General features: G+C 58.1%; 107 protein-coding genes, 1 tRNA gene, 2 pseudogenes and 2 riboswitches (2 of these 112 running past the window's edge). Of the genes and pseudogenes, 51 read left to right on the forward strand and 59 right to left on the reverse strand.

Going from position 1 to position 114016, the window contains the following annotated elements; all coding sequences use genetic code 11:
• Positions 1 to 424 carry the 3' end of a formyltetrahydrofolate deformylase gene (gene purU / locus BBI10_RS23680; protein ID WP_065992267.1) on the forward strand. The gene continues 428 nt to the left of window position 1, outside the view, so 424 of the gene's 852 nt are visible here — the last part of the coding sequence; the start codon falls outside the window, past its left edge; its stop codon occupies positions 422 to 424.
• Positions 425 to 527: 103 nt separating this feature from the next.
• Positions 528 to 716, forward strand: coding sequence for a hypothetical protein (locus BBI10_RS23685; RefSeq protein WP_065992269.1), 189 nt, complete (start codon positions 528 to 530; stop codon positions 714 to 716).
• Here BBI10_RS23685 and BBI10_RS23690 read toward each other — a convergent pair.
• From BBI10_RS23690 to BBI10_RS23700, 3 genes are read right to left on the reverse strand one after another with little or no spacing between them, the layout of a single operon-like run.
• Positions 693 to 1688, reverse strand: coding sequence for a lysylphosphatidylglycerol synthase transmembrane domain-containing protein (locus BBI10_RS23690; protein ID WP_083233245.1), 996 nt, complete (start codon positions 1686 to 1688; stop codon positions 693 to 695). The two genes, BBI10_RS23685 and BBI10_RS23690, sit on opposite strands and share 24 nt — an antisense overlap.
• Positions 1685 to 2464, reverse strand: coding sequence for a DUF2334 domain-containing protein (locus BBI10_RS23695; RefSeq protein ID WP_065992270.1), 780 nt, complete (start codon positions 2462 to 2464; stop codon positions 1685 to 1687). The genes BBI10_RS23690 and BBI10_RS23695 overlap by 4 nt, the downstream gene beginning before the upstream one ends.
• On the reverse strand, positions 2457 to 3569 hold the full coding sequence (locus BBI10_RS23700) for a glycosyltransferase family 4 protein (protein ID WP_244160420.1): 1113 nt from the start codon (positions 3567 to 3569) through the stop codon (positions 2457 to 2459). Before BBI10_RS23700 ends, BBI10_RS23695 begins: the two co-directional genes overlap by 8 nt.
• A gap of 225 nt (positions 3570 to 3794) precedes the next feature.
• Between BBI10_RS23700 and BBI10_RS23705 the strand changes: the two genes are divergently transcribed.
• Positions 3795 to 5285 (forward strand): helicase HerA-like domain-containing protein, encoded by a 1491-nt coding sequence (locus tag BBI10_RS23705; RefSeq protein ID WP_065993179.1) that lies wholly within the window; start codon positions 3795 to 3797, stop codon positions 5283 to 5285.
• A 104-nt stretch (positions 5286 to 5389) separates the two neighbouring features.
• Here BBI10_RS23705 and BBI10_RS23710 read toward each other — a convergent pair whose 3' ends face one another.
• Together BBI10_RS23710 and BBI10_RS23715 are read right to left on the reverse strand one after the other, a co-directional pair.
• A complete protein-coding gene (locus BBI10_RS23710) occupies positions 5390 to 6862 on the reverse strand; it encodes an inorganic phosphate transporter (protein WP_065992277.1) in 1473 nt (490 codons plus the stop codon).
• A 244-nt stretch (positions 6863 to 7106) separates the two neighbouring features.
• Positions 7107 to 7304, reverse strand: coding sequence for a hypothetical protein (locus BBI10_RS23715; protein WP_037014498.1), 198 nt, complete (start codon positions 7302 to 7304; stop codon positions 7107 to 7109).
• 819 nt (positions 7305 to 8123) lie between these two features.
• Here BBI10_RS23715 and pcaR point away from each other — a divergent pair.
• The 6 genes from pcaR (at position 8124) to pcaD (ending at position 14306) form a co-directional block, all read left to right on the forward strand.
• Positions 8124 to 8966 carry a pca regulon transcriptional regulator PcaR gene (gene pcaR, locus BBI10_RS23720; protein WP_065993181.1) on the forward strand — a complete coding sequence of 281 codons (843 nt, stop codon included), beginning with the start codon at positions 8124 to 8126 and terminating at the stop codon, positions 8964 to 8966.
• 168 nt (positions 8967 to 9134) lie between these two features.
• Positions 9135 to 9995: a CoA transferase subunit A gene (locus BBI10_RS23725; protein WP_065992278.1), complete on the forward strand. Its 861-nt coding sequence runs from the start codon at positions 9135 to 9137 to the stop codon at positions 9993 to 9995.
• Between the two features lie 17 nt (positions 9996 to 10012).
• A complete protein-coding gene (locus BBI10_RS23730; RefSeq protein ID WP_208600776.1) occupies positions 10013 to 10771 on the forward strand; it encodes a CoA-transferase subunit beta in 759 nt (252 codons plus the stop codon).
• Positions 10768 to 11970 (forward strand): 3-oxoadipyl-CoA thiolase, encoded by a 1203-nt coding sequence (gene pcaF, locus BBI10_RS23735; RefSeq protein WP_167355828.1) that lies wholly within the window; start codon positions 10768 to 10770, stop codon positions 11968 to 11970. The genes BBI10_RS23730 and pcaF overlap by 4 nt, the downstream gene beginning before the upstream one ends.
• Before the next feature lie 169 nt (positions 11971 to 12139).
• Entirely contained in the window at positions 12140 to 13429 is a 1290-nt protein-coding gene (locus BBI10_RS23740) for an MFS family transporter (protein ID WP_065992283.1), read from the forward strand.
• A gap of 88 nt (positions 13430 to 13517) precedes the next feature.
• The gene (gene pcaD / locus BBI10_RS23745) at positions 13518 to 14306 is read left to right on the forward strand and encodes a 3-oxoadipate enol-lactonase (protein ID WP_065992284.1); all 789 of its coding nucleotides are present in this window, start codon (positions 13518 to 13520) and stop codon (positions 14304 to 14306) included.
• 91 nt (positions 14307 to 14397) lie between these two features.
• On the opposite strand, the gene BBI10_RS23750 is transcribed toward pcaD, so the two are convergent.
• Genes BBI10_RS23750 through BBI10_RS23760 form a run of 3 tightly spaced genes read right to left on the reverse strand, consistent with a single transcriptional unit; the run spans position 14398 to position 20159 of the window.
• On the reverse strand, positions 14398 to 15864 hold the full coding sequence (locus BBI10_RS23750) for an AdeC/AdeK/OprM family multidrug efflux complex outer membrane factor (RefSeq protein ID WP_065992285.1): 1467 nt from the start codon (positions 15862 to 15864) through the stop codon (positions 14398 to 14400).
• Positions 15861 to 18995, reverse strand: a complete 3135-nt coding sequence (locus BBI10_RS23755; RefSeq protein ID WP_065992286.1) for an efflux RND transporter permease subunit — start codon at positions 18993 to 18995, stop codon at positions 15861 to 15863. Before BBI10_RS23755 ends, BBI10_RS23750 begins: the two co-directional genes overlap by 4 nt.
• A gap of 3 nt (positions 18996 to 18998) precedes the next feature.
• On the reverse strand, positions 18999 to 20159 hold the full coding sequence (locus BBI10_RS23760) for an efflux RND transporter periplasmic adaptor subunit (protein WP_065992288.1): 1161 nt from the start codon (positions 20157 to 20159) through the stop codon (positions 18999 to 19001).
• Positions 20160 to 20413: 254 nt separating this feature from the next.
• Between BBI10_RS23760 and BBI10_RS23765 the strand changes: the two genes are divergently transcribed.
• Entirely contained in the window at positions 20414 to 21073 is a 660-nt protein-coding gene (locus BBI10_RS23765; protein WP_065992289.1) for a TetR family transcriptional regulator, read from the forward strand.
• A gap of 228 nt (positions 21074 to 21301) precedes the next feature.
• Positions 21302 to 22162, forward strand: a complete 861-nt coding sequence (locus BBI10_RS23770) for a cache domain-containing protein (RefSeq protein ID WP_065992294.1) — start codon at positions 21302 to 21304, stop codon at positions 22160 to 22162.
• A gap of 18 nt (positions 22163 to 22180) precedes the next feature.
• Here BBI10_RS23770 and BBI10_RS23775 read toward each other — a convergent pair whose 3' ends face one another.
• Together BBI10_RS23775 and BBI10_RS23780 are read right to left on the reverse strand one after the other, a co-directional pair.
• Complete coding sequence (locus BBI10_RS23775; protein ID WP_065992295.1) at positions 22181 to 23686, reverse strand: MDR family MFS transporter; 1506 nt, start codon at positions 23684 to 23686, stop codon at positions 22181 to 22183.
• A gap of 460 nt (positions 23687 to 24146) precedes the next feature.
• Positions 24147 to 25034 (reverse strand): LysR substrate-binding domain-containing protein, encoded by an 888-nt coding sequence (locus BBI10_RS23780; RefSeq protein ID WP_065992296.1) that lies wholly within the window; start codon positions 25032 to 25034, stop codon positions 24147 to 24149.
• 145 nt (positions 25035 to 25179) lie between these two features.
• Here BBI10_RS23780 and BBI10_RS23785 point away from each other — a divergent pair, with 145 nt between their 5' ends.
• Entirely contained in the window at positions 25180 to 26811 is a 1632-nt protein-coding gene (locus BBI10_RS23785; protein WP_065992297.1) for a 5-guanidino-2-oxopentanoate decarboxylase, read from the forward strand.
• A 26-nt stretch (positions 26812 to 26837) separates the two neighbouring features.
• Here BBI10_RS23785 and BBI10_RS23790 read toward each other — a convergent pair whose 3' ends face one another.
• A complete protein-coding gene (locus BBI10_RS23790) occupies positions 26838 to 27791 on the reverse strand; it encodes an AraC family transcriptional regulator (RefSeq protein ID WP_083233247.1) in 954 nt (317 codons plus the stop codon).
• A 369-nt stretch (positions 27792 to 28160) separates the two neighbouring features.
• On the opposite strand from BBI10_RS23790, the gene BBI10_RS23795 reads away from it, so the two are divergent.
• Together BBI10_RS23795 and BBI10_RS23800 are read left to right on the forward strand one after the other, a co-directional pair.
• Positions 28161 to 28514, forward strand: a complete 354-nt coding sequence (locus tag BBI10_RS23795) for an antibiotic biosynthesis monooxygenase family protein (RefSeq protein WP_065992298.1) — start codon at positions 28161 to 28163, stop codon at positions 28512 to 28514.
• 118 nt (positions 28515 to 28632) lie between these two features.
• Positions 28633 to 28872 carry a hypothetical protein gene (locus BBI10_RS23800; RefSeq protein ID WP_065992300.1) on the forward strand — a complete coding sequence of 80 codons (240 nt, stop codon included), beginning with the start codon at positions 28633 to 28635 and terminating at the stop codon, positions 28870 to 28872.
• Here BBI10_RS23800 and BBI10_RS23805 read toward each other — a convergent pair whose 3' ends face one another.
• The 7 genes from BBI10_RS23805 to bglX form a co-directional block, all read right to left on the reverse strand.
• Complete coding sequence (locus BBI10_RS23805; protein WP_065992302.1) at positions 28873 to 29496, reverse strand: flavin reductase family protein; 624 nt, start codon at positions 29494 to 29496, stop codon at positions 28873 to 28875.
• A 202-nt stretch (positions 29497 to 29698) separates the two neighbouring features.
• Positions 29699 to 30022 (reverse strand): hypothetical protein, encoded by a 324-nt coding sequence (locus BBI10_RS23810; protein WP_065992303.1) that lies wholly within the window; start codon positions 30020 to 30022, stop codon positions 29699 to 29701.
• A 406-nt stretch (positions 30023 to 30428) separates the two neighbouring features.
• Entirely contained in the window at positions 30429 to 30854 is a 426-nt protein-coding gene (locus tag BBI10_RS26870; RefSeq protein ID WP_083233248.1) for a hypothetical protein, read from the reverse strand.
• A gap of 248 nt (positions 30855 to 31102) precedes the next feature.
• On the reverse strand, positions 31103 to 32425 hold the full coding sequence (locus BBI10_RS23820) for an MFS transporter (RefSeq protein WP_065992311.1): 1323 nt from the start codon (positions 32423 to 32425) through the stop codon (positions 31103 to 31105).
• 345 nt (positions 32426 to 32770) lie between these two features.
• Complete coding sequence (locus tag BBI10_RS23825; protein WP_065992313.1) at positions 32771 to 34117, reverse strand: sigma-54-dependent transcriptional regulator; 1347 nt, start codon at positions 34115 to 34117, stop codon at positions 32771 to 32773.
• The gene (locus BBI10_RS23830; RefSeq protein WP_065992315.1) at positions 34111 to 35874 is read right to left on the reverse strand and encodes a sensor histidine kinase; all 1764 of its coding nucleotides are present in this window, start codon (positions 35872 to 35874) and stop codon (positions 34111 to 34113) included. Before BBI10_RS23830 ends, BBI10_RS23825 begins: the two co-directional genes overlap by 7 nt.
• 43 nt (positions 35875 to 35917) lie before the next feature.
• Positions 35918 to 38215 carry a beta-glucosidase BglX gene (gene bglX, locus BBI10_RS23835; RefSeq protein ID WP_065992316.1) on the reverse strand — a complete coding sequence of 766 codons (2298 nt, stop codon included), beginning with the start codon at positions 38213 to 38215 and terminating at the stop codon, positions 35918 to 35920.
• Positions 38216 to 38556: 341 nt separating this feature from the next.
• On the opposite strand from bglX, the gene BBI10_RS23840 reads away from it, so the two are divergent.
• The 4 genes from BBI10_RS23840 to BBI10_RS23855 all read left to right on the forward strand — a co-directional run bounded on the left by BBI10_RS23840 (position 38557) and on the right by BBI10_RS23855 (position 41900).
• A complete protein-coding gene (locus BBI10_RS23840; protein ID WP_420793016.1) occupies positions 38557 to 39120 on the forward strand; it encodes a LemA family protein in 564 nt (187 codons plus the stop codon).
• Entirely contained in the window at positions 39120 to 39896 is a 777-nt protein-coding gene (locus BBI10_RS23845) for a TPM domain-containing protein (protein WP_065992319.1), read from the forward strand. Before BBI10_RS23840 ends, BBI10_RS23845 begins: the two co-directional genes overlap by 1 nt.
• 27 nt (positions 39897 to 39923) lie before the next feature.
• Positions 39924 to 40541 carry a TPM domain-containing protein gene (locus BBI10_RS23850; RefSeq protein ID WP_065992321.1) on the forward strand — a complete coding sequence of 206 codons (618 nt, stop codon included), beginning with the start codon at positions 39924 to 39926 and terminating at the stop codon, positions 40539 to 40541.
• Between the two features lie 141 nt (positions 40542 to 40682).
• Entirely contained in the window at positions 40683 to 41900 is a 1218-nt protein-coding gene (locus tag BBI10_RS23855) for a class I SAM-dependent methyltransferase (protein ID WP_065992322.1), read from the forward strand.
• Here BBI10_RS23855 and BBI10_RS23860 read toward each other — a convergent pair.
• The gene (locus tag BBI10_RS23860; protein WP_065992323.1) at positions 41897 to 42796 is read right to left on the reverse strand and encodes a DMT family transporter; all 900 of its coding nucleotides are present in this window, start codon (positions 42794 to 42796) and stop codon (positions 41897 to 41899) included. The genes BBI10_RS23855 and BBI10_RS23860 overlap by 4 nt on opposite strands.
• A gap of 400 nt (positions 42797 to 43196) precedes the next feature.
• Here BBI10_RS23860 and BBI10_RS23865 point away from each other — a divergent pair, with 400 nt between their 5' ends.
• Both BBI10_RS23865 and BBI10_RS23870 read left to right on the forward strand, forming a co-directional pair.
• On the forward strand, positions 43197 to 43427 hold the full coding sequence (locus tag BBI10_RS23865) for a hypothetical protein (RefSeq protein WP_065992324.1): 231 nt from the start codon (positions 43197 to 43199) through the stop codon (positions 43425 to 43427).
• Positions 43428 to 43783: 356 nt separating this feature from the next.
• Positions 43784 to 44227 carry a DUF2442 domain-containing protein gene (locus BBI10_RS23870; RefSeq protein WP_065992326.1) on the forward strand — a complete coding sequence of 148 codons (444 nt, stop codon included), beginning with the start codon at positions 43784 to 43786 and terminating at the stop codon, positions 44225 to 44227.
• A 3-nt stretch (positions 44228 to 44230) separates the two neighbouring features.
• Here BBI10_RS23870 and BBI10_RS23875 read toward each other — a convergent pair whose 3' ends face one another.
• Positions 44231 to 45265, reverse strand: a complete 1035-nt coding sequence (locus tag BBI10_RS23875; protein ID WP_065992328.1) for a DUF4917 family protein — start codon at positions 45263 to 45265, stop codon at positions 44231 to 44233.
• A 210-nt stretch (positions 45266 to 45475) separates the two neighbouring features.
• Here BBI10_RS23875 and BBI10_RS23880 point away from each other — a divergent pair, with 210 nt between their 5' ends.
• Positions 45476 to 45673, forward strand: coding sequence for an SPOR domain-containing protein (locus BBI10_RS23880; protein ID WP_065992330.1), 198 nt, complete (start codon positions 45476 to 45478; stop codon positions 45671 to 45673).
• Between the two features lie 92 nt (positions 45674 to 45765).
• Here BBI10_RS23880 and BBI10_RS28270 read toward each other — a convergent pair whose 3' ends face one another.
• Positions 45766 to 45891, reverse strand: a complete 126-nt coding sequence (locus BBI10_RS28270) for a hypothetical protein (protein ID WP_279615269.1) — start codon at positions 45889 to 45891, stop codon at positions 45766 to 45768.
• Between the two features lie 39 nt (positions 45892 to 45930).
• On the opposite strand from BBI10_RS28270, the gene BBI10_RS23885 reads away from it, so the two are divergent.
• Positions 45931 to 46407 carry a hemerythrin domain-containing protein gene (locus BBI10_RS23885; RefSeq protein WP_065992331.1) on the forward strand — a complete coding sequence of 159 codons (477 nt, stop codon included), beginning with the start codon at positions 45931 to 45933 and terminating at the stop codon, positions 46405 to 46407.
• Between the two features lie 104 nt (positions 46408 to 46511).
• Here the strand turns inward: BBI10_RS23885 and BBI10_RS23890 are convergent, their stop codons facing one another.
• On the reverse strand, positions 46512 to 46919 hold the full coding sequence (locus BBI10_RS23890) for a type II toxin-antitoxin system HicB family antitoxin (protein ID WP_065992332.1): 408 nt from the start codon (positions 46917 to 46919) through the stop codon (positions 46512 to 46514).
• Positions 46920 to 46956: 37 nt separating this feature from the next.
• Positions 46957 to 47136, reverse strand: coding sequence for a type II toxin-antitoxin system HicA family toxin (locus tag BBI10_RS26875; RefSeq protein WP_083233249.1), 180 nt, complete (start codon positions 47134 to 47136; stop codon positions 46957 to 46959).
• Positions 47137 to 47667: 531 nt separating this feature from the next.
• Here BBI10_RS26875 and BBI10_RS23900 point away from each other — a divergent pair.
• Complete coding sequence (locus BBI10_RS23900; RefSeq protein ID WP_065992336.1) at positions 47668 to 48438, forward strand: alpha/beta hydrolase; 771 nt, start codon at positions 47668 to 47670, stop codon at positions 48436 to 48438.
• 57 nt (positions 48439 to 48495) lie between these two features.
• Here the strand turns inward: BBI10_RS23900 and BBI10_RS23905 are convergent, their stop codons facing one another.
• Entirely contained in the window at positions 48496 to 49305 is an 810-nt protein-coding gene (locus BBI10_RS23905; protein ID WP_083233250.1) for an EAL domain-containing protein, read from the reverse strand.
• On the opposite strand from BBI10_RS23905, the gene BBI10_RS27645 reads away from it, so the two are divergent.
• Complete coding sequence (locus tag BBI10_RS27645) at positions 49300 to 49440, forward strand: hypothetical protein (RefSeq protein WP_167355829.1); 141 nt, start codon at positions 49300 to 49302, stop codon at positions 49438 to 49440. The genes BBI10_RS23905 and BBI10_RS27645 overlap by 6 nt on opposite strands.
• Positions 49441 to 49992: 552 nt before the next feature.
• On the opposite strand, the gene BBI10_RS28125 is transcribed toward BBI10_RS27645, so the two are convergent.
• From BBI10_RS28125 to BBI10_RS23925, 4 genes are all read right to left on the reverse strand, one after another.
• Positions 49993 to 51765, reverse strand: coding sequence for a hypothetical protein (locus BBI10_RS28125; RefSeq protein ID WP_226506881.1), 1773 nt, complete (start codon positions 51763 to 51765; stop codon positions 49993 to 49995).
• Entirely contained in the window at positions 51755 to 52240 is a 486-nt protein-coding gene (locus tag BBI10_RS23915; RefSeq protein ID WP_065992339.1) for a hypothetical protein, read from the reverse strand. The genes BBI10_RS28125 and BBI10_RS23915 overlap by 11 nt, the downstream gene beginning before the upstream one ends.
• A complete protein-coding gene (locus BBI10_RS23920; RefSeq protein ID WP_065992341.1) occupies positions 52237 to 53397 on the reverse strand; it encodes a dsDNA nuclease domain-containing protein in 1161 nt (386 codons plus the stop codon). The genes BBI10_RS23915 and BBI10_RS23920 overlap by 4 nt, the downstream gene beginning before the upstream one ends.
• 530 nt (positions 53398 to 53927) lie before the next feature.
• Positions 53928 to 54386 (reverse strand): helix-turn-helix domain-containing protein, encoded by a 459-nt coding sequence (locus BBI10_RS23925; RefSeq protein ID WP_065992342.1) that lies wholly within the window; start codon positions 54384 to 54386, stop codon positions 53928 to 53930.
• A 189-nt stretch (positions 54387 to 54575) separates the two neighbouring features.
• Here BBI10_RS23925 and BBI10_RS23930 point away from each other — a divergent pair, with 189 nt between their 5' ends.
• The 8 genes and pseudogenes from BBI10_RS23930 to BBI10_RS23970 all read left to right on the forward strand — a co-directional run bounded on the left by BBI10_RS23930 (position 54576) and on the right by BBI10_RS23970 (position 63192).
• Positions 54576 to 55310: a metallophosphoesterase gene (locus tag BBI10_RS23930; protein ID WP_065992343.1), complete on the forward strand. Its 735-nt coding sequence runs from the start codon at positions 54576 to 54578 to the stop codon at positions 55308 to 55310.
• Positions 55311 to 56116: 806 nt separating this feature from the next.
• Positions 56117 to 56506 (forward strand): DUF6957 family protein, encoded by a 390-nt coding sequence (locus BBI10_RS23940; protein ID WP_065992345.1) that lies wholly within the window; start codon positions 56117 to 56119, stop codon positions 56504 to 56506.
• Positions 56507 to 56566: 60 nt separating this feature from the next.
• Complete coding sequence (locus BBI10_RS23945; protein WP_065992346.1) at positions 56567 to 57220, forward strand: HAD family hydrolase; 654 nt, start codon at positions 56567 to 56569, stop codon at positions 57218 to 57220.
• Between the two features lie 499 nt (positions 57221 to 57719).
• Entirely contained in the window at positions 57720 to 58691 is a 972-nt protein-coding gene (locus BBI10_RS23950) for a TIR domain-containing protein (RefSeq protein WP_065992348.1), read from the forward strand.
• Positions 58692 to 59272: 581 nt separating this feature from the next.
• Complete coding sequence (gene tnpA, locus BBI10_RS23955) at positions 59273 to 59590, forward strand: IS66-like element accessory protein TnpA (protein WP_065992351.1); 318 nt, start codon at positions 59273 to 59275, stop codon at positions 59588 to 59590.
• The gene (tnpB, locus tag BBI10_RS28135) at positions 59587 to 59922 is read left to right on the forward strand and encodes an IS66 family insertion sequence element accessory protein TnpB (protein ID WP_065992353.1); all 336 of its coding nucleotides are present in this window, start codon (positions 59587 to 59589) and stop codon (positions 59920 to 59922) included. Before tnpA ends, tnpB begins: the two co-directional genes overlap by 4 nt.
• Before the next feature lie 50 nt (positions 59923 to 59972).
• A pseudogene (gene tnpC, locus BBI10_RS23965) lies at positions 59973 to 61497 on the forward strand (IS66 family transposase).
• Between the two features lie 214 nt (positions 61498 to 61711).
• A riboswitch (Fluoride riboswitch) is annotated at positions 61712 to 61784 on the forward strand.
• Positions 61785 to 61863: 79 nt separating this feature from the next.
• Positions 61864 to 63192: a voltage-gated chloride channel family protein gene (locus BBI10_RS23970; protein WP_065992356.1), complete on the forward strand. Its 1329-nt coding sequence runs from the start codon at positions 61864 to 61866 to the stop codon at positions 63190 to 63192.
• A gap of 155 nt (positions 63193 to 63347) precedes the next feature.
• Here BBI10_RS23970 and BBI10_RS23975 read toward each other — a convergent pair whose 3' ends face one another.
• The gene (locus BBI10_RS23975) at positions 63348 to 64493 is read right to left on the reverse strand and encodes a TDT family transporter (protein ID WP_372489465.1); all 1146 of its coding nucleotides are present in this window, start codon (positions 64491 to 64493) and stop codon (positions 63348 to 63350) included.
• A gap of 137 nt (positions 64494 to 64630) precedes the next feature.
• Between BBI10_RS23975 and BBI10_RS23980 the strand changes: the two genes are divergently transcribed.
• The 6 genes from BBI10_RS23980 (at position 64631) to copD (ending at position 70385) form a co-directional block, all read left to right on the forward strand.
• Positions 64631 to 65551, forward strand: a complete 921-nt coding sequence (locus BBI10_RS23980; protein ID WP_065992360.1) for a LysR family transcriptional regulator — start codon at positions 64631 to 64633, stop codon at positions 65549 to 65551.
• A 287-nt stretch (positions 65552 to 65838) separates the two neighbouring features.
• Complete coding sequence (locus BBI10_RS23985) at positions 65839 to 66042, forward strand: co-regulatory protein PtrA N-terminal domain-containing protein (RefSeq protein ID WP_032656495.1); 204 nt, start codon at positions 65839 to 65841, stop codon at positions 66040 to 66042.
• A gap of 143 nt (positions 66043 to 66185) precedes the next feature.
• Positions 66186 to 68042, forward strand: coding sequence for a copper resistance system multicopper oxidase (locus tag BBI10_RS23990; RefSeq protein WP_065992362.1), 1857 nt, complete (start codon positions 66186 to 66188; stop codon positions 68040 to 68042).
• A 10-nt stretch (positions 68043 to 68052) separates the two neighbouring features.
• The gene (locus BBI10_RS23995) at positions 68053 to 68994 is read left to right on the forward strand and encodes a copper resistance protein B (protein WP_083233251.1); all 942 of its coding nucleotides are present in this window, start codon (positions 68053 to 68055) and stop codon (positions 68992 to 68994) included.
• Positions 68995 to 69063: 69 nt separating this feature from the next.
• The gene (copC, locus tag BBI10_RS24000; RefSeq protein ID WP_065992364.1) at positions 69064 to 69447 is read left to right on the forward strand and encodes a copper homeostasis periplasmic binding protein CopC; all 384 of its coding nucleotides are present in this window, start codon (positions 69064 to 69066) and stop codon (positions 69445 to 69447) included.
• A gap of 2 nt (positions 69448 to 69449) precedes the next feature.
• Complete coding sequence (gene copD / locus BBI10_RS24005) at positions 69450 to 70385, forward strand: copper homeostasis membrane protein CopD (protein WP_065992366.1); 936 nt, start codon at positions 69450 to 69452, stop codon at positions 70383 to 70385.
• A 51-nt stretch (positions 70386 to 70436) separates the two neighbouring features.
• Here copD and BBI10_RS24010 read toward each other — a convergent pair whose 3' ends face one another.
• Entirely contained in the window at positions 70437 to 70883 is a 447-nt protein-coding gene (locus tag BBI10_RS24010) for a DUF411 domain-containing protein (protein WP_065992367.1), read from the reverse strand.
• A 190-nt stretch (positions 70884 to 71073) separates the two neighbouring features.
• Between BBI10_RS24010 and BBI10_RS24015 the strand changes: the two genes are divergently transcribed.
• The 7 genes from BBI10_RS24015 to BBI10_RS24045 all read left to right on the forward strand — a co-directional run bounded on the left by BBI10_RS24015 (position 71074) and on the right by BBI10_RS24045 (position 76740).
• Positions 71074 to 71757, forward strand: coding sequence for a heavy metal response regulator transcription factor (locus BBI10_RS24015; RefSeq protein WP_032656501.1), 684 nt, complete (start codon positions 71074 to 71076; stop codon positions 71755 to 71757).
• A complete protein-coding gene (locus BBI10_RS24020; protein ID WP_065992369.1) occupies positions 71754 to 73148 on the forward strand; it encodes a heavy metal sensor histidine kinase in 1395 nt (464 codons plus the stop codon). Before BBI10_RS24015 ends, BBI10_RS24020 begins: the two co-directional genes overlap by 4 nt.
• Positions 73149 to 73295: 147 nt before the next feature.
• Complete coding sequence (locus BBI10_RS24025; RefSeq protein WP_065992371.1) at positions 73296 to 73646, forward strand: metalloregulator ArsR/SmtB family transcription factor; 351 nt, start codon at positions 73296 to 73298, stop codon at positions 73644 to 73646.
• A 22-nt stretch (positions 73647 to 73668) separates the two neighbouring features.
• Positions 73669 to 74958, forward strand: a complete 1290-nt coding sequence (locus tag BBI10_RS24030; RefSeq protein WP_065992375.1) for an arsenic transporter — start codon at positions 73669 to 73671, stop codon at positions 74956 to 74958.
• Positions 74959 to 74967: 9 nt separating this feature from the next.
• Positions 74968 to 75438, forward strand: a complete 471-nt coding sequence (locus BBI10_RS24035; protein WP_065992376.1) for an arsenate reductase ArsC — start codon at positions 74968 to 74970, stop codon at positions 75436 to 75438.
• Positions 75438 to 76172, forward strand: coding sequence for an arsenical resistance protein ArsH (arsH, locus tag BBI10_RS24040; RefSeq protein ID WP_065993189.1), 735 nt, complete (start codon positions 75438 to 75440; stop codon positions 76170 to 76172). Before BBI10_RS24035 ends, arsH begins: the two co-directional genes overlap by 1 nt.
• Before the next feature lie 19 nt (positions 76173 to 76191).
• Positions 76192 to 76740, forward strand: a complete 549-nt coding sequence (locus BBI10_RS24045) for an arsinothricin resistance N-acetyltransferase ArsN1 family B (RefSeq protein ID WP_032656505.1) — start codon at positions 76192 to 76194, stop codon at positions 76738 to 76740.
• 37 nt (positions 76741 to 76777) lie between these two features.
• Here BBI10_RS24045 and BBI10_RS28140 read toward each other — a convergent pair.
• From BBI10_RS28140 to BBI10_RS24090, 10 genes and pseudogenes are all read right to left on the reverse strand, one after another.
• Positions 76778 to 76897, reverse strand: a pseudogene (locus BBI10_RS28140) (antitoxin Xre/MbcA/ParS toxin-binding domain-containing protein); the annotation flags it as partial.
• Positions 76898 to 77808: 911 nt separating this feature from the next.
• Positions 77809 to 78600 (reverse strand): hypothetical protein, encoded by a 792-nt coding sequence (locus BBI10_RS24055; RefSeq protein ID WP_065992377.1) that lies wholly within the window; start codon positions 78598 to 78600, stop codon positions 77809 to 77811.
• A gap of 116 nt (positions 78601 to 78716) precedes the next feature.
• The gene (locus BBI10_RS24060; protein ID WP_065992378.1) at positions 78717 to 79139 is read right to left on the reverse strand and encodes a hypothetical protein; all 423 of its coding nucleotides are present in this window, start codon (positions 79137 to 79139) and stop codon (positions 78717 to 78719) included.
• Between the two features lie 615 nt (positions 79140 to 79754).
• On the reverse strand, positions 79755 to 80174 hold the full coding sequence (locus BBI10_RS24065; protein ID WP_226504910.1) for an HAD family hydrolase: 420 nt from the start codon (positions 80172 to 80174) through the stop codon (positions 79755 to 79757).
• Between the two features lie 113 nt (positions 80175 to 80287).
• Positions 80288 to 81304, reverse strand: a complete 1017-nt coding sequence (locus BBI10_RS24070) for a glycosaminoglycan attachment site (RefSeq protein WP_065992379.1) — start codon at positions 81302 to 81304, stop codon at positions 80288 to 80290.
• Positions 81305 to 81477: 173 nt separating this feature from the next.
• Complete coding sequence (locus BBI10_RS24075; protein WP_065992381.1) at positions 81478 to 83379, reverse strand: hypothetical protein; 1902 nt, start codon at positions 83377 to 83379, stop codon at positions 81478 to 81480.
• Positions 83376 to 83717 carry a hypothetical protein gene (locus BBI10_RS24080; RefSeq protein WP_226504912.1) on the reverse strand — a complete coding sequence of 114 codons (342 nt, stop codon included), beginning with the start codon at positions 83715 to 83717 and terminating at the stop codon, positions 83376 to 83378. Before BBI10_RS24080 ends, BBI10_RS24075 begins: the two co-directional genes overlap by 4 nt.
• Positions 83701 to 84387, reverse strand: coding sequence for a hypothetical protein (locus BBI10_RS26895; RefSeq protein ID WP_227447887.1), 687 nt, complete (start codon positions 84385 to 84387; stop codon positions 83701 to 83703). The genes BBI10_RS24080 and BBI10_RS26895 overlap by 17 nt, the downstream gene beginning before the upstream one ends.
• Positions 84371 to 87799: a hypothetical protein gene (locus tag BBI10_RS24085; protein WP_065992384.1), complete on the reverse strand. Its 3429-nt coding sequence runs from the start codon at positions 87797 to 87799 to the stop codon at positions 84371 to 84373. Before BBI10_RS24085 ends, BBI10_RS26895 begins: the two co-directional genes overlap by 17 nt.
• Positions 87796 to 89256 carry a tyrosine-type recombinase/integrase gene (locus BBI10_RS24090; RefSeq protein WP_083233253.1) on the reverse strand — a complete coding sequence of 487 codons (1461 nt, stop codon included), beginning with the start codon at positions 89254 to 89256 and terminating at the stop codon, positions 87796 to 87798. Before BBI10_RS24090 ends, BBI10_RS24085 begins: the two co-directional genes overlap by 4 nt.
• A 256-nt stretch (positions 89257 to 89512) precedes the next feature.
• Between BBI10_RS24090 and BBI10_RS24095 the strand changes: the two genes are divergently transcribed.
• Both BBI10_RS24095 and BBI10_RS27415 read left to right on the forward strand, forming a co-directional pair.
• Positions 89513 to 89770 carry a hypothetical protein gene (locus BBI10_RS24095; RefSeq protein WP_065992385.1) on the forward strand — a complete coding sequence of 86 codons (258 nt, stop codon included), beginning with the start codon at positions 89513 to 89515 and terminating at the stop codon, positions 89768 to 89770.
• The gene (locus BBI10_RS27415; RefSeq protein ID WP_141695259.1) at positions 89767 to 90150 is read left to right on the forward strand and encodes a hypothetical protein; all 384 of its coding nucleotides are present in this window, start codon (positions 89767 to 89769) and stop codon (positions 90148 to 90150) included. Before BBI10_RS24095 ends, BBI10_RS27415 begins: the two co-directional genes overlap by 4 nt.
• Here the strand turns inward: BBI10_RS27415 and BBI10_RS27420 are convergent.
• Positions 90128 to 90364: a hypothetical protein gene (locus tag BBI10_RS27420; protein WP_141695260.1), complete on the reverse strand. Its 237-nt coding sequence runs from the start codon at positions 90362 to 90364 to the stop codon at positions 90128 to 90130. The two genes, BBI10_RS27415 and BBI10_RS27420, sit on opposite strands and share 23 nt — an antisense overlap.
• Positions 90365 to 90497: 133 nt before the next feature.
• Here BBI10_RS27420 and BBI10_RS24105 point away from each other — a divergent pair, with 133 nt between their 5' ends.
• The gene (locus BBI10_RS24105) at positions 90498 to 91418 is read left to right on the forward strand and encodes a hypothetical protein (protein ID WP_065992387.1); all 921 of its coding nucleotides are present in this window, start codon (positions 90498 to 90500) and stop codon (positions 91416 to 91418) included.
• A gap of 15 nt (positions 91419 to 91433) precedes the next feature.
• Here the strand turns inward: BBI10_RS24105 and BBI10_RS27650 are convergent, their stop codons facing one another.
• The 13 genes from BBI10_RS27650 to BBI10_RS24160 all read right to left on the reverse strand — a co-directional run bounded on the left by BBI10_RS27650 (position 91434) and on the right by BBI10_RS24160 (position 105946).
• The gene (locus BBI10_RS27650) at positions 91434 to 91589 is read right to left on the reverse strand and encodes a hypothetical protein (RefSeq protein WP_167355830.1); all 156 of its coding nucleotides are present in this window, start codon (positions 91587 to 91589) and stop codon (positions 91434 to 91436) included.
• A 588-nt stretch (positions 91590 to 92177) separates the two neighbouring features.
• Positions 92178 to 92251, reverse strand: a tRNA-Gly gene (locus BBI10_RS24110).
• Positions 92252 to 92534: 283 nt separating this feature from the next.
• Complete coding sequence (locus tag BBI10_RS24115; protein WP_065992390.1) at positions 92535 to 93419, reverse strand: alpha/beta fold hydrolase; 885 nt, start codon at positions 93417 to 93419, stop codon at positions 92535 to 92537.
• Between the two features lie 83 nt (positions 93420 to 93502).
• Entirely contained in the window at positions 93503 to 94195 is a 693-nt protein-coding gene (locus tag BBI10_RS24120) for a pseudouridine synthase (RefSeq protein ID WP_065992392.1), read from the reverse strand.
• The gene (locus BBI10_RS24125) at positions 94185 to 94403 is read right to left on the reverse strand and encodes a cysteine-rich CWC family protein (RefSeq protein ID WP_065992394.1); all 219 of its coding nucleotides are present in this window, start codon (positions 94401 to 94403) and stop codon (positions 94185 to 94187) included. Before BBI10_RS24125 ends, BBI10_RS24120 begins: the two co-directional genes overlap by 11 nt.
• Before the next feature lie 82 nt (positions 94404 to 94485).
• Positions 94486 to 95415, reverse strand: a complete 930-nt coding sequence (locus tag BBI10_RS28395; RefSeq protein WP_347876476.1) for a putative adhesin — start codon at positions 95413 to 95415, stop codon at positions 94486 to 94488.
• An 80-nt stretch (positions 95416 to 95495) separates the two neighbouring features.
• On the reverse strand, positions 95496 to 97907 hold the full coding sequence (locus BBI10_RS24130) for a dermonecrotic toxin domain-containing protein (RefSeq protein ID WP_065992396.1): 2412 nt from the start codon (positions 97905 to 97907) through the stop codon (positions 95496 to 95498).
• A 149-nt stretch (positions 97908 to 98056) separates the two neighbouring features.
• Positions 98057 to 101746 carry an urea carboxylase gene (uca, locus tag BBI10_RS24135; protein WP_065992398.1) on the reverse strand — a complete coding sequence of 1230 codons (3690 nt, stop codon included), beginning with the start codon at positions 101744 to 101746 and terminating at the stop codon, positions 98057 to 98059.
• A 152-nt stretch (positions 101747 to 101898) separates the two neighbouring features.
• On the reverse strand, positions 101899 to 102534 hold the full coding sequence (locus BBI10_RS24140; protein ID WP_065992399.1) for an urea amidolyase associated protein UAAP2: 636 nt from the start codon (positions 102532 to 102534) through the stop codon (positions 101899 to 101901).
• A gap of 11 nt (positions 102535 to 102545) precedes the next feature.
• Complete coding sequence (locus tag BBI10_RS24145) at positions 102546 to 103271, reverse strand: urea amidolyase associated protein UAAP1 (protein ID WP_065992402.1); 726 nt, start codon at positions 103269 to 103271, stop codon at positions 102546 to 102548.
• A 12-nt stretch (positions 103272 to 103283) separates the two neighbouring features.
• Positions 103284 to 104048: an ABC transporter ATP-binding protein gene (locus tag BBI10_RS24150; RefSeq protein WP_065992406.1), complete on the reverse strand. Its 765-nt coding sequence runs from the start codon at positions 104046 to 104048 to the stop codon at positions 103284 to 103286.
• Positions 104045 to 104860, reverse strand: a complete 816-nt coding sequence (locus BBI10_RS24155) for an ABC transporter permease (RefSeq protein ID WP_065992408.1) — start codon at positions 104858 to 104860, stop codon at positions 104045 to 104047. The genes BBI10_RS24150 and BBI10_RS24155 overlap by 4 nt, the downstream gene beginning before the upstream one ends.
• Positions 104861 to 104878: 18 nt before the next feature.
• On the reverse strand, positions 104879 to 105946 hold the full coding sequence (locus BBI10_RS24160; RefSeq protein ID WP_065992410.1) for a putative urea ABC transporter substrate-binding protein: 1068 nt from the start codon (positions 105944 to 105946) through the stop codon (positions 104879 to 104881).
• Positions 105947 to 106004: 58 nt separating this feature from the next.
• A riboswitch (guanidine-I (ykkC/yxkD leader) is annotated at positions 106005 to 106107 on the reverse strand.
• 277 nt (positions 106108 to 106384) lie between these two features.
• Here BBI10_RS24160 and BBI10_RS26905 point away from each other — a divergent pair.
• Positions 106385 to 106957, forward strand: a complete 573-nt coding sequence (locus BBI10_RS26905) for a hypothetical protein (RefSeq protein WP_083233254.1) — start codon at positions 106385 to 106387, stop codon at positions 106955 to 106957.
• 288 nt (positions 106958 to 107245) lie between these two features.
• On the opposite strand, the gene BBI10_RS24170 is transcribed toward BBI10_RS26905, so the two are convergent.
• Positions 107246 to 108358 carry an enoyl-CoA hydratase/isomerase family protein gene (locus BBI10_RS24170; protein WP_065992414.1) on the reverse strand — a complete coding sequence of 371 codons (1113 nt, stop codon included), beginning with the start codon at positions 108356 to 108358 and terminating at the stop codon, positions 107246 to 107248.
• A gap of 172 nt (positions 108359 to 108530) precedes the next feature.
• On the opposite strand from BBI10_RS24170, the gene ung reads away from it, so the two are divergent.
• Positions 108531 to 109226, forward strand: coding sequence for a uracil-DNA glycosylase (gene ung, locus BBI10_RS24175; RefSeq protein WP_065993194.1), 696 nt, complete (start codon positions 108531 to 108533; stop codon positions 109224 to 109226).
• 199 nt (positions 109227 to 109425) lie between these two features.
• Here the strand turns inward: ung and BBI10_RS24180 are convergent, their stop codons facing one another.
• From BBI10_RS24180 to BBI10_RS24195, 4 genes are all read right to left on the reverse strand, one after another.
• A complete protein-coding gene (locus BBI10_RS24180; protein ID WP_065992416.1) occupies positions 109426 to 110472 on the reverse strand; it encodes an AbrB family transcriptional regulator in 1047 nt (348 codons plus the stop codon).
• Positions 110465 to 111979 (reverse strand): tripartite tricarboxylate transporter permease, encoded by a 1515-nt coding sequence (locus tag BBI10_RS24185; protein WP_065992418.1) that lies wholly within the window; start codon positions 111977 to 111979, stop codon positions 110465 to 110467. Before BBI10_RS24185 ends, BBI10_RS24180 begins: the two co-directional genes overlap by 8 nt.
• A gap of 1 nt (position 111980) precedes the next feature.
• Complete coding sequence (locus BBI10_RS24190; RefSeq protein WP_065992420.1) at positions 111981 to 112439, reverse strand: tripartite tricarboxylate transporter TctB family protein; 459 nt, start codon at positions 112437 to 112439, stop codon at positions 111981 to 111983.
• 74 nt (positions 112440 to 112513) lie between these two features.
• A complete protein-coding gene (locus tag BBI10_RS24195) occupies positions 112514 to 113494 on the reverse strand; it encodes a Bug family tripartite tricarboxylate transporter substrate binding protein (protein WP_065992422.1) in 981 nt (326 codons plus the stop codon).
• Positions 113495 to 113968: 474 nt separating this feature from the next.
• Here BBI10_RS24195 and BBI10_RS24205 point away from each other — a divergent pair, with 474 nt between their 5' ends.
• Positions 113969 to 114016 carry the start of a response regulator gene (locus BBI10_RS24205; RefSeq protein WP_065992426.1) on the forward strand. 624 nt of this gene lie beyond the right edge of the window, so the window shows 48 of its 672 coding nt (coding positions 1-48); the start codon lies at positions 113969 to 113971; the stop codon falls past the right edge of the window.

Here is a 114016-nt window from a genome sequence, read left to right on the forward strand (position 1 = left end):
TCCGAAAGACAAAGAGCCGGCGTTCGCCGAAGTCTCGCGTCTGGTCAAACACCACGAAGCCGACGTTGTTGTGCTGGCGCGTTACATGCAGATTCTGCCGCCGCAACTGTGCCGGGAATACGCGCATCAGGTCATCAACATTCACCACAGCTTCCTGCCTTCGTTTGTCGGCGCCAAGCCGTATCACCAAGCGTCGCTGCGCGGCGTGAAACTGATCGGTGCTACTTGCCACTATGTGACTGAAGAACTGGACGCCGGTCCGATTATCGAGCAGGACGTGGTGCGCGTAAGCCATCGCGACAGCATCGAGAACATGGTGCGTTTCGGTCGCGACGTGGAGAAAATGGTGCTCGCTCGCGGGCTGCGCGCGCACTTGGAAGACCGCGTGCTGGTGCATGACAACAAGACAGTGGTCTTTGATTAAGCAGTGTTGAGCGGTTTGGGGAGCCCGCTGAAGTTTCAGCGGCTCACTTCACCATGATGGTGTGCGAACACTCAGGCTTCTGCGGCGAGACAGGCGGAACCACATGAGCGACCCCCTCGACAAAGCCACATCCAAAGCCCCGCCGACCCTTGGCGAGGGGTGCCTGAGCCGTTACGACGTCGACGCAATGTCGCCGGAAGACGGCACGGACTTCGAGGGGGCGCAAGCGTTATGGAAAGAAATGACGTCTGCCAAACAGGAAGACGAATCAGACAGTCTTGATCCGCAGTAGCTTGTTTAAAAGTGGGCGCCCGACCATCAACAGAAACACCGGACCGCCTGCGACCAGATAGAAGTAATAGGTGACGATCCGCCAGATAAGGATCGCCGCAGCTGCCGTCGACTTGCCCATCATCGGCGCCAACAAGGCCGCCGACGTCAACTCCGCAGCTCCCGCACCGCCCGGCGAGAGGCTGAACTGCCCGGCGCTCAGCGAGAGCATCTGCACCAGAAACGTCCACGCCCAGTCGATATTCACGCCCAACCCTTGCAACGCCAGGTACAGCACGCTGTAACGCAGACTCCAGTGCACGCAGGTCAGCGCAAACACTTGTAGCAGTATGCGATGGGGCATCTTCCAGGTTTCCGCCAGCGCGTCGCGAAAATGCAACAGCTTGCGCGCCCAGCGAATACGCGTGGTGTTCTTGCGTTTCAGACGTTTGAGCACCCGACCGTTGAACAGAATGATGCGTCGGTGATACCGCGCGAAACCGGCGCAGGCGCAAAGCCCGGCGCCGATCAGCAGGGCGCTGGCAATGAGCATCCATTCAAGATTTTCGCTGAGCTGGTGGAACACCGCGTAAATCAGGATGCCGATCAGTGCGAGCAGGAAAAACACCAGATCCATCAACTGGTCAGTGGCGAAAGCCGCTGTGCTCTTCGCCGGGCCGATGCCGCTGCGCGAGAGCAGTGCCACCAGCGTCAGAGGCGCTCCGCTGCCACCGGGTGTCGCGCAGTAGGCAAACTCGGTCGCCATGACCACGGCAAGGCTCTTGCGCATGCCGAGCCCAGTGGCGGCGTCGCCGAGTAACAGGCGCAGGCGCATGGTGTTCATGCACCAGCCCACCAATACCATGCCGAACATGCCGATCAGGAGCATTACCGGGAAATTGCGCAGGCGATGAAACATGTCCGCCCCGCCCATGAAAAACGGAATCAGCAGGGCGAGTATCAGTGCTGCTGCAAGCCAGCCAAGTCGCCTCACGCCGCAGACCTGGCGGCATTAAGGCCCTGTAACCAGGCAAATTTGCTCGTCGGCGTGCGGCCGTCGTTCAGCAGGCGCTCAAGGGCTTGCAGCCAATAAAGACGGGAGAAGTCGTGGCGCATGTCCACAGGGTGCAGACCCAGACGAATAGTTGCGGCGTTGTGCAATTGAGCCTCACGGTGGTTGCTGACGATTTTTGATACGCCCCGGCGCCAGGCGCTGCGAGCGCTCCAGACGATGCCGGGTGCATCGATCTCGGAAAAGTCCGGCAGACGATACAAGTGTTGGGCATCACTTGTGTAGTCCAACGGCAATTTTCGCAGGGCATCGCGCGTGCCTTCGCTCATCAGCCAGGCCGGTGCAACGAACCCGTGAAGCGGCCAGTCTTTGCGCCGGAACACTTCCATGCCGGCTTCGAGTCGCTCCATCGCCTGCTGCTCGTTGAGGGTGTAGAACTCGCCTTCCCAGGTGTAAATGCGGCGCATGAAAAAGTCCTGCGGCGTGCGCGGGGCAGGGCTGTCGTCGCAATGGTAATACCCGTGCAGCGCCAGTTCATCGCCCCGTGCAAGACGGTCGTGCATCAACCGCTGGAAATCCGGGTTGGCATCGATCGGGTCGTGCTTGTGGAAGTCCGGCACCACCAGCCAGGTAATGGGCACGTTTCCCAGCGCATCGACAGCTTCCACAAACGGGCGATAATCCGGCCAGGTCTGGGGTGCCACGTCGTGAAGGACCAGCATGACGCTGCGTGGCGTGTTCGCCATGTGATCAGCCATGGGCATACCCCGGCTGGTGGGCGCCGAGCACTGCGTGGTAATGGCCGAGCAAGCCGGCGACGACAGTGTCCCACGCGTAGTGCCCCTCGACATGACGCCGCGCATTCGCGCCTCGGCGTGCTGCATTCTCGGCAAACAACTGACGCACGGCGGCCGCCATGGCCAGCGGGTGATTGGGTTCGCACAGCAGGCCGCAGTGCTCTGGGATGATTTCGCCGAACGCACCGGCATCCACCGCGACCACCGGGATCCCGCTGGCCATGGCTTCGATCACCACCAGGCCGAAGGTCTCCTGATCCCCGGCATGCACCAGCGCATCAGCGCTTGCCAGCAGACGCGAGACCTCGGCGGCAGGGCGGAATTTATCCACAACCGTCACGTTTGTCGGCACGCTGGTTGGCATATGGGAGCCCACCAGCAACAGGTGATATCCGGCGCCCAGAGCCTTCATGCAATCGAGGAGAACGGTCAGGTTTTTCTCTTTCGACCCACGGCCGGCGAAGATAAGCAGGTGTGTTTCTTCTGTCAGGCCCAGTTCGGCCTTGAGGCCCGAATCTCGGCGAGAGGGATGAAACGTCTGCAGATCCACCCCCAACGGCTGCACATGAACGTTCTTCACACCCAGGCGGGTCAGCTTCTCCGCCATCGCGGCGCTCGGCGCCAGCACCCGGTCAAAGTTGCCGTAGAGCTTGCTCACGTAATTCTCGACGTTGGCGCCCAGCCAGGTGCCGATGCGGTTGCTCACCAGCAGCGGCAAATCGGAGTGGTAGAAGCCAATCACCGGCACGTCCAGTTGGCGCCGGGCATCCAGTGCCGCCCAGGCCGTCAGGTAAGGATCGCCGACTTCAATGAGGTCCGGCCGCAGGCTTCGCAGGGCAGCTCGCCAGGGACCGACGCGCAGCGGGAACCGATAGCCGTTGCCAAAAGGCACGGGCGGCGCCGGCACCCGGTACACGCCGTCCTCATGACTGCTTTGCGGCCCGGGAATCAGCAGGCTGTGGCGCACGCCCGGGTAAAGGGCAAGGCGACGGTGTTTGGCGTCCAGATACGTGCGCACGCCACCGCTGGCAGGGGCGTAGAACATGGTCATGTCAGCGATATGCACAGGATGCCTCCGTCCATTGATCGGTCCTTCTGGTTGACCGTCCACACATACAGATGTTCGGTTGCAGAACGTCGCACCCATGCCTGAGCCTAGGCCAATGGACGAGCGTTACGCCGCTTGCGCTAGAGTAGGGAGGTGGCCTGAGGGCTGATCAGGGGCGCCGGTCCAGTCGGGCTGTCGCCGCAGTCCCCTCGGGAATATCAAATGCGACGCTTGGGTGAACGAATGCCTGACTCACAACAGATTTTTATTGGCGCTGACCTGACGGGCCAGCCGGTCGGGCAGGCGATGCGTCTGGCCAATCGTCACGGATTGGTGGCCGGCGCGACCGGTACCGGGAAAACCGTCACCTTGCAGCGTCTGGCGGAGGTGTTCAGCGATGCTGGCGTGGCGGTGTTCGCGGCGGACATCAAGGGTGATCTCTGCGGGCTCGGTGCTGCGGGTGAGCCCCAAGGCAAGATCGCCGAGCGCATCGCCGGCATGCCCTGGTTGCACCATAAACCTCAGGGTTATCCGGTGACGCTGTGGGATGTGCACGGTGAAACGGGCCATCCGTTGCGCACGACCCTGTCGGAAATGGGGCCGCTGCTGCTGGGAAGTTTGCTGGAATTGACGGACAGCCAGCAGTCGGCGCTCTACGCCGCATTCAAGGTGGCGGATCGGGAAGGTCTGTTGTTGCTGGACATCAAGGACCTCAAAGCGCTGCTCAACCATCTGCGTGACAACCCCGACGTGCTCGGGGATGACAGCGCCTTGATGACCACAGGCTCGAGCCAGGCGCTGTTACGTCGGCTGGCGGTCCTTGAGCAGCAGGGCGCGGAGGCGCTGTTCGGCGAGCCGGCGCTGCAGCTGGAAGACCTTCTGCAGCCCGCAAGCGACGGTCGCGGGCAAATTCATCTGCTTGATGCCAGCCGGCTGGTGCACGAGTCGCCGAAGGTCTATGCCACCTTCCTGCTGTGGCTTCTGGCGGAGCTGTTCGAGCAGTTGCCCGAGCGCGGCGATGCCGACAAACCCTTGCTGGCGCTGTTCTTCGACGAGGCGCATTTGCTGTTTGCGGATACGCCGAAAGCGCTGCAGGAGCGGCTGGAACAAGTGGTGCGGCTGATTCGCTCGAAAGGCGTTGGCGTGTATTTCGTCACTCAGTCGCCGGGGGATCTGCCGGACTCCATTCTGGCGCAGCTCGGTTTGCGCATTCAGCACGGCCTGCGCGCGTTCACCAGCAAGGAGCAACGATCGCTGAAAGCCCTTGCGGACGGTTTTCGCCCCAATCCCGAGTTTGATGCGCTGTCGGTGCTGACGGAGTTGGGCATCGGCGAGGCGCTGGTGGGCACGCTGCAGGAAAAGGGCACGCCCGAGATCGTCCAGCGTGTGCTGGTCGCGCCGCCGCAATCTCGTATTGGGCCGTTGACCCAGGCCGAACGCGCCGCGCTGATCGCCCGGTCGCCACTGGCCGGTCGCTACGACAAACCCGTGGATCGCGAATCGGCGTATGAAATGCTGCTAGCGCGCAAAGGCACCTCCACGGACCCCGCGCAGAAACCTGCCGCTGAAGAAAAGTCAGAAGGCGGCTTTGCCGACATGGCCGGTGGATTTCTGGGCGGGCTGGCGGGGCAGGCGGTCAAAAGTGCGATGCGCCAGGCCGCCACCCAGATCGGTCGCGAACTGGTGCGGGGATTGATGGGGTCTTTGCTCGGGGGTAGTAAAAAACGCCGCTAGGCCTTCGCGCGCCGGCTCATTCCGATGAATGCGCCTTTGATCCAGCGCCCACAAAAAAGCCCATTCAATGAATGGGCTTTTTCAGAACGGCCGGTGCAGTCAGGTCAGGCCAGCGCTTTGGACGCCAGCCAGAACAAGCCTGCCGACAGCGCGACAGTGGCGGGCAGGGTCAACACCCATGCCAGCAGAATGTTGCGAACTGTCCCGCCCTGCAGGCCGCTCTTGTTCGCCACCATGGTCCCGGCAACGCCGGACGACAGGATGTGAGTCGTTGAAACCGGCAGGCTGAACACGTTGGCCAGCGCGATGGCGCTCGCGGTGGTGATCTGTGCAGACATGCCCTGAGCGTAGGTCATGCCTTGCTTGCCGATCTTCTCGCCGATGGTCAGCACGACGCGTTTCCAGCCGACCATGGTGCCGATGCCCAGCGCCAATGCAACGGCGAAGATGACCCAGAACGGCGCGTATTCAGTGGTCGCGGTCAGGTCCTTGCGCAGTTTCTCCAGATCCGATTTTTCACGGGCATCCAGGGCCGGCAGCTTGCCGACTTTGCGTGCCGTGTCGTCCAGGCACAGTAAGTAGCGACGCACTTCGATGCGACGCTCCGGTGCGAGGCTGTGGTAGTCGTTGACGCCCTTGAGGTTGCTCAACAGCGCATCAATGGTCGGCTCGGTTTGCTCAGGGTTGCAGCTGAAACGCTCGGGCAGGTCGCCGGCCGCCGATTTGCCCAATGCCAGGTACTCGCCCAGCGTCGCGTTATTGCGCTGGTAAAACTGGCTCAGGTGCTGGGTCGCGTCGCGGGTGCGTTCGATCTGGTAGGTCGTGGTGCTCAGGTCGAGCACGAACTGCGCCGGGACGATACCGATCAGCACCAGCATGATCAGGCCGATGCCTTTCTGACCATCGTTGGAGCCGTGAACAAAGCTCACCGCCATCGCCGAAATCACCAGAACCAGGCGATTCCAGAAAGGAGGATGCTTTTTGTCGTCGAGCTTGCGGCGCTGTTCCGGGGTCTTGTGCATTTTGGACAGGGGACGCCAGGCCTTGAGCCCCAGCAGTACCAGACCTGCCACGATGAAGCCGGCCAATGGCGAGAACACCAGCGAAGCGCCGATATCGATCGCTTTTTGCCAGTTAACGCCTTCGCCCAGCGGAATGTTATTGATCAGCGCATTGGCCAGGCCTACACCCAGAATCGACCCGATCAGCGTGTGGGAGCTGGATGCCGGGATACCAAAATACCAGGTGCCGAGGTTCCAGGTAATGGCCGCCGCCAGCAGCGAAAACACCATGGCCAGACCGTGACCGGTGTTGACGTTGATCAACAACTCGACCGGCAGCAGATGGACGATGGCATACGCCACGCCGACGCCACCCAGGAGCACCCCGAGAAAATTGAACACACCCGAGAAAAATACCGCCAGATGAGGCGGCATGGCCTTGGTGTAAATGACTGTCGCCACCGCGTTGGCGGTGTCATGAAAGCCGTTGATGAACTCGAAGGTGAGGACAAACGCCAGGGCGAGCAACAAGCTCACAATCACCCAAGCATCCAGTCCGCTGAATAAATCGATCATGGAAGGTTTTCTGACCCGGTCTTAAGGGGGCGGGATTATGACAGAAAAAAAACTGCGCGATAGGCGCGCTGCTCATTGGTAGCAGCCTGCGACGAAATTTCTGTCCTGCCAGCCCGTTGACTTCCTGTCGTGAAGGAGCGTGCGAAGCATCCCTGAACCATAGACGAGTCTGTAAAACCTGGCGTTAAGGCACTTGAAACGCTTGCCGTCGGCTGTTTGAGTCAGCGACCGGCAAGCGGGCGACTCAAGGCTCTTCCTTGAGTTCTTCTTCCATCTTCTGCAGCTCTTGCTTGAACGCCTGGTCAAGCAGGCTGGCCCGTTTGCGCCAGGGCTTGCGCTCTGGCTCGGGCTGGGCGGCGTATGTTGTCACTTCGCCGCCGTACACTTCTTTGTAACGTTGTTCCTGGCGCTCTAGTTCTGCGCGCAGTTCATCTTTGGTCACGTTAATACCTGATCGAGTCGAATGTAATCCCGGTGATGACGCCGAGTCTGGAAGTGTCGCACCTGACGATCGCAATGTATCGGATCAGGAGTACTCATCGGGCAGGGGCGCTGCGCAGGATGATTAACACTTCAAGCAAGGGCGGCTACGTGCACCAGAATGAAAAAACTGTCGTAGCAACATTCTTTATTGATTGCCTGCAGGATGGCAAATGACCAAGGTATTGGCCTGCCGTCGCTGAACATTGCGATCGAGTCGAGCAATGCCTGCGTGAGTTTGGATCCATGCCGGATAAGGCGGTGGGTTAAACAGCGCGGTAGCGGTATTGGGCCTCAATGACGGCCACTATCGCGAAGATGCGCAGGCGAGTCAACTGTCGAGACTGTCGCAGTCGGACAACTGAGGATTTATACCTTTTTGATGTACGAAGGTTCCTAAGTTGCCCAGTCCGATTTATGACGTAACTTGGTGAGTCAAATGTTTAACGCTACAGGCAGTTTTCTGGCGACGTAAATTCACGGGTTATGAAACCGCGAATAGCAGATGTGTATTTATGCGCTTACAGATAAATGCGAAAGGCAGAGACAAAAACGGCCTTGGGTTAGCAAGGCCGTGCCTGGGACTTCTCAGTGGGTACCTGACCAGTAATCCAAAGAAGCCTCATATGGCAGGTGAAAGGTATAAGCAACCGTACGGCCGGTCAATTGCGATTATCGCCCACTCGTTCGATAATCGCACAAAGCTGGCTTGCCGTGGGTTCCAAAACAGGCGAGAGTGGCGTTCTACAAGGCTTTCGCGGCCACGACGAACGGTGCCAGCATGAACGATCAATTGCGTAATTCTTTCACGTCACTTGCGCCGCCGATTGTTGCGTCCCCCGCTAAAAGGATTCAGGCGCTCACCGGTGATCCTGACTTCATGACCTCTCTGGCGCGAGGGTTGGCCGTCATCCATGCATTTCAAGAGCGCAAGCGGCACCTGACCATCGCGCAGATCAGCCACCGCACGGAAATCCCCAGAGCAGCAGTTCGTCGCTGCCTGCACACACTGATCAAGCTGGGTTACGCCACCACTGACGGCCGCACGTACTCGCTGCTGCCGAAAGTGCTGACCCTCGGCCATGCCTATTTGTCCTCGACACCCTTGGCGGTCTCGTCGCAGCCGTATCTGGATCGCATGAGTGATCAGCTGCACGAGGCCTGCAACATGGCCACACTGGAAGGCGACGACATTCTTTATATAGCCCGCTCCGCCACGACTCAGCGATTGATCTCCGTGGACCTGGCAGTGGGTGGGCGTTTGCCGGCGTACTGCACGTCCATGGGCAGAATCCTGCTGGCGGCGCTGGACGATGTGTCGTTGCAGGAATACCTCGACCATGTCGACCTGCAACCCAAAACCAGCCGCACCTTGCGCACTCCCGAAGCCTTGCTCGAATGCCTGCAGCAAGTGCGACAACAGGGCTGGTGTATTGTCGACCAGGAACTCGAGCAGGGTTTGCGTTCCATCGCGGTGCCGGTCTACGACGCATCGGGTCAGGTGCTCGCGGCGCTCAATGTCAGCACCAGCGCCGGTCGGGTAACGCGTAACGAGCTGGAGCAGAAGTTCTTGCCCATCATGCTGGATGCCAGCCGTGACCTCAGCACGCAGCTCTTTACCTGATGCTTAAAGGGCCGGACACACGCAGCCGGCTCGCAATCACCACTCTCCGTTCGGTGATCGAACACTTAGTCGATTATCGGATTGTTCCGCTTCGGCCCCAGGCATAACCTCATTTGCAACGCCGCCTCTGTCGAGACACGGTAACCAAGTGTGAACCTGGAGCACCCCATGGCTGCAATTCTTTCCCTTCACGAAGCGGTGACGCAATTCGTCAACGATGGCGACACCGTTGCGCTGGAAGGCTTCACCCACCTGATTCCTACCGCGGCGGGCCACGAGCTCATCCGTCAGAAGAAGAAAGACCTGACGCTGGTGCGCATGACCCCCGACTTGATCTATGACCAATTGATCGGCGCAGGCTGTGCGAAACGGCTGATTTTCTCATGGGGCGGCAATCCGGGCGTCGGCTCGCTGCATCGGCTTCGCGATGCGGTCGAGCGGCAATGGCCGCAACCCCTGGAGATTGAAGAACACAGCCATGCCGACCTTGCCAACGCCTACGTGGCGGGGGCGTCGGGCCTGCCTTTCGCGGTGCTGCGTGCTTACGCCGGCTCCGATCTGCCGAAGGTCAACCCGCTGATCAAATCCGTGACGTGCCCATTCACCGGCGAAGTGCTGGCGGCGGTGCCGGCGGTACGTCCTGACGTCACCGTTATCCATGCTCAAAAAGCCGATCGCAAAGGTAACGTGCTGCTGTGGGGCATCCTTGGCGTGCAGAAAGAGGCAGCGTTGGCGGCCAAGCGCTGCATCGTCACGGTCGAGGAAATCGTCGATGACCTCAAGGCACCGATGAACGCTTGCGTGCTGCCAACCTGGGCGCTCAGTGCTGTCTGCCTTGTGCCCGGCGGCGCTCATCCTTCCTACGCCCACGGCTACTACGAACGCGACAACCGTTTCTATCAGGCGTGGGACGCCATCGCCCGCGACCGTGAGGGGTTTACCGCCTGGATTGACGAATACATCCATGGCACCCGGGATTTCGGTGAGTTCAAGAGCAAGCTGGCCCATGTGGCGGAGACCAACAAGTGAACTACTCCACAAGCGAAATGATGACCGTTGCCGCCGCACGTCGGTTGAAAAATGGCGCCGTGTGCTTTGTCGGCATTGGTCTGCCCTCCAAAGCGGCCAATCTGGCGCGCCTGACGTCATCGCCTGACGTGGTGCTGATTTATGAATCAGGGCCCATCGGTGCCAAGCCTGATGTGCTGCCGCTGTCCATCGGTGACGGCGAACTGGCGGAAACCGCTGACACCGTGGTGTCCACCAGCGAAATCTTCCGTTACTGGCTGCAGGGCGGTCGGGTCGATGTCGGGTTTCTCGGCGCGGCTCAGGTCGACCGGTTCGGCAATATCAACACAACGGTGGTCGGCGACTACCACCACCCGAAAGTGCGCCTGCCGGGGGCGGGGGGCGCGCCGGAGATCGCCGGGTCGGCCAAAGAAGTGCTGATCATCCTCAAGCAGTCGCCGCGGACGTTCGTTAACAAGCTGGACTTCCTGACCTCAGTCGGCCACGGCGAAGGCGGCGACGCCCGCAAGCGCCTCGGCCTGCCGGGGGCCGGGCCGGTTGGCATTATCACTGACCTGTGCATCATGGAGCCGGAGGCGGGCACCCACGAATTCGTCGTGACCACGCTGCACCCGGGCGTGACCCGCGAGCAGGTGATCGCCGCCACCGGTTGGGACGTGCGTTTTGCCGACACCGTCGCGAATTCCGATGCGCCAAGTGAGTACGAACTGAACGCGCTGCGTGATCTGGAAGCGCGGACCGCTGCCGCCCATGGTCAAACGCCGGGAGAAGCATGATGCGTGACGTCTTTATCTGTGACGCGATTCGTACCCCCATTGGCCGTTTTGGTGGCGCCCTGGCGAGCGTTCGGGCGGATGATCTGGCAGCGTTGCCGATCAAGGCCCTGATGGCGCGCAACCCATCGGTCAACTGGGATGAGCTGGACGAAGTGTTCCTTGGCTGCGCCAATCAGGCCGGTGAGGACAACCGTAACGTCGCCCGTATGGCGGCGCTGTTGGCGGGGTTGCCGGCCAGCGTGCCGGGCGTGACCCTCAATCGCCTGTGCGCTTCGGGCCTGGACGCGGTGGGTTCTGCGTTCCGCGCCATCGCCTGCGGTGAAATGGAGCTGGTCATCGCCGGCGGCGTCGAATCCATGTCCCGCGCGCCGTTCGTGATGGGCAAGGCCGACACGGCATTCGGCCGCACCCAAAAGCTGGAAGACACCACCCTGGGCTGGCGTTTCGTCAATCCGCAGATGAAGGACCGGTACGGCGTTGAGAGCATGCCGCAGACCGGCGACAACGTCGCTGAGGATTTCGGCATCTCCCGGGAGGATCAGGATGCGTTCGCCCTGCGCAGCCAGCAACGCACGGCGGCGGCTCAGGCTGCGGGCTTCTTCGCCGAAGAAATCGTGCCCGTGTGGGTCGCCCACAAGAAAGGCGAGACCGTCGTCGACACCGACGAGCACCCCCGTGCCGACACCAGCCTTGAGGCACTCGGCAAGCTCAAGCCGGTCAACGGCCCCGGCAAAACGGTCACGGCCGGCAACGCAGCGGGGCTGAACGACGGCGCGGCGGCGATGATTCTGGCGTCCGCCGAAGCCGTGAAGAAACACGGCCTGACGCCCCGCGCCCGCGTGTTGGGCATGGCCAGTGCCGGCGTGGAGCCACGCGTCATGGGCATCGGCCCGGTGCCGGCGGTGCGCAAACTGCTTGGACGGCTGGGGATGGCGGTCAGTGATTTCGACGTCATCGAACTCAACGAGGCCTTCGCCAGCCAAGGCTTGGCGGTCATGCGTGAGCTGGGCATCGCCGACGACTCGCCGAAGGTCAATCCCAACGGTGGCTCGATCTCGCTGGGGCATCCGCTGGGGATGAGTGGCGCGCGTCTGGTGCTGACGGCCTTGCATCAATTGGAGAAAACCGGCGGCGGCAAAGCGCTGGCAACAATGTGCGTCGGTGTGGGGCAGGGGCTGGCCCTCGCGATAGCGCGCTAAGCGGCAGTCCTGCAACTCAGCCACCCGAGTCATCGGTTGCTTCCACGAAAGGAGCAACTTGCTGACTCGGGTGGTTGTCCTTGTGATGTCGAAACGTTACTGCTTAAGTCTAAATGTTGCAGGTTATGTCTTAGACTGGCTGACCTTACTAACACCTGGGGAGATAATAATGACAACGACTCACTACACCGGCGAAGAACGGCGCAAGCGGATCTTCGCCATCGTCGGGGCTTCATCGGGCAACCTCGTCGAATGGTTCGACTTCTACGTCTACGCCTTCTGCGCCATCTATTTCGCGCCTGCGTTCTTTCCTTCCGATGACCCGACCGTTCAATTGCTCAATACAGCGGGTGTTTTTGCTGCTGGCTTCCTGATGCGGCCTATCGGCGGCTGGCTGTTCGGTCGCGTGGCCGACAAGCACGGACGCAAGAACTCGATGATGATTTCCGTGCTGATGATGTGTGCGGGCTCGCTGGTCATTGCCTGTCTTCCCACCTATGCATCGATCGGTGCCTGGGCGCCGTTTCTGCTGTTGATGGCGCGCCTGTTTCAAGGCCTGTCGGTGGGTGGTGAGTACGGCACCACCGCCACGTACATGAGCGAAGTCGCGTTGCGGGGGCAGCGCGGGTTTTTCGCTTCGTTTCAGTACGTGACGCTGATTGGCGGCCAGCTGTTGGCCGTGCTGACCGTGGTCATTCTGCAGCAGTTTCTCAGTGCCGATGAGCTGAAAGCCTACGGCTGGCGGATTCCGTTCGTGGTCGGTGCGGTGGCGGCGGTAATTTCGCTGGTGCTGCGTCGGTCGCTGAAAGAGACCACCACCGCCGAAGTCCGTCAGAACAAAGACGCGGGCAGCGTGTCTGCGTTGTTTCGCGATCACAAAGCGGCGTTCATCACCGTGCTCGGCTACACCGCCGGCGGCTCGCTGATTTTCTACACCTTCACCACGTATATGCAGAAATACCTGGTCAACACCGTGCACATGGACGCCAAGGTCGCGAGCTACATCATGACCGGCGCACTGTTCCTGTACATGTGCATGCAGCCGGTGTTCGGCATGCTCGCTGACAAGATCGGCCGTCGCGCTTCGATGCTGTGGTTCGGCGGGCTGGGCACGCTGTGCACGGTGCCGCTGCTGCTGACCCTGAAAACCACCACCAGCCCGATCATCGCGTTCGTGCTGATCACCCTGGCGCTGGCCATCGTCAGTTTCTACACCTCCATCAGCGGCCTGGTGAAAGCCGAGATGTTCCCCGTTCAGGTTCGTGCGCTGGGCGTTGGTCTGGCCTACGCCGTGGCTAACGCGATCTTCGGTGGCTCGGCTGAATACGTGGCCCTGGGCCTGAAGAACATGGGCATGGAAAACACCTTCTACTGGTACGTCACCGCGATGATGGCGATTGCTTTTCTGTTCAGCCTGCGACTGCCGAAGAAGCCGGCTTACCTGCACGAAGATCACTGATCCCCGGATCTTGAGGCGCGCGTCCTTGCCGGGCGCGTGCTGTCCCTATTGATCACACTCATTCCACGTGTTTCACGGAGCGACTGCCATGGCGTTCGTACAACTCGAAGACGGTGAGCTGCATTATGAAATTGACGGCCCGGTGGATGCGCCGGTGCTGGTGCTGTCCAACTCACTGGGCACCGACCTGCATATGTGGGACGCGCAGATCCCGGCGCTGAGCAAGTCATTCCGCGTCGTGCGTTACGACACGCGCGGCCACGGGAAGTCCCTCGTCTCTCAAGGGCCTTACACCCTTTCGCAACTGGGACGCGACGTGCTGGCGCTGCTCGATGCATTGAAAATCGACCGCGCGCATTTTTGCGGATTGTCCATGGGCGGCCTGATCGGTCAGTGGCTGGGCATCCATGCCAACGACCGGCTGCACAAGCTGATTCTGTGCAACACCGCCGCGAAGATCGGCGACACGGAAACCTGGGCACCGCGCATCGCGCAGGTGGAGAAGGGAGGTGAGCGGGCAATGACGGAAATGGGCGCTGGCGCCATTGGGCGTTGGTTTACCCCCGGCTTTGCCAGTCAGCACCCCGACAAAGTCACGCCCATCACCGACGTACTGACGGCAACTTCCCCGTTGGGTTACGCCGCCTGCTGCGCGGCCGTCCGGGATACCGATCTGCGCAAGGAAGTGGGTTCGATCACCGTACCCACGCTGATCATCTGCGGCAGCCATGACGCCGTCACGACGGTGGCGGACGGGCATTTTCTGCAGAACCACATCCACGGCAGCGAGCTCTCCGACTATTACGCCGCGCACCTCTCCAGCGTCGAGTTGGGTGAAGTCTTCGCCCTGCGCGTGACGGAATTTTTGCTGGCGTGACGTCTGCGGGCTGCTCGCCTACGGCTTGAAAAAGCCGTGGTGACAGCCAAAAAAAACCCACCAATCGGTGGGTTTTTTTATACGCGCTGGATCAGAACAAGCGGGTGGACGGCACATCGCCCGCGGTCGGCTGACGCTCGCCGGTCGGGGTCTGTTCGTACCAGCCGCCGCCCAGGGCGCGGTACAAATTGACCTCGCTGCTGAGCTGGGACAGGCGATCGGTGATCAACGACTGTTGCGCGTTGAACAACTGACGCTGAGCGTCGAGGAAGGTCAGGTTGCTGTCGATCCCGATGCGGTAGCGACGCTCGGCCAGACGGTAGTAGTCCTGGTTGGCGTTGACGAAGTCCGTCTGCGCCTTGAGCTGATCGGTGTAGGTCTTGCGCGCGGCCAGACCGTCGGAGACTTCCTGGAACGCCGTCTGAATCGCCTTCTCGTAGTTGGCGACGCCGATGTCTTTCTGGATCTTCGAGTAGTCGAGGCTTGCGCGCAGACTGCCTGCGTTGAAGATCGGCAGATTGATCGTCGGCTCGAACAACCACGTCCCCGAACCGCCCTTGAACAGGCCGCTCAGATCGCCGCTCGCCGTACCGGCACTGGCCGTGAGGCTGATGCTCGGGAAGAACGCGGCACGTGCGGCGCCGATGTTGGCGTTGGCGGCTTTCAGGCTGTATTCGGCCTGCAGAATGTCCGGACGACGCTGCAGCAATTCCGACGGCAGACCCGCTGGCATCTCGTTGAGCATGTCAGCGCTCAATGGTTTCGAGGCGGGCAGGTTGGCTGGCAGGCTGGTGCCCAACAACAGCACCAGGTTGTTTTCATCCTGGGCGACCAGTCGCTGGTACTGGGCCAGCTTGACGCGGGCGCTTTCGACGGAGGTGCGCGACTGCGCCAGGTCCAGCGCCGAGGCCACACCCACTTCGCTGCTGCGGGAAGTGAGACGCAGGCTTTCTTCGAAGGCGCCCAAGGTGTCCTGGGTCAGCTTCAACAGCTCTTTGTCCGCTTCCCACGTCAGGTAGGCATTGGCAACGTTGGCGACCAGGCTGATCTGCGTGCTGCGACGGCCTTCTTCGCCGGCGAAGTAGGTCTGCAGCGCCTGCTCACTCAGGCTGCGCACCCGGCCGAACAGATCCAGCTCATAGGAACTGATACCCAGACCCACCGAATACTGACTGGTGATATTGGATTCGCCCGTTTGCGACAGGTCACCCGGAACGCGCTGACGCGTGCCGCTGCCCGAGGCTGCGACGGCCGGGAACAGGTCCGCACGTTGAATGCGGTACTGCGCGCGGTAGGCGTCGATGTTCAGCGCGGCGACGCGCAGGTCGCGGTTGTTTTGCAGCGACGTCTGAATCAGCTGCTGCAGCGCCGGGTCATGGAAAAACTGACGCCAGCCCTGTTCGGCTGCGGCTTGATTCGCCGCCTGGGCCGGCGAATACGCCGGACCTTGCGGGAACTGAGCCGGCACCGGTGCGGCGGGCTGCTTGTAATCGGGGATCAACGAGCAGCCGCCGAGAATGAACGCGGTGACCGCCAGCGAGATCAGGGACTTGCTCATTGGCCAGCCTCATCGTGTGGAGTGTGTTTCTGTTTGCCTTTGAACAGCGAGGATATCGAAACGAAGAACAACGGTACCCAGAAGATCGCCAGAATAACCGCGGTGATCATACCGCCGATTACGCCCGTACCGATCGAATGCTGGCTACCGGCACCGGCACCCGAGGAAATCGCCAGCGGGACTACACCGAGGATGAACGCCATGGACGTCATCACGATCGGCCGCAGACGCATCCGGCAGGCTTCGATGGTTGCGTCCACGATGCCCTTGCCCTGCTCATGCAGTTCCTTGGCGAACTCGACGATCAGAATGGCGTTTTTCGCTGCCAGACCTACCGTTACCAAGAGCCCTACCTGGAAGAACACGTCGTTGGACAGGCCGCGCAGGCTCGTTGCAACCAGCGCACCGATCACCCCAAGCGGGATCACCAGCAGCACGGCGATCGGAATCGACCAGCTTTCATACAGCGCCGCCAGACACAGGAACACGATCAGAATGGACAGTGCGTACAGCGCCGGAGCCTGGGAACCGGACAGACGCTCTTCATAGGACAGACCCGTCCACGAGAGACCCACGCCGGCCGGCAATTTCTTCGCCAGTTGCTCGATCTCGGCCATCGCTTCACCGGTGCTGTAACCCGGCGCCGGAGTACCCAGCACTTCCTCGGCCGGCACACCGTTGTAACGGGACAGCTTCGGCGAACCGAATACCCACTCTCCGCTGGCGAACGAGGCAAAAGGCACCATCTCGCCGGCGGTATTGCGCACGTACCACTTCTTCAAGTCTTCCGGCTTCATCCGCGCACTGGCATCGCCCTGCACGTACACCTTCTTGACCCGACCGCGGTCGATGAAGTCGTTGATGTAGCTGCCACCCATCGCGATGGACAGCGTGGTGTTGATGTCCGACAGGCTCAGACCCAGTGCCTGCGCGCGCTCGTCATCGATGACCAGTTGATACTGCGGCTCATCGTTCAGACCGTTCGGACGCACGCCCGCCAGAATCTTGCTCTGTGCCGCCATGCCCAGCAGTTGGTTACGCGCTTCCATCAGCTTGGCGTGACCCACGCCGCCCTGATCCTGCAAATACACGTCGAAACCGGTGGCGTTACCCAGTTCCAGTACCGCAGGCGGTACGACCGCGAAGGTCATTGCATCGCGGAAACCGAAGAAGTGCTGCTGCGCCCGTTTGGCCAACTCGAACACGCTGTTGGAGGCATCACGATCGCCCCACGGTTTCAGCATGATGAACGCCAGACCGGAGCTCTGACCGCGACCGGCAAAGTTGAAGCCGTTAACGGTGAACACCGAATTGACCGCGCCCGATTCTTCTTCCAGCAGGTACTTACGCATGTTGTCGATGACGGTCTGCGTACGTTCAGCCGAGGAGCCCGGTGGCGTCTGCACCTGGGCGAAAATGACGCCCTGGTCTTCTTCCGGCAGGAACGCGCTCGGAATGCGGGTGAACATCCAGATGGTGCCGCAGACGATCAGCGCATACACGATAAAGGCCGGAACCTTGTGCTTGAGCATGTTGCCGACGCCACGCTCGTAGCTCACTACGCTGCGGTCGAAGGTACGGTTGAACCAGCCAAAGAATCCACGTTTCGGCTGCCCGTGTTTCTCGTGGTCGATCGGCTTGAGCAGGGTGGAGCACAACGCCGGGGTGAAAATCAGCGCGACCAGTACCGAAAGCGCCATCGCCGAAACGATGGTGATCGAGAACTGCCGGTAGATCACACCCGTGGAGCCGCCGAAGAACGCCATGGGCAACAGAACCGCACACAACACCAATGCGATACCGACCAGTGCGCCCTGGATCTGCTCCATGGATTTGATCGTGGCGTCCCGCGGCGAAAGTTTGTCCTCCGCCATCACCCGCTCGACGTTTTCCACCACAACGATGGCATCGTCCACCAGCAAGCCGATGGCGAGAATCACCCCGAACATGGTCAGCGTGTTGATGGTGAACCCAGCCGCCGCGAGGATCCCGAACGTACCCAGCAATACCACCGGCACGGTCATCGTGGTGATGATGGTGGCGCGGAAGTTCTGCAGGAACAGGTACATCACCAGGAACACCAGGATGATCGCTTCACCCAGGGTGTGAACCACACCGGTGATGGATTCCTGAACCACTGGCGTGGTGTCGTACGGGTAAACCACTTTCATGCCAGGCGGAAAGAACGGCTCCAGCTGGGCAATCGTGGCGCGGATCGCCTTGGCGGTGTCCAGCGCGTTGGCACCGGTCGCCAGCTTGATCGCCAGACCGGAGGCCGCCTTGCCGTTGAACTGTGCGTCAATGCTGTAGTTTTCACCGCCCAGACCGACTTTGGCGACGTCTTTGAGACGAACCTGCGAACCGTCCTGATTGACCTTCAACAGAATGTTGCCGAACTGCTCGGCCGTTTGCAGACGGGTTTTACCGATGATCGTGGCGTTCAGCTGCTGGCCCTTGAGCGCAGGCAAACCGCCGATCTGGCCGGAAGACACCTGAACGTTTTGGGCAGTGATGGCCGTCTTGACGTCGACCGGCGTCAGCTGAAAGTTGTTCAGCTTGGCCGGATCGAGCCAGATACGCATGGCGTACTGGGCACCGAAAACCTGGAAGTCACCCACACCGGAGGTACGGGAAATCGGGTCCTGCATGTTCGACACGATGTAGTTGGACAAGTCTTCCTTGCCCATGCTGCCGTCTTCGGACACCAGACCGACGACCATCAGGAAGTTCTTCACCGCCTTGGTCACGCGGATACCCTGTTGCTGCACCTCTTGGGGCAGTAGCGGGGTGGCCAGGTTGAGCTTGTTCTGCACCTGAACCTGAGCGATGTCGGGGTTGGTCCCCTGGTTGAACGTCGCGGTGATGGTCATGCTGCCGTCGGAGTTACTTTCCGAGGACACATAACGCAGGTTGTCGATACCGTTGAGCTGCTGCTCGATCACCTGAACCACGGTGTCCTGCACGGTTTGCGCGTTCGCGCCCGGGTAGGTCACCTGGATTGCGATGGCCGGTGGGGCAATGGCCGGGTATTGGTTGATCGGTAGCTTGAGGATCGAAAGCGTCCCCACCAGCATGATCACGAGGGCAATTACCCACGCGAAAATTGGCCGGTCGATAAAAAATTTCGACATGAATTACTCCCCTTTGCTGCCTGCGGCTTTATCAGTTGCCGGGGCAGTTGCCGGGTTAGCTGCATTGACGTTGGTGGCTTCGGCCACTTTCACTTCAGCGCCTGGCTTGACGTATTGCAGCCCTTCGGTAATCACGCGATCACCTGCGCTCAAGCCTTTTTCTACCAGCCAGTCGCTGCCGATAGTGCGGTTGGCGACCAGGGTCCGGGACTCGACCTTGTTATCGGCATTCACCACCAGTGCGGTCGGGGTGCCTTTCAGGTCGCGGGTGACGCCTTGCTGTGGAACCAGAATCGCATTTTCAGCCACGCCCGATTGCAGTCGTGCGTGCACGAACATGCCTGGCAGCAGCGTGTGGTCCGGGTTCGGGAACACGGCGCGCAGCGTCACGGAACCGGTGGTCTGGTCGACCGACACTTCGGAGAACTCGAGCTTGCCTTCAGTTGAGTAGAGGCTGCCGTCTTCCAGCACCAGCTTGACCTTGGCGGCGTTGTCGCCGGCTTTCTGCAGCTTGCCGCTTTCCAGCTCGCGACGCAGCTTGAGCATTTCGGCCGAAGACTGAATCACGTCGACGTAGATCGGGTCGAGCTGCTGAATGGTGGCCATCGCATCCGCCTGACCATTGCTGACCAGCGCACCTTCCGTCACCAGCGAACGACCAATGCGGCCGGAAATCGGCGCGTAGACCTTGGTGTAACGCAGGTTGATCTCGGCTGTCTGCACCGCCGCCTTCGCTTCGCGGGCCGAACCGACCGCCGTGTCGTATTCCTGACGGCTGACCGCTTGCTCGTTGATCAGCTGCTTGTAGCGGCCAGCGAGGGAGTTGGAGGATTCGTAGGTGGCTTTGGCGCTGTCCAGGGTGGCCTGGTAAATCGCCGGATCGATCTGGTAGAGCTGCTGACCGGCTTTGACGTCTCCACCTTCGGTGAACAGACGCTTGAGGATGATGCCGTTCACTTGCGGACGTACTTCGGCGATCCGGAACGCGGTGGTCCGGCCCGGCAGTTCAGACGTCAGGGTGTAGGCCTGGGTTTTCAGAGTAACGACGCCGACCTGAGGGGGCGGTGGTGCTGCGGCCGCTTCTTCCTTCTTGCTGCATCCGGAGAGCAGCGATGCCAGGGCGACGGCAGTGACCAGAACGGTAACAGCTGGCTTGAATTGCATGAAGATCCTCGGGTCAGGAGCCTGAACTCATGAAAAGTGGAAAGGGGCGGGAAAGGGTTCCTGCTGGATAAGTAGGATGCTAATGAATATACTTACATTCACGGTTGTTTGTAAACACCCAAGAGTGTGACACTCCAGCGCACCGAGGGCATCGATTGTAGATCCGGGACAAGGCATTACAAAGGCCGCCCGACATGCTGTTCAGGCCACTCGACCAGAGCGCCTGACGCATTTTCATAGAGGTTTTTACTGCCATGGTCCGACGCACGAAAGAAGAGGCTCAGGAAACCCGCAGGCAGATTCTGGAAGCTGCCGAGCAGGCTTTCTATGATCGAGGGGTTTCCCGCACGACGCTCGCCGACATTGCGGCCCTGGCTGGCGTGACCCGTGGCGCGATCTATTGGCATTTCAGCAACAAGGCCGATCTGGTCCAGGCGATGCTCGACAGCCTGCACGAGCCCCTCGAGGAAATGGCAAGAGCGAGTGAGAGCGAAGATGAGGTTGATCCACTGGGATGGACGCGCAAGCTTCTCATTCATTTGTTTCAACAAGTTGCCAGCGATCCTAAAACCCGCCGCATCAATGAAATCCTGTTTCATAAATTCGAATTTACCGACGAAATGTGTGACATGCGGCAACAACGGCAGTTTGTCTGGCTTGACGCCAACGAGCGGATCGCACTGGCACTCAGTAACGCCTCCCGGCAAGGCCAGCTCCCCGCTGACATCAATCCGCAACGCGCGGCGATCTGCCTGCACGCCTATATACACGGCATTCTCGGCCAGTGGCTGCTGGTGCCGGAAAGCTTCTCGCTGCAGGACGAGGCGGAGCGATTGGTCGATGGCATTCTCGACATGCTCCGCTTCAGCCCGGCGTTGCGCGACCCGGTGTCTCCCGCATTCTCAGTCAGCTGACCTGCCAGCACCGGGCCGGTCCCTGGGAAAACGGCGCTGTGTGGCGGTTGGCCTGTATCTATACCGCGCCTGACCTTCGCTGAACAGGCGGTTTACCCTCGCTTTACCCAGCGATTACGGTGATTCAGCCCTCATTCAGGCAGGGTGCCCATTGAAGTGCCGAATGCTGCCCTATTGCAATCTGGCGTCTACGCTCCTCCCATAACCAATAAGAGTGGGGGCGAGGCGATGGCAGTCGTATCAAAAAACGCATGCAGAACACTTCTGGTTGGTGCGCTTGCCGCCCTGAGCATCGGACACGGGTGGGCAGCGGGCGACGAAGTCCAGGAAGCGGAAGCCGCCAAGGGGCTGCTGGAAAAAGCCGTGGCCCGTTACCGCGTCCAGGGTGACAAGGCGCTCGCCGAATTCAGCCGTCAGGGCGAGTTCGTCGATGGCGAGCGTTATGTCTTCGTCACCGATACCAAGGGGATCATGCTGGCAAGTGGTGGGCCATCGGTGGCGCTGATCGGCCGTGACGTATCGTCGGTGCTCGATCCTGAGCTGCAGAAAAACTTCAAGCAGGTGCTGCAAACCCCGGAAAGCGCCGGCATTCAGCAGGCCGAGTATCGCTGGCAGAACTGGCGCGACGGTAAGGTCGAGCGCAAGCGCGTGTATTTTCAGCGCATCGGCGATCGGGTTCTGGCCGTCGGTTACTACCTGCCGCGCGCTTCGCCGGAGCAGGCGAGGGCGTTGCTCGACAAGGCGTCCAAGGCGCTGGAACAGGATAAGGACGGCACCCTTCGCGCCATCAACGACCTCAAGGGCGGATTTCTGCAAGATGATCTGTACGTCTTCGTGGTGAACGTCGACACCAAACGCTATGTCGCCCATGGCACCAACCTGCGGCTGGTGAATACCGACTTCAGCAAGGTCAAGGACCCTGAAGGCAAGCCGGTCGGCATTCCGATGCTCGAGCTCGTCAAGAAACAGTCTGAAGGCGAATACGAATACCGCTGGCGCAACCCGGTCACCAGCAAAATCGAACACAAGCACGCCTACGTGCGCAAGGTCGGTGCATTCCTGGTGGCGGTGGGTTATTACAGCGGCTGATCGCCCTGACAGGTTCGTTTAGCGGTCCTTGTCGTCCCGCCCGCGCAGCAGGTTGTTGGGCATCGCCAGTGCAGCAGACAAACCCAGCAGCGACACGGCTGCGCTGGTGATCAACAGGTGCTGAAAGGTCATCGACAGCTGCCCGCGCAGCAATTCAAGCGCGGGACCGCTAGCGGCGTGCAGACTGTCCATCAGCACATTGCCCGAGCCTTCGCCCGGGATCGAACTGCCGCCGACCTGGGCAATCCCTGAACCGGCGAGCATCGCCAGCAGCAGTGCTGACATCGTTGCGACACCGACTGCACCGCCCAATGACCGAAACAGGTTGGTCGTACTGGTCGCCACGCCCATGTCTTTAACCTCCACCGAGTTCTGCGTGCCCACCAGCGAGGTCGGAAACTGCATGCCGCTGGCGATGCCGGTGAGGACCATGAACAGGCTCGTCAGAAGGGCCGACTGCGGCGGCGTGAAGGCGATACCGAGGATTGCCAGCGGCATCAACGCCGCGCCGGTGAGGATGATCGGTCTGTAGCGGCCCGTCAGCGAAGTGCGGCGGCCACCAAAGTACGCGCCGATAGGCATGCCGATCGCCAGTGGCATCAGGTGCAACGCCGCGCTGTCGGCCCCCGCACCGGTGACGGTCTGAAAGCGCAACGGCAGCAGCACGATGAGCGAAATGGCCTGAAAGCTGGTGAAGAAAATCGTGCACCAGCAGAGCACCGCGCTGCGATTGGCGAACAGGTGCATGGGCAGCAGAGGCTCGCGAGTGCGCCGCTCATACAGCACAAAAATCAGCAGTGCGAGCAGCGCCACCGACAGTTGCAGGACCACCGACTCGTCGCGCCAGCTGCGACCCTGGCCGATTTCGGTAATGCCCAGCAGCAACGACGTCAGGCCGATGATCATGAGCACCGTGCCCAGGTAGTCGATCACCGGTTTGCGTTGGGGGATCGGCAGGCCCACCAGCGTTTTGCGCGCCACCCACCAGGCCGCCAGCCCCAGCGGGAGATTGATAATGAACACCCAGCGCCACGACAGGTACTCGGTCATGAAGCCGCCGAGCACCGGCCCGGCGACGCTCGCCGCGGCGTACATGCCGCTGAAGTAACCCTGATAGCGACCGCGCTCCCGGGGCGGAACGATGTCGCCGATGATCGCCTGGCTCACGGACACCATGCCGCCGGCGCCGATGCCTTGCAGCACCCGCGCCAGCACCAGTTGCTCCATGCTCTGGGCCATGGCGCAGAACAGCGAGGCGAGGGTAAAGGTCGCCAGCCCGAACAGCATCAAGCGGCGCCGGCCATATAAATCCCCCAGCTTGCCGTAAATCGGCACGGCCACGGTGAGCGCGACCATGTAGGCCGAGATCACCCAGGCGAGCAGGTCGAAATCCTGGAATTGGGCGGAGATGGCCGGCATTGAGACCGCGACGATGGTCTGATCCAGCGCGCTGAGAAACACGGCCATCATCAGCGCAAACAGAATGCTGCGGATGTCCGGACGGGGTTGATTAAGGCTCGTCACAGATGAGACTCGACTGGCAGATTGACCCGCTGAACATCCGCAGGAATTTGCGCCAAGTCTAGTCCGTTAGCTTGCTAATCGATAGCAGGCTGTGGGGATTTTCGCAGTACGTTGACCCGCGTAACGTCGACCGGCAGTTGCCGTCAACGAAGGGCGCTGAACGTCGCATCAGTGGGCATGCAATGCCCCATCGTGCAGACCACCGCCACGCGGGGCGTCTGCCGCATTTGTTCGATTCGGTAAGCACCTGCGGCGTACAGGCTCAACACGGCAGTAACGGCGACGACATAAACGCACTGTCTTTTTATTGTGGTTCTCATGACATTTGCCTCGATCCGGTAGGATAACTGTTTCAGAGCGGACACTGTCAGTGTAGGTCGCTATCGGCGAGTGGACCGGGCGATGGGGATTGAATGTTTGTATCAGCCGGGCCGTTGATGAAGAGCCAGCATTGCGCCGCTCAGCCGATGCGCCGCTCAGCCGCCTGCAGCGACAGCCAGTCCAGCAGATCCTGCAGTGGGGAAGGAACGCTGGCGCCTTTGGGGTGCACGAAGTAATACGCCGCGCCGGTCCGGACTTTTAGTTCGAACGGCATGACCAGGCGCCCCGCGCTCAGGTCTTCGCCGATCAGCGACCAGTCGCCAATGGCAACCCCCGTCCCTTGTGAGGCGACCGTCATCGCCAGGTCCATCGTGTCGAAGTGCTGACCGTGCTCGACATGGCTCAGCTCCGCTCCGGCGGCCTTCAGCCACAGCGTCCAGTCACGCTCGTCGAGGGTGGGGTGCAGGAGCATGTGCCGTTCCAGATCGGCGGCGCGGGCGAGGGGATTGCTGGACGCCAGGGACGGCGAGCACACCGGCGTCAGTTGTTCGTCTAACAGGTGCTGCACGTGACTGGAATCAACCGGTTTCGCGCCGAACACCACGGCGGCATCGAAATCCTCACGCCTAAAATCCACCGTGTGCGCGCTCGTCGTGGTCAGTTGCACCGGCACATCAGGCCGTTCTTTCTGCCACTGCATCAGGCGCGGTAACAACCAGCGGCTGATGCAGGTCGGTGCCTTGATTTGCAGCGCCCTCGGTCTGGCATCGACTTGATCCACCGCCGCCTCGATCAGGCTGAACACTTGCTCAATGCGCGGCAGCAGCTCGCGGCCCTGGGCGGTCAGGCTCAAGCCACGGGCCTGACGATTGAACAGGCGATAGCCCAAGTGAGCTTCCAGCCCGGCGATCTGCCGGCTGACGGCGCCCTGAGTGAGGTGCAGCGCCTCCGCAGCCCGGGTGAAATTGCAGCACTTCGCCGTGATCAGGAACGTATGCAGCGCGGGCAGGGGAGGAAGGCGTTTCATCGGCGGGTTAGCCATGAGCTGAGGACATGGCTAAGCATGACATTTTATGCGTTGTGGTCGATACGGCCCGCAGCTTCAATAGTCGCCTATCGAGCCTGGCACATTGCGGGCGGCGTTGCGACAGGCATACGAAAGGGGCAGACACATGGCGACGTGCGGGGAAGTGCTGGTCAGGTTGCTGGAAGGCTACGGGGTCGAGCGGGTGTTCGGGATTCCAGGGGTGCACACGGTTGAGCTGTACCGAGGGCTGGCCGGTTCGTCGATCACCCACATCACCCCGCGCCATGAACAGGGCGCAGGCTTCATGGCCGATGGATATGCGCGCACGCGAGGCAAGCCGGGCGTGTGCTTCATCATTACCGGCCCCGGCATGACCAATATCAGCACCGCGATGGGCCAGGCCTATGGGGACTCGATCCCGATGCTGGTGATTTCCAGCGTGCAGTCGCGCAGTCAGTTGGGCGGCGGTCGCGGCAAGCTGCATGAACTGCCGTCCCAGAGTGCGCTGGTCGCGGGCGTCGCGGCGTTTTCTCATACGCTGATGTCAGCGGCCGAGTTGCCGTCGGTGCTGGCCCGGGCGTTTGCGGTGTTTCAAGCAGCGCGGCCGCGTCCGGTGCATATCGAGATTCCGCTGGATGTGCTGGTGGAAAATGCCGACGCCCTGCTGCACAGCCAGCCGGTCTCGGTAAGCCGCGCCGGACCGGCACCCGCTGCGATCCGGCACATGGCGAATCTGCTCGCCACGGCGCAACGGCCTCTGATTCTTGCGGGAGGCGGCGCCATTGACGCCGCCCCGGCATTGACGCGTCTGGCCGAACGGCTCGGCGCGCCGGTCGCGCTGACCATCAACGCCAAAGGCATGCTGCCGGGCGCTCACCCGCTGCTGATAGGTTCGACGCAGTCCCTCGATGCCACCCGTGAGGTCATTGAAAACGCCGACGTGGTGCTGGCCATCGGTACTGAACTGGCCGAGACCGATTACGACATTACCTTTCAGGGCCACTTCAAAATTCCGGGCGCGTTGCTGCGCATCGACATCGACCCCGATCAGACTGTGCGCAACTTTCCGCCAACGGTTGCGCTGGTCTCCGACGCTCAACACGCCGCTGAAGCCTTGGTGGACGCGCTGGCCGGCGAATTGCTGGCGCCACGCAGCCAAGACTGGGGCGCTGCGCGGGTTGCCGCGCTGAAAACGAGTCTTGAGGCGAACTGGGACGATGCCACCCGTGGGCAGACGCTGTTCTTGCAAACGGTGCTTGAAGTATTGCCGGAAGCCGTGATCGTGGGCGACTCCACCCAGCCCGTCTACACCGGCAACCTGACCCTGGACCTCGACAAGCCTCGCCGCTGGTTCAATTCCTCCACCGGTTACGGAACCCTGGGCTACGCCTTGCCCGCCGCCGTGGGGGCGTGGCTGGGCAGTCGCGACGCCGGAGAGTCCAATCCTGTCGTGTGCCTGATTGGCGACGGCGGCCTGCAGTTCACCTTGTCCGAACTGGCGAGTGCGGTGGAAGCGCGAACGCCCATCGTGGTGCTGCTGTGGAATAACCAGGGTTACGATGAGATCAAGAAGTACATGGTCAACCGCGCCATCGAGCCCATCGGTGTCGACATCTACACGCCCGATTTCATCGGCGTCGCCACAGCACTGGGATGCGCCGCGGAGGCGGTTGGCAGCGTTGAGCAACTGACCACGGCCCTCAACTCAGCCAGCCAGCGTGACGGCCCGACGTTGATCGAGATCGACCAGAAGCGCTGGATGAGCAGCATCGGCTGACGTCTTACTTCGACTGAGCGGCGCGTTCAAACCGTGCTGCGCAGGCGCGCCAGGTCCCGCAGTGGTGGCGCGCCGAACAGGCGGCTGTATTCGCGGCTGAACTGCGAGGCGCTTTCATAGCCGACCCGGTAACCGGCGGCGGACGCTTCCAGGCCGTCCGCCAGCATCAACCGTCGGGCCTCCTGCAGACGCAGTTGCTTCTGGTATTGCAGCGGGCTCATGGCGGTGACGGACTTGAAACGGTGGTGCAGCGTCGAGACGCTCAGGTTCACCTCTCTCGCCAGATCTTCAATGCGCAGCGGCTCCTGGAAATGGTCGTTGAGCCACTTGATCGCCTGGGTGACGCGATGGGTCTGGCAGTTGGAGATGGCGATTTCATACAGCCGATGCCCTTCGCTCCCACGCAGGAGTCGATAAAGGATCTCCCGATTGATCAGCGGGGCGAGCATGGGAATGTCTTTTGGCGTGTCCAGCAGACGGATCAGGCGGATGACAGCGTCGAGCAGCTGAGCGTCGATCCGCTCGACGTACATGCCGCGCCCGCTGTGACGCGTCGGTACGCTCATCGGCCCTGCTTCGGCGATCAGCGCGTTGATTTCCACCGGATCGATTTCCAGGCGCAAGGCCAGATGCGGCTCTTCCGGGGTCGCGTAAATCACCTTGCCGCTGATGGGCAGCGCCACTGACAGCACCAGGTAGTTGAGCGGGTCGTAGGTGTACAGCTCGCCGCCCAGCGTCACGTCCTTGCGGCCCTGAGCCATGATGCACAGCGCCGGCTGCACCAGCCCCGGCACCGATTGCGACGGGCGATCGTGCCGCACCATGAACAACGGTTTGATCACCGTCTGGAAACTGCCGTCGACGGGGGCATGCCGGCGGATCAGATCTGCCAGCTCGGCGCGCTGTTGCGTCATCTGCGCGCTCAGCTCGGCAACAGGTCGAGCATCCGGAGCGGACGGCGCAAAAGCGGATAACGACATGGGGAGTTCCTCTGGACAGGGCGTTGATGCAGCACAGCTTATTTTTGGGCAAGCGCAAGCGTTAGGCGAATCCTGCCGAATGCTTGCCTGATTCTGTTGCCGATGTGTTGCGTTGCCATGAACGGGCCCTGTTCGCCCGGGATCGTTGCTCGAAAGTCCACAGGCATCACGCGACCCAGCGACGAGAGCGGCCGTCACTATGAACCTGCCAGCGCAGAATCAGGCAATAACCGCGCAGTAATTGGCTACCGCAGGGTGCGCGTCTGCCCCTAACCTTCACTTCCCGCCGCCGCCTGTTCCACGGATGCCAGATCCCGAATCGCGGCACGCCTGCTTAAGCCAAGCACGTAAAGAGAAGGAGCGCAGAGCATGCTAAATACGTCAGTCGTGAGCCATTGGGTCTCCGTCCGCGCCCGGCCCGGACACAGTGCGCAGCTGGGCGCCCGCTTGAGCAGCCTGATCAACCCGTCCGCTGCCGCGTCGGGTTGCCTGCACTTCGCGCTGCAGAAATCCATGACCGACGACGACCTCTGGGTCATTACCGGCTCCTGGGCCGACCCCTCCGCAATGAACGACTGGTTCGCCGCGCCTGAGCTCAACCTGTTTTCCGAACTGGTGACCGAGTTGCTGGTGGCGAGCCTCGACTTTCAAACCTTCGCCACGGTATCGACGGCTCAGGCACAGACGGTTGATGTCCCTATAGGTGCTCGCTTGGCGGGCTAACAGGTTTCGGTGCTATTGCTCGGTTGCAGCCGATAAGGCCTGCGAAGAAAACCTTTCAGGTGTTCGAGCGCCTGCGTTTAAAATCCTGCCTTCATTTTTCCAGGCAGGACGTCGGACCATGGCACGCAAAGAATTCCAGCATCACGAGGCCGTTTCGGCAGCGGTCCCCGGTGACGACGGCTACAGTGCCGCGATCGCCGTCAAGGCTCGGGTCATGGGCGGGGCGCCAACCTTTCATCGCGTCCTCGCCGAACAGAAATTCCCAACCGCGCTCGCCGCTGACGACGCCGCCGTAAAAGAGCTGGAGCGGCTCGCCGACGTCACCCAAGAGGGCGAGCTGGTGTTCGCCCAGGATTGATCAGACGTTCGGCCGGTACATCTTGAACAGCGACTCTGCGCTCAGCTGGAAATAGTCAGCCGGGCCGCCGCCGCGCAGGATGGGCTCGCCGGCTGCGGTGTCATACACACCTTCCTTCAGCAGCCGCTTGGCGATATGCACCGCCACCACTTCCCCCAGAATCAGCCAGCTCGGCACCACTTCCTTGTCGGCGCGTTGCAGCTGGATGATCTGCGTGACTTTGCATTCGAACGAAACCGGCGTCTCCTTGACCCTCGGCACGGCAACGATGCGCGACGGTTCTGCGGTAAGGCCCGCCAGCTCGAACTCACTCACGTCTGCCGGCACTGCCGCGCAACTCATGTTCATCTGCTCGGCCAGGCTGCGCGTGGCGAGGTTCCAGACGAACTCGCCGGTCTGTTCGATGTTGTTCAGGCTGTCTTTGCGACCGATGCTGCAGAACCCGATGATGGGCGGTACATAGTTGAAGGCGTTGAAGAAGCTGTAGGGCGCCAGGTTCAGCTTTCCCTCTGCGTCCTGGGACGAGATCCAGCCGATCGGACGTGGGCCCACGATAGCGTTGAACGGGTCGTGGGGCAGTCCATGACCTTTGGACGGTTCGTAGAAATGAATATCGTCTGACATGGTGTGTTCCTGAATGTGGGGGTGCGGGCGTGCCGGCCACGGTGAGTGCGTTCACGGAATGCAGGCCGACATAGTGCAAGGCATTGGATGAGGATTCCAGCGACCTCCGAACCCCGCGCAAAAAAAAAGCCCGACAAGTGTCGGGCTACAAAGGGAGTTCAGGAGGTGGAACATGAAGCGGTGGGCATGGTGCGGATAACGCTTAGCTGGCGCGATTGGCACCGACGCGATCGGCGCCGTCAGCGGCCAGACGGTTTGCACCGATATGGTCAGCGCCATCGGCAGCCTGGCGGTTGTTACCTACGCGGTCAGCGCCGTCGGCGGCGAGGCGATTGGCACCAACGTGATCGGAACCATCGGAAGCCTGACGATACGAACCGGTGTGCGACGCATTGGTGTGGGAAGAACCGCCTTCTGCGACAACAGTGCCGTTAAATGCAGAGTGCTGTTCGGAAACAGGCAGAGCGAATGCGCTCGATGCCAGAATGGACAAACTAATACCAAAAATAATATTCGACGTTTTCATGAGTGTTGCTCCAGTAAGTTCAATAATGTTTTCAACTTGGGAATGGAGCCAATGTTACGCGCGTGCCGATTAAGTTGAAGTTAACGCTGTTGCTATCGACCATCGCTAAAAATGATAGTGGGCTGGAGCGCCCGGTTTTAAAGCGTCGGCGAGACATTTGCGCTGGAATGGAGCAATTTTCACCGGCGAAGGCGAATTTGCCTGTTGACTCGGGTGGCTGTTATTTGGTAGGTCGGTGCGCAGCGGGAGGGGATCGGGCATGCCAGCTAAAGAAAACGAGATGGATACGCGATTCGCTGCTGACCCACATCTGTCAGGAGACCAGTCAAACCGAGGGTTTCAGGTTTCCACGTGCGGAAAAAATTAAGCCCGGCATAAAGCCGGGCTGGGAGAACGACAGGGCGAATCAGCTCAGGCGATTTGCACCAACATGGTCCGAGCCGTCAGCTGCCTGGCGATTGGCACCGACACGATCAGCGCCGTCAGCAGCGAGGCGGTTGGCACCAACGTGATCCGAACCATCAGCGGCCTGGCGGTTGTTACCCACACGGTCAGCGCCGTCAGCAGCGAGGCGGTTGGCACCAACGTGATCCGAACCATCAGCGGCCTGGCGGTTGTTACCTACACGGTCAGCGCCGTCAGAAGCGAGGCGGTTGGCACCTACATGGTCCGAACCGTCAGCAGCGACACGACCAATATTAGTGTGGGACGAGCCGTTTTCTGCAACGACCGCAGTATTAACTGCGTGCTGGGCATCAACAACGGGAAGTGCAAATGCGCTGCTGGCAAGAAGGGAGAAAGCGAGGCCGAAGATCAGTTTGTTAGTTTTCATGGTAGTTGCTCCAGATCGATTTAATGAGTGGGTAACTCGGTATGGAGTGAACTTTACTCGCCTCAACATTATTAAGAAGTCAATCGCATTAGTAGCGATCATCGCTGAAATTGATACTGCGAAAAGCGATCGTTATTCATGCACTTAGCGGCTTCTGCGAATGCAAAAGGGCAGCTCATGTGCGTGAGCTGCCCTCGTTTTGCTGCCTTCAAGCGCTGGTCGAAGCGGCTAGCCAGCGCCGTTTCAGGTCAGTCAGTCTCGATCCGCGAATGCTTGCGGGTGTCTTTCATGAACACATACACCAGCAGCGACACTGCGATGCAGGCGGTGACGTACCAGTAGTAGCCGGTTTCCATGCCAATGCTCTTGAACCACAGCGCGATGTATTCGGCTGTGCCGCCGAAGATCGACACCGTCAGTGCGTACGGCAGGCCGACGCCCAGGGCGCGGATTTCGGTCGGGAACAGTTCGGCTTTCACCACGGCGTTGATCGACGTATAGCCGCTGACGATGATCAGCGCGGCCATGATCAGGAAGAACGCGCCCCACCAGCTCTGGATGGTGTGCAGGGTGGTGAGGATCGGCACGGTACACAAGGTGCCCAGCACGCCAAAGGCAATCAGGATCGGGCGACGGCCAATCTTGTCAGACAGCGCGCCGATCACCGGTTGCAACAGCATGAACAGGAACAGCGTAGCGGCGGAAATCGTCGTCGAATCGGTGATGCTCATGCCCACCGTGTTCACCAGGTACTTCTGCATGTAGGTGGTGTAGGTGTAGAACGCCAGCGTGCCGCCCATGGTCAGGCCGACGACGGTCATCAGCTCCTTGGGATGGCGCATCAGGGTGCGCATGAGGCTTTCTTTGGGTTTGTCCTTCTTGCGGTTGAACGACTCGGTTTCTTCCATCCCGCGACGCAGGAACAGCGCCACCACCGCGCACAATGCACCAATGGCGAACGGGATGCGCCAGCCCCATGCGTGCAGCTGTTCAGTGGTCAGCGTCTGTTGCAGCACAATCAGCACCGCCAGCGCGATGAGCTGGCCGGAGATCAGCGTCACGTACTGGAAGCTGGAGAAAAAGCCCCGGCGTTCTTTGGTCGCCATCTCGCTGAGATACGTCGCCGAGGTGCCGTACTCGCCACCTACCGACAGGCCCTGTAGCAGGCGGGCGAACACCAGCATGATCGGGGCGCCAACGCCGATGGTTTCATAGCCAGGGGTGAGGGCGATGATCAGCGAACCGAAACACATCAGCAGCACCGACGCCATCAGCGCGGCCTTGCGGCCTTTGCGGTCTGCGTAGAGGCCCATGAGCCAGCCGCCGATGGGGCGCATCAGGAAGCCCACGGCAAAGATCGCGGCGGTATTGAGCAATTGGGCGGTGGTGTCGCCCTTGGGGAAGAAGACTTTGGCGAAGTAGAGGGAGAAGGCGGCGTAGACGTACCAGTCGTACCACTCGACCATGTTGCCGACCGAACCGCTGAAAATGGATTTCAGGCGACTTCCGGTGGTTTTTTCGGCGGCTGGCGTGGCAGCCGTTCCGTGGGAGGCAGAATTGGGGATGGCCATGGGATTTCCTGCAAGTCATTGTTGTTAGAAGGAACGCATCGAGGCGGTCTGACGACAGTGATAGCAGGAGCTGTGCCAACGGCTGAAAGGCCCGGAGTAGAGGGGTTGTCGCGGTCAGGGTAAGCGGAAATCCGCTTGATGTCTGAAACCCATGAGCGAAAATCCGCTCATTCCCCGATCTGACAGGATCGAAGTCTCTTCCCGGCTGAAGCCGGTACCACGGAATCGCCGCGTGCGCTTGGTGGGACTGGCTTTAGCCGGGAAAGCGTCGGAAGTCACACCGCAGAAGTGATGGTGTACTCAAGAGCCTCTTCCTGGCTGAAGCCGGTCCTACTGACACTGCGATCATCCTGTAGGACTGTCTCCCGCTAGAAAGTCCTCGCGCACCAACCCGTGTCGCTGCATTTTTTCATTCAGCGTACGGCGGGGCAGTTGCAGTTCGTGCATGACCGCTTTGATGTCGCCCCTATGCCGTCGCAACGCCGAGCGAATGCAGTGCGCTTCGAACGCTTCCTGCTGCACCACCAGCGATTGCCCCATCGGGTTCTCTTGCGCAGCGGGACCGTCCAGCCCCAGCACCTGGCGCTCGGCCGCGTTCGCCAGCTCGCGCACGTTTCCTGGCCAGTCGTGGCTGAGCAGATGGCTCAGTTGTTCCGCGCTCAATACCGGCGCGTCGCGGCCGAGGCGCTCCGCCGCATTCCGCGAGAAATGGCTGAACAGCATCGGGATGTCTTCTCGCCGCTCGCGCAAGGGCGGCAGGCGCAATTCCGCGATGTTCAGCCGATAGGCCAGGTCTTCGCGGAAACGCCCGGCCCTGGCTTCGTCCAGCAGATCGGGCTTGGTCGCGGCAATGATGCGCACATCAATGTCGATGCTCTGGTTCGAACCCAGTCGCTCGATCCGCCGCTCCTGGATCACCCGCAGCAGCTTGACCTGCTGCGCCAGCGGCATGCTTTCGATTTCGTCGAGGAAGACCGTGCCGCCGTGGGCGTACTCCAGTTTGCCGATCCGCTTGCCCTGGGCGCCGGTGAACGCGCCGCTTTCGTGGCCGAACAGCTCGGCTTCGAACAACTGCTCCGGGATCGCCGCGCAGTTGACCGCAACGAACGGCTTGTCTGCCCGCGGACCGAAGTCATGGAGGCAACGCGCGACCATTTCCTTGCCACTGCCGGTCTCGCCGCGAATCAGCACATTAACCGGCAGTTGCGAGAGGTCCAGGACCTGCCGCCGCACTGTCTGCATCGTCGGCGACATCCCCAGCAGCGTGGCATCGAGCCGCGAGCGGTTATCCGCCCGTTCATGCAGCGCGCGGTTTTCCAGCACCAGCGCGCGTTTCTCCAGTGCCCGCCGCAGGCTTCCGAGCAGGGTTTCAGGGGTGAACGGCTTTTCGAGAAAGTCATAGGCGCCGTCGCGCATGGCGTCCACGGCCATGGGCACGTCACCGTGGCCAGTCAGCAAGATCACCGGCAAATCGCGGTCCCGCCGTTGCAACTCGGCCAGCAACTGCAAACCATCCATGCCGGGCATGCGCACATCGCTGAGGATCACGCCGGGAAAGTGCTCGGGCACTTGCGCCAGGCATTCCTCGGCACGGCTGAACAGGCGCACCTCGAAACCGGACAGCGAGAGCCATTGCTCCACCGCTTCCCGGATGGGCGCTTCGTCGTCCACCACGATTACCGAGTTCAGCATGGGGCGTCGGCCTCCGGGGCCTGGGTCAAACAGAAGAAAAACCGCGCGCCGTTATTAATGTTTTCGGCGCTGAGCCGGCCGCCCAGTTCATGCACGATGGCGAACGAAACCGCGAGCCCCAGCCCCAGGCCATCGCCCACCGGTTTGGTGGTGAAAAACGGATCGAATACGTTAGCCACGTGTTCTTCGGCAATCCCGCCGCCACTGTCGATGACGGAAACGCACCAGTGCTCGCCCTGTGCATCGATGCGGATTTCCAGACGCCTGAGCGGTTTATCGCCCATCGCGTCCAAGGCGTTGCGCATCAGATTGATCAGCACCTGTTCCAGCCGAATCGCGTCACCGCGCACCCAGGCCGGACGCGTGAGGTCGAGCACGCAGCTGACGCGCTCTTCGCGAATCCGCGCATCCAGCAACAGCAGCGCCTGATCGACCACGGTGGCCAGATCAAGGCGCTCGCGCAGGCCGCTGGGGCTTTTACGGGCGAAGGTTTTCAGGTGGCCGGTGAGCGCGGCCATGCGCGTCAGCTGCTGATCCAGCAGGCTCAACGCCTTGTACGCATCGTCGACACGGCCATGCTCCAGCAACAAACGCAGGGTCGCGAGCTGCATGCGCTGCGCCGTCAGCGGCTGGTTGATTTCGTGGGCGAGGGCGGCGGACATCTGGCCGAGCGCCGCCAGCTTGGTCGACTGCACCAGACCGTCCTGCGCGGTGTGCAGGTCGCGCGTGCGCTCTTCCACCAGACGCTCAAGCTCTTCGCGACTGCGCTGGCGCACCCGGGCAAGGCGCCAGCGTTGATACAAAAACAGCCCGAGGAACACCAGGGTCAGCCAGATGCCTGCCGCCGCCAGACCTGCATTGCGCGCGTCTTCGCTGGCGGGCTGCGGTTTACGCAGCAGGTGCAGCGTCCAGCCCTCGGTCGGCAGCGGCATCGACTGCCACAAGAAATCCGCCTGCTCGTTGGGGGCGTCAACGCGGCTGAGGTGGCTGTTCTCGCCGAACGCAAGCAGCGGCTCCTGATGCAAGGGCGTCAACGGTTGCTTGTCGTACTGACGCGTGCTCGCCAGTTCGGCGCGCTCTTGCTCGTTCAGCGGTCGCAGAGCCCGATAGCGCCAGCCCGGCTGATTGGCAATGAAGACGATGCCCTTGGCGTCACTGACCAGCAGCAGGTCATCGTTTTGCGCCCAGGTGTGTTCCAGGTCCGGAAACTCCAGCTTGACCACCATGGCCCCGATGAACTGCCCGGCCTCGTCACGCACCGCGTTCGACAGGAAGTAACCCGGGATGCCGCTGGTCACGCCGACGGCATAAAAGCGCCCGACGCCGTTGGCGCGGGTTTGCGTGAAGTAGGGGCGGAAGCCGTAGTTGTGACCCACATAGCTGCTCGGCAGACGCCAGTTGCTGGCGCCGACGGCAAGGCCGTTGCGGTCGAGCAGTTCGAGGGTGGAGGACTGGGCAGCGCCGTTGATCTGCTCCAGTTTGAGATTGAGCGCCTGGGTGGTGTCGGCGCTGACCGGTCCGCTCAGCGCCGCCCGCAGTTGCGGATCAAGGGCCAGAACGGCCGGCAGTGCCCGGTAGCGCTCGATCAGGGTTTGCAGCGTATTGGCGTAGAGCGCCAGACGATCCCTGGATTGTTCAGCGTCACCTTCCAGCGCATGCCGCTGAGCCTGATGCATCGCCAGCGTCGCCGCGATGGCGGCACCGGCGAGGATCAGCAAGACGTAGAGCACAAGGCGGACGGAACGGGGCATGGGCATGACCTCCTTTCAGTGGCTGGCGCATTCGCCCCGGATTCCTGCCTTACAGCAAGTTAAACGTCGTCTCTTTCACGTTCTCCGAATCCAGGCCGATCATCAGCTTGAACTCGCCCGCCTCGGCCGCGTACTTCAGCGACGGGTTGAAGAACTTCAAGTCTTCTTCGGTCAGGGTGAAGCTCACGGATTTCTCTTCGCCGGGGTTCAGCATGACCTTCTGAAAGTTCTTCAGCTCTTTCACCGGGCGGCTGATCGACGCGGCGACGTCGCGCAGGTACAGCTGGACCACGGTCTCACCGGCGACCTTGCCGGTGTTCTTGACCATGACGCTGGCGGTCAACTTGTCCTTGCGGGTCATCTTGTTGATCGACAGGGTGATGTCCGAGACGCTGAACTGGGTGTAGCTCAGGCCGTAACCGAACGGGAACAGCGGGCTGGTCGGCTCTTCGAAATAGTTCGAGGTGTAGTTCGAATCATTCGGGCGGTAGGGACGACCGGTGTTCAGGTGATTGTAGTAGGCCGGCACCTGACCCACGGAGCGGGGGAAGGTCATCGGCAGTTTGCCGGACGGGTTGTAGTCGCCGAACAACACGTCAGCCAGAGCATTGCCGCCCTCGGTGCCGAGGAACCAGCTCTCCACCATGGCGTCGGCCAGCTCGTTTTCTTCGCCCAGCGCCAGCGGCCGGCCGTTCATCAACACCAGCACCAGCGGCTTGCCCGTGGCTTTGAGCGCGCGTATCAGCTCCCGTTGACGGCCGGGGATCACCAGGTCGACACGGCTCGCGGCTTCGTGGGACATGTTGCGTGACTCACCGACCACTGCCACCACGACGTCAGCCTGCTGCGCGGCCTTGACGGCTTCGTCGATCATTTCCTGTTCCGGACGCGGATCGATGGCGATCTGGTCGTCCATTTTGTTCAGGTAGGTAATGGCGTGCTGATTGTCGGTGACGTTGGAGCCCAGTGCATAAATCAGCTTGGCCTTGTCGCCGACCGCCGCCGCAATGCCGTCGTAGGCATTGACGGTCTGACGCGCCAGACCGGCCGCCGACCAGCTGCCCAGCATGTCCATCGAGCTCTTGGCCAGCGGGCCGATCACGGCGATGGTGCCTTGCTTCTTCAGCGGCAGGGTGTCGTTCTGGTTCTTCAGCAGCACGATGCTCTTGCGCGCGACGTCGCGGGCTTCGGCACGGTGCAAACGGTTTTCGGCATTACGGTCTGCGGGGTCATCCACTGCCGCACCGATGCGCAGGTACGGGTTGGCGAACAGGCCCATTTCCCACTTGGCGCCGAGCACTTCTCGCACGGCATTGTCGACTTCTTTCTCCGACACTTCGCCGCTCTTCACCAGCCCCGGCAGCTCTTCGCCATAGGCTTTGTCGTTCATGCTCAGGTCGACGCCGGCCTTGATCGCCAGCTTGGCGGCTTCGCGGAAGTCCTTGGCTACGCCGTGGTCGATCAATTCCTTGATCGCGCCGTGGTCGCTGACGGTCACGCCTTTGAAGCCCCAGTCCCTGCGCAGCACGTCCTGCAGCAGCCAGGCGTTGGAGGTGGAAGGCACGCCGTTGATGGAATTGAGCGCGATCATCACGCCCCCTGCGCCAGCATCAATCGACGCGCGATAGGGCGGCAGGTAGTCCTGCTGCATGCGCACCGGGCTCATGTCGACGGTGTTGTAATCGCGACCGCCCTCGACCGCGCCATACAGGGCGAAGTGTTTGACCACCGCCATGATGCTGTTGGGCGCCTGCATGCTGGTGCCCTGAAACGCACGGGTCATGGTGGCGGAGATGCGCGACACCAGATAGGTGTCCTCGCCGAAGCCTTCGGAGCTGCGGCCCCAGCGTGCGTCGCGGGTAATGTCGACCATGGGCGCGAAGGTCATGTCCACGCCGTCGGCCGCCGCTTCGATCGCCGACACGCGACCGGTGCGGGTGATGGCGTTCATGTCCCAGGTCGACGCGAGGCCCAGGCTGATCGGGAACACCGTGCGCTGGCCGTGGACGACGTCGTAGGCGAAAAACATCGGAATCTTGTTGCGGCTGTGCCCGGCGGCGTCCTGCATGGCGCGGTTGTCCGGCAGCACGACGGAGTTGAACGTGCCGCCGATGCGGCCGGCGGTGATTTCCTTGAGAATTTCCGGCTTGGGCATTTCCGGACCGATGCTGATCAGGCGCAGTTGACCGATCTTCTCGTCTAGGGTCATTTGCTTCATCAGGTTGGCGATGAATGCATTCTTGGCTTGCAGCGTGGAAGCGGTGCCGACGCCGGTGGTGGCGTTTTCGGCCCAGGCGGACTGACTGACCAGGCCGATGACGAGACTCAGGAAACACAGCTTATTCATGAATGGTTTTCTCAAGGCGTCGCCGGCAACTCGCGCGTAATACCGGTCAGCCATTGTTATAGGTGTCTAACCTTTGGTTTTTATTGTCGTCAGGACGGCAACGTCGCTGAACTCCTGCCTCATATGAGCATCAGTAGCGCAACGAGTTTTATCTGATTGTGGCCCGGCAATCCAGAGCCCTGACAACGCGATGGGGCGGGATTATGCCGGGGATCGTCCGGTTTGGCTAAAGTCATGACTGACAGGACTAATTATTGATGAGTACAGGGAGCACGCACGCCATGCAAACAGAGCGTTATGACCACAGCCGGGGCAGTCGTTACAAATTGTCACTGGCCTTGATGATGCTGCTGACGACCCTGTTGTCCGGCTGCGGGATCAACAACATTCCGACCTACGACGAGCAGGTCAAGGCCGCCTGGGCACAGGTGCAGAACCAGTATCAACGCCGCGCCGACCTGATCCCCAACCTGGTGGAAACGGTGAAGGGCTACGCCAAACAAGAGCAGGACACCCTGACCGCAGTCATCGAAGCGCGGGCCAAGGCGACGTCGATTCAGGTAGACGCCAGCACCCTGAACGATCCGGCCAAACTCAAGCAGTTCCAGGACGCGCAAGGTCAGCTGACCGGCGCATTGAGCCGCTTGATGGTGGTTTCGGAGCGCTATCCGGACCTCAAATCCAACCAGAACTTCCTGGCGCTGCAATCTCAGCTTGAAGGCACGGAAAACCGCATTGCGGTGGCCCGTCGCGATTTCATCACGGCGGTCGAGCGTTACAACACCGAGATCCGCACCTTCCCGGGCCGTCTGTGGCATACGGTGATGTACAGCGATCTGCCGGTGCGTCCGAACTTCGAAGCCACCGCCGCTGACGCTGACAAAGCGCCGCAAGTGAAGTTCTGATGGGACGCGCGCGCCGGGGAGTGCTGGTCGCGTTACTGGCGATGTCGGTGGGTATGTTTGCCCAATGGGCTCAAGCCGACCTCACGTTTCCGCCGCTGACCGGGCGCGTTGTCGACGCCGCCGGGATGATCGACGGCCCGAGCAAAGAGCATCTCGAACAGATGCTGCGCGCGCACGAAGAACTGACCACCGAGCAAGTGGTGGTGGTCACGTTGCCTGACTTACAGGGCTCAAGCATTGAGGACTACGGCTATCAGCTGGGTCGTCACTGGGGCATCGGGCAGAAGGGCAAAGACAACGGCGCCTTGTTGGTGGTCGCCCGCGACGAGCGCAAGGTGCGCATCGAAGTGGGTTACGGCCTGGAAGATCGTCTGACGGATGCGCAGTCCTCGGTGATCATCAATCAGATCATCACGCCGGCGTTCCGGCAGGGCGATTTCGTTGGTGGCATCAGCAAAGGTGCCGAGGCGATGGTTCAGGTGCTCGGCGGCGATCCCCTCGCCGAGCCGGCTGTCGGCGCCACTGGCAGTGCTGCGGCGAGTGAGGACCAAGGCGTCGACTGGAAAGTGACCCTGCTGTTTCTGGTGCTGTTCGTGGTCATCAGTTACATCAGCGCACGGTCCGGGCGGGGCAGGTCCATCGGCTCCGGGGGCGGTGGCTTTGGCGGCTTCGGTTCTGGCGGCTCAGGCGGCTTTGGTTCCGGAGGGTCGGGCTCCGGCGGTATGCGCGGTGGCGGTGGTGGATTTGGCGGGGGCGGTGCCTCCGGTGGCTGGTAGTCGTTCGCTCAGGAAGGGTTTGCTTGCATGACATTGCTCAATAAAGACGAACAGCAGCGGGTTGCCCACGCCATCGAAACCGTCGAGCGTCAGACCGACGCAGAACTGGTGACGGTGCTGGCGACCAGCGCTGATGACTACACCTACGTGCCGCTCATCTGGGCCGGGGTCGTCGCGCTGCTGGTGCCGGGGTTGATCAACCTGCTGACCGGCTGGCTCAGTGCCAATCACCTGCTGCTGGTCCAGGTTGTCACCTTCATCGTGGTAGCGCTGGTGTGCCGCTTGCCGGGCATCACCACGCGGCTGGTGCCTATTCGCGTGCGGCATTGGCGGGCGGGTAATCTCGCCCGTCGGCAGTTTCTCGAACAGAATCTTCATGCCACCGCCAATGGCACCGGCGTGCTGATTTTCGTCAGCGAGGCCGAGCGTTATGTCGAGATCATCGTCGACGACGGTATCGCGCGACGTGTGGACAACGAAGTCTGGCGCGCGATGGTCGAGACCTTTACCCGGCAGGTGAAGGACGGCCGGATTCTGGAAGGTTTCGTAGGGTGCATTCGTTCGTGCGGCGACGTGCTGAGCGAGCAGGTGCCCGTGACCCAGGCGCGCAACGAGCAGCCAAACCGGTTGGTGGTGTTGGAGTAGGGCCTCACGGCTGCCGACACGATCGTTCCCGCGCCCCGCGTGGGAATGCGTCTTCCGATGCTCCGCGTCATTTAATTGCACCTACTGCTTACGACCCGCCTAAAATAGCGCCTCGCATTTCTGCTCCCGAGGCGCTTTCCGATGTCCGTTACCGCACCCGCCACCGTTCCTGCGCAGGACCACCGCGCTCAGTTCCTGAGTCTGCTGGACACCTGCCTGACGCAAAATTCGCTGATCAAACTGGTGCTGGCCAAGTACGTCGGAAGTGAAGCGGAGTTGCAGCGGGTCATCATCAAGCCCGTCACGGTCAAGGATCAGCCTTGCCTGTCCTTCGTCTATCGCTACAAGACCCGCGACATCACCAAAAATCACCCCCTCGCCGAAGCGCAGACGCTGATCGCCAGCCTGCTGCCCGAGTCCTTCAAGAACGCTCATCTGCTGTCGCTCACCGATGAAGTGCAGCTGGAGTTCAGCAAGAAGGGCAAGAGCACGCTGTTCCGCAACAAGGCCCAGCAGGAACGCGAAGCCCCGACGGCCGAGCATGACCGCGAGAAGAAACGCTACCTGGAACTCAGCCGGCCGTTCCTGACCGACCTGGGCGTGACCAACAAGCAGCACGAGCTGATCCCGGCCATGTCGCGCAAGTGGAAGCAGATCAACAAGTTCATCGAGGTGTTCTCCCACGCCCTGGCGACGTCGCCGATCAAGCTGGACAAGCCGGTGACGGTCGCGGATTTCGGCTCGGGGAAGGGTTATCTGACCTTCGCCATCCACGATTACCTGCGCAACACCTTGCAGGCCGAAGGCAACGTCACCGGCGTCGAGTTGCGCGAGGACATGGTCACGCTGTGCAACAACGCTGCCGCGCACCTGGAGCATCCGGGTCTGGTGTTCAAGTGCGGTGACGTGCGTTCGGTGGCGCCCAGCGAACTGGACGTGATGATTGCCTTGCACGCCTGCGACATCGCCACGGACTACGCGATTCACACCGGCATCCGCTCGGGCGCCTCGATCATCATGTGCTCGCCGTGCTGCCACAAACAGATCCGCCTGCAGATCCAGAGCCCGACCCTGCTCAAGCCAATGCTGCAATACGGTTTGCACATGGGCCAGCAGGCCGAGATGGTCACCGATGCTTTGCGCGCGTTGCTGCTGGAGGCCTGCGGTTATGAAACCAAGGTCTTCGAGTTCATCTCGCTGGAGCACACCAACAAGAACAAGATGATCCTGGCGGTCAAGCGCGCCACCCCGGCGGACCCTGCTGAATTGCTGGCAAAGATCCAGGAGCTGAAAGTGTTCTACGGTATTCAGGAACAGTGCCTGGAGCGCTTGCTCCAGGCCGACGGTCTGCTCGGCTAAACGCGAGCGACGGCCACGGGTTTGGATGCAATCACCGCCGTTTTGCGCCCGATGGCCAGCGTGACCACGACACCGGCGGCGAAGATCCAGGTCGTCGGATCAATGTGCTCACCGAAAAACAGCGCCGAAAAGGCCATGGTGAAGAACAGCTGCACCAGCTGAATCTGGCTGACCCGCGCGATGCCGCCCATGGCCAGCCCGGCGTACCAGGCGAAGAATCCGATGAATTGCGAGAACAGCGACACGTACCCGAAGGCCCACCAGGTGCCGGGAGAAATCGGGCCCTGGTGCTGCCACGCCAGATAGCTGACGGGCACGATCAATACCGGGATCGAAATGACCAGCGCCCAGCAGATGACCTGCCAGCCCCCCATCTCCTTGGCCAGACGGCCACCTTCGGCATAACCCAGCCCGCCGATCGCCACTGCGGCGACCATCAGCACATCACCGGCCTGAAGATTGCCGGCGCCGCTGATCAGCGCGTAACCCAGCACCAGAACGCTGCCCATGGCCGCGCAGGCCCAGAAGGCTTTCGACGGTCGTTCATGGGAAAGCCATGCGGCGTAGATGGCGACCAGCAGCGGTTGCAGGCCATTGACCAGTGCGCCGTGGGAGGCCGGCAGGGTTTTCATGGCCCAGGCCGAGAGCACCGGGAACCCGACGATCACTCCCAACGCCACGACCATGAGCGCCTTGAACTGCGCGCGGGTCGGCCATTTTTCTCTGCGCCAGAGCAGCAACGCCGCCGCCGGCACCGCCGCAAACAAGGCGCGGCCCAGCCCGTTGAGCAAGGGATGGATTTCCTGCACCACGATGCGGGTCATGGGCAGCGTCAGACTGAAGATCACCACGCCGATCAGTCCGAGGACCATGCCGGTGTTTTCACGAGAGGACATAGAAGGTCTTGCCTTGTTCTTGTGGGTGCGAAACGCACGGGTATTCAGCCACAGAACCTGAGTGGTGGCCCTTTACAGCTGCGTGCGGAATCGTCCGTACACTTCACCCGTTAATCCTCCGGCGCTCAAATCGGCCTCTTCCCGGCTGAAGCCGGTCCTACATTTGAATCGCGGTGCAGTCCGACCGGCTGAAGCCGGTCCTACATTTGAATTGCGGTGCAGTCGGACCAGCTTTAGCCGGGAATCATGGACGGGGACGTGAGGGGGGAAATGCCGTTTTCGAGGATTTTGCGGCTGCGGACTGAATCGCTCTAAATGTTGGTGCAGAAGTTGAATGCAATGTTGCTGCAACAGTTAGAAGGTCAAATTGATGCCGTCGAATTCAGCCAGGAGAACCATCGTGTCGGTTATCGGAAAATGGGCGTTGCAGGGTGTCGTGGTATTCCTTTTCGCATGGCTGGCGACGGTGGCCGCTCAATGGTCGGGCAGCGTCGTGCACACGACGAGCAGCGACCGACTCGCCGCTCTCAGCAGCATGCGCCTGACCACCGAATCGGTCGCCACCAGCATCAATAAACAGACCCAGGGTGGGGCAGTGGTGGTGGGGTCGTTGTCGGAAGGTAACGAATAAAGGGCAGCGGCTGGGAAGATTGGAAGCGGTAAGCGGCTGGAGGACCGGACCTGAAAGGTCCGGTTCTTGTTTTTCCGTGCAGAGTTTGTCCTGGGGAAAAAATTTCTCTAGTATCCCGCCATGGCTACCGTACATAACAATCGCAACTGGAAGATCAAAATCTATCCGGACGACCACGCCCCACCCCATTTCCACGTCCAGACCCTGGCGGGGAGTCGCTCGTGCAAATTGATGGCTTAAGGGTCTTAGGCAAGGGCGCTGAGGGGAAGGCGCTGAAAGAAGCGCTGCAGTGGGCCAGGAGTCATACCCGCGACTTATGGCGGATCTGGTATGAGCAGAATCGGAGGACTTGAGACATGACCAGCAAATTACGCATCGCCGCTGCGCAACCTGTCGCGAACAGCCGCTCATTGATACTCGACTGGAACAACGGCAAGCGTCATACCGTAGATTTATCCGCCTACATCGACCAATTTGAAGCGCTGACGCCGCTGAAGGATGAAACGCTATTCGGCCAAGTGACTTTGGGTGATTGGGGGTTCGACGTGTCGTGGGGCAATGACATCGAGCTGTCTGCGTCGACGCTTCACCGGCTCGCGCTGGAGCTGGCCGGTGAAGTCATGCCGACGCGGGACTTCAAACAGTGGATGGCAAAGAACAACCTTTCGCTCTCGGCAGCGGCCATCGAGCTGGGCTTTACGCGTCGAACCATTACTGCTTATAGCAGCGGTGCTGCACTTATCCCCAAGCACGTAGCTTTGGCCTGTCGGGGTTGGGAATATGAGCATTCACCGCGCTAACCCTCAGCTCTTCTTCAACTCCAGCGCTTCCTTCAATCGCGCCACCGGCACGGCCAGTGTCGGATCGCCCAGCGGGTGGGTGGTGGCGTTGAAAAATGTCAGCTCGATGTTCTGCCCTTCAAACAGTTCGCTGTAGCGGCGTTTCTGGTGCTGGATGAAGGCGTCACTGCGCGGCAGCACCGAGATGGCGATGGATTTGGGGCGGGCCTGGAGAATGGCGTTCAGGATGTGTCGATCCTGCTTGCCCAGCGAGTGGCCGAAGACGCACAGCGCGCCCTGATGCTGCGCCAGTTGGGCGTGGCAAAACGACAGATAGTCCGAGCCGCGAATGATCTTCATCTTTTCGTCGCTGCGGCCCTCGCAGACAAACAGCGGCACATCCTCCAGCGCGTTGATCGCGAAACTGCCCAGCAGCGTGCTTTCCGAGGACATCAGCTTGCGCGCCGTACCGTCGAAATTCTTCACCAGGTGCATGCCGCCGTGCAGATACAAGACGCGGGTGGCGTGGCTGTCGGTGCGGTGCAGGTTGAACATCGCATCGTCGTCGAACAGATCATCGAATGGCTGCGCGCCATGCATCGCCGCCCAGTACGCCAGCAGGTCGTAGTTGGTGGAATACACCGTCTGGTAGCGGCTCAGGGCGTCGCTGATCCTGGCGATGGTGGCCGCTTCCATCAGCCGCCACGGGATATGCGCCGAGCGGATGCCGTGAATCAGGGCTTCCTTGATCGCAAAATAGCGGTTGCGTGGCGATGACGAACCAATCGTCAGCGCCGCATTGACCCGCATGGCGACTTTCAAGCCGCTGAGCACCGGCTCGAAATTTTCCGTTTCCATGGATTTGAACAGCGCCAGCTCGGTGGCGCTCAGGGGTTTGTTGCGCGTGGTCTGCGCCAGCTCGAACAGCGAGTCATAGGCGAAGTTCTTCCATACGGCAAGACTGGCGCCGTTGCCCAGCAGCAGTCCCGAGCAGGGAGTGGCGGCTTGCAGGGTGTTCCAGTCGGCCAGTTCGGCATCAAAATCCGTGAATTCCATCATCTCGCTTCGCTTTCAGGTGAGCAGGTACTGACCGGACGCCAGAACGGAGGGGACTTATAGAAACCCAGGTCGGCGTTGTCAACGCAGCATCCCGGCTTCGAGCATTCTTGGCAGGGCACCGCTGGTCTCGGTAACGTCTATAGAGTGAATGGCGGGTGTAAGGTTTTATCCGACAACCCACAACACTCTCTTGAATGAGGGGAGATCGCCATGCATACCGCAATGCTCAGCAAGACGCATTTCAACGGCTACGATGTGATCAACGTGAACAACGGTCCTTGGCGGGTCTGCACCCATCACGACCGACTAGGCTCGTTCTCCACTCGCGAAGAAGCCATGGCGTTCGCGGCCTCCTTGCCGGCTTATCAAGAGCGAACGGCGTTGGCACCTGCGACTAAAGCGCACTAATAACGCTGTTTATCGCTAGTTGAGCTCTGGCTTTGCCGGAGCTCAATCAGGCGGATGGCAACTCGTGAACTGCACTATCCGTTCGCGAAGTTTCATGCAGGCTGCACGATTCCGTATTTCACGTCTTTTGCTAACTGTTTGATTCTTTGCGCTTTTTGATACTCCGCTTTTTCGGCACGCTCGATGCAACACTCATCACGAACCAGCAGGGTCGGCACTTAGATCGACCCGCCTACCGTGATCTAGAGGAAATCTGTATGAACGCCATCGAACTGTTGAAAGCCGACCATGAACGCGTAAAGGCCATCTTGACCCAACTGAGTGAGTCCACTGAGCGCGGTGTTAAAAAGCGCACGGACTTGCTGGCCAAGCTGGAAATGGAAATCACCATCCACACCAAGATCGAAGAAGAAATTCTTTATCCGGCTTTCAAAGAGGCGGGCGGTAAAGAGCAGGACATCATGTACTACGAAGCCAAGGAAGAGCACCGCACTGTCGATGCCCTTGTGCTGCCGGACCTCAAGCAAACTGACCCTGCCACCCCGGAGTTCTCCGGTCGTGTGAAAGTGGTCAAAGAGCTGCTGGAGCACCACATCGAGGAAGAAGAGGAAGAGATGTTCCCGCAAGCTGAAAAGTTGCTGGGCGAGAAACAGCTGGAAGAGCTGGGCGCGCAGATGGAAGCGATGCGGGCCGAGTACAAGAAGTCCATGGCGTCGCCGAGCATTGCGGCGTAGGCGGTAATGGAATGAACAAGCCCGGATTTTTCCGGGCTTTTTTGTGGGTGATGGTTTTAATGTCGGTCAGCTGGGTGGAGCTTTTTCCAGCCGCCTGGCTTCGATCAAGCCTGCTGCAGCACTTTCAGTGCGGCTGATGCCAGAAATCCTGATCGGCTTTTCACTTCCGGATGATGTTTAACGTGCTCGTCGATCCGGGTGATCAGGTGGGCCGGTAAGGTAATGTTGAGTTTTTCAGCTTTTCCCAGGTATTTGGTGATGTCTATGTCCACCAGCGCCCAGATGCAGCCCTCAAAGTCAGCCTTGGTCTGATGCACGGTCACCTTCTGAGCTGAGGGAATGGCTGCGCCGTCTTCAGCCAGGATCTCAAGATGGCTTTCAATGGCTTCACGAGCCATGGCCATGGCGTCATCCAGATCGTCACCGGCTGAGAAGCAGCCAGGGATATCTGGAACCTCGACACCCCATGCGTGCTGAGCATCGCCAGGAAGAATCGCGATTGGATAGAGCACTTGGTGTTCTCCTCGGACTTGAGTGATAGCCCGTTCGTTAGAGTTGAGCTTGTCTCATGACGCTGCTTACAAGCTTGCTCAGCAGATCTTTCTTCGGATGAGGGATCGTCACCAGCCCCGTTTTTGTGGGGTGTTTGAAATGGTGATGACTGCCCTTGATCCGTACCAGATACCAACCATCAGCTTCAATGTAAGCAATCAGCTGTCGGCTATTCACATGACCTCCATGTTCGGATCTGCGGTGGTTATCATAACCACCAGTTGATTGTTGTCAAAGCGGTTAGCTACCGAGCCGCCGGGTGGTGGATTGGCATTTCAGACGCGGAGGGAGTCTGACGCACTGCACTGGGAGATTGGCGGAGCATGAGAAAGCGGATGTTTCAATCAGGTACGGCCTTTTCCCGGCTGAAGCCTGTCCTACATTGGGATTGCATGCATTCAGCGGAGTGGCGGTGGACCTCATTGTAGGACCGGCTTTAGCGGGGAAAGCGTCAGCCGGCACGCTGCAGAACTGACGACGAACCCACTTGCCTCTTCCCGGCTAAAGCCAGTCCCACAAAAAAAGCGCCAGCTTTGTATACCCGTGTATCCAGACCCCTTGCCGATACGTGCTGACTGAAAGCTCCCCCCTCAGCGACACACTGCAGATACGTGCAGCGCATTCAATGATTCACAACGAAGGGCGGGGCCAGGCTTTGGCTATCCCGGGCAGATCGCCGACCATGAATGCACACTGAGGAAACACCCCATGAACAGAATCAACGCGTCATTGCTGCTAAGCGTTTTTACGGCGGGCGCCCTGGCGCTGGGCGTTGCCAGTGCGGCGCAGGCTGCCCCGGTGAAGAACATCGTGTTGGTCCACGGCGCCTTTGTGAACGGCTCGGGATGGAAGCCGGTCTACGAGATCCTGCGCAAGGACGGGTACAACGTCTCGATCGCTGAACACCCACTGACGTCGTTCGCCGATGACGTGACGGCGGTCAAGCGCATCGTTGACCAGCAGGATGGCCCGACGATTCTGGTCGGTCACAGTTATGGCGGCGCGATCATCACGGACGTCGGCAATGACGCGCACGTCGTGGGCTTGGTGTACATCGCCGCTCACGCGCTGGATCAGGGTGAAACCGAAGCGCAGAACGGCAAATTATTTCCTAACGCCACCAAGGCGGTGAAGCAAACCGCTGACGGTTTCCTGTCCCTTGACCCGGCGTTCTACCCGGCGGATTTCGCGGCTGACCTGCACAAGGCTCAGGCTGAGTTCGAAGCCATTTCCCAGGAGCCGACCGCTGCGTCGGTATTCACCACGCCCGCTGGGGTGCCTGCCTGGAAAACCAAACCTAGCTGGTACGCAGTGGCCGGGGCGGACCGGATCATCAACCCGGACCTTGAACGCATGTACGCCAAGCGGGCCAACAGCCACACCATCGAGATCAAAGGCGCCAGTCACTCGGTGTACCAGTCCCGTCCGCAGGAAGTGGCCGCGTTGATCGAACAGGCAGCCACTCACGCGGCGGAGTGATGTGTCGCCTTCATAACTGACCCCTAACCCCAGGATCGTCAACGATTGCTCTGGGAATCAAGCGACTTCGACAACGTCCGAGCCGCTTATCAGATGCGACGGCATCGGCTGCAATTGCCCCACCATGGGCTTGGCAAACAGGTAGCCCTGCATCAGTTCGACGCCCAGGCCCAGCAAGGCGTCGCGCTCTTCGCAGGTCTCGATGCCTTCGGCGACCACGGTGATACCCAGACGCTTCGAAACCAGCACAATCCCTTCAACAATCGCTTGACGTACACCGTCCCGGTCGATATCACGGGTGAGCGCCATGTCGATTTTCAGCACCTGTGGCTGAAACATCGCCAGCATGTTGAGGCCGGAATAACCTGATCCGAAGTCATCTATAGCGGTGGTGAAACCTTGCCGCGCGTACTCTTCAAAAATCGACTTGAGATGATTCGGGTCTTCGACGCGCTCGCCTTCGGTGACCTCGAACATCAGCCGATCCACCGGGAAGTCGAACGTCCGAGACGCTTCAAGGGTTGCGCGAATGCAGGTTTCCGCCCGATACACCGCTTTGGGCAGGAAGTTGATACTCAGCTTGCAGTCTGGAATCGCGGGAAGGCCCAACTGGGTAGCGAGCTCGATGGCCCGCACCCGGCATGCCTGATCGAACCGGTACCGGTTACCGTCGTTGACCTGACCCAGAATGAACGCAGCGGACTCGCCGTTGACACCTCGTACCAGCGCCTCGTAAGCGAAGGGCGCGCCCGTGGTGACGTTGAAAATAGGCTGAAAAGCCATGGTGAAGTCGAATCCCAGCGCTTCAAGGTTTCGGCATTCAGCGCAGCCAATGGATTCGAAGGTTGCCAGGGGAATGTGTTGCATGATCGTCACTGCCTTGAGATTTGGTCGGTCGATCTGTGGATTTCGAGCGACTGGTTTCTCTGTATCGGCAGCGTCGGTGAAAACTTTGCTGCGGATTTTCAGCAGGGGATCAGCGGTAGCGAAGTCGATGCGTGAGAGGGGGGGCGGCCTGTCTCGGACTTTTAGAAGGCGAGGGCAATAGGCGAGGTTGATTCTGAGAGAGGGAGGGGCTGAAAGGCCCGGAAACACTGGGGGAGATGGAGCGGGTAGAGGGAATCGAACCCTTATAGGACAAGACTTTAGGAAACTGTGTATGTGTGTAGCCATACCTACATCTTGGAATGGAACATTAGCGTGTATATGTGTATATGAGGTAGGCTATTTCCAGGGCCTCCTTCAAATTGACTATCGCTACAGCCTGGCTCCGGTGTCGGCTCACATGTGAGTAAGGGACTCGGATAAAGGCCAATTCGCCTGCACCCTGAATGCACCGCCTCTTCAGGCGCCACCTACCTACCATTCTGTTTCGATGGTGGCGACTGCGGCCCAAAAAAGGGGGCGATAGGTCACCGACGGCGCGGGATGTGGGGATGGCTTTGCGGAGAGGGTGAGAGCTGGTCGAGTGTTCCATTAACCGAGCTTGATCGCGCACCGATTGGTGCGCGGGATTCGATTTCTTAGGATCGATCAGACTGACTCCGGAGGCACCTATTCTAGTGCTTCTGGTGACCCCAAATACATCGGTTCACCAGAAGTGACGAAGCCCGGCAACCATTCTTCATCTGTTTCCTCATTGGGCGTATATCGATAACTGGAGGTCGAAAATATCACCTGGCCATTGTGTCTCGCTGCGACAGTCCGCAATTCCTGGACGTACGAGTCAAGGTGCTCATTTGGAATATCCTGCTGTTTAGGCGTGTCTAGAATGAGTACTCTGAACGGTGACAGTGGGTCGATGAGGCAAATTTCAAACAGCGCAGCATGGTAGGCCAGGACAGTCCTGGTTTTTGAACTGCCCTTGAAGATGTCCAGCTTTTCCTCTCCCATGGTTGGCTTCAGATAGGAATCAACGGTCACCAACTGAGGTATGGTTCTCGCATGCAGAATGCCGAGCCATTTCGTCATGCCTTCGGAAAGGCGCAGCCGCAGTCGTACAATCTCAGATGACTGCTCTTGCGTTCGTTGCAAGGATTCATAGAGGGTAAGGGCTCGATCACGACGTTCGATGAGTTTTGCATGCTGGGCATTCTGGTCATCGACTTTTTTGTACTTTTCTTTTTCCTGTTGCAGTTCGAAAAGATCAGTCGTGGTACGACTGATTGCTTCGATGAAGGCCTCTACCCCCGATTCTCGCTCAGCAAGCGTTCTCTGGTGAGTCAAGTCTTCAATCTGCTTTTCCACAGTAGTCCTGGCGGTATGGACGGCTTCAGCTAGCTGCATATTCGCTGCCGTAGATATTTCTAAATCTTTAATCTGGTCTTTGAGATAGAGAAGGCTTTTGCCATAGGACTCAGCACTGGCCATGAACATGCCGCAGTTTGGGGTGCTGCATAACTCGGAGAAGAGGACAAATGTCCGTCTTGCATCTTCGTTTAAACTGAGTGTCTCGATCTCACTTTCAATTTCTTGCTTAATGGTGTTGAATCCAGAAATCTTGGATTCCAAAAGATTTTGCTGCTGTAGAAGCTGTCTGAGTTGATTTTGACGTTCGAGAAAAATTTCATCTAAGCTGGAGATGGCCTCACTTTTTATATTTTTGGAGTGTTTTAGACTCTGCATGCGCTCTTTGGCGGCGGTTATAAGCTTCTCAACACTTTCTATGTTTCTTTTGGGAAGTGGTAGGTCTTGCTGGAGTCTCTCAAGCAGTTTACGACTCGCGACAACGCTGGTGTGCAGGTGGTCAATTTCTTTGCGGACGTCAATTGATTTTCGTTTTTTGTCGTAAATATTCAAAGCTGGCAGTTTGTTGATCAAACGTACCATTTCTGTATATTGGTCTTTGATAAAATTTTGTCGTGGCGAATAAAAGTCAGAGTACCCCTTGTCTTGGTCTAAATAGAATAGGGGTATCAGTCCAGTGAAATAGGGGGGTGTGGGAGTTCCGCTAGATGTAATCAAGCGGTCTGTTTTTATACCTAGCTCTTTAAAAATAAAACTAGAAAGATCTTCATCATTGTAAAAGCGGTCAACCGTTTTCTCATTTTCTCTGATGGTGACATCGAATTTTTCGGCGATGACGCGCTCAAATGAAAACAGCCTTGTGCCTATATTAATGGTTAGTCTAGCGAGTCGGCAGTTTTGGGTAATGTCCGCCCTAAACTTTATGTCGAGGCCTAAGCAAAAGAGGATCGACATTATAAGCGGAGTTTTACCGCTTTCGTTGATTGCATAAAGTTGAGTGATAACTTCGCCAAACCTTAGCTCACCCGAACCCCAACCTGATGGGCCATTAGGTATAATTTCAAGAGTTTCAAATCTCATGAAGCTTCGCCTCTTCTGCGTTTTCCTTACAAATGTTCCGATAGGCCCGCTGAGCGGTCAGCAGAAATAAACATAGTTTCGTGTTCTCTTCTGTAAGCTTGTCTAGGATTTTACGTCCAGAGGTGGTGGTCTCAACTCTGTAGGTGTTTTTGTTAACCTTTACAAACTCGGCGGTCTCCAGAAAGGTGAGCGCGCGCACCGTCCGGATTCTTAGGTTTGCTGACCACCCCAACTCTTGACTAGAACCCTTGAAAGTCGACAGGCTCTGCTCGAAACACATGCCAACAAACATGCCTATCTCATCGGCCCTAGGCTTCGAACTGCCTTTGCCGAGTAGCATGATCGTCAGCGCAATCAAAGGCATGTGAAACAAGCTTTCATTTTGTAAAGCGTCTTTCCGAGAACGTGGCGCACTGTGTGTAATGAATCCATCTGCCTCTTCGCTGGCGATATTAATAGCTTCTAATATGCTCATGAGACCTCTCCTCTAACCAACTCGGATAACACTGCCCCAAGGGTTAGTTCGAGAGTGATGTCCTCACGGCAAAGCTGTACTTTGAGTGCGGCATTGAGGGTTCTTACTTCAAGTGTAAGGTCTGGCATTTTTATTGTGCCCCATGCCAGTTTTCGAGCAGATTCAATTATCATTTCAGTGGCTACTGTCATGAGAAAGTCAGGAAGCTCGTGGCGATGTATACGATGCCAGCTTTCCCATTGGCATTTGTATCCAGCAAATGTGTCGACGGTGTTTGCTGAAAACCCTGACCTCAAAAGCATTTTTTGAAGAATAGATGCGGATTTTAGTGCTTTCTCATCCCCACCAGCTCGCAGCATCTCGTAGGTAGACTTTGTGATAGAAAGCGTATTAAGCACGTCATCTATGCAAATGCTCGCAAAGCTGTCCAAATCCTTTTCTTGAATGTTGAAGTTGAGTACGCCAGATGATTTTTCTTCAATGCAGGACAAAAGTTGAATGATGATCTTTTTTACTTCGTCAGGCGTGAGGTTTATTTCGCTGTATCGGAATATCTTACTAGAAGCTAGTGACACAAAGAGCTCGTCATCTTCGTCAAGGATGCTGTGTCTAGGCTCTATCTTCAAATGTGATAAAAACTCAATAACGTCTTGCTGATCCTTGCCGTCTAAACTTAATATTAGCTTCTTAGTCTCTGCGATGAGAGCAGATGTGTGGTCTCCGATGGTGCCTTTTTGTTCGATTTCGGCGATGATGGCTTCTACTTCATCATCGAAGTTTATATTTGTCTTGATCTCGATAGAGTGACAGCTATCCCCAAAGTTTTCGATATGCAGCAGAAGTTTTCCTGCAAAGCTGTCGGGCAATGCATGCTCCGGGTTTTTCTTTGGTCGTTTTTTTAAGCCAAATACTTCGAGTATGGTGTAGCGATAATTAAGTTGGGATTTTGTTTTGACTTGGACGAATCGGTACTGTGCCTTTGAGTCTGTGACGTATTTTACGACATAGTCTTCATGGTAGTCGCAGTAAATTCTCTCAATGTCTTTGTTCTCTAGTAAGGCCAGGCTTTCAATTGTAGCAGCCCTGAACTGAGCGCGAAAACGATTAATCGTGTCTCTACCTGATTGCTCTCGGGTGGCTACTTCATGTAATTTCATTTAAAACACCGATGAATATCGTTGGGGGCGGTGCCATCCGATATAGGCTTGATCTGGCGTTGGTAACAAGAATTGACTATTTCATAAAAAACTTGAAAACAATCGCGCGTAGTCGCTGAGCGTACGGCCAGCGGAGCGCTGGTGATGGCCACGATCTTCAAATCGCACTGAACGAGTGCTGAGGCCTTCACGGCGCGTGAGGCTGATTCAGAATACAGATAACGAGGGGAGGCTTCGAAATGTGTCGGCCTCAGTTCTATTACGGTTCGCGATGTCACAGCTGCCGTCCTGGCTAGGTAATAGTGGCCAAAAGATGGCGCCTAGATTAACCGGTTCTCGATAGGTGGGGAAGATGGTCATGACTTTGGTCGAATTACCCAGGAGAGCATTCAGCCTTCGCCCATGAGCCTTCAACGGCAAACAGATCGTCCTACGTTCTAATGGGATCAAGCGCAAAAGATGAATGCACTCATCCATCATGGTATGGCCTGTCCGCCCATCAGCCGATCAAGCGAGCTAGCCTGACTAATTTATAAATTCCAAAGATCTGCGACGGTCGATTTTGCGAGCTTCAGCCTCTGAGCCGCTTCACGCTGGGTCATGCCTGCAGCTTTGCACTCCTGGACGGCCTCAAGCCGCTTCTGGCGCTCGTGAACTCGGCTGACCATCGCTCCGTTTTTGACCTGGCGATCCAATGCATCAAAACCACCCGCCACTTCAAAAGCGTCCAGCTCAGATTGCACAACCTGCAAGATATTGGAGGCGGCTTGATCAGAACTCGAAACAGCTCCGAGCACCATGAGAGTGATGGGGTGTATTCCGACGGCTTGAGCGATCTCATCAAGCTTGCCGAGCGTAACGTCCGACTTGCCTTGCTCGATGCGATAGACAAACTTCCGATCAGCAGCTTCCCCAAGATCGCTCTGCGCGAGTCCTCGTATGGCCCTGACTGCTCTGAGAGCGGCAGCCAAGCCTGCGCGATTCGACATTGGGTTTCCTCAAAAGTGAGGATGTAGCCATGTTGCACTGCCCGGAACTACGGTCTATATTGCCCATTCCGGGCACGGCTATTGCCTTGTCGATGGTTTCTGCCGTCCGGTCGCTGAAAGCGCTGAGCCTTCGCGGGTGCATGGTTTCGCTATGAAATATCAATAATCACCTAAATCGAGTTTAGCCGCATGCGACTGTATGTCGTCTCAGACCTTCACAACGAATTTCATCTCTTCCATCCGCCAGCCCTTGATCCCGCTGTCGACTTGGTCATCCTTGGCGGTGATATCGATAAAAAGGCAAGGGGTGTGAAATGGGCCAATGAGACATTCAGTTGCCAAGTCGCGTATGTCTGCGGTAACCATGAGTTCTATGACGGGCATATCGACCGCACGCTGCAGAAGATGAGAGACGCTGCCGAGCCTCACGTCCATGTGCTCGAAAATGACCTCGTCATCCTCAATGACATTCGGATCTTGGGCACGACCGGATGGACTGATTTCAGCTCTACTGGCAGTCAAGTTGCAGCGACAGCGATGGCTTGGGAGCGTATGAACGACTTCAACTATATCCGCATCGATGCAGGGTATCGACGTTTGAGGCCGGCTGATCTAATCGTCCGAAATCACATGGCCAGAGCCTGGTTGGCGCAGGAGCTCGCGAAGCCGTTTCAGGGGAAGACTATCGTGGTCACTCACCATTCCCCGTCCTCGGCAGTAGTCGGAGGCAAGCACGAGGGGAATCTCAATGCCGCCTATACAAACGACTGGCCCGAGTTAATTCAGGAGGCTGATCTCTGGATCTTTGGGCACACCCACGAATTTGTCGACGTGGAGTTGGCGGGTTGCCGAGTTGTTTCAAATCCTCGTGGCTACCCCAATGAATCAACGGGCTTTGATCCCTTTTTTGAGATTGAAATCTGAGGAGCGCATGTGCTTTGAAATCAAACGTTATTCGTCTCACAGGCTGCGAGTCCCATCGTAGCGGAGCGCAGGGGCATTCGCCGCCGAGCGAGGTTGCTCAGGCGAAGTCTCAGGAATGGGGCGTCTTTGTAGATGCGTATCTCGTGGATGCTGCACGCGTCGGCAATCGTTACGCAGCTACCGTCTATTGTGATCAGTCGGGCTCGCCCGATGGGGCGACTGTGGCGACTCCCCCGGTACGGGAAATTTCGAAGAAAGGGGGCTTCGCGCTGCTTCAAACCATCGATGCTCAAGATCATTACGTCATAGCCTCGGAGCACGTTACCCCGGGGTGTGACTAATGGCGACCGTCGTAGATTGGCCGCCACAGGTTCTGGCTGCAGCTGCCTTGAAATTCACCACGCCAGTAGGTGCATTCTTGTGGATGCCGGAGGTTGAATTCCCGTGTCTGGTCGGTCGGGTGTTTATGGATCTGAGCAGTAGATTTCAGGACGGACGTATGATCCGTACGTCACAGATCATACGACTGCAGGAAGAGCGGGGCTGGACGATAGCCATCACGTTTTCGGGCAGTTACTACTTACTGGTTCATGAAGGGGAAAATCCCTTTCTGGGACAGACCAGGCTTTTTCGGTCGAACCCTGGTGACGCTGTTAGCAATTTGCATTGAGTCAGCTGTGCGTCCGTGGTCGGTCGGTACGTGATCGACTCTAAGGCCCCAGACATGAGCAATCTTTGTCGTGGGACGGCTTCCGACAGGTCAGGTAAACCACGCTTCGGACGGATTTAATGAAGAAGGAGCAACCATGCAGGACTTTGATATCCGGCAAATGATCGGCCCGAGCTCAGTCATGACAGCAAGTCAAATCGAGCTTGATGAGGCAATTCGAGTTACTCACCAGAAATTCCCAGGCCGTAGCTTTTGTATACCGGGCGAATGGGTATGGCTCGACCTAGAAGCCCCCGATCTCGTTGTTGAAGAGCTAAACGTCGAAGGAAAAAAACCGATGATGTTGCTGGTCTTCGACACGCTGTACGACAGCTCGACGTCGGCTAAGTCGCAATGGTTTCGTACGACGCCTTTGGTTGATTTTACTGACGGAATGTTTTTCCTGACTGAGAACAAAATCTACGTGTTGCTTGGGCGTGGACGTCGAACATCCATGACCCTTTCCGCTGCAGTGCGGTTGTTTTGAAAGGTATGGGAGGTCATGGGTAATGACTCTGTCCACGGTTACCGACATGAGGCTAGCTGAATGATTAATGCCGTGGTGCTCGATGCATTCGGAACAATTCTTCGAATCGATCACCCAACAAACCCCTATAGGGAGCTCATCAGGGAGGGGCGTCGGCAGGGCATCGCTTCAGGTTCAGAAAGCCTTGGCCTTGTCATGACGAAAAACCTGGCGATCGACGAGATGGCTTCATTTCTAGGCATAGCGCTAACGCCATTGCAAAGGGAGAAAATGAGCCAAGCATTAGAGCTGGAGCTCTCGTCTATCAGACCTTTTTCTGACGCCTTGGAGGCCATCCCCCGCCTGCTGGATGCAGGGCTGAAAGTGGGCGTCTGTTCAAATCTAGCCAGCCCTTACGGGCCGGTCGTCAGGCGGTTATTCCCAAAACTGCATGGCTATGCATACAGCTATGAGCTAGGTCTGATGAAACCTAATCCCGCTATCTACCAAGCGGTTTGCGCTCACATGGGGATAGAGCCGGGTCATTATCTGGACGAGAGAAAAGGTGGGGTTGTCATGACTGGAGACTCTAAACGATGTGATCAAGATGGCCCGAGGTCGGTCGGGATAATGGGCCTTCACTTAGATCGTACGGGTCGAGGGTCGATCAATGACCTCCTGCAGTTCGCCGAACTGGTAATAGACCATAACCTCAAATTTAGCTCGGTCAGTTGATGGAGAGCAGCATTGCAGGTTTCTGGCAACTGAGATCGAGGGCGCCAGCAGCGTTGTTCGTTACGTATGCCTGGCTACGATTAGGTTGTACGCGCCGAGTCTGGGCGCTGGGCGACGTGCATAGAGTTTGCCGGTGAATACCGTCTATATGATCGGTGCTGCTTTGGGGTCATTGCCAGCCTGGCTCAGCACTAACTTCATGATGGCCGCCCGATCCCTGAAGTGACTGCGCAAGGTGACAGGTATCTAGCTTCCAACTGATCTGTATCTGACTTTCAGCTTGGCAAAGGGAGGCTGCCTCGCATGCTCAGGCGCCGTGCATCGGGGGCGCTGGAGCTTTCGATCAGGACACCTACGCAAGAAGCCTTCTCCACATCGGGGAAATCATCGACGATCAGACAGCTTTTTTGGTTCCACGCCAGCATCGAGGTGATCGGTTTGAATTGGATTGCATTTAGGTCGTAAGATCGAGTCGCCCAACCTGCATGGAGTCATTACCTTGCCGAACGTATTTTTCTCCTACTGCCATGCAGACGAGGGGTTGCGAGACCAGCTCGAAAAACAGCTGTCCATGCTGAAGCGTCAGGGTGTTATCGAGACCTGGCATGATCGGCGAATCAATGCTGGCCAAGAGATTGATGCTGCCATTGATGAGCACATCAATACCGACGAGATTATTCTGCTGTTGGTTAGCCCCGATTTCATTGCATCCGACTACTGCTACAACGTCGAAATGACTCGTGCCATGGAACGGCATGACGCGAAGCAGGCGATTGTCATTCCCGTAATCCTGCGGGCCTGCGATTGGCACTATGCTCCATTCGGTAAGCTGCTCGGCACCCCCTCGGACGGAAAGCCAGTAACCCTCTGGGCTGATCGGGATGAGGCATTCCTGCAGGTAGCGAAGGAAGTTCGCAAGGCAGCTGAACAATGGCGAACCGATAAACCTGTGGCGCCTCTGAGAAGCGTACGCCCCGATTATGCGATGCCAGTTGCAGCAGCCCTTAGTCCCAGCCCGGGGCCGCGTTCCAGCAACCTTAGGTTAGCCAAGTCCTTTACCCAACTCGATAAGGATCAGTTCCAACTTGAATCTTTCGAGTATATAGCTCGCTACTTTGAGAATTCGCTGGCGGAGCTGCAGGCTCGAAACGAGGGATACCAAGGCGTCTTCCGCCGGATTGATGGAAACCGTTTCTCTGCGACCATTTACAAAGATGGACGAGACATAGCCAAGGCTTCTGTCTTCGTCGGCGGCCAGCTGGGAGCTGGCATCTATTACAGTCAAGGCGATTCGTTCAGCGGTGGCTCCTTCAATGAGGCCCTTCACGTCGAATCAGACGACCAAATCCTTTACTGGCGGACTATGGGGATGGCGTCGTTTCGCAGCCCGAAAGACCAGAAGCTGTCTCAAGAAGGCGCCGCCGAGGCGCTTTGGGACATTGTCATCTCGCCTCTTCAGCGAAGTCGTTGAAGCCCAAGTGGAGCGTCTATGTGTTCTCCGCATTGGCCTAGCCAAGCCGGGGTAAACGACATAGTCGATATCCGTGCACCTCGGCTGGGCCCTATGCGAGCAGGCCTAGCCGTGACCAAAAAACTCAATGACCTCTTGTTTGTTTACCTTCTGCGGACACTCGTAGGATAACTCTCATTTGGAACCACATAGTGGCCAGTCGTAAATGGGAGAGGATGTCCCGCCTGCGTTGCGACTTGGTCAAGTAACGATGGCGCAGAGCCTTTGATCCCCAGCTTGAGGATAGCCGCGTTTCTCAGATTCCGGGGGCTGCGCTGAGGGGGAATAAGTTGAGCATCCTTTTCCCACGATCGAAAAATCTGCAATAGCTCATCCTAGTTCTTAAGGATGATCCTCGGAGGTCAGGTGACGCGCGACAATAAGCCAAGACAGCTTACGGCCCAAGAGTTCGAGCTAATGATGGGCGAGCTAGATACAGCTCAGTAACCGTCCGGTGATGTCACCTACCGAAATCCAGCATTAAGGGCGATGGTGTCCGCGTATTTTAAGCGGACGCGATCACCCTTATCGCCAGGATTTCCATGCGCCAACGAAGCTCTTACCCCAAACCATTCAAAGCCCAGGTCGTCCAGGAATGCTTGCAACCCGGAGCGACAATTTCCAGCGTAGCCATCCATCACGGCATCAATGCTAACGTGATCCGCAAGTGGCTACCGGCTTACCGGGATCAATCGCCTGTAACCTTGCCGGCTTTCGTTCCGGTAAAAACGGTACCAAGGCGAGCAACAGAAGAGATGGTGATCATCTCGCTGCCTCTGGGTGATAAATCCATCACCGTAAAATGGCCAGCCTCGGATCCGGACGGCTGCGCCTGTTTGATTCGTGGCCTGGCCCAATGATTCGCGTCGATGCCATCTGGCTCGCCACCGAGCCTATGGACATGCGCGCCGGCACTGAGACTGCGCTGGCCCGAGTGGTCGCGGTATTCGGTGCGGCGAAGCCGCACTGCGCTTACCTTTTTGCAAACCGCCGGGCCAACCGCATGAAAGTCCTGGTGCACGACGGCGTCGGTATCTGGCTGGCGGCACGGCGTTTGAATCAAGGAAAATTTCATTGGCCGGTCATCCGTCGCGGGGCGGAAGTCGAACTCGACCCCGAACAACTCCAGGCGCTGGTACTGGGATTACCCTGGCAAAGAGTCGGTGCGGGCGGCGCAATTACATTGCTTTAAATGCTGCCTTTTAGCTGAAGCAGTCGGGCTGCTTTGGTAAAATCCAGCCCATGACTTCCTTGCCCGATCTCGACCAAATGACCCCCGAACAACTGCGCGCACTGGCTGCGCAATTGATGTCCAAGGTCGATACTATGGGCCGAAAGATCCATCGCGATGAAACGATCATTGAGCAGCTCACTCACGAGATCGCCATCCTTAAACGGCACAAGTTCGCCAAGCGCAGCGAGCAGATCAGCCCGGCGCAGGGCAGCCTGCTCGATGACCTGCTCAATACCGACCTAGAAGCCATCGAGGCGGAGTTAAAAGCCCTTCATCCCGCACCTGCGCAGGAAGAGCCACGCCAGCAACCCAAGCGTGCGCCGTTGCCACCGCAGTTCCCCCGCACTGTAGTCCATCACGAGCCGGACAACACCCAGTGCGCATGCGGCTGCCAGCTTCAGCGCATCGGTGAAGACGTCAGCGAAAAGCTGGACTACACACCGGGCGTGTTCACCGTCGAACAGCATGTGCGTGGGAAATGGGCCTGCCGGCAGTGCGAAACACTGATCCAGGCCCCGGTACCCCCACAGGTGATCGACAAGGGTATTCCCACTGCCGGCCTGCTGGCGCACGTGATGGTAGCCAAGTTCGCCGACCACCTGCCGCTGTATCGACAGGAAAAGATCTTCGGCCGTGCCGGCCTGGCTATACCACGTTCGACCCTGGCGCAGTGGGTGGGCCAAACCGGCGTACAGCTTCAGCCGCTGGTCGATGCATTGCGCGAAGTGGTGCTGGCCCAGCGCGTGGTTCACGCCGATGAAAAGCCGGTACAAATGCTGGCGCCCGGCGAGAAGAAAACCCACCGCGCTTATGTCTGGGCCTACAGCACTACGCCATTCTCGGCCCTCAAGGCCGTGGTCTACGACTTCAGCCCCAGCCGTGCCGGTGAACACGCACGCAACTTCCTGGGCACCTGGAACGGCAAGCTGGTCTGTGACGACTTCGCAGGCTACAAGGCTAGCTTCGAGCTGGGCATCACCGAAATCGGCTGCATGGCCCATGCACGCCGTAAGTTCTTTGACTTGCATGTAGCCAACAAAAGCCAATTGGCAGAGCAGGCGCTTCACTCGATTGGCGGGCTTTACGAAGTCGAGCGACACGCCAAGGAAATGAGCGACGAAGACCGTTGGCGATTACGCCAGGAAACAGCGGTGCCCATCGCTGGAAAACTGCATGAGTGGATGCTGGCCCAACGTGAACTTGTGCCCGACGGCTCAGCCACGGCCAAGGCCCTGGATTACAGCCTCAAACGCTGGGTAGCGCTCGCGCTACCTGGCAGATGGTGCTGTGCCCATCGACAACAACCAGATCGAGAACTTGATCCGGCCTTGGGCGCTTGGGCGCTCGAACTGGTTATTTGCAGGGTCGCTGCGCAGCGGCAAGCGGGCGGCGGCGATCATGAGCCTGATCCAGTCGGCGCGCATCAATGGGCATGATCCGTATGCTTATCTCAAGGATGTGCTGACGCGGTTGCCGACGCAGCGGGCCAGCGAGATCGAGCAGCTGCTGCCGCATCAGTGGATGCCTGCCTGATCTGTGCAAGGTTTGTTTGCTGGCCGCTTACATTGCATGGACTTAACCAGGGCAAGGGACTCGCCTTGACCAGTAGAAATCGGCTGAAGCAGACACTTGAATTTACGAGTGAGATGCGACTCGATGCTCCTGTTACTCATGACAAGCTTTTAGGAAAGCTATTCGTCCTTCTATCTGATGATCAAGTTTACATCTCCGGGAGAGATCGCTATATTCGGGCCCTGGAGATGGCATTCCTCCACTTACCAACCGCTGCGCCCGTAGCAGCTGATGATGCCTACAGACACCTGATCAACACAGGGCTGTAGGCGTTCGCGCGAAATATCCCTTTTTGGTCAGGCTCACTTTCCTTGTGTGGCCGACCCCATGTCAAAACTCCGAAAACCTGAACAACTCGTCCTGCTTCCCTACATCGGGAAATGGCTGGTACTTGCCAGCGCCGTGGCACTTTTGGCGGGATCGGCATCCGCGCTATTTCTGTTCTCCCTCGATCACGCCACTCAATGGCGCGAGACCCACCGCTGGGCGATCTGGCTGCTGCCGCTGGCAGGCTTTGCTGTAGGGCTGGTTTACCACCTGGTTGGCAAGCCGGTAGACGCGGGCAACAACCTGCTGATCGACGAGATTCACGACCCGAAGCAAACCGTGCCGCTGCGCATGGTGCCTCTGGTGCTTGCGGGTACGCTAATTTCGCATCTATTTGGCGCATCGGTCGGACGCGAAGGCACCGCCGTGCAAATGGGCGGTGCTCTGGCCGATCAGATAACCCACCTGTTCCGACTGCGCCCCGAAGATCGCCGAATCATGCTCATGGCAGGCATCAGCGCAGGCTTCGCTTCGGTCTTCGGCACCCCGCTGGCGGGAGCATTGTTCGGCCTTGAAGTGCTCGCCATTGGCCGCATGCGCTACGACGCGTTGTTCCCATGCATGGTCGCCGCTATCGTCGCCGATCAAGTCGGGCTGCTCTGGGGCGTCGTGCACACCCACTACGTCATCGGCGAGATCGCGCCCGTGCAGTTCTGGACAGTGGTGGCAATGGTTGTCGCAGGCATCGTGTTCGGACTCGCGGGGCTGCTGTTCGCCACAGCCACCCATACCCTCGGGGCGTGGATAAAAAAGCTGATTCCCTATTCGCCTTTGCGCCCTGTTCTCGGCGGGATAGTGGTGGCCACGGCGGTGTGGGCATTGGATGCCTATCAGTACGTCGGCCTAGGCATTCCGAGCATCGTCCAGTCCTTTGCAGCCCCCGTTGCGCCATGGGACTGGTTCGGCAAACTCGCGTTTACCGTCGCATCACTCGGCACAGGCTTCAAAGGTGGCGAGGTCACGCCGCTGTTCTACATCGGCGCGACGCTGGGCAACGCGCTTGCGCCGCTGCTACACCTCCCATTCTCGATGCTCGCCGGTATCGGCTTCGTCGCAGTCTTCGCCGGCGCCGCCAACACACCACTGGCGACCATCGTCATGGCCATGGAGCTCTTCGGCCCAGAGATTGCCCCACTTGCCGCGATTGCCTGCATCGCCAGTTATCTGGTGTCCGGCCATACCGGGATCTATCACGCCCAACGCGTGGGCCACAGCAAACACCGCCATGCCCTACCGACTGATATCCGTCTTTCGGACATCAATAAATTTCACTCTCAGCGCAACGCCGTGAGCGCCCCGAAAAAAGTCGAGGAGGACGAACCAAAATGAGCAAGTCAGAACCCGATTCATGAGGTAACAGGCGGTCACCTGGGCCTGTTCGAAATGCCACACCCGAGCCCGCTTTCAGTGTCTACAAATCCCAACGCAGCCAAGGCTATCGTTGCGACGCTGTCGCGGGCATCGAGGCGGCTACATGATTTGAATTAACGCTGGGCCTGCTTTGCCTTGAGAGAAGCAATGCAGGGGGATACGAACAGATTCCCTCGGTAAGCACCTATGGTGGTCTTCGCCGCCACCACCAACCACATTACCGTCAACATCAGCACCAAAATCACACCCAGAACGTTAAAAAATGCCAAGTCCAAGATCACGCCCAACTTCAGGGTGGTCACGGCGTAGACGCCTAAAGGAAATGTGAAGCCCCACCAGCCCAGGTTGAATGGAATACCACCTTTCGCATATCGAGCAGTGATAAGCAGTGCCAAAAGCATCCACCACAAGCCAAGGCCCCAGAACAAAATGCCAGCGATCAGGCCAATCCCTGCTGCCACGGCTCCAGCATTAGCCATGCCGTGAGCGGCAAAGATGGCAGGGGCGTCGCCGCCGATGACCAGCATGCCTAGCGCTCCTGTTCCAATAGGCCCCAGCGATAACCACGATGATGCAGCCATGTTCTCGTGAGGCAATTTATGAAGCGCCAGGCGTAGCACCAGGATCACCAGAATGCTCAAGGCTACAGGGACGGAATAGGCCCACAGCACGTAGCTGGTAATCAGCATATTGAACTGCGCGCTCGCGTCGGCTAAATGTGGAGCGATCACCCCACCACTGGCGGCAGCGACTTCCGCAGCGACAACGGGAAGTAACCACACAGCAGTCATCTGGTCGATGCTGTGCTCTTGCCGCGTGAACATCATGAATGGAATGAGAACACCGCATGCCAGTGCCATGGCGACATCTAGCCACCACAGGCCATGGGCTAATGGTATTAGGGCATCACCCCAGGTCGGTACGCCATACTGCATCAAGCCGTTGATGATGGTTGCCAGCCCCATCGGGATCGTGCCGAAAAACATAGAGACGGTTGAATGACCGAAGATTTGCTTGGCTTCGTTGAAAAAGAAAACCCAACGTGCCGCGTACATAAGCGTAAAAGCACTGAAAAGCACAATGTTGAACAGCCAAAGTGCTTTTCCCGCGTATGACAGCAGCGCGATATTTCCTGGAAGCTGTCCTAACGCCAGGGCCAGGATGCCCGTACCCATCGTGGCGGCGAACCAGTTCGGGGTGAACTGCCGGATCGCTTCCCTTGGATTTGAGAGCGCCGACAGCGGCTGCCCTCCTTGCATTACTTTTGACAAGCTGATGTCTCGCATGGTGCCTCCACGGCGTGCTTCATCGGAGCAGTGCCTACAGAATAGCGGGGTGAATTTATCTAGAAAAACGGGTAATTTCTCTATGCCATACCCACTTAATAGGTAAGCTCGTGAAGCTGACTCTCCGCCAGCTCGACATTTTTCGAAGCATCGCTCAACTCGGCTCGACGACCCGGGCGAGTCTTGCACTGGCTTTGTCCCAGTCAGCTACGAGCGCAGCCCTCCAGGAATTGGAAGGCGCACTGGGCATCCAGTTATTTGATCGGGTCGGCAGACGCCTCGTGCTGAATGACAATGGGCAAACGCTTCTACCTCAGGCCATCCGGCTGCTTGAAGCGGCGGCTCAAATTGAAGAAGGTTTTCAAACGGACACGACGGCTCGGATGAGGATCGGTTGCAGCACTACAATTGGCAATTACATCATGCCCCTGCTGATCGAACGTTTGGCTGCGCGAGCGCCGGGCATTCAAGTCGATGTCATCATGGGCAACAGTGCAGATATCGCCAAGCAAGCCGCACAGCTTTCGATTGATATCGGCCTGATTGAGGGGCCGTGCCGCCAACCCGAGCTGACGATTCGTCCATGGTTTGAGGACGAACTGGTGATCATCGCAGCCTCAAATCATCCCCTTGCCGCTCAGGAAAAGCTGACTTCAGACGACCTCAATGCCGCTACCTGGCTGATTCGCGAGGACGGCTCAGGAACTGCTGATGAGGTGCTTCAATGGCTACTTCCCTACCTTGGCGACTGGAGCGACGCTCGCCGGATCGGTAGCTCCGAAGCCATTAAGCGAATGGTCGTTTCTGGAATCGGAATAAGCTGTTTGTCTTACTGGGTAGTGAGCGATGCAATCGCGGAAGGTAAGCTGAGGTTGTTGAATCATGACCTGCCGCCTCATAAGCGACAGCTCCACATCGTGCATCACCGCGAAAAATTTATTTCTCGCTCTCTCGAAGTTTTCTTACGGGCTGTGGAAGATTTTGAAGTGAATGGAGCTGAAAGGCTCGAAATCACATCCAATTCAATGTGAGTTTGCTGAACGCTTACGCTACGCTTAGCGTACTGACGGAAAAGCCTCACTCGGGGGCATCATTCCCATGGCAAAACATCCACTCACATAGCGGCTGGTGAGAGTTGTTCCCCCGATGTTACTTGCTGGCAGCGCTAAAAAAATATCCCCGCCTCTTATGGGGTTCCTGTCAAAAGTGTAATCGCTGCCTAAGCATACTGACAGGTGCCTCCCCTCATCATCCTCATCGAGCCGACGCTCAAACGCTCCAGATTCATCGAGAGTCAGTTCCTTTGAGGAGATGTATCATGAAAGCTATCAACGTTGTGGTTATTGCAATCAGTTTGGCTATGTCGTCACTGGCCTTTGCCGAAGGCGGCGGTGATCGCACCTATGAGCGCATGGAAAAAGCTCGTGTGGCTGCACTGGAGAACCGCAAACCAGTCTCTGAAGCGCAAGAAGATGTTGCGCAAGAAAAGCCTGCGGCTGAAAAGCAGAAGCATCACTGCTAAGTCGACCAGCTTACGGAAATGTAATCACGCCATTTTTTGGCTTATGGCATCTTCGATGTATCAAACGCACTCGCTATCCAAAAGGGCGAACCCTCGGGAATACAGTGCTGTGCGTGCACCTGACTGACAGGACATGAATCGGTATGCAATCCAAAACTTCTCGGCGCACCTTCGTAAAAGGGCTGACCGCTGGCGCGATTCTCGGTGGCTTAGGGCTCTGGCGTACGCCTCTTTGGGCGGCCACCAGCTTTGGCGAGACAAATGTCCTGTCGGGCACAGAGTTCGACCTTTTCATTGGAGAAACGCCGGTAAATATCACCGGAAGCCCCCGGACTGCCTTGACCATAAATGGTGGTATCCCAGGGCCTCTGCTGCGCTGGCGTGAAGGGGACACCGTCACCTTACGGGTCAAGAACCGCCTCACAGACATGACCTCCATCCATTGGCACGGGATTATTCTTCCCGCGAATATGGACGGTGTGCCGGGCCTTAGCTTCGGTGGGATCGCGCCTGATGGAACGTACGTTTACCAATTCAAGGTCAAGCAGAACGGAACGTACTGGTATCACAGTCACTCCGGCTTCCAAGAGCAGGTAGGTGTATACGGCCCGCTGGTAATTGAAGCAAAAGAGCCAGAGCCTTTTGAGTATGACCGTGACCACGTGGTGATGCTCACTGACTGGACGGATGAAGATCCGACTGCGCTAATGAAGACGCTCAAGAAGCAGGCGGACTACTACAACAACCACAAGCGAACAGTCGGTGACTTCATTAAGGACGTAGCGGATAGCGGTTGGTCAGCGACTGTCGCTGATCGCAAGATGTGGGCCGAGATGAAGATGAATCCTACTGACATTGCAGACGTCAGTGGCGCGACATACACCTATTTAATGAACGGCCACGCCCCGGACTCGAACTGGACAGGCACTTTCAAACCTGGCGAAAAGCTTAGGTTGAGGTTCATCAATGGTTCGGCCATGTCCTACTTTGATGTCCGTATTCCGGGCTTGAAGATGACCGTTGTAGCCGCCGATGGCCTGTATGTGAAGCCTGTGACCGTGGATGAATTCAGGATCGCCACAGCTGAGACCTTCGACGTGATCGTCGAACCAACTCAGGACGCCTACACACTGTTTGCGCAGTCGATGGATCGAACGGGGTACGCCAGAGGCACCTTGGCCGTCCGGCCTGGTCTCGCTGCCCCAGTACCTGAGCTTGACCCTCGTCCTCTCGTCACCATGGCCGACATGGGTATGGCCGGGATGGATCATGGCTCAATGTCTGGTATGGGCGATATGGCTGGAATGGATCACAGCAAGATGGCCGGTGCGCAAGACAACTCAATGCAGGGTATGTCGGGAATGGACGGCGGCGACATGAAGGGTATGAATCATGGCGCTACGCGAGACATTTCTGGCATGGACAGCATGGCTGCAATGGATCACAGCAAGATGTCTATGGGTGGCATGGAAGAAATGCAGCAGCACCCGGCCTCAGAGTCCAACAACCCTCTCGTCGATATGCAGGCCATGTCGACGTCGCCAAAGCTTGATGATCCCGGTATGGGCCTTCGCGAGAATGGCCGAAAGGTACTGACGTACTCTGATCTAAAAAGCACGTTTGAAGATCCAGATGGCCGTGAGCCAAGTCGCACCATCGAATTGCACTTGACCGGTCATATGGAGAAGTTTTCCTGGTCTTTCAACGGCGTGAAGTTTTCGGACGCCGAGCCTTTAAAACTGAAATATGGCGAGCGAGTCCGCATCGTTCTCGTGAACGACACGATGATGACGCATCCCATCCACTTGCATGGCATGTGGAGTGACCTTGAAGATGAAAACGGGCAATTCCTCGTCCGCAAACACACCATCGATATGCCGCCAGGATCAAAGCGCAGCTACCGAGTGACCGCCGATGCGCTAGGACGCTGGGCCTACCACTGCCATCTCCTGTACCACATGGAAATGGGCATGTTCCGTGAAGTGCGTGTAGAGGAATAAGGAGCCGACTATGAGCAATTTCTTTTGCGAGACTCGCATGCACTCAGCTGTATTCACGGTTGCTTTAACCGCTGCTTTTATCTTGCCTGTAGCCGCTGAACCGGGCCAGGGCACGAAAGACGGGCAGATGCAGGGTATGGATCACAGCCAGATGCAGGGCATGGATCACAGCAAAATGCAGGGTATGGATCATAGCCAGATGCAGGGTATGCAGCCTCCCAAGCAGCAGACCCAGACCCAAAGCCGGACACCGATAGCGGCTCTAACCGATGCGGATAGAGCCGCAGTCTATAACGCTCCTGGTGGTCACGAAGTCCACGACACTGCCCTCAACTCTTTTTTTATATTTGAGAAGCTGGAATGGCAGGATGCTGACGATGGGAGCGCGCTTAACTGGGAAGCCCAAGGTTGGATAGGTGGAGATGTTGATCGTCTATGGCTGCGCTCCGAAGGCGAGCGCACCAACGGAAAGACCGAAGAAGCTGAGGTTCAAGCTCTTTGGGGCCATTCCATCAGCCCTTGGTGGGATCTGGTCGGCGGGGTTCGTCAAGACTTCAAACCAGGCGACCCTCAAACGTGGGCGGCTTTCGGTATCCAGGGCTTGGCTCTCTACAATTTCGAAGCTCAGGCCACTGCTTATCTGGCTGAAGGTGGCCAGACCGCAGCTCGGCTGGAAGGTGATTACGACATCCTCCTGACCAACAAGCTCATTTTGCAACCGACGGCGGAATTCAATTTCTACGGTAAAAACGATCCCCAGCGGGGCATTGGTTCAGGGCTGTCAGAGAGTGAGGTCGGTTTGCGTCTTCGGTACGAAATCAGGCCAGAATTCGCACCTTACGTAGGTGTGACCTGGAATCGGGCTTATGGAAAGACCGCTGATTACGCCCGCGACGAAGGCGAAGACAGTAACGAAGCACGCCTCGTGCTTGGCGTCCGAGTGTGGTTCTAAATCAAAGTTAGAAGCACCAAATAATTATCTAACCTCATAACAACAGCTTTGCGCTGTGAGGAGCCTTGCATGTCTGTATTTAAATCCTGTGTTGTGGCCGTTGCTCTTTCTTCCAGCCTTCTGCTCAGCGCAGTTGCCCAGGCTCACCCGAAGCTGCTGTCTTCGACTCCGGCTGAAGGGGAGAGCGGCCCAGCTCCTGCGAAGATAGAACTGCATTTTTCCGAAAACCTGGTTACCCAGTTTTCCGGGGCCAAGTTGGTCATGACGGAAATGCCTGGCATGGCACATTCCCCTATGCCCATGAAGGCCAGCGTGGCTGGAAGTAGCGATCCTAAAACCATGATCTTGACTCCGGCAGCACCTCTCACTGCTGGCACCTACAAAGTGGAGTGGCGGGCGGTCTCCTCTGATACCCACCCGATTATCGGCAACGTTACGTTCAAAGTGAAGTAAGCATGAGCGACCCCCTGAATGTGGTGCTGCGCATAGCGCTTTATCTGGATTTGATGCTCTTGTTCGGCCTAGCGGTGTTTGGGCTGTACAGCTTTCGAGGTAAAGAGCGCGTATCCGGAGCGGTACTTCATTTTGGATGGATACTGCCCGGCACCGCTGCTATAGGCATGCTGTTGTCCATAGCAGCTTTCGTGGTTATGACAAGCAATATGAGCGGCGCCTCCGATTGGGTCGAGCTGCGGCCTCACATAGAAATGATGCTGTACGAGACTGAGATCGGCTATAGCTGGGTGACGCGCATGATCTCGCTAGCGGTGGTCATTGTTGTCGCAAGCCAAAGCAAGCGATGGCCAACAGAGAGTCTATGGGTTGCTACCTTGGCGGGCAGCATCGCCCTAGCGACGCTCGCGTGGACAGGTCATGGAGCCATGGATGAAGGTGCTAAGCGGTTCTGGCACTTTGCCGCTGATATCCTGCATTTACTTGCCGCTGGCGGGTGGATCGGTGCCCTCGCGGCGTTTGGTTTGATGTTGAGGATAAAAGGGTCTGATCCTGAGCTACTTGTCCGAGTACTTTCACGAGCACTCAGCGGATTCGAAACAGCCGGTGCTCTGATCGTTGGTACGGTCATAGTGACCGGTGTCGCCAATTACCTCTTCATCGTTGGGCCGACAGTGGCCAATGTCATATCAGGCGCCTATGGCGTTCTTCTACTCGTGAAAATCGTGCTGTTCGCCGGCATGATCGGACTTGCTACCCTGAATCGTTTCTACCTGAGTCCTGCCCTTGAGCGGTCTGCGCAGGCCGGTGATTACTCTCTGGCAGTGACTGCTTTGAGAAAAAGCGTGGTGCTCGAATCCACCTGTGCCGTGGTCATCGTCGTCCTGGTGGCTTGGCTGGGGACTTTAAGCCCATCAATCGACATGGCTCAAGGGTAAGCTCGATGCCAGATCTGGGCGGCTCCAAGAGGGGCCCAGATCCAGCCAACACTATTGGCTGAGTGGGTAGGTAGCCACCACTTCTTGCGCACCTGCCTTGGTGACTCCCATGACTTTATACGGCTGATAATTTTGACCGTATTCCATGCCTGGAGAACCTGCTGGCATGCCTGGCACTGCAATCCCTACGAGATCGGAGCGGCCGCTCAGCTTCTTGATTTCGTCGGCTGGTACATGACCTTCTACGAATTTGCCGCCAATCACAGCGGTATGGCATGAGGCGAGTTCCTGTGGAACACCCAGTTTCTGCTTGATAGCGCTCATATTGCTTTCTACATGGTCGACCACTTTGAATCCACTCGACTCAAGGTGTTTGACCCACTCCTTGCAGCAGCCGCAGTTCGCGTCGCGGTGTACATCTATTGTGAGCGGCGCTGCCGCCTGGGCGGCACCACAAATCATCAACGCCACAGCCAGCGATAGCTTTCGTTTGAACATTCCATGCACCTCATCAAGGTTAGTCTGCGGTTGCTTAGGCGCCCTTGGCCTAGGCCGCGAGTGGCGCTTACTTACCGGTTACAACGTAGGTTAAGCGCAAAGAATCAGATTGCCGATTACATTTGCGTCAGCTTGCGCATAGCGGCCAATTTGGTAGCACAATTGAACGCCGCACAACCGGAGCCCAAGCATGAAACTCTTGGTAGCAGAAGACGAACCCAAAACAGGCATGTATCTACAGCAAGGTCTAGTAGAGGCCGGGTTCAGTGTTGATCGGGTTGTGACCGGTACGGAAGCACTGCATCAAGCACTGAGTGAGACCTACGATCTCCTAATTCTGGACGTGATGATGCCGGGCATCGACGGCTGGGATGTCGTCCGAAGCGTTCGCGCAGCTGGGCGCGCAGTTCCTGTGCTGTTTCTGACGGCCAGAGACGGAGTTGATGATCGGGTCAAGGGGTTAGAGCTAGGAGCTGACGATTATCTGGTTAAGCCATTCGCCTTTTCCGAGTTGCTTGCTCGCGTAAGAAGCTTGCTTCGCCGTGGTTCCGCCGCGCCCAACCAGACATCAATCAAGATCGGGGATCTGGAAGTCGATCTTCTGAAGCGCCGCGCCATGCGCTCTGGTCGCCGGATAGACCTCACGGCTAAGGAGTTTTCGCTACTTGAATTGCTGATGCGCCGTCGGGGGGAAGTCTTGCCAAAATCCCTGATCGCATCGCAGGTCTGGGATATGAATTTCGACAGCGATACCAACGTAATCGAAGTCGCTATTCGCCGCCTCCGAGCCAAAGTCGATGATGATTTTGACACCAAGCTGATCCAGACCATGAGGGGAATGGGCTACATGCTAGACGCTCCCGAAACAGAATGAAGCGCGCTTCCCTTACCCTCCGTTTGAGCATGATGTTTGTCTGTGCCGTGGTCGCCGTGCTGGTAGTGGCGGGCTTTACTTTCGATGCGTTTAGCCAACATCACTTCAAGGTTCTTGACCGTCAAGCCATGACGGAAAAGCTCGAATCCATCCGCCAAATCATGGAAGGCGAAGCTGGCTCCGCAGACTCATCAGAAGTCGTGCTGCAACTACAGGCTTTGCTTGGTGCACATCAGGAACTCTCCGCCTCGATTACCACCAAGGAAGGGAGGACGATCTTCGCCACACAGAATGCAGTTGAGCATCCTCCTTCCCACTCGGGCGATCCTGGAGAAGACATGTGGGAGTGGACTGTTGGCGGCCATATGTACCGTGGCATGCAGGCCCAGGTTCGATTAGTAAACGAAGCCGGGCCGCTGAACGCGTGGTTGAGTCTAGATATCACTAGCCATCTGCATTTCGTTGAAACCTTGCGGTGGTGGCTGGTGATCGGACTGACGATTAGTGTCTTGGTCAGCGCAGCTTTAGGGTGGTTGGTGGCGCGTAGTGGGTTGAAGCCGGTCGCACAGGTGACGCGGGTCGCAGCCTCGATGTCAGCGGGATCGCTCAAAGAGCGTATCCCGATGGACTCGGTGCCTCGTGAGCTTGAAAGCCTAGTCTCCTCGTTCAACGCCATGCTTGCTCGCCTTGATGAGTCTTTTGTTCGGCTGTCCAACTTTTCGGCTGATATCGCGCACGAGCTGCGCACTCCTATCAGCAATCTGCGGACACATACAGAAGTCATCCTCGCAAAGAAACGTGCGCCCGAAATCTATGAAGAGAATCTCTATTCCAACCTTGAGGATCTGAACCGCCTCTCAAGCATTATTGATGGCATGCTTTTTTTGGCCAAATCGGATAACGGTCTGATTCTACCAACCAAAGAAAAAATCGAGTTGCGTTCGGTCGTCGAAAAGCTCTTCGAGTATTACCAGTTGCTGGCAGACGACACTGGGGTGACGCTACAGCTTTCCGGGCATGGCGCAGTGTACGGCGACGACACTATGTTGGATCGGATGATCTCTAATCTGCTGTCCAATGCGCTCCGGTACACACCACCAGGCTCCGTGATCTCCATCAGAATCGAACCTGATGGCGACATGATCAGCTTGTCAGTGCAAAACCCTGGAGAGGAGATAGCAGCACAACATTTACCCCGGCTGTTTGATCGTTTTTACAGAGTCGATCCTGCTCGCAGAGAGGGCAGCACCACAAACGCGGGGTTAGGTTTGGCAATCGTCAAATCACTGGTTGACGTTCATGGCGGCACCGTTAAATGTGTCTCCGGGGGAGGTTATACGGCCTTTAAGATCAGCCTGCCAGCGTGGGACAGCGATGCTCATAGTGTGTGAGCTATACGAACGCAGCGGCCCCCTCCCAAGGAGAGTGCGCTGGAGGTAGCGGAGGTCGTTAAATACATTCGCTTGGTGTTTGTGCATGCGGTTTGAATGTGGTTACATCTGTATATTCGGTTATCCACATGTATTGGGCGGTCGCTTATGAGCCTGGCACCACACACCTTCTTCAAGTGCCTGGGGGACGAAACTCGCGCTCGGATCATGCTCATGCTTTCGGCTGAGGGTGAGTTGTGCGTGTGCGAGTTGATCTGGGCACTGGACGATAGCCAGTCGAAGGTCTCCAGGCATCTTGCCCAACTGCGGGCTTGCGGGTTACTCGCAGATCGGAGGCAGGGTCAGTGGGTTTACTACCGGCTGCATCCCGAGCTTGAACAGTGGGCACTGGATGTTCTGAACGTCACTACGCAGGCGCACCAGTCCTGGGTTAACGACAGTCAAGGAAGGCTGGCTTCGATGGAAGACAGACCCGTGCGCCAAGCCTCCTGCTGCTGACCTTCTGATTCGGAACATACCCATGCTCATCGCTGCGTCAATTTTCGTAGTTACGCTTGTCTTTGTTATCTGGCAACCCAGGGGGTTAGGTGTCGGCTGGAGCGCGGCAGTGGGTGCCGTCCTGGCATTGCTGACTGGCGTCGTGAGTCTGGGGGATGTGCCGGTTGTGTGGCACATCGTCTGGAACGCTACCGCGACCTTCATTGCAGTGATCATTATCAGTTTGCTGCTTGATGAAGCGGGATTCTTTAAATGGGCGGCGCTGCATGTGGCTCGCTGGGGTCAGGGCAAAGGTGGACGCCTGTTTGCGCTGATGATCCTGCTCGGTGCAGCCGTCTCGGCACTGTTCGCCAATGATGGAGCCGCACTGATTCTGACCCCAATCGTCATCGCGATGCTGACGGCGCTTCGTTTCAGTCCGGCATCCACTCTGGCATTCGTGATGGCCGCAGGCTTCATCGCGGATACCGCCAGTCTGCCCATGGTCGTGTCGAATCTGGTCAACATCGTTTCGGCTGACTTTTTCAGCGTGGGTTTTGGTGAGTACGCCTCGGTGATGTGGCCAGTGAACCTGGTGGCGGTGGCCGCGACGCTGTTCATGCTCTGGATGTTCTATCGCAAGGACATTCCAACCCAGTACGACGCTAATCAGCTTGAAGCCCCAGATGCAGTAATTCGTGACCGGGCGACATTCATTGCTGGCTGGTGGGTACTTGGCCTGCTGCTGCTTGGCCTGTTCGCACTGGAGCCGCTGGGCATCCCCATCAGCGCCGTTGCTGCTGCGTGTGCGGTGATCCTGCTGATCATTGCTGGAAAAGGCCACATCATCTCCACGCGAAAGGTCATCAAGCACGCGCCTTGGCAAATTGTCGTGTTTTCGCTGGGCATGTATCTGGTGGTCTATGGCCTGCGTAATGCCGGGCTAACCGACTCGCTCTCGGCGCTGTTGAACATATTTGCTGAGCATGGCCTATGGGCCGCTACCTTGGGCACCGGTATCACCGCTGCGCTGTTGTCCTCGATGATGAACAACATGCCGAGTGTGCTTATCGGCGCTCTGTCCATTCAGGGCAGCGACGCTACGGGACTGGTGCGTGAGGCCATGATCTACGCCAATGTCATCGGTTGCGATCTCGGCCCAAAGATCACGCCCATCGGAAGCCTGGCCACGTTGCTGTGGCTGCATGTTCTGGCACAGAAAAACATCCGCATCACCTGGGGCTACTACTTCAAAGTCGGCAGCATCCTCACTCTTCCTATCTTGCTGGTAACGCTAGTGGCACTGGCGTTGCGGCTGAGCATCCCTGTCTAGGAGAAACCCATGAAAGTGTTATTTATGTGTACGGCAAACAGCTGCCGGAGCGTTCTCTCGGAGGGGTTGTTCAACCATCTGGCCCCGAGCGGCTTTACTGCCGTCAGTTCTGGCAGCTTCCCTAGCGGGAAACTGAATTTACGCGCCGTGAGTACGCTGCAAGCGCTGGGTATCGATACCTCGGGGCTTTACAGCAAAGGCTCAGAGGTCTTTTCGGACTCACCACCGAATGTTGTGATAACCGTGTGTGACAAGGCTGGAGGCGAAACATGCCCGGTCTATTTTGGGCCTGCTGTCAAAAGCCACTGGGGGCTTGCCGATCCTTCCGATGTGGAAGGAACAGACAGCGAAATCCAGGCCGCATTTGACGCAACCGTCGTCCAGATTAAAAAGCGTTTCGAGGCATTCTTCAGCTTGGATCATTCGACGCTTACACCGCAGGAACTGAAGCGCGAGCTAGATCGTATAGGTGAGCTGTGATGGACGAATTTTCGTCGGAGAGCAGTCCGGATCTACCTAATCTGGATCAGGCGCTGATTGACGTCGCCACACTGGATCGTCTGCAAGGCAACGAGCAACCGACTCACAAGCCGCGCATCTTGTTGCTGTATGGCTCAACCCGTGAGCGCTCTTTCAGCAGGCTACTGACCCAAGAGGCCGCGCGCATCCTGACCCTAATGGGAGCCGAGGCAGTTATTTTTGATCCCTCGGGCTTGCCTCTCCCTGATGACGCTCCGGAAGACCATCCAAAGGTTAAAGAGCTGCGGGATCTGGTTCTGTGGTCAGAGGGACAGGTTTGGTGTTCGCCGGAGCGTCACGGCGCGATGTCTGCTGTATTCAAAGCCCAAATCGATTGGATTCCGCTCACGATGGGGGCTGTCCGGCCCAGCCAGGGCAAGACCCTGGCCGTCATGCAGGTCTGCGGTGGATCACAGTCGTTCAACACGGTAAATCAGCTGCGAATTCTCGGGCGCTGGATGCGGATGATCACCATCCCAAACCAGTCGTCAGTACCCAAGGCCTTCCTGGAGTTCGACGACGCAGGCCGTATGAAGCCATCTGCCTACTACGACCGTGTGGTCGACGTGATGGAGGAACTAATGAAGTTCACGCTGATGGTTCGGGGCCGGGAAACGTATCTGGTAGATCGCTACTCGGAGCGAAAGGAAAGCGCCGAGTCGCTCTCGAAACGAGTCAATCAAAGATCGATTTGAGCCACCAAGGGGATAGAGGATGAGCAAGACGACAGTAAGGATTGCGCAGGTTTCGGACGCTCAAGCCATCCAGGCAATCTACGCACCAATGGTTGAGAGCACTACGATTTCGTTCGAGCTTGAGCCGCCTTCAGTCGAAGAGATGGCCATGCGGATTGAGTCGACTCTGCTAACTTACCCGTACCTGGTTGCGGTGCGAGACGGCCAGGTCATCGGCTATGCATATGCCAGTCAGCACCGGGCTCGTGAGGCCTATCGCTGGTCGGTCGACGTCACCGTTTATATATCGCCAGAAGCGCACCGTAGTGGCGTCGGTCGGGCACTGTATGACGTGTTGCTGCCAACATTGAAGAAGCAAGGTTTTCACGCAGCCTATGCCGGGATCGCTCTGCCCAATGATGGCAGCGTGGGACTACACGAAGCACTTGGCTTCGCTCACATTGGTACGTATCCAGAAGTAGGATTCAAGCATGGCGCTTGGCGTGATGTTGGATATTGGCGTATCGCGCTGGATTCAACGAATCCGCCAAAACTGCCCGTGCTTTTCAGTGAGATCAGTCTCTTCTGAATCAGCCACGACCAGCAGATCAAGTGCGCTTGCCCCCTCAAAAAGAAAACCCCTCAGCTAGCTGGAACAGCATCTCTTCAACCTGGCGAGTTCCAACGGTGCTGGTAAGCATCAATAGTGGGCTTTTACCCGAGAAGCGTTCTTTCGGCTTGGTTATCCGAGTAGCGCTGCAGCGTTTCGAAAGTCGTGAAACGAAAAAACCGGAATTGGGCTTACCAGATTCCGGAATTTTCAGCCTGCAGATTTCACAGGTGCGTTGGGATCAAACCATTCCTCAAACGTTCACCTGCCGGCCTCTGCGGCTGCGATGCTCCATCTTTTTCCACTACCGGACGCCAGTGTGCGGGTCTGCTGTTTAGGATAATGCGGGAGGGGGAAATAAATTCCAGAGGGCATGATGGCGAAAGTTTTTGTGATCGGCGCCACGGGTGAAACGGGAATTCGGCTCTGCCAGCAACTGGTTGCCCGGCGTCACGAGGTGCTCGGACTGCACCGCAAACCTGAGCAATATTCACGCTCAAACTCTATGGCGTCGAGCCTGTCTTGGGTCGTAACCAGATCGTCAAGCTGAATGCGATGTTTTGGTCGGGCCATGAATCGCTTAGCCATGGTAATAGTCAGTTCAATGCCTGATGGATTGGACTGGCGGGACTCCTGGATGGTCTCAAGCTTCAGATCCAGCGCGCTGAAGAAGGTATCTGCGTCGCTCCCACTCTCGACGGTCGCGCGACGGCTTGTGATCTAATGATGAGCGGCTGGGGGGCGTTTTATCAGCGCAAAGGCATGAAAGCTTCTGGGTGGTCGGAGCAGGTCATGAATATACTCCTGGGCGTTTCTAGCTTGCATGGGCGGGAGGAGCTGGTTGCGGAGCTGAAGTAGATGGGTTTGGACTGCGGTGAGTACCTGGTTCGCACCTTTGGCGAGCAGTTTTTATCATATGCCGCCAGTGGAGAGGCCGGGATCCTCCGTCGAGCGGCATGTGACGACGTTCCGTACTCACGGTCTTTACTCCTGAGCGACCCGGGCTGACAAGATGTAAGGGATGAATGGATGTAGGGTAGGGCGTCGTCACAACACTGCTGTAGTAAAAATGTCCGCAGGTATGAAAAAACCCTGAATGACATTTGCCAGATACCCACGATTTATGCGGGCGTCTCGGGCCGTAAAGCCTGCGCGGGCCATCTGATTGTCCGACTCAGCATTGATCTCAGCAATGAATGAACGGGTCTCCTTCACGGAGAGCGCCCGGCTCAGATCACGATGTGGCCATCTCGTAACGTACCCTTGAATAATGCTGGTAATGAACCTGGCGTCCATCTCTGCCCGATCGGCATCCTTATCGATCATGTACATACCAAGGTGATTACGAAGGAACTGCTGCGATGAGCGGCTCAGATGGGGATCCAGAATCGTGAAATCGACGTAGACGCCTTGTCCACTCTGGATAGCAAACCAACTGGCGTAGTAGGAAATTCTATCCTGTAAGCGGTTCAGCCCTTGGTAGGTGCATCGATCGAAAGCCTCATCTTGGCTCAGGGCAAATTGAACATCGCCCTCTCTGATCAGACCATACAGCGCCAGCAGGTCACTAACGGCCCAAACCGTGGCAGTTAACTCCGCCTTAGACATTTCGAGCTCAGTTGCTAGGAACCCTTTGAATCCCACCATTGTCATGGGATTGAGTGCATTATCAATGGGCGCGTCGATAATGGCGAGGTACGCGTCGTAAAAATTCAATGCAAGCATCACACGCTGCTGCCGTTCGATTTGATCAGGGAAGGCCTCCCTCAGCGATAATTCGCACTGGGTTGGATTCAGCATTGTCATACCGCAGGCGAGGATCTGGTCTTGTTTCAGCATACGTATCAAAGTCCCTGGTCGAATTCAGAATGGCTTGTTTAAGAAGTTCTCTCGGTTTGGCAGCCATGAATCGACTTCGGCAGCAGGTAAGAACCGGGTCGGCCTGGCTGCAGAGTTCATCTTGAGATGTAGCCTTTGGACACGTTTTGTTCGTGGTACCACTCATGGTTCCGCAGCGCATTTCCATGCTCCTCCGACGGGTTCGCTCCGGGCTCGCTGGGATAGTCAGCGGGAAACATCTCTCGCAGCCGACAAAGCTCTTCAAAAACGGACTGGGCCCGGGCTATTCTTTGTGATTGAAGGTGTTCAGCGATCTGCCTAAACCCTGGCGAAGCAGCACCGTGGTCAGAGAACCAAGCTTTAAGGTCTTCATAGATTTGTTGATGACGGCGGTCGAATCCGCCACAACGTTGGTCTGTGTCGGAGAAGAACTTGCTTGGATTGTACTGGTATAGGATAAAGTCCTGCAGGAGGTAAGCAGTACCATACATTCCTGTTAGAAAGATGTCGCGGTGAGTAATATACGGTGATTCGGGCATGCTAATATTCTCCTATTGTGCTTCGCATTAAATTAAGTGACCGGGTTTAACGTGTAAGTGGTACTCAATCATTTGGTAAATTTTGATAAGCATGCTCATGCTTGTGCAATGTTTAAGTCCACGAATGGCGTTTTTACGTTGGATTGCAAACTGCCGACATTTCTTGTTATTTCCTCACGGGCATACAATTTGCAGTGGATATAGGTCATGGTGATCACGTTGAGTTCTGAGCGACTTGCTAACTAAAGATGATGGCGGCGGTAGTGTCAAGCTATTATTTAGAGCTGGTGTATTGGTTGCGGGTATAACATTGATTTTGCCTTAAATTGATAACTGAGTTTTCGTAACTAAGATTGTGGGATTACCAATATTTAGTTAATTTAGCTGTCGGTGACTGCGTCGTCGCTAAAGTGGCCATCGGGGCAATTGGAAAAAATGGCTGTTCGCTTCCAAAGGTGAGGTGAGCAGAGTTTCCGGGCCTCTCACGGGATGGCCGGCAATCTCAAGGCGCTGAATTCATGCGGGTGTTCAGGCCGCCGGAGAGCTCTCATCGTGTTGTATAGGGGAGTATTGCCATTGCTGATGGCATTTTCGTGATGTCCAAGATCCAGTTTTTCATGTGGCACAGGAGTGTTCATGGAAGGGAGTTGCTCGCAATCTCACGACTGCGCTGTACAGTCGGCGTACGGGTTCTCCATATGGTGCAGCGAGATTGGAGGCAACGGCAATCTTGATGCCTTCGGCCTGCAGCATTTCCACTGCTCGCATTCCATCATCAAACGGTTCGATGCTATCTAGATCAGCGTCCAGTGCGCCTTGAATTTCGACCATGAGATCGGGTCGTACGCTGATTTCGAAAAGCTCAGCCGCTTCCGCCAGGCTCAGGCTGCGGGTCATGACCTGGTGCAGATTGTTCGGCTGCGGGAGACGCCCTTGTCGGATGCCATCTTTCAAAATCATGCGATAGGGGTGTCTGCCCTGCGGGATTCGAAGTAAGGTGCCGAACGCGTCGAAAAGTATGAATCTGACGGACATCTGGATTGCCTTTAACAACTGCGGTTGAGGCCCGCTTCATCTGGTTTGGCAGGATACAGTGGGTCAGAAGGGCACACATTCGAAGCGACCAGCCGTATGTGGCTGGTCGGCCCTCAAGTGATCTTGATGCTTTGCAGCATCCTTAAGAGCAGAAAATCATCCGGGGCATCCAAGATGAGCTCCCCATCATCAGCGACCCTTACCTCGCATAGCCGGGGATGGCTGAGCAGTCCAGGAGGCAGGGGATGCCGAGCAAACGGATTGTGAAGCACATAGAGTCCGTCCATGAGGTGCTCTGTGTAGTCTCGTTTCCAGGTATTCCGCACCACTGGAATCAGGCTCCCTTGATTAGGGTGCAAGGTGGTGTACACGGACGGTGCCTCAGGACTATCAGCCAGAGCCCTCAGCTTCCCCCAAGTGGCGAGGCAGCTATAAACAACCGCTGATACTTCCGCATGTGAGTCGTCACAAAACAGTCCGACCTCAATGTTGGTATTGGCATTTTTAGGCGCTGCAGTGACGTTGTACGATACGACGTGGGTGTCCCCCGGTTTGGTCGCCGCCTCGTCGTGGTAAAGCCCATACAATGCTGCAAGGATTGGGCGCCCAGATGCGAAATGTGAGTGCGGCCTGTCGAACGATGCGATGCCAATTACGAAGGGTTTGCCTTCAACGTGCGCATGGTTGAGGTAGCTTTTGCGGTACTTCTTAATCTTGGCATCGAAACTGTTGCAAATCCGCAGGGTTGATTCGATGTTGAAATCGGTGAAGTCCTTAGGAGGTGCGGCCATGGGAAAGCCAAATGCAGGTTCTCCGCCAACCGGCGGTCTTGCAATCGTCGCTTCCAGGCAGAATGGCACGCCCCCCTCCACCACGAAGTCAGGGGCATGATGACGAAGGTTGATTGGTAGACCCAATTCCTTGAGCGCAGCAAACAGGTAGAGCTCCCAGAATGAGGACTCGAAAGTCGTTTGCAGCTCTCTGACAAACTTACCGTCACGATCTTCGAAGCCCTCGGCCCATTTAGCCAAAACTGCGCGCTCGGGCCCGTAGGGCGCCTCGTTCATCATTTGAAAAATCGCATGCTGGGTCTCGGCATCGACCTGATGTGTGAATAGATCAATGGGCATGACGCGCTTCCTTGAGCAAAGCCGTTAGAGTTCAGACCTTCGCGGAAGACTATTCGAGGGTGACTATCATATCAACGCTGTGTCCTGGCGTTGAATGTAGTAAAGATTTCGGCAGGGCTAGTACTGGATTTTTGGATGACCCACAGGACAAGCCCGCGAGGGGGCTCAAGGCCCTACTCAACCAGTGGGGTCAGCCGTTGGTGAAAGATCGGTATTGTCTTCGCCGTCATAGGTTGATCATGCACATACACCTGCTTGACCTCAATTCGATAGGCTTTGAGATAATCAATCCAAGCATGCCTCGATGCCTTCGCTGCGATCAGCACGACCGATCGTGCACCTGCCTGTACGGCTGCCTCTGGAGACATGGCGAAGCCAAGTGACACATTCGCCTCGTCAACGAACTCAGGTGACAAGGTGGAGTACCTGCCTTCCGCTTCCACAAACAGCCCCTTTCCTCTGACGGAATGAATCCGGCAGATGAAAGGATCCCACTTGTTGGCATGGGCTGGCCGCACTCTGATCAGATCATGCTTTCTGAAACTTGTCTCCTGGGTTTGAAGGACTACCGGTGCTCGCACTCGACCCAGACGCTGATTGATCGTTGCGATCAGCGAGGGAGAGTCACTGACAAAAATTTCACCCTTTGACGCTTGGTGCCATTGCTCGGCCCAGTGGACATTGAACACCTGGTCTTCGCCGTTGAGCTCAAGGTTCGGCGCTGGGATCGCTGATACGGGGTGACTCGCCGCGTGCAGGGCGATGGTGGGGTAGTAGGCTTTGAGAACGTCCAGGAAATGTGCTGGTTGCTCAGCCATAGCTGGCCGGGCATCGAATAGCACCACCCGCGTGGAGGCAGGGACTCCCTGGAGGGCCACCAAGAAGTCACTGAGCGTCAGTAGATGGCAGTCGGTGATGATGACGGTGCCGTACTCAGCGAGGTCAGGTGGGAGTTCGTGGAAAGGAACTGCAACGTTCTCAGTACAGGCATCATAGATAGGCAGCATGGAGCTCGAATACACGACGAGCTGAGGAGCCGGCGCGTACAAGATCTGCAGGGTGCCGGACAGCTGGCTCGTGAACTCACAAACGCTTGGTAGAGCACGGGCACTGATCACCGACAGCCTTGAGTTGATGGCTACGATGATTTCGTCTTGGTAATTATGATGGTCATAGGATGCGATGACTTGGCTGTATCTGGAATAACTATACTGGACTTCCTGAGGCGTATAGATGGGGAAAAAACTGCTCGATAGGCGTTCGAGCTGTCTGCGCACGGCGACCTGAAGCATAGCGTGGGATTTGAGTTGGCAGTACTCCCCATCAACAATTGTCCAGCCCCGGTCGGTGCAGAGTTCGAGGGCCTTTCCGGAGGACTTGGGCAGCTCCGTCTTGTGAAAGATCGTGCGTCCCTTCGAGCCTTGATCTCTGAACCAGGTCAGTAGCTCAAGCGCCGCACGTTGGCTGGCGTCCAAACTCGTTTGTGAGGACAGGACTGATTGAATCAACTGCGATGTGCCGAACGACAAGAGGGCCTTGAGCCTGGCAAGCGGAACGGCGCATGCATCGGAACCAAACGTGTCATAGCAGGCTTCTGCGCGCGTTTGAGGAAGCCCCCAGGCCATGAGTCCTTTAACGTGCTGGAACCGTTGCTGAGACTCTTGGAACGCTACCCCTAGCAGAGTGCATTGCGGCGCTGGGAGTACTCCTTGCCAGGGTTTCAGGTCATTCTGGACGAGACTGGCTAGAAGCCTCTCGCGTTGAGCTGCGTCCAGGGAGTTGAGCAGTCGTTTTGCAGCAGGTTTGAGCTGAATATCGGCGAGGAAAAAGTTGTGTTCAATGAGCGTGACCCAGGCCGAGATGTCTAGGCCACATTCCAGAGCAGCTATCAGGTTGACTCCATGGCTACGTGCAGCGGTTCGCAGCATGTACATGCGCCCGGCAAGCAGCGGAAAATCGAATGCATCAGTGCGAAAGCGCAATGAGGCGATTCTACCGTTCCCTGAGTGGACGCAGGTGATTTGGCTGATGCCATCTAGCCGATGGATTAGCCGCTTGATGAGGTACTTCTTCATGGGCGATCGCTCAGTACGATGCCGCCTGCGTGGATCATGTTTAGCACATGACGCGCCGATCGAAGTTGTTGCTTCAGCGTCGAATTTTCCTGCTTGATCAGGGTCAATTCGGTTTGCAATCTGGAATTTTCAATATTTAGAGGCGCGCCTCCGGGAAGAGTGGCGATCGAGCTTTCCAGGAATTCATTCAGCATCGCTAGGAGTATATGCACTTCGGGGTTGCCTCGGCGGGCATAAAATATTTGTCGAGTGGCGCCAATCCTGGCTGCCAACCATGTAAGATCAATGCTGCCTTTCCTCATGGGCATAAAGGCGTCTACCTCAATCAGTTTTGCCATTTCCTCTTTCAGTCGAAGAGCGAAGCGATTCTTCAAGTTCAGCTGTGCTAAGCGATCCAAGATTAGTGTTTTTTGCATGGCGCCAGTCCAAGAAGGGTTTGCAAGTTTTTGCATCAGAGAGTGATGCGGGAACTGCTGTCATCGTTGCGCGGGTCATCAAGCGACCTTTTTCAAAATATAGGAACTGATCTTCTTTCAATATGATTTCGATTAGCTTGCAGGTCGTTTCGAAAGCGTGCAGGAAACTGTCAGTTTTAATCATGGGTATTTTTGGTTTCGATTTTTTTGATAGATCGCTCAATATATTTTCCAGAACCAGAATCCTATGTTTCGCTTCGCTAAGTTTGATTTGAAGCGTTTCTTCTGGAATCAAGGATTCTGCAAGTACTCGGGGGATCTTTGTGCAGAGTTTCACAGCATAGCTATCAAAAAGTCTCTTTTGAGGTGTATTTGATTTTCTATAAAGTGAAGGATCCACGCCAACAATGAGAGCCACATCCCTGGCCAAGTTTGAAAAATTTTTGTAGGGCGGCACATTTTTTTTGATCAATGACTCTAAAGTAGCTTTGGTCTTTGCCAAAGTTCTATTGAGTTGCTCCTGCTTCCAATCATGCTTATTTTTATCCTGAAGCGTCAGCTGGTCAGAACGATGATTATTCAATTTTTTCACGCTCCAGGGCCAGGTAAGGATTTGAAACAAGCGTAATCACCTCTTCAAAAGTGAAGTCTGAGCTTCTGAGGATGGTGGCTATCTGGCAGGCGATAAGCTGCTTCGACGTAGGATCGCTTAGTTCTAATTTTAGAAGGTCTGGGTTCTTGGCTAGCCGCTCAACCATGTAGGGGTAATTGGCCGAAGTTAAGTGCGGATAGGCTTCAGAATCAATAATTCCCGCAATAACCCGGTGGAGAGGGTTTGACATGTCTACAGCATGTCGCTTAGCACCAACGAGGTCACGGTAGCGGGAAATATACCCTGGATTTTTATTGTCCGAATCCAATACTTCATTAAGGTGATCGGCCAAATGTTTATATGATGCGATCTCGTAGCGAGCGATTGTCAGTTCGTGATGGTATGGCTCCATCTCAGCTTGTGAAATGGCTGCGTCAGCCAGCTGACTGATTTTATCCACGAGTTGAAGACTGTTGATTTGAGCCTGTCGCATCTTTACATTCATGCCTGGCAAATGATCGATGCCCCATACTGCTGCATCGCAAAGGCTACAAACTCTCGAACGTCCTGTGAACTCCACAAGTTTCTTGGGGCAGTCGCCATCACGCATGCAGATACAATGAGTGTAAAATCCCGGCAGGGCTTTGGTTGTGGCTATCAAATCTGTGCCTGATTCTTGGCTATCGATGAGATAAAATTGCTGGCTTCTGAATTTTTGATCTTTGACGAGCTGCGCCTTGTTTTCGTGCCACCCTTTAACAATGGCGCTGCCCGGCGAGCTCGGCTGATTAATCTTGCCCATCAGCGCTTCATAGGCACTGTCTGTGACGATGCTATTAGCACGGCCTATGTTCTCTAACATATCTTCGGGAGTAACCACTGTATAGTAGTCGGTTGTCACAGCAATCTGATCATTTATTTTGTGACCAGCTTGCTGAGCGGTATAGGTGACATCGAGGTGCCCGTACAATCGCATGTGAGAAATCCACGCCACCCGAAGAGAGTGTGGGACATGCACCGCCAGTTCGTTGCCAGAAGCGCTTATGGTTATGAAGCTGTGATGCGAGTCGGGACTTACAATGGAGTTATATACCTGCTCCAAGCCCCTGCAAAAATGTATCCATTCGTCAGAGTATGTCCCGTCCGAAAAAGGGAGGTCGTGGTCTCCCCAAGGACTTCTAAACAATGGGCAAATCATGCCGTATTTGTTAGGATCCCTCGGGTCATTCTCGTAATAAACAAGGCCAGGAGCTCTGGTGTAAACCTCCGTTTGAAAATATCGCTCATCGATGAGACTCTTCATGACATCGCCATCGATCACAACATCCCTCGATTTCCCAGATTTGTCTGTGTTGACATGCAGCGTGCAGAGATTGAAAGCGTCAACGTATTTTTCGTGATAAAAATTGTCGAACGTTCTGAGATCCAACCATTGGCCATTTTGTATTCTTTGGCCTCCAAATAGTCCGATAGCCAGCATCCTGAGTGTTGAAAGCCAGGGCAAGTATGCCGTAACAATGGTGGCTGCGTTGGTTGAGTGGTAATCGCCATACCACCAGTTGTAGATGTTGGGTATGATTGTAATGGGTATCTGATAGGTCTCCAGTGGACGCTTGGAACTGCGTAAAGTTACCGTGGTGCCGAGGTGGATTTTCGTGAGATCAATCCAATCGCTTGATTTGATTTCTGCAATTGTTTCAGGAGCAATGCGACCATCTAATATGGAGTTTCTGATGTTGATGCCAATGGCGTCAAGCGCGCTCATGTAGGCTTTTGCGATAATTGAAATGTCCCGAGGGAATGGCTTCTTGTCAGACTTCGATCGTCCGCCACTTCCAGTCGAATCCATGGAGCGGTTGACGGGATTGGCATACCCACCATCTACAAACCCATGAGGTGCGCCATAGGTTCTTACTAGCTCAAAGAAGAGATGCACTGAATTAACAAAGGGTTTAGTAGATTTCTCCGTGAACATCAACGTGCGAAGTTTCAATCCGGTCAGTGGCATCTCAAGGTTGCCAGAAATGTCATGATCTCGATAAATCGATTGTACGGTTTCATGGTCAATTAGATCGTCGCACCAAAATACCACTCGCTCGAAGTCAATGATGGTTTCTGGCAGCCGAAGTGTGGAAGTAGGATGCAGCTCTTTCCACATAGGTAGGTAAAAAAAGATGTAGTCAAATAAGAATTTGATATGCTGGATCTGGTTGTCTATATAGCTTCTGGAGTTTTTAGGGTTGTTAGGATTGATAAGTTTGGCAACAAATATCTCCGCCATCGTTACCCACTGACGGTAGGTCTTCTCGATTTCGATGTGTGAGCGACCGGGATAGAAATCGTTTGTCACCCAATTGAAGTCAGGCTTTCGCGGAGGTAGAGATAGTAAAAGCAGGTAGTCCTCGGCGGATATCGAAGAGTGAAGCTCGTTATACAAGGCTTCGCTTTCGTCTGCGACGCGCTGCGCCTTTTCTATTCGAGCCATCTGTCTTTCTATGATTGTTCGCTCTTTTCTTTTAAGCTTAGCTGTCGGAGAAGAGCGAGCATACTCTCTGTTAATGTTTCTGATCTTGTAGCGACGAAGTTTTCGGTCGTGCGTGGGTATGTTTTGCGCTTCCTCAGGTGTCATAACATAATATTTTACATACTCATCATAATCCTTAATATTTTGAGCAATACTTTCGTTGTGGGCGCGTTTTGATATAAGGTACATTTGATATCGCTCAAGGTAGAAGCACTGTTCAGGAGACACGATTTCGCTGAACATGGCCGAGAACTTCTTGAGCCAAGGTATGAAAGAGAAGTGTTTATTTCCTTTATCAAGTTTAAGACTCACTATCTCAGGTATGGCGGCCCAGATTTCGTCAAAATTCACATCATCTTTAGATTGCCATGACGTGCGGTACTGCCACCTTCTGGAGGCTCTTTCAATGTTGTTTGAGCCCTTTGCTACCTCGAAAATAAACCCACAGGTTTGTTTTTCCAACTCTGGATTCTTTTTCCATGCAGAGCTCAACTCGAATATGAATGGCAAGGTTACTATCTTCTCTGCCCAGAGCAGGCAGAGCAGCGCCTTAAATGGAACTACTAAGCCCGTCACGTCCTCTGGTCGGTCGGGACGTATACCTGTCAGTTGGTGATACAGCGTTGACGCCGGAGGGCCACCATCACCTTCCAGCAGGGTAATTTTGAAAATATTGTTCAGATCACTCTCGGACGTCTGTCGAGCGGATCTTAATCGGCAGAACTTTACGATGGCGTGACGTTTGTGGTACTGCCTGTCGCTTGAGTATTCGTTTAGGTTCACCCGCTTGGACGTTAATGGCTCGGTCATTTTACTGAAAATCACTTTTGAAGCAGCGTGCAACTTCTCGGGCGCGATTAACCGAATTTCTTTCGATACGTTAATCATGCTGCCAAGCGTCCGCGCAGATCTTGTGCCAAGGCTTCATACGCATCCGCACGCAGGCTGTCGATACTGCTGGTTTCATTCCAGATAGCCGCCATTTGCTGCGAAGCGTGAATTTCGGCCATGAGCACCTCTTGGTCGAGCTTGGCGTAAATAATAGTGGATGCGATATTTGCGTGCCCCATTAGCACCTGAATCTCACCTAGGGTTAATCCAACTCCACGACGCCCAGGGATGTAGACAAAATTCCTGGCCCAATAGCCGTAGAAGTGACGAAGACTATGGGAAGTATATAACTTCGTAGGTGTGCTATCAGTTATTCCTGCTTTTTGTTGAGCTTTTGCGAGTGCGCGATTAATCCTGCGGTTAAGCGAGTTCGGTTTGACAGCATCGACCAATGGCTCACCATAGTTATTGCGGTTGTCTGATATAAAAAGGAACTCGCTATCTGAGGTGGGGCGTATTGCCTTGTATTCAGCCAAAGCATCATAGAAGAGGGTTTCAAAGGGTTCGAACATGTAGATTCTTGCTGTCGTCCTTCCTTTGAAGGGCAAATCTTTAGCGGAAGGGTCGCGCCAGTGGTTAGGGTCTTCTATGCGAAGGGAGCGTTCCTTCAAGTTGATTTCATCGTTTCTCATGGCCCAGGCTTCGGACTGTCGGAGACCACCGCCAGCTTGGAGCAAGGCAACTACCTTCTCTAAGGGCGGCAGATTCTCGATCAGGCTCAAAATTCGACGTGATGGAAACTCCTTTGGGGGCTTGCTTTTGGGAGCCTTTCCGCCCTCTAGGCCTCCCTGCGCGGTCTGATAGACGTCAGCAGGTTTTTCCTTGAACTCCATGAGCTTCGAACGCATCTGTTCGATCTCGATTTTGCTCCGACGTCGATCTGCCAAAGCATCGAGTTCGTTTGGGGCCTCGATCACGATTCCCGGGTTGAGGAAGTTGGCCATGGCCAATGAGTCCCTCAGGAGAGCTGCGTGAAGCCGCAGAAAATGGTTGGCGGCAGCTTTATAGGCAAGGGCCGAGACAACGCTGATTGGCGTCCGACCCAGCCGTTTAGCCACCGTCCTGACCACGAAGTCGGTGCTGTTGACTCCTTGGGTCAAAAAGATGAAGTAGGAATTGATCGTTTCGCCGAGCGCTTCCGGATCAATCTGGCCGGCGCCGATCGCTCTGGACTCATACAGGTAGTCAATGAAGCCCGCATTGCGGTAGGTGTATTGCTCATTTCTCGCCCGTGAGCTTTTCGTTCCCAGCTGTCTGTGGATGCCTCGGGAGTAGGCGTTAAATGAGGGCACCGGTTGCCCGGTTGCCGTTTCGTAGAGGCGCGGCGGCTCGGTATGCACCAGAAGGACATTTTTCAAGTTGCCTTTGCGAGTGCATTGCTGATCAACCCGTTCAACCTTTCGACCTGATCCAATCGCCGCTTGGTCACGTTCGGTTAAAGTCGGCTTAATCATATATTGACTCGCTATAATTCATGTGATATACAATTGGTATAGCTCATAGGTCTAATCTTTTTTGCGTTTATCAATTGAAATAAACTATTGGTACCATTATTATAATAGTTTATTTACATTGATGACGTCATTGTGGGCTTTCAATGACCGCACTCGGCTGAATGTGTTTTCCTCTTCGTTTAACTTCAGCGTCCGGGGCGACTCCCGTTGGTTTATACGTGACATGAGGCGGCCTGCGCTCGTGCCTAGAGAGTGTATGACGGTTCATGTGCCGTTCGATGGCCGTGAGCTTTTCTTCTTTTGCCAATCGAAGCAGTGGTCGACCCACCTTCCGCGCGCCAAAGTGGCTGGCAGTGAGCTGATCCTTGAGTTCCAGTATCCTTCAGATTCTCCGCGTGAGACACGTCCGGAGATTGACCGGTTGCTGATGGATATTGAGCAATACCCCGGATGGCAGGAATACCAGATCAACGCGCACAATGCGTCGCTCATCATCTGGCCGCGCAGGTGGTGAACGATCGCAAGAAGCGTTTGCTGGCCAAGTCTCAGCGCACGGCAGACCTGGGTATCCCTGTTCGACAGTGTTCAGATGCACCGAAAACCTACGCTGTACCCACCGCTCGCCGCGAGTCCGTACCCACCCTGCCACCGGCTACATCCCAGCCTTTCGAGTCGGAACCTACCTGGGCGATGGATCAGTACGAGCGCGTGCTGAAAATCATGCAGGACATGGCATTGGTCGTGGAGCGCAGTCCTGCCGCTTTCAAGTCCATGGACGAGGAGGCGTTACGGCAACATTTCCTGGTACAGCTCAACGCCCAGTTTGAGGGCAAAGCCTCAGGCGAGACTTTCAACATGAGCGGTAAGACCGTCATCCTGCTGCGCGAGGGGTGATAGCAACGTTTTCATCGCCGAGTGCAAGTTCTGGAAGGGGCCCAAGGCCTTCGGAGAGGCCATCGATCAGTTGCTCGGCTTCACGACCTGGCGAGATAGCAAGACGGCGATTTTGGTCTTCAACAAGGGCGTTGATACCAGCAAGGTGCTGGCTGGCATCGATGCTACTGTCCAGGCGCGTGCGAGCTTCAAGCGCAAAGAGGCGTACCGGCACGAAAGTGGCTTCCGCTAGTCTTCCACCAGCCGGACGACTCGAATCGCGAGCTAATCATCACCGTACCCGTGTTTCACGTACCATCCTGACCAGCCACCCTGACCGACCCTCTCTGAGAAGCGATTTCGACGCAATGAAAGCAGTGCAGTGGACAGTGTTTATCGACATGCTGGGCTTCAAGAAGCTGAACACGGTGGTCACCACCGACCAGCAGGCGCAAGACCTATTGGAGTTTATGATCAGCAATCGGGATGTTTTGACCGGTCATGAGCAGGCGCTCGCTGAGGGGTACAGGAAGACTGGCGGACACAACCCCTACGATTGGTATGACGTCAAAAGTACCTGCATCTCTGACTCGGTGGTCGTGACGTTCAAGCCGAAAGAAATGGAGGAAGAGACGGATGCTGATCAGGTGCTAACGCACTCTGCCAACGCCCTGATGCTACTCATTTTTCGGTTGTGCATGCTGATGCACAAATGTCTGCTGGAACAAAAAATCACCTTCCGAGGCGGCATCTCTACTCAATTTTGCGACATTCGCGACAGCTTTGCTGTGGGCGCAGGCCTTAGCGCCGCGAGTGAGACTGAAGGCAAGGCTAAGTTTGCTCGCATTGCCTTGGCAGACGATGTAGTCCAAAACGAGGCGCTAATGGGTAGAGTTCGGCAGCTCTTCAGCCGAATGTATGGTGATTCAGAGTTCTTGGTGGCGGAAAACGGTATCACCTGGGTGAATTCGCTCGACTTGATGCTGGCGGGTCAAGATCTAAGGTCACCCGCTGTTAGCAGGGCGATGTTCCACCCTGCGACCCGCCCATCTGTCCTAGCGACGCGTATGCAGTGCGCACAATACCTCAAGGCTCAGCAAATCTTCGTTGTCGAGTCGATTCGGGAATATTGGGCTGCTTACCGTGAGCATTATGAAGATAACGACCTCAAGAGGGTCAATAGGGGAATCCTCAGAAAATACTTCTGGCTACGGCACTATCACAATGAAACCGTCAAAAATCGGCGCTTGGTAGCGTTTTTCATAGGTTCTCAACGATCACTCAGATGACCGGCTGACTTTCATTCAAGCGTTGATTAGCTGTAGCTCCGACTGCTGGCTCAGCTGATGTTTCAGGTAGTCGGCCAAGGCCATGACACGCTCTGGCAGGTACTTCGTTGAAGGGAAGACCACGAAGAACTCGAAGCTTTCGGTGGGGCAGTCCTCAAGGATTGTAACCATTACTCCGCTTTCCAGCGCCTACTGACCGTAGCAGCTCGGCCCCTGGATAGCGCTCAAGCCTCTCTATGCAGCAGCAACAAGGGCTATGTCATCGTCACTGGCGAACTTCTGTCGTGGATTGACGACTTTGTGGGTGACGTCTTGCTCGTAGTGCCAGCGCCTCTCTTGCAGAGGCAGGAATTTTGGCTTGCAGATCATCGGGCGTAGCGATCTGGCCAAGTGCGTGTCGCAGGGCAGGGGTATCAGGGGAGGGGCAGCGGAATGTCACTTAGCTTTCGGGTCATCAGCGCAGAGTTCAACTGGCCTTAAGCAATGTATGGCGGGCCCTTTTCGATTCAACACCATCCAATTGTCTGGAAAGTCGACTTCTCGTGGAGAGGCTGGGCTTATCGCTGCGTGCGGGTTGAGCTAACTCAGAAGTTCAGGCGGCGGCTCGTAGCGTTGTGCGGTATCGAATGGGCATGGGTAACTAGTCATCACGTTTGTGAGTGAGGTCGTTTCGGGATTTGTGGTTGGGGGTAAGGGGGGGCTTTCGGGGGATTCAGAGTACGAGGCAGAAAGCCTGAACGTGCCCTAGATCACGGAATGTGGAGCGGGTAGAGGGAATCGAACCCTCACCGATTGCTTGGGAAGCAATAGTTGTACCATTCAACTATACCCGCATGTCTTGCTAGTGAAGCTCGCTCACAAAAGCGGTTGTCCAGTAAGAACCCTCAACTAAAGCTTGGGAAGCTTTCGTTTTACCACTAAACTATACCCGCTTTTAAATCGACGCCTTTGGCGCGGCTGACTTTGTACCAGATGCTGCGTATTAATTGAAGCGTTATATGCCGCACCGACCCAATGCCATCTCGCCCACCCCTGATTCGCTGTCCAATCGCGCTCATCAGGGTCTGCAGCAGACCATTCCTTCTCCGTCTTCTGCTCTTGTATCCCCCAGTCCAATCACACCGCAAACGCCTGTTGCAACTGACCCGTTCTGTAATGAACGCGGCGGGGTTCCGGCGCGGGCGTCAGAAACCCGTGCAGTGCATTTTTCGATGCCAGGCATGCTGCCTTGTTCTCCATGTCCAGAAAGTGCCCGGCATCCTGAAGGGTGCTGAAGTGGCAGTCGCGGATGTAGTGAGCGAAGTGCCGGGCGTCGGCAGCCGAGGTGTATTCGTCCCACGCGCCGTTCATGAACAGCACCGGCACATTGATGCGCTTCGCCGCTTTCATCTGAGGATGATTGCTCGGGTCCAACACATGATCGATGTGGTGATGCATCTGCGCGTACTCATGCAAATCCAGAGAGCTGACGTGCTTGTGGTTGTAGCGTTTGAACAGCGAGGGCAGGTGTTTGCCCAGGGTGCTGTTGAGCAACTCCCCGACCCCGTGACGATTGTAAGTGCCGAAGTATTGCCGGCCGCGCTCGAGATAGTCGCGCAGCGGGTCGCTGATGACGGGAGAGAATGAGCTGATGACTGCCTTTTCGATTCGTTTGGGCCGGTGCGCCAGAGCGACCAGTGCCGCCGCGCCGCCCCATGAGAACGACATCAGGAGTTCGGCGTTGAAATGGTCGATCAGCTCCAGAAGCAGCTGTCCTTCAATCTCTTTGGTGAGCGGCCGTTCATGGGCATTGTGGGGTTTTGATTTACCGGCGTAGGGCGGGTCGTACAGCACGACGTTGAATTGCGGGTGAAGGTTGCGCACGGTCTGAGCGAAGGAGGTGGTCGTGGCAAGCGAGCCATTGACCAGAATGATGGTCTGCTCGGCGGCGTCTGCGCGGTACAGCTCCGTATACACCCGGAACTGGGCCTGTATATCCAGCACAGCGATTTCTGCTTTCATCTCCATGTCTCCTGACGAAAAAACGGGGTGCGCGCAGACACGTTGCACGGGTTTCGTGACAGGTAGGCAATAGGACTCAGGTTTCAGATCAACGCGATTTCATCGGCACTCAGCGTTCTGTACTGTCCGGGCTTCAGCGTGGTGTCGAGCATCAAGGGGCCCATGCTTTCGCGGTGCAGCCGGGTCACCTTGTTGTCGAAGTGGCCGAACATGCGCTTGACCTGATGGTAACGCCCTTCGACGATGCTCAACCGGGCGCGATGACTGGCAAGAATCGTCAGCGCGGCGGGCTGTGTCGTCAGGTCCTCGAACGCGAAATAAAACCCTTCAGCGAATTTCTCGATGTAATGCGCGCCGATTTCGTCTTCGGTCTCGACGTAATAGACCTTCGCCAATTTGGTGGTCGGCTGCGTCAGGCGTCGCGACCACTGGCCATCGTTGGTGATCAGCATCAGCCCGGACGTGTTGAAATCCAGGCGGCCGGCGATGTGCAGATCGTCCTTGTCCGGTTCATCGAGCAGATCGATCACGGTGGGGTGCTGCGGATCGACGGTCGCGCTGACGCAACCCTGGGGCTTGTTCAGCATGAAGTAGCGGGCGGGTTTGCCGAGCTGAAGGACTTCGTCATCGATCCGCACCTGACTGAATTCGCGCACCTCATGCAGCGGGTTTTTGACCGGCAACCCGTCGACCTGCACACGGCCTTCGATCAGCACCAGGCGCACGTCCTTGCGGCTGAAGCGCGGCAGGTTGCTGAGGAAACGGTCAAGACGCATCGCGGCTCGCCGCTTCAAGGCCGGCACATCGCGGGCAGAGGCATGCCAGTCCACGGACCTCTTCGGGCAGCGCTGCCAATATCGCCGGGTCGATCTCGGCGGTGAAACACCAGCAGGCCTGGTCCACTGTGCGCGGATCAGCCAGGGTGCAGCGGTTACCGGCGCCGCAAACCGGACAGATGCTCGTGTCGATGATGTGAGTGTCCATGTAGGGCGCCGCCTTTGAATGCCGCCAATGCTAGCGCGCCGCCCTGTCTTGCGCCATGAGCATGTGATCTCGGCCGATGCGCCTACGGGGTAATCGGCGATGGGCCCGGGGGGGCTACAAAAGAGGGGGAGCGCCCCAGCAATGATCCCACGGCAGGGCATCGGCAATGCACCAGCAGGATGTTGTCGTAATGAATCCCTTGCCGATGCAACGCCCCGAACAGGTCCTGGAGGGTCGGGTTGGTCATGCCGAACCGGTTGCGCACGGTCAGCACATCCATGGGCGTGGCAGGGAGCGGGCTGGGCAACGGCGGCTGATGACTGTTGCGCACGATCTGGCTGATGTCCCGATAACTCTCATAGTGCTCGCTCTGAAATTTCGCCAGGGTGTAGTTCTTGATGCGCCCCGGCAGCAAGGTGCCGGCCATCAGCGTGTCCCGGGCAAACATGTCATGAAACGGCCCGACGCCCGGGCCGGGCAGCGTCTGTGTACTGTTCAGCATTGCGTAGGGCCGTACCGACTGGCTGGCAATCCGGTGCAGCATCGGGTCCACCAGTTCATGGCCGTGGGGCGCGAAGGTTCTGAGCTCCGTGCCGTTGGGGATTGCTGTCGTGCGTGTCCAGGGCAGGTAGTAGCCATGGCTGCTGACGACCAGCGTGCGGGCCTGGCTCCGGTGCGAGGTCCACAACAGAAACTTGCGCCCCAGCTTCCACACTTGAACCGCTGACGTACCGAATTCGGCGCTGCCCGCCACGCGCCATGTCTTCATCAGCGCAGTGCCGTTGAAAAACGGCTTGATCAGCGTTTTGCGTGCTTGGGTCGAGCGCCGCAGCCAGTCCCCGAAACGATGGGCAGGTGGGGCGGACTGGCCGCGCGTAAGCCCCTGTCGAAGCCCCCGCCCAAGCCCTCGGCTCAGGGCTCTAGTCGGCGCTGCCAGTTTGCGGAACGCCTGGAGCAGCCGTGGTGTGGCCGGCGCCATGTGCAACAGTCCCAGAGACAGAATGGCGAACATCACCTGGCGCCGTTCTTCCTGACGGTCGCCGGGGAGGTTGGCGGCCTGAATGCCGAGCGCGACACTTGCCGCGCTGGCTGTCAGCGCCGCAACCGAGGCCGCCGGTAGCAAGAGCGCCACCGGTGCCAGCAGCAGTTGCAGGCGATTGAGGTGTTGAAGCCAGCTGCCGAGTGCCTGCTCTCGGTCGGTGACGATGTTGTCCTCGGCGTCGTACTGGCTGTTAAGACGCAGGCCTTCACAGATGAAGCCCATGGGCGAGCCGGGCAGTTCCTGCTCGTCCCATTGATGTTGCCGGGCGGCATGGGTGTCCGGGCTGTACAGCGGCTCGGTCCAGGGACGCAGGACCGAAACCGGTTCGGCCGGCGCACGAACCCCGCCCCACAGCTCGAGGATATAACCAAGCCTGACGTGAAGACGGCGCGGCGCGGCATGTAGCTGAGCACTGTCTCGCGCCAGGCAGGGTCGGCGGCGGCGGCAGTCAGATGGTCGATGAGCGCCTGACGACCGCTGAAAGGCACGAAGGGCCTGGACTGACCGGCCTGATAAAGCACGCCGCCTTCCTGGCCTTGAGCCCTGATCATCAGCAAGCCGACGCAAGGAGGGCAGTCGGCACCGAGTGGCAGGCCGTTGCCCACGTAAAAGCCCGCAGCGCTCCAGCGTATGGGTGCTGTCCCGAAAAGTGGCGTGTCCGGCAGATGCACCTGCTGAGCCTGCTCTACAGCATCGGTGACCCTGTGGAAGCTGTCCCTTGGAAGATCGCCGTTCTTCAGGGCCAGCAGCGCCTGGCCGATGAACGTCGACCAGAGCGAACGCTCGACGTCGGCGCGTTGCTGCTGCCAGAACCGGTCGAGTTGGCGCTGCATGAGTCCGAGAAAATCGATGCCCTGAATGTAGGCCTCGACGCTGGTCGCGCTGATATTAAGCTCCGCTTCCGCCGACCACGTCCCTTTGCCGCGTGGGTCGGCATACACGACCCAGCGCCCGCCTTCGTCATCGTACCCCTGAGGTTGAAGCGCCCTGAAACGGCTCAGCAGTGCCTGACTCAGCGTGATGGGCTTTTCATCTGGCGCAACGATGACGTTGGCCGCCGCGATTCGCGGGTGGCCCCAAGGCGTCCTCGACGTCCCGGGCAGGTAGCGGATGAACACCCGCTGCGGGTCTGTGATCAAAGTGTGCGTTTGATTCAACGGGACCGGTTTGAGCCGGGGAGACATCTGCCTGAGCCACTGACCCATGAGCCGGTTTGCAACCCCGAGGGGCGTCGGGATTCGCGCCAGCAATGGCTCATGGTGATGCCAGTGATCGAGGGCGCTGACCAGGGCCAGCGCTGGCTCGATGGGCATGAGCGCCGCGTGGTCGTCGTCGATGAGAGCGTCGGGCGATTCAAACGTGTCGCCGCGGGTCAGTCGCGCAGCCCAAAAGCGTTGCTGGGCAACACGCAGTTGAGCGAACACGTCGTCCGAAGGATCCCCCAGCGTGAGGGCCGTGCGCGTGCCGTCCAGGGAAAGATTCAGCCGATGCCAGGCCGATGCGTTGATTGCCTCCAGCACCTTGTCCGCCTTCCAGGGCGCGTCATCGCTGATGTACTCATGGCAGTGGGGCGCGCTGCCCAGTACATGGACATAGCAATGCCCCGTGGTGTTGGATCGTACATGGAAGATACCGGGGATGATCTCGCCGTTCAGCGCCAACCCGCGCACGGTCGAGCGTGCCGGTGGCCTGATCGGCTGCAGGTCCTGAAGCTGTTGCGGGAAACGGCTGAGCCCCAGTGCATCGAGCGCCAGCAGATGGCCCTCGTTATCGATGCGCTTGCGCGAATGCAAGCGGGTCACGGCATCGAGAAACGCCAGCCTGGCGAGCATCGCCCATGTGTCGCCGTGCTGCTCCCAGAACTGACGCTGCATCTGCTCATATTCCAGTGTCCATCGGGCTTCAATGAGCAGCTCGAAAAACACGGAGACGGTCAGCGAGGGCGTCGAGGCCGACAGCGGGCGATCAGCCTCGGCGCAGCGTTGAAGGGCGAGGAGTGCGAGCGGGTTCAGCGTCTCCCGGCCCAGCTCGCGTAGCGTCAGGCACAGCTCGAAACGCTCCCGGCCGTCGACCTCCACGGCTGGCTCCAGCGCAGTGTCAAAACTGACGTGCAGCTCATCGATGTCGATTGCCGTGGCGAATCGGGCCTGCAGCGTTTCCTCCAGCCTCTGGTCCAGATGGCGGACGATTGAGTGCGGAAACCCCAGATCGAGTTGCCAGGCCTTCAGCACCCAGAATGATCCGTATAACAATTCGGCGACCGGGCTGACGGCCTGGCGCATCAAACGTTTGTGGTTGAGCGCGTGAGGTTCAGCGGGCGCGACGGCGGCGGTCTCCAGGGATTCAACCGGACTCAAAGGTTCGACGAACGGCGAAACGCTGAAATCCCCGCCATGGGGCAGGGTGTCGTTGGAAATGAGATCAAGGCCGCTCGCGGAATGAGAGCTGCTGCGGTCGTTCATGAAAAATCGCGCCACGCGGAAAGGTGCCCACTATGGCGCGATGCCGGGTTGCAATGGCGGTAACTATGTATTGCGTATGCCACCGCGTTTTATGCCTGTATGAAAACCGCAAACCGCAAGCCGCAAGCCGCAAGCCGCAACAGTGCCAGTCAGCCAACGTCCAGCACGACCACCCGTTGCCCGGCGCGGACCGCCGAGCCGGGTTGCACGCGGACGTCACTGACGACACCGGCATGGGGCGCCAGCAGCGGGATCTCCATCTTCATCGACTCCAGAATCACCAGGGTTTCGCCCGCTTCGACGCGCTGACCGACGCTGACCTGCACCTGCCAGAGATTGCCGGCAATGTGGCTGTCGATACTGGTCTGCCCGTTTTGCAACGGGGCTTCTTCCGTGGATTCGGCCACCGCTTCGTCGCTTTCGAACGAGGCCTGGCCGTTGGCGATCCAGCGCTCGCGTTCGGCGTTGAACGCGCTTTGCTGCTGAGTGCGGAATGCCGCGATGCTCTGCGCTTCATCGGACAGGAAGGTTTGGTACTCAGTCAGATTGAGCGTGCTGTGCTCGATCTGCAGCGGGTATCGGCCGAGGGGGAAATCGCGGCGGATGGTCAGCAGCTCGTCGGCGCTGACCGGATAAAAACGGATCTGATCGAAAAACCGCAGCAGCCACGGTTTGCCATCGAACGCCGCCACCGCGCGATAGCGGTTCCACATCTGCAACGTGCGGCCCACGAACTGATAACCGCCGGGGCCTTCCATGCCGTAGACGCACATGTACGCGCCGCCGATGCCGACGGAGTTCTCGGCGGTCCAGGTACGCGCCGGGTTGTATTTGGTGGTGACCAGCCGATGTCGGGGATCCAGCGGCGTGGCGACCGGCGCACCGAGGTAGACGTCGCCCAGCCCCATCACCAGGTAGCTGGCCTCGAAGACGGTGCGGTGCACTTCGTCGAGGTTTGGCAGGTCGTTGATGCGACGGATGAATTCCAGATTGCTCGGGCACCACGGCGCGTCCTTGCGCACGGTGGTCATGTACTTCTCGATGGCCAACTGACAGGCCGGGTCGTCCCACGACAACGGCAGATGAACGATGCGTGACGGCACTTCCAGATTCTTGCTGGCGCAGACCCCGTCCCACTCGCCGGCGACCACATCGAGCAGCGTCTTCAGCGGAAGTTGCTCGGGCTGGTAATGCACCTGTAGCGAACGAATGCCTGGCGTCAGGTCAATCACCCCGGTCAGCTGTTTGCTTTCCAGCGCCTGCATCAGCGCATGGCCCCGGAAGCGCAGCACCAGATCCAGCTCCGGCGCGCCGATCTCCAGCAACAGATGGGTGTCGCCGGAAAGTCGGGCGACCAGGCGGGTATCGTCCTTCCCGATGTCGAGCACAACCGGCGAGGTCAACGCTGCACTCTGTGGAAGTGCAGCAGGCGAGGTCAACGCTAAACCCTGTGGGAGCGAGCTTGCTCGCGAAGACTCTCGTCTAGTCGCTACATATTCATCGGATGTTCCGACCTCTTCGCGAGCAAGCTCCTTCCCACACAGATCAGTGTTCAGTTTCAGCCAGCGGGCCGCGTCGACACTCACCGGATAAAACCGCACCTTGTCCCCGGCCTTGAGCTGCCCCAACTGCCACAGATCCGCCTCGATGATCGTCACCGGGCAGACAAACCCGCCCAGACTCGGCCCATCTGGCCCAAGAATCACCGGCATGTCCCCGGTGAAATCCACTGCGCCGATGGCATACGGATTGTCATGAATATTCGAAGGGTGCAGGCCCGCTTCGCCGCCGTCGGCACGCACCCATTCCGGTTTCGGCCCGATCAGGCGCACGCCGGTACGGCTGGAGTTGAAATGCACTTCCCAATCGGTGGCGAAGAAGGTCTCGATGTAGCGCTCGGTGAAATATTCGGGAGCCGCGTGGGGGCCATAGATCACCCGGATATCTCGCACCTCCGGTAGCTCGGCGACTTGCGTCGGTTCAGGCCGTTCGCCTGCGCTGCGGTCAGACAACGGCGCGACATGCAGCACGTCCCCTGCACGCAACGCCCGCCCGCCATGCCCGCCAAACTGGCCCAGGGTGAACGTGCTCTTGCTGCCCAGATAATCCGGCACGTCCAGCCCGCCCCGCACGCACAGATAACTGCGGGCGCCGGCGCCAGCGATGGTGCCGAGGGCCAGCGTCGAGCCCGCCGAAACGAGCAACGATTGATTCATCGGCTGCGCGTCGCCATCCAGCGTCAGCGGAATGACCGCGCCCGTCACGGCGATGACCGCATCGGTATTGAAGCGCAGCGTCGGACCGCTCATGGTGATTTCCAGCGCGGCGCACCCTTCAGCGTTACCCACCAGAGCATTGCCCAGACGCAACGATCGGCTGTCCATCGGACCCGACGGCGGCACGCCCACTGCCCAGTAACCCAGGCGCCCCGGGTAATCCTGAACGCTGGTCTGGGTGCCGCCGCTCAGGACCTCGAACGTGTCGGCGCGATAGGTCAGCCCCTCAAGGCACCGCGTCCACGGCTGGCCGCTGGCGAAAGGCACGTCCGCGATGATCTGACGCAAGTAGTCGCGATTGGTCTCGATCCCGTACAGCCGCGTCTCGCCCAGGGCCTGGGCCAGGCCGTCGCTGGCGGACGCTCTGTCCGGCGCCCAGCTGATGACCTTGGCGATCATCGGATCGAAAAACGGCGGAATCTCGCAGCCGGCCTCGACCCACGTGTCGATGCGCAGGTGTTGGCCGTCGGCGGCAGGGAAGTGCACCGAGGTCAGCAAGCCCGGGCTGGGCTGGAAATCCCGGCCCGGATCTTCGGCGTACAAACGCGCCTGAATCGCATGGCCGACAGGCCGTAAACCCGCGCGCAATTCAACGAGCGGCGGCAGATCGCCGGCCGCGAGCTGAATCATCCAGCTCACCAGGTCCACGCCCCAGACCTGCTCGGTCACGCCGTGCTCGACCTGCAATCGGGTGTTCACTTCCAGAAAATAAAAGCGCTGATCGTCGCTGTCGAAGACGAACTCCACGGTGCCGGCGCTGCGATAGTTCACCGCTTTCGCCAGCTTGATCGCCGCGGCGCACAGCTCATCGGCCATGCCGGCAGGGAGGTTCGGCGCAGGGGTTTCTTCGAGGACTTTCTGATTGCGACGCTGCACCGAGCAATCGCGCACGCCGAGGGCGATCACCTCGCCACAACCGTCGCCGAACACCTGCACTTCCAGATGGCGGGCACGCTGGATGTACTTCTCGATGAACACGCCGGCGTCGCTGAAGTTGTTCTGGCCCAGGCGCTTGACGGCCTCGAACGACTCGCTCAATTCGGGAGCGCTGCGGCACACGCGCATGCCGATCCCGCCGCCGCCCGCCGTGCTTTTCAGCATGACCGGGTAGCCGATGGTTTCAGCAGCGCTCAATGCGGCGTCCACGCTGTCCAGCAGTTCGGTGCCTTCGAGCATCGGCACGCCGTGTTGTTTGGCCAGCGCGCGGGCGGTGTGCTTGAGGCCGAAGACCCGCAATTGCTCGGGTGTCGGGCCGACGAAGGCGATGCGGGCGTCTTCACAGGCCTGGGCAAAGGCCGCGTTTTCGGACAAAAAGCCGTAACCCGGATGAATCGCTTTGGCGCCGGTGGATTGAGCGATGGCCAGAATCTTGTCCACCGCCAGGTACGTGCCGGCGGCGCCACCTTCGCCCAGGCTGTGGGCTTCATCGGCTTGCAGAATGTGCAGGCTGGCAGCGTCTGCTTCGGCGTACACCGCAACGCCGCCGACCTGCAGGTCGCGAAGGGTACGCAGGATGCGGCAGGCAATGGCGCCGCGGTTGGCAATCAGCAGTTTGTCGAACATGGCATAGACCCCGGGGATCGATAGCGATCAGTCCCTCACTGGGTAGCGGGCCGTCCCGCTGTGGTACGCGTTGCACGAAGGCCGTCCCTCGCGCCGAAGCCTTGAAGCCTTGAAGCCTTGAAGCCTCGAACCCTTGAAATCGTGGTCAGCGATCAGTCCCAGACGAGCAGTTCCGCCGGGGTCGGGTTGTAGCCGTTGCACGGGTTGTTGAGCTGCGGGCAGTTGGAAATCAGCACGATCACGTCCATCTCGGCGCGCAGTTCGACGTACTTGCCGGCGCCGGAAATGCCGTCTTCGAAGGTCAGCCCGCCGTCCTCCGTGACCGGCACGTTCATGAAGAAGTTGATGTTCGGGCCGATGTCGCGCTTGCCCAGCCGACCGTCATGGATGCAGGCCCGCAGGTAGCTGTCGCGGCAGCTGTGCATGTGCTTTTTTTCCAGTGCGTAACGCACGGTATTGCTCTCCTGGGCGCAGGCGCCGCCGAGGGTGTCGTGGCGTCCGCAGGTGTCTTCGACGATGGTCAGCATCGGCTTGCCCAGGTTCGAATAAAGGACGCTGCCCTTGCTCAGGTAAACGTTGTTCTGCCGGCGCAGCGTCCGTTGCACGTCGTAGCGTTCGCGGGGGTTGGCGAGGCTGTAGAACAGCGTGTCGACCGCCTGATTGCCTTCGAGATCGAGCAGGCGCAGGGTTTGCCCGGCCTTGAGTTCGGTCAGTGATGGCTCGCCGGCCGGGATGTGGGTGATGGAAACGGGGGCGCTCGTGTGGTGATGAGAGTGTGCAGTGCTCATGGCAAGCCTCCTCAGGCGAACAGGCGATCGGTGTTGATGAAACCGCGCACGTTTTCTTCGCGGGACGTGCGGCAGTGTTCGGCGACGCTGGGGTCGGCCTTCATCCAGCTCAGCTGGACCGGCTGCGGTGCGTACTCGGGGTTGGGGTCCATCGGGTGTTGCAGGGCGGTCATGACCACCAGCGTGTCCATCGGCGCGTACAACTCGATGCTGTCGCCCGCTCTGGAGTTGCCAGGAACGAAGGTCAGGGCGCCGTGAGCGTCGACGTTGACCCGGCTGAACAGGTTCAGCGTCATCAACAGGTCGGAAAGCCCCAGGCCCCACTTGCCCATTTCCACCAGCAGGTTGTCGGCGCCGTTGCGGAAGAAGCCGTTGCGCAGTTCCTGATAGCGGCCCTGGCCGTATTTCTCGCTGACCTCTTCGGCGCACAGCACGCCGCCGATGCTGTCACTCCAGCCGCAGGTGTCGGCGGTGATCGCCGCCAGCACGCGGCCCATGTCCGAATAAAGGCAGTGGCCTGTGGTGAGCTTGGCGGTGTGTTGGCACTTGAGGCTGTCGGGCAGGTTCAGGCGCTCGGTTTTTTCATGGGCGTTGAACAGCGTCAGGCTGACGTTGGCGTTGCCGTTCAGGTCAGTCAGGCGTAGCAGTTCGCCTCGCTTGAGCACGAACGACAGGTGGCCGCCGCCGGGCAGCAGCTCTTCGGCGAAGACGGGAAACAGTGTGGTTGAGTCAGTCATGGGCAATGTCCTTCAAGCCGTTTTCAGCGAATCGAGCGCCACCCGGGCGGCGCGACGATCGCTGTTCAGGGGAATGTCGTAAGTGATGCGCGCGCCATAGGCGCCGGGGGCGTGGGGGTCGATGCGCACCTTGTCGAACACCAGCAGTCGGGTGCCGAGGTTGAAGCCTTCGGACAGGTCGTGGGTGACCATGAACACCGTCAGCTTGGTTTCGCGCCACAGCTCCAGCAGCAGCGCGTGCATGTCCTTGCGGATGCCGGGATCAAGGGCGCCGAAAGGCTCGTCGAGCAGCAGCACCCGAGGCTTCATGATCAGCGCCTGGGCGATGGCCAGACGCTGCTGCATGCCGCCCGACAATTGCGTCGGGTACTTGTCCAGCGCGTGATCGAGGCCGACCTTGTGTAACAGCGCCGCCGCCTGCTCGCGGGCGTCGCGCTTGGCGGCACCGAACAGCCGCCCGAGCAACGCCGAGCGCGGCAATTCAAGGCCCAGCGCGACGTTGTCCAGCACCGACAAGTGCGGGAACACCGAATAGCGCTGAAACACCACGCCACGGGTCGAATCCGGCTCCTTCGCCAGCGGTTGGCCATCCAGCAGGATCGTGCCTTTGCTGGCGATTTCCTGGCCCAGCAGCAGGCGCAGGAACGTCGATTTACCGCAGCCCGACGCGCCCACCAGCGTGCAGAACTCGCCTTCGGCAATGCTCAGGTTCAGGCCTTCGAGCACCACCTGATCGCCGTATTGCTGCCAGACGTTTTTGACCGAAATGAAGCTCATGGGCGCGCCCCCTCGTACCACGGGAACGCCTTGCGCGTGAGCGCTTTCAGGCCCCAGTCCATCAGCCAGGCGAGGAGGGTGATCCACACCACGTAGGGCAGAATCATGTCCATCGCCAGATAGCGCCGCACCAGAAAGATCCGGTAACCCAGACCGTCCGTGGAGGCGATGGCTTCGGCCGCGATCAGAAACAGCCACGCCGACCCCAGCACCAGCCGCAGCGAGATCAACAGGCGCGGCAGCAACTGCGGCAGTACCACCCGCAGGATCAGCGTCCAGGTCGAGGCGCCCAGGGTCTGCGCCTTGATCAGCAGTTCGACCGGAATCTCCCGGGCGCGCTGCTCCAGATCACGGGCCAGCACCGGCGTGATGCCGATGACGATGAGCATCACCTTCGACAGCTCGCCCAGACCGAAGACGATGAACAGGATCGGCAGAATCGCCAGCGGCGGCACCATCGAGAGCACGGTCAGTAACGGCGACAGCGGCGCGCTGAACAACGGCAGCACCCCCGACGCGATGCCCAGGCACAACCCGACAATGGCGCTGATCGCCAGGCCGATCGCGAGGCGCTGCAGACTGGCCCCGGTGTCCTGCCAGAGGATGTATTCGCCGGTGCGTTGATCGGGCACGAACGCCACCCGTTTGATCGCATCGGTCATCTGCACGGCGCTGGGCAGCAGCTTGTCGTTGGGGTTTTCCGTCAGCCGCGTCGCCGAGCCCGTGAAATAGGCGAACAGCAACAGGGCGAACGGCAGGAGCACCAGGATCAATCGACTGGCGCGATCCGGGCGGCGGTTTATCAAACGCATGGCAAAGACCTTTGGTGTTTACAACGTGCCGTCGGCAGCCATCTGCACGTAGCTCGGGTCGAAGTGCAGCTTGAGGTTGCCCTTGTCGCCTTCGGTCACGCCGCCTGCGAAGGTCATGCCGACCGCGCTGGCGTCTCTGGCTCCTTCGCCAAGCAAACCGTGTTCGAAGGAGAAGTCAGCGACCCTGCGCATGGTCGCCGGCAGTTGCTTGCTGGTGGCGAATTCAAGCGCTTCCTTGGGCGTGGCGAACAGCTTGGTGGTGTCCAGTTGCGACTGGAACCCTGCCAGATCGGTGCCCGACGCCTGGGCCATGTGCTCCAGCGCGGCTTTCGATTCAGCGGATTTGGCGTTCATCACCGCCACCACTTCAAACCACGCGCCGGTCAGGGCTTTGCCCAGTGCCGGGTTGTCTTTCAGGGTCTGGGTGTTGACCACCATCATGTCCATGATCTCGCCAGGGATCTTGCTGGAATCGAACACTTCGGTGACGCCGGGCTTGGCCTTGATCTCCGAGAGCATCGGGTTCCAGGTGGTCACGGCCTTGACCTCGCTGGTGTTGAAAGCGGCGGCGATGTCGGCGTCAGAGGTGTTGACGACTTTCAGGTCTTTCTCGGTCAGGTCCACCGAATCCAGCGCGCGGGCAAGCAGATAGTGGGACACCGACAGCTCGACCAGATTGACGTCCATGCCTTTGAGGTCGGTGACTTTCTTGCCGTCGCCCTTGATGACGATGCCGTCGTTGCCGTTGGAGAAGTCGCTGACCACCAGCGCCGTGCTTTCAACGCCACCGGCGGCGGGGATGGTGAGGGCGTCCATGTTGGTCATGGTGCAGCCATCGAACTGGCCGGCGGTGTACTGGTTGATGGATTCGACGTAGTCGTTGAGCTGGGTGACTTTGATGTGGATGCCGTACTTCTTGGCCCACTTGTCGACGATGCCTTGAGTCCCTGCGTATTCCCATGGCATCCAGCCGGCGTAAATGGTCCAGCAGACGTCGAAATCTTTTTTCGGGGCGGCGGTGGCCGAGAGGCTCAATGCTGCGAAGACGCCTGCGGTGAGCAGACTGAACAGACGGGACTTTTGCATGGGTGTCTCCAGTAGCGAAAAGGGACGGTCAGGAGCACGGCGACACCACTGGTGTCCTGTCTCCCGGGCTTTTATCCCGCCGTGTAACCTCTACTGGAGGTCGCCAACTCTCGGACCAGCCACTCGCTGAAAGGCGAGCCGGAACCCTAGTCGGCTATTGCAAATTGTGGTGCCGTGAACCTGAGATGACTCCTGCACCCGATCATTAAAGCGAGAGTTGTGCCAAGTCCCGCAAACCCTTGTGGCGCCTGAGTCGGGCAGGCGCAGGTCGTTTCAGGGCGGGCGAGACGTGCACTGATGCAGGGCGCCGTCTGGCGCCTGGGTGCCGCGTTGGGGCACTAGGTCCGCAATTCGCAGTCTCAGTTAACGTTCTCGGCAGTTTCGGGAACGCCGACCAGCGCCGCTGGTTCGAGCTCTACCGCGGTCCGGGAGGCCGCCATGTATCGACGATTGCTTACCGCTTTGATGACGCTGTCCCTTGCAGGTTGTTACGGAGGTTATTACGAATCAGAGAGCTACACGCAGCCCATCTATAGCAGTGGCTACAGCAGCGGTTACGTGTACGACAGTTATCGCCCGGTCGCTCCGGTGTATTCAGGCGGAGCGGTGTATTACTCCTCGCCGCGTTACTACTCGGCGCCCCGCTACTATGCGCCGCCACCGCGTTATTACGCGCCTCCACCCCGTTATTACGGGCCTGGATACGGAGGTGGCCGTCCCGGATACGGGGGGCGTCCCGGTTATGGCGGTGGCAATTGGAACGGTGGAGGGGGTGGGTACCATGGCGGGGGTGGCTATAACGGTGGCGGCAACGGCTATCGTCCACCGCCCCCAGGTCCGAGACCCGGCGGCGGCAATGGCCCCGGCCCAGGCGGCGGTTGGCATGGCAATCCTGGCGGCGGTGGTGGCGGCGGCCCGCGTCCCGGCTTTGGCCCCGGGGGAGGCGGCCACCGAGGAGACGGCGGCTTCGGCCGTGGCGGCCACGGCGGACCGGGCGGCGGCAACCGCTGAGTCACAACAAAACGGCGCTCCGAGGAGCGCCGTTTTTTATGGGATGAATCTCACGGTTGAGGTGTACCACCTGACGCTTCCCCGGCTAAAGCCAGTCCTGTTAAAGGGGACTGATTTATTTACAACGCTTCACCGTAAATTAATCTGTCCCCGTCTGCTGAAAATCAAATAAATCAGACCCCTTTTAATACTTTTAATATACAGGGGGTACGCATTCCAGTAGTAGGACCGGCTTCAGCCGGGAAGAGGCCCGTTAGAACACCCTCCATGCAGGCATGAACCAACGCCTCAATACTCCGACAAATCCGCCAGCGGGTGTCGGCCTTCCCAGGCTTTTTCGAAGTGCGCGTCCACCACCGCCAGAGGAATGGTAGAAATGTCCTGCCAGTGCCAGTGGGGCGTTTGATCCTTGTCGATCAGCCGCGCGCGCACCCCCTCGGCGAACTCGGGATGTCGGCAGCAATTCAGGGCCATGGTGTATTCCATCTGAAACACCTCGGCCAACGACAGATGCCGCGCCCGTTCGATCTGCTCCCACACCAGGTGCGCCGTCATCGGGCAGCCATCCGTCAGGGCCTTCGCCGCCTTGGCCAGTAAAAGGTCATCGCCATTCAAATGGTGTTTCAACGCATGCCAGGCGCTCGGCGCGTCGGCCACATCCAGCAGCTCATCAATGCGCTCGCGACGAGGCAGCCATTGCGCGGCAGGCATCTGATCCACGGCCTCCAGCTGCAGGGCCCTGAACAGGCTGGTCAGTTGCACCTTCGTCTGCTCCTGCCAATTGAGCTGCAACAGCCGGTCGATCATCTCCTCCTGCTGATCGTCCAGCAGAAAGCGATCGGCGAGCCCTAGATCCAACGCGTCACGGCCGTTGATGTGCGCCCCGGTCAATCCAAGGAACAGCCCCAGTTTCCCCGGCAGTCGCGACAGGAACCAACTGGCGCCGACGTCAGGAAACAGGCCGATGCTGACTTCCGGCATCGCCAGCCGGCTGCTTGGTGTGACGACACGAATGTTCGCCCCTTGCAGCAAGCCCATCCCGCCGCCCAATACATAACCGTGGCCCCAGCAGATCAGCGGTTTGGGGTAGGTGTGCAGCGTGTAATCCAGTCGATACTCCGCCGCGAAAAACTGCGCAGCCAGCGGCGGAACCGTACCGGGCTGACCGCTCCCGGCCTCGACCAGCGCGCGCACGTCACCGCCGGCGCAGAAGGCTTTTTCGCCATTGCCGCGCAGCAACACGCAGACAATTTGCGGGTCGCTCGCCCAGTCGTTCAGTCGGTCCTGCAGCGCAAGAATCATCGGCAGCGACAGGGCATTCAGGGATTTTTCCGCATCCAGCGTGGCGATGCCCAGGCGGGCGCCGTCCGTGGCGGTGAGCTCTTCAAATTGCAGATTCATCGTGACCTCTTGTCAGTGGTACGGGGATCTATCGTGAATTGTGAGTCCTCTCGACGCCCGGAAGTTGCAAACCGGCGGCTGTGAACGAGTGTAGGAAAGCCCACGGTGCGCTGCGCTGGAAATAATCAGCCACAGTCCCTAAAGTTGCGCATTGTTTCTGCCGGATTACACCATGACAAACGACGACCGCATCAAACTGGAGGCCAGCTGGAAGCAGGCCCTGCGCGACGAATTCGAGAAGCCTTACATGGGCGAGCTGCGCGAATTTCTGCGTCAGGAGCATGCGGCGGGCAAGGAAATCTATCCGCCGGGACCGTTGATCTTCAATGCGCTGAACTCGACGCCGCTGGATAACGTGAAGGTGGTCATCCTCGGTCAGGACCCGTATCACGGCCCCAATCAGGCCCACGGCCTGTGCTTCTCGGTGCAGCCGGGCGTGCCGGCGCCGCCTTCGCTGGTCAACATCTACAAAGAGCTCAAGCGCGACTTGAACATCGACATCCCCAACCACGGTTATCTGCAGTCGTGGGCCGAGCAGGGCGTGCTGATGCTCAACACCACGCTCACCGTCGAACGCGCCAACGCCGCCTCCCATGCCGGCAAGGGCTGGCAGCATTTCACCGACAAGATCATCGAAACCGTCAGCGCCCAGCAGCCGCACCTGGTGTTCCTGCTGTGGGGCGCCCATGCGCAGAGCAAGAAAAAACTGATCGATGCATCCAAACACCTGATCCTGACCGCCGTGCACCCATCGCCACTGTCAGCGTACAAAGGGTTTCTGGGCTGCGGCCATTTTGGTCTGACAAACAAGTTTCTGGAGCAGAACGGCCTGGCGCCGATCGAGTGGCGATTGCCAGCCAGCGTCTGACGCAAATGCTTCGTCCGCCGCGAATTTTCTAGGAGCGCGCCCAACATCTGCGCCGGCCGCAGATCCCGATGTAGGAGCGTGGCTTGTCCCGCGATCGGCCGGGAACCGGTCGTGGAATGGGTGCATGGGGTGGATCAGGAAAGAAATCGATGGCTGGTGTGCTGCCGCTGCGCGCCAGATCGCGGGACAAGCCACGCTCCTACAATTTTTTGCCTGCGCAGGCCTTGCGATCCCAATACCGAAACAACGGCTCGGCCAGAAACAACACGAACAACAACCGCATCACCTGCATCGCCGTCACCAGCGGAACCGACAGTTGCAGCACCTCCGCCGTTAGGCTCATTTCGGCAATCCCGCCGGGCATCATCCCCAGCGTCAACGAGCGCAAGTCCAGATGGGTCAACGCGCTCAGCCCCAGTGCGCACAACGCCGCGATGCTCATCGTCAGCGCCGTCCCCAGCAACGTGCGGCCGATGAATGACGGCGCGCGACGGAAGAGCGCGCGGTTGAAGTGGCAACCCAGGCCGCTGCCGATCAGCCATTGCCCCAACTGACTGCCGCCCTGAGGCAGGCCGATGTGCAGATCGAAACTGACGCTGATCACCGCACTGATCAGTAAAGGCCCGAACAGCCACGGATTGGGCTGTTTCAACCGCTGCCAGCCCCAGGCCACCAGCGCGCCCAGCGGAAACAGCAGCATCAGCCACCGCCAGTCCACCACCGTCGCGTGGGACGGCGCGCCGCCGTCGCCCATCAGATATTTGAAGATCGCCGGCACGCACAGCACCACCGCCAGCACTCGCAGGCTTTGCCCGGCGGCGACGTTGCTGAGAATCGCGCCGTTGCGTGCGCCAAGGTTGACCATTTCGCCCGAGCCGCCGGGCATGCTGGAAAAGAACGCCGTCGCGCGGTCCTCGCCGGTGCGCAACATCAGCCACACGCCGACCACGCTGGAGACGCTGGTGACCAGCGCGCCGATGAAAATCAGGCCGAAATGGGAGAGGACTTGTTCGATGACCACGGGGGTGAAGTGCAGGCCGATGCCGATCCCGACCACCCATTGGCCGCATTTGCGGCCGCCGGGAATTTCAGCCAGCTGCCAGGGCGTGAGGCATCGGACCAGAATGATCGCCAGTAACGAGCCGGCCATCCAGGGCAGTGGCCAGCCGACCTGACTGGCGAGAAATCCCCCCAGCAGGCCGACCAGCGGTGTGCCCCACCACGTGCTGAATGGCCGGTCAGACATCGGCCAGCGCGCGACGCTGCCTGGAGCGCTTGCGCCAGATGCGGATCAGCGGGAACACCAGCATGAACGCCGTCACTACCCACATGCCCAGGGTGATCGGGCTCGACCACAGAATCTCCAGGCCGCCGTTGGAAATCGACAGCGCGCGACGCAGGTTTTGCTCCATCAGCCCGCCGAGGATGAACCCCAGCAGAATCGGCGACAGCGGGAAATCCAGCTTGCGCAGGATGTAGCCGAAGATGCCGATGCCGACCATCAGGAACAAGTCGAAGGTGGTGGCATGCACCGCGTAGACGCCGATCCCGGTGATGATCGCGATCACTGGCACCAGTGCCCAGTTCGGCACCGACAGGATGCGGGTGAAGATGCGGATCATCGGGATGTTGAGGATCACCAGCATGATGTTGGCGACGAACAACGACGCGATCAGGCCCCAGACGATGTCCGGTTGCTGTTGAAACAGCAGTGGCCCCGGCGTGATGTTGTACAGCGACAGGGCGCCGATCATCACCGCCGTGGTGCCCGAACCCGGCACGCCCAGGGTCAGCATCGGTACCAGCGCGCCGCAGGCCGTTGCGCCAATGGCGGTTTCCGGCGCCGCCAGACCGCGCATGTCGCCCTGTCCGAATTTACCGCTCGCGCCGGCGATACGTTTCTCGGACATGTAGGTCACGGCGCTGGCCAGCGTTGCCCCGGCACCCGGCAGCACGCCCATGATGAAGCCCATCAGACCGCAACGGATGTTCACCCAGAACACCGAACTGGCTTCCTTGAAGTTGAACATCATGCGCCCGGTGGCTTTCACCGCTTCCTGGCCGCGATGGGTTTTCTCCAGCAACAACAGGATTTCGCTGATCGAGAACAGGCCCAGCACCAGCACGACGAATTGAATGCCGTCCGCCAGATGGATGTTGTCACCGGTGAAGCGGTACACGCCGCTGTTGGCGTCGATACCGATGCTCGACAGAAACAGCCCGATCAACGCCGCGACAAAGGTCTTCAACGGTCGATCGCCGGCCATGCCGCCCAGGCAGACGATGGCGAACACCATCAGCACGAAGTACTCCGCCGGCCCGAAGGCAATTGCCCATTTCGCCAGCAGCGGCGCGAACATGACCATGCCGCAGGTGGCGATGAACGCGCCGATGAACGAACTCCATGCCGACAGCGACAACGCCACGCCGGCCATGCCCTGACGTGCCATCGGGTAGCCGTCCAGCGCGGTCATCACGGTCGATGCTTCGCCCGGAATGTTCAGCAGAATGGAGCTGATGCGGCCGCCGTATTCGCAGCCCAGGTACACCGCTGCCAGCAGGATTAACGCCGATTCCGGCGGCAGGCCCAACGCGAAGGCGATGGGGATCAACAGCGCCACGCCATTGATCGGACCCAGGCCGGGCAGCAGGCCGACGACGGTGCCGATCAGCGTGCCGGAAAGGGCGGTAATCAGGTTGTAAGGGGTCAGCGCGACGCCGAAGCCCTGGCCGAGATAGCCGAGAGTGTCCATATCAGTTCTCCAGAACGTCGAGCAGGCCGAGGGGCAGGGGCACATCCATCACTTTGTCGAACAGCACGTATAACGCGATGCTCATGAAGGTGATGATCACGACGCTTGGCAGCCAGCGGCCACCGTACAGGCGCGCCATGGGGATGCCGATCAGAATGCTGCTCAGCACGAAGCCCAGCGGCTCGAACAACCCGGCGAATACCAGCAACAGCAGGGTGCAGATGCCGATTTTGATCAGCGTCGGACGGTCCAGCGCCGGTTCTTCCTCGGAGTGCACGATCGGTGTCGGACGGATCGCCATGTACAGCAGCGAAATAGCCATCAGCGCCAGCATCAGCAGCGGGAAGGCGCGGGGGCCGACAGGTTCGTAGGAAAACGGCGCCTGATAAGGCCATGCCATCATGGCGAGGCCGATACAGACCAGCAGCAGCACGACGGCGAAAATGCGTTGTATAACCATGGAAAGCTCCCGGATCACGCCACCGCGCAGGCGGCGCAATCCTCAGTCAATCGAGTACGCTTCGATGGGTTCAGTCACTGAATCAGGCCGAATTCCTTGGCCAGCGTTTTGTACTCGGCGACGCGGGTTTTCACGTACTTGTCCAGCTCTTCACCGGTCATGGCGAACGGGAACAGCTCACGCTGATCGCGCAGCTTGGCGAAGTCTTCCGAGGCCAGCAGCTTGTCGAACGCCGCTTTCCACCAGTTGTATTCCTCGTCCGACACCTTTGGCCCCAGATAGAAGCCGCGCACCACCGGCCAGACGATGTCGTAGCCCTGTTCCTTGGCGGTCGGAATGTTCTTCATTTCCGGCTCGTCCAGACGCTCTTCAGAGAACACTGCCAGCAGGCGCATGTCGCCGCTGAGGATGTGCGGCATGGAGTCGGAAATGTCGGTGGAGCCCACTTGGATGTGGCCGCCGAGCAGGGCAGTGGCGATTTCACCGCCGCCTTCTAGGGCGACATAACGCAGCTCCCGCGGGTTGATGCCGGCCGCCTTGGCGATGAGTGCGGTCTGCATCCAGTCCTGGCTGCCCACGGTGCCGCCTGAGCCGATGACGACTTTGCCCGGGTCGGCTTTCAGCGCTTTAACCAGATCGTCGAGGTTCTTGTAAGGCGAATCAGCCTTGACTGCGATCGCGCCGTAGCTGGTGCCGACGGCGGCCAGCCAGCGCACGGCGTTTTCATCGTAACGGCCGAATTTGCCCTGCGCCAGGTTCAGCAGCGAGCCGCTGGACCAGGCCACCAGCGTGCCGGCGTCGGCAGGGCGCTGGGCGACCACCGCGTTGTACGCCACGGCGCCAACGCCGCCTGGCATGTAGGTGACGCGCATCGGTTTGGAGAGGATTTTCTCGTTGATCAGCGCGCTCTGCGCCAGTTTGCACGTCAGGTCGAAGCCACCGCCGGGGGAAGCCGGCGCAATGCATTCAGGACGATTGGGCTCGGCGGCCCACAATTGGGTGGCCATCAGCATGCAGCTGGCGGCAACGCTGATTTGGCGCAACGATAGGTTCATGGTCCGTCTCCAGAGGAGTTGTTGTTTTAATGGGGGCAGGCGGTCGTACGTTTGTCAGGCAGTCGTCCCACAACCTTGAGAAGGAGTGGGCCGACGCAATGCGGACGTGACGAAACACCGCGCAACAGGGCTGCGAGGTGAACAGTAAACACAACGGGATTCTGACGGCACGAGGGCCGATGATGGCAGTGAGGGCATCACTGATGACTCCGATATTGTTTTTATTGTTGAAAACGCATCAAGGCGTTTTTCGTCACGGCCCTGGCATCAGCAGCGTCGCGCGGGACGCAATCGTGACAAGTCGTAACGGGATCCTAATCAGCGAAGCTTTCGTGAACCTTTCAACTACCTTTCAGGAAGCTTTCAACTGATCCGCCTCAAGCGCAGGAGGTGGCTGTTCCCGCGCGCCGGACCTTCACAGACGACGGCGCCCCTGTAAACTCGGCCCATAAAATGCCCACTCTGGAGAAGTCGATGCGTGTCCTGCTCGTCGAAGATCATCTGCAACTGGCTGAAAGTGTC

Origin of the sequence: Pseudomonas graminis (genome assembly GCF_001705435.1) — a bacterium.
Taxonomy (GTDB): Bacteria; Pseudomonadota; Gammaproteobacteria; order Pseudomonadales; family Pseudomonadaceae; genus Aquipseudomonas; species Aquipseudomonas graminis_B.

Excerpts from the sequence above, each read along its gene's own strand:
- BBI10_RS23685 (WP_065992269.1), top strand. The coding sequence starts at position 528 with ATGAGCGACCCCCTCGACAAAGCCACATCCAAAGCCCCGCCGACCCTT.
- BBI10_RS23695 (WP_065992270.1), bottom strand. The coding sequence starts at position 2,464 with ATGGCTGATCACATGGCGAACACGCCACGCAGCGTCATGCTGGTCCTT.
- BBI10_RS23705 (WP_065993179.1), top strand. The coding sequence starts at position 3,795 with ATGCCTGACTCACAACAGATTTTTATTGGCGCTGACCTGACGGGCCAG.
- BBI10_RS23710 (WP_065992277.1), bottom strand. The coding sequence starts at position 6,862 with ATGATCGATTTATTCAGCGGACTGGATGCTTGGGTGATTGTGAGCTTG.
- pcaR (WP_065993181.1), top strand. The coding sequence starts at position 8,124 with ATGAACGATCAATTGCGTAATTCTTTCACGTCACTTGCGCCGCCGATT.
- BBI10_RS23725 (WP_065992278.1), top strand. The coding sequence starts at position 9,135 with ATGGCTGCAATTCTTTCCCTTCACGAAGCGGTGACGCAATTCGTCAAC.
- BBI10_RS23730 (WP_208600776.1), top strand. The coding sequence starts at position 10,013 with ATGATGACCGTTGCCGCCGCACGTCGGTTGAAAAATGGCGCCGTGTGC.
- pcaF (WP_167355828.1), top strand. The coding sequence starts at position 10,768 with ATGATGCGTGACGTCTTTATCTGTGACGCGATTCGTACCCCCATTGGC.
- BBI10_RS23740 (WP_065992283.1), top strand. The coding sequence starts at position 12,140 with ATGACAACGACTCACTACACCGGCGAAGAACGGCGCAAGCGGATCTTC.
- pcaD (WP_065992284.1), top strand. The coding sequence starts at position 13,518 with ATGGCGTTCGTACAACTCGAAGACGGTGAGCTGCATTATGAAATTGAC.
- BBI10_RS23750 (WP_065992285.1), bottom strand. The coding sequence starts at position 15,864 with ATGAGCAAGTCCCTGATCTCGCTGGCGGTCACCGCGTTCATTCTCGGC.
- BBI10_RS23755 (WP_065992286.1), bottom strand. The coding sequence starts at position 18,995 with ATGTCGAAATTTTTTATCGACCGGCCAATTTTCGCGTGGGTAATTGCC.
- BBI10_RS23760 (WP_065992288.1), bottom strand. The coding sequence starts at position 20,159 with ATGCAATTCAAGCCAGCTGTTACCGTTCTGGTCACTGCCGTCGCCCTG.
- BBI10_RS23765 (WP_065992289.1), top strand. The coding sequence starts at position 20,414 with ATGGTCCGACGCACGAAAGAAGAGGCTCAGGAAACCCGCAGGCAGATT.
- BBI10_RS23770 (WP_065992294.1), top strand. The coding sequence starts at position 21,302 with ATGGCAGTCGTATCAAAAAACGCATGCAGAACACTTCTGGTTGGTGCG.
- BBI10_RS23780 (WP_065992296.1), bottom strand. The coding sequence starts at position 25,034 with ATGAAACGCCTTCCTCCCCTGCCCGCGCTGCATACGTTCCTGATCACG.
- BBI10_RS23785 (WP_065992297.1), top strand. The coding sequence starts at position 25,180 with ATGGCGACGTGCGGGGAAGTGCTGGTCAGGTTGCTGGAAGGCTACGGG.
- BBI10_RS23790 (WP_083233247.1), bottom strand. The coding sequence starts at position 27,791 with ATGTCGTTATCCGCTTTTGCGCCGTCCGCTCCGGATGCTCGACCTGTT.
- BBI10_RS23795 (WP_065992298.1), top strand. The coding sequence starts at position 28,161 with ATGCTAAATACGTCAGTCGTGAGCCATTGGGTCTCCGTCCGCGCCCGG.
- BBI10_RS23800 (WP_065992300.1), top strand. The coding sequence starts at position 28,633 with ATGGCACGCAAAGAATTCCAGCATCACGAGGCCGTTTCGGCAGCGGTC.
- BBI10_RS23805 (WP_065992302.1), bottom strand. The coding sequence starts at position 29,496 with ATGTCAGACGATATTCATTTCTACGAACCGTCCAAAGGTCATGGACTG.
- BBI10_RS23810 (WP_065992303.1), bottom strand. The coding sequence starts at position 30,022 with ATGAAAACGTCGAATATTATTTTTGGTATTAGTTTGTCCATTCTGGCA.
- BBI10_RS26870 (WP_083233248.1), bottom strand. The coding sequence starts at position 30,854 with ATGAAAACTAACAAACTGATCTTCGGCCTCGCTTTCTCCCTTCTTGCC.
- BBI10_RS23820 (WP_065992311.1), bottom strand. The coding sequence starts at position 32,425 with ATGGCCATCCCCAATTCTGCCTCCCACGGAACGGCTGCCACGCCAGCC.
- BBI10_RS23825 (WP_065992313.1), bottom strand. The coding sequence starts at position 34,117 with ATGCTGAACTCGGTAATCGTGGTGGACGACGAAGCGCCCATCCGGGAA.
- BBI10_RS23830 (WP_065992315.1), bottom strand. The coding sequence starts at position 35,874 with ATGCCCATGCCCCGTTCCGTCCGCCTTGTGCTCTACGTCTTGCTGATC.
- bglX (WP_065992316.1), bottom strand. The coding sequence starts at position 38,215 with ATGAATAAGCTGTGTTTCCTGAGTCTCGTCATCGGCCTGGTCAGTCAG.
- BBI10_RS23840 (WP_420793016.1), top strand. The coding sequence starts at position 38,557 with ATGATGCTGCTGACGACCCTGTTGTCCGGCTGCGGGATCAACAACATT.
- BBI10_RS23845 (WP_065992319.1), top strand. The coding sequence starts at position 39,120 with ATGGGACGCGCGCGCCGGGGAGTGCTGGTCGCGTTACTGGCGATGTCG.
- BBI10_RS23850 (WP_065992321.1), top strand. The coding sequence starts at position 39,924 with ATGACATTGCTCAATAAAGACGAACAGCAGCGGGTTGCCCACGCCATC.
- BBI10_RS23855 (WP_065992322.1), top strand. The coding sequence starts at position 40,683 with ATGTCCGTTACCGCACCCGCCACCGTTCCTGCGCAGGACCACCGCGCT.
- BBI10_RS23860 (WP_065992323.1), bottom strand. The coding sequence starts at position 42,796 with ATGTCCTCTCGTGAAAACACCGGCATGGTCCTCGGACTGATCGGCGTG.
- BBI10_RS23870 (WP_065992326.1), top strand. The coding sequence starts at position 43,784 with ATGACCAGCAAATTACGCATCGCCGCTGCGCAACCTGTCGCGAACAGC.
- BBI10_RS23875 (WP_065992328.1), bottom strand. The coding sequence starts at position 45,265 with ATGATGGAATTCACGGATTTTGATGCCGAACTGGCCGACTGGAACACC.
- BBI10_RS23880 (WP_065992330.1), top strand. The coding sequence starts at position 45,476 with ATGCATACCGCAATGCTCAGCAAGACGCATTTCAACGGCTACGATGTG.
- BBI10_RS23885 (WP_065992331.1), top strand. The coding sequence starts at position 45,931 with ATGAACGCCATCGAACTGTTGAAAGCCGACCATGAACGCGTAAAGGCC.
- BBI10_RS23900 (WP_065992336.1), top strand. The coding sequence starts at position 47,668 with ATGAACAGAATCAACGCGTCATTGCTGCTAAGCGTTTTTACGGCGGGC.
- BBI10_RS23905 (WP_083233250.1), bottom strand. The coding sequence starts at position 49,305 with ATGCAACACATTCCCCTGGCAACCTTCGAATCCATTGGCTGCGCTGAA.
- BBI10_RS28125 (WP_226506881.1), bottom strand. The coding sequence starts at position 51,765 with ATGAGATTTGAAACTCTTGAAATTATACCTAATGGCCCATCAGGTTGG.
- BBI10_RS23915 (WP_065992339.1), bottom strand. The coding sequence starts at position 52,240 with ATGAGCATATTAGAAGCTATTAATATCGCCAGCGAAGAGGCAGATGGA.
- BBI10_RS23920 (WP_065992341.1), bottom strand. The coding sequence starts at position 53,397 with ATGAAATTACATGAAGTAGCCACCCGAGAGCAATCAGGTAGAGACACG.
- BBI10_RS23925 (WP_065992342.1), bottom strand. The coding sequence starts at position 54,386 with ATGTCGAATCGCGCAGGCTTGGCTGCCGCTCTCAGAGCAGTCAGGGCC.
- BBI10_RS23930 (WP_065992343.1), top strand. The coding sequence starts at position 54,576 with ATGCGACTGTATGTCGTCTCAGACCTTCACAACGAATTTCATCTCTTC.
- BBI10_RS23940 (WP_065992345.1), top strand. The coding sequence starts at position 56,117 with ATGCAGGACTTTGATATCCGGCAAATGATCGGCCCGAGCTCAGTCATG.
- BBI10_RS23945 (WP_065992346.1), top strand. The coding sequence starts at position 56,567 with ATGATTAATGCCGTGGTGCTCGATGCATTCGGAACAATTCTTCGAATC.
- tnpA (WP_065992351.1), top strand. The coding sequence starts at position 59,273 with ATGCGCCAACGAAGCTCTTACCCCAAACCATTCAAAGCCCAGGTCGTC.
- tnpB (WP_065992353.1), top strand. The coding sequence starts at position 59,587 with ATGATTCGCGTCGATGCCATCTGGCTCGCCACCGAGCCTATGGACATG.
- BBI10_RS23970 (WP_065992356.1), top strand. The coding sequence starts at position 61,864 with ATGTCAAAACTCCGAAAACCTGAACAACTCGTCCTGCTTCCCTACATC.
- BBI10_RS23975 (WP_372489465.1), bottom strand. The coding sequence starts at position 64,493 with ATGCAAGGAGGGCAGCCGCTGTCGGCGCTCTCAAATCCAAGGGAAGCG.
- BBI10_RS23985 (WP_032656495.1), top strand. The coding sequence starts at position 65,839 with ATGAAAGCTATCAACGTTGTGGTTATTGCAATCAGTTTGGCTATGTCG.
- BBI10_RS23990 (WP_065992362.1), top strand. The coding sequence starts at position 66,186 with ATGCAATCCAAAACTTCTCGGCGCACCTTCGTAAAAGGGCTGACCGCT.
- BBI10_RS23995 (WP_083233251.1), top strand. The coding sequence starts at position 68,053 with ATGAGCAATTTCTTTTGCGAGACTCGCATGCACTCAGCTGTATTCACG.
- copC (WP_065992364.1), top strand. The coding sequence starts at position 69,064 with ATGTCTGTATTTAAATCCTGTGTTGTGGCCGTTGCTCTTTCTTCCAGC.
- copD (WP_065992366.1), top strand. The coding sequence starts at position 69,450 with ATGAGCGACCCCCTGAATGTGGTGCTGCGCATAGCGCTTTATCTGGAT.
- BBI10_RS24010 (WP_065992367.1), bottom strand. The coding sequence starts at position 70,883 with ATGTTCAAACGAAAGCTATCGCTGGCTGTGGCGTTGATGATTTGTGGT.
- BBI10_RS24015 (WP_032656501.1), top strand. The coding sequence starts at position 71,074 with ATGAAACTCTTGGTAGCAGAAGACGAACCCAAAACAGGCATGTATCTA.
- BBI10_RS24020 (WP_065992369.1), top strand. The coding sequence starts at position 71,754 with ATGAAGCGCGCTTCCCTTACCCTCCGTTTGAGCATGATGTTTGTCTGT.
- BBI10_RS24025 (WP_065992371.1), top strand. The coding sequence starts at position 73,296 with ATGAGCCTGGCACCACACACCTTCTTCAAGTGCCTGGGGGACGAAACT.
- BBI10_RS24030 (WP_065992375.1), top strand. The coding sequence starts at position 73,669 with ATGCTCATCGCTGCGTCAATTTTCGTAGTTACGCTTGTCTTTGTTATC.
- BBI10_RS24035 (WP_065992376.1), top strand. The coding sequence starts at position 74,968 with ATGAAAGTGTTATTTATGTGTACGGCAAACAGCTGCCGGAGCGTTCTC.
- arsH (WP_065993189.1), top strand. The coding sequence starts at position 75,438 with ATGGACGAATTTTCGTCGGAGAGCAGTCCGGATCTACCTAATCTGGAT.
- BBI10_RS24045 (WP_032656505.1), top strand. The coding sequence starts at position 76,192 with ATGAGCAAGACGACAGTAAGGATTGCGCAGGTTTCGGACGCTCAAGCC.
- BBI10_RS24055 (WP_065992377.1), bottom strand. The coding sequence starts at position 78,600 with ATGCTGAAACAAGACCAGATCCTCGCCTGCGGTATGACAATGCTGAAT.
- BBI10_RS24060 (WP_065992378.1), bottom strand. The coding sequence starts at position 79,139 with ATGCCCGAATCACCGTATATTACTCACCGCGACATCTTTCTAACAGGA.
- BBI10_RS24065 (WP_226504910.1), bottom strand. The coding sequence starts at position 80,174 with ATGTCCGTCAGATTCATACTTTTCGACGCGTTCGGCACCTTACTTCGA.
- BBI10_RS24070 (WP_065992379.1), bottom strand. The coding sequence starts at position 81,304 with ATGCCCATTGATCTATTCACACATCAGGTCGATGCCGAGACCCAGCAT.
- BBI10_RS24075 (WP_065992381.1), bottom strand. The coding sequence starts at position 83,379 with ATGAAGAAGTACCTCATCAAGCGGCTAATCCATCGGCTAGATGGCATC.
- BBI10_RS24080 (WP_226504912.1), bottom strand. The coding sequence starts at position 83,717 with ATGGCAAAACTGATTGAGGTAGACGCCTTTATGCCCATGAGGAAAGGC.
- BBI10_RS24085 (WP_065992384.1), bottom strand. The coding sequence starts at position 87,799 with ATGATTAACGTATCGAAAGAAATTCGGTTAATCGCGCCCGAGAAGTTG.
- BBI10_RS24090 (WP_083233253.1), bottom strand. The coding sequence starts at position 89,256 with ATGATTAAGCCGACTTTAACCGAACGTGACCAAGCGGCGATTGGATCA.
- BBI10_RS24095 (WP_065992385.1), top strand. The coding sequence starts at position 89,513 with ATGACGGTTCATGTGCCGTTCGATGGCCGTGAGCTTTTCTTCTTTTGC.
- BBI10_RS24105 (WP_065992387.1), top strand. The coding sequence starts at position 90,498 with ATGAAAGCAGTGCAGTGGACAGTGTTTATCGACATGCTGGGCTTCAAG.
- BBI10_RS27650 (WP_167355830.1), bottom strand. The coding sequence starts at position 91,589 with ATGGTTACAATCCTTGAGGACTGCCCCACCGAAAGCTTCGAGTTCTTC.
- BBI10_RS24115 (WP_065992390.1), bottom strand. The coding sequence starts at position 93,419 with ATGAAAGCAGAAATCGCTGTGCTGGATATACAGGCCCAGTTCCGGGTG.
- BBI10_RS24120 (WP_065992392.1), bottom strand. The coding sequence starts at position 94,195 with ATGCGTCTTGACCGTTTCCTCAGCAACCTGCCGCGCTTCAGCCGCAAG.
- BBI10_RS24125 (WP_065992394.1), bottom strand. The coding sequence starts at position 94,403 with ATGGACACTCACATCATCGACACGAGCATCTGTCCGGTTTGCGGCGCC.
- BBI10_RS28395 (WP_347876476.1), bottom strand. The coding sequence starts at position 95,415 with ATGTTCGCCATTCTGTCTCTGGGACTGTTGCACATGGCGCCGGCCACA.
- BBI10_RS24130 (WP_065992396.1), bottom strand. The coding sequence starts at position 97,907 with ATGAACGACCGCAGCAGCTCTCATTCCGCGAGCGGCCTTGATCTCATT.
- uca (WP_065992398.1), bottom strand. The coding sequence starts at position 101,746 with ATGTTCGACAAACTGCTGATTGCCAACCGCGGCGCCATTGCCTGCCGC.
- BBI10_RS24140 (WP_065992399.1), bottom strand. The coding sequence starts at position 102,534 with ATGAGCACTGCACACTCTCATCACCACACGAGCGCCCCCGTTTCCATC.
- BBI10_RS24145 (WP_065992402.1), bottom strand. The coding sequence starts at position 103,271 with ATGACTGACTCAACCACACTGTTTCCCGTCTTCGCCGAAGAGCTGCTG.
- BBI10_RS24150 (WP_065992406.1), bottom strand. The coding sequence starts at position 104,048 with ATGAGCTTCATTTCGGTCAAAAACGTCTGGCAGCAATACGGCGATCAG.
- BBI10_RS24155 (WP_065992408.1), bottom strand. The coding sequence starts at position 104,860 with ATGCGTTTGATAAACCGCCGCCCGGATCGCGCCAGTCGATTGATCCTG.
- BBI10_RS24160 (WP_065992410.1), bottom strand. The coding sequence starts at position 105,946 with ATGCAAAAGTCCCGTCTGTTCAGTCTGCTCACCGCAGGCGTCTTCGCA.
- BBI10_RS26905 (WP_083233254.1), top strand. The coding sequence starts at position 106,385 with ATGTATCGACGATTGCTTACCGCTTTGATGACGCTGTCCCTTGCAGGT.
- BBI10_RS24170 (WP_065992414.1), bottom strand. The coding sequence starts at position 108,358 with ATGAATCTGCAATTTGAAGAGCTCACCGCCACGGACGGCGCCCGCCTG.
- ung (WP_065993194.1), top strand. The coding sequence starts at position 108,531 with ATGACAAACGACGACCGCATCAAACTGGAGGCCAGCTGGAAGCAGGCC.
- BBI10_RS24180 (WP_065992416.1), bottom strand. The coding sequence starts at position 110,472 with ATGTCTGACCGGCCATTCAGCACGTGGTGGGGCACACCGCTGGTCGGC.
- BBI10_RS24185 (WP_065992418.1), bottom strand. The coding sequence starts at position 111,979 with ATGGACACTCTCGGCTATCTCGGCCAGGGCTTCGGCGTCGCGCTGACC.
- BBI10_RS24190 (WP_065992420.1), bottom strand. The coding sequence starts at position 112,439 with ATGGTTATACAACGCATTTTCGCCGTCGTGCTGCTGCTGGTCTGTATC.
- BBI10_RS24195 (WP_065992422.1), bottom strand. The coding sequence starts at position 113,494 with ATGAACCTATCGTTGCGCCAAATCAGCGTTGCCGCCAGCTGCATGCTG.